We start from the raw sequence: 115343 nt of genomic DNA on the forward strand, positions 1-115343 counted from the left end.
TCTGGGCTTCGATGAACTGAAGCAACTCGCTGTCGAATTCTGCGTAACTCTTTGTTTACCAAGGAGTTTTCCGTTTCGACTGCGCCGGAAGTGGGGCGAATTATAGACTTCCAGAATCTGCCGTCAAGCACTAATTACGCTTTTGGTGCAGAAACTGGTTTTTTCGCGATAAGGCGGGGAATCCAGCGCATGACAGGCGGAATACGCAGCACCAAAAGCAGCACACCTATAGATGCATATATCGCCCACTCCTTCAGATCGGCCCGCACAATCCACAGCATATGCAGCAAACCTAGCCCAAGGATCACATACACCAAGCGATGCAGCTTCTTCCAACGACTGCCAAGTCGACGCTGGCTATAGCGATTGGAGGTCACTGCCAACACCAATAAGCAGAGGAAGCCCAACGCGCCCACAATAATGTAGGGCCGCTTACGCAGCTCCACCCCGAGTTGCGACCAATCAAGCCCCAAGATAAAGACGCAGTAAGCCGCCAGGTGCAAAACCACATACGCAAAACACCAGAGTCCCAGCTGTCGGCGGACAGCAATCCACCCCGCCCAACCGCTGAGCTTCTGCAATGGTGTCATGCCCAGCGTGATCAGCAACAGAATCAAGGTCCCAAGCCCCAACCGATCCATCAGCACTTTGCCTGGATCAGGCCCGAGCACAGAATTCCATGCCTCGTACAACCAGAAAAATGGCCAAATCGCCGCGGCTATAAAGACGCCGACACGCCAGATCGGATAACGCATCAGTAATTCTTCCGCAGATCGAGGCCCGTATAAAGAGAAGCGACCTCATCCGAGTAGCCATTGAACATCTGCGTCTCACGCACGTTCGGGCTGAACAGGCCGCTGGGCAGACGACGCTCTCGCGCCTGAGTCCAGCGAGGATGGTCGACCGTAGGATTCACGTTCGCGTAGAACCCATACTCATCGGCCGCGATGCTCTGCCAGGTCGTCTTGGGTTGTTCGCTTACAAGACTGATCCGCACAATCGACTTCACACTCTTGAAGCCATACTTCCACGGCACCACCAGACGCAGTGGTGCGCCGTTCTGGTTAGGCAGTTCACGCCCGTACATGCCAACGGCAAGGATAGCCAATGGGTTCATCGCCTCATCCAGGCGCAACCCTTCGACATATGGCCAGTCGATCAAGCCAAAGCTTGAGCGCTGCCCCGGCATACTTTTGGGGTCTTGGAGCGTTTCAAAACGGATGAACTTGGCTTTAGAGGTCGGCTCCACCTGCTTGAGCAAGGCTGAAAGGGGGAAACCCATCCACGGAATCACCATCGACCACGCCTCGACACAGCGCAAACGGTAGATGCGCTCCTCCAACTGATAAGGCTTCATGAAGTCTTCCAGGGCATAACGCCCCGGCTTGCCCACCTCTCCATCAATCACCACACTCCAGGGCTCGGTCTTGAGTGAACCCGCGTTCTTCGCCGGGTCACCCTTGTCCGTACCGAATTCATAGAAGTTGTTGTAGTGGGTTGCGTCCTTGAACGGCGTAATGGCTTCGTCCTTTACCGTAACAGCCTGCCACTGGGTGCCTGGCAGCTTTTGGGCAAACCAACTCGGCGCATTGCCAGGCTCGACGTCGGCGTAACGCGCTGCATCGTCAGCACTGGCCCAGCGCGGCAAGGTACTGGCAGCGACGCCAGCAAGCGCACCACCGAGCAAGCTACGGCGAGATAAATAGAAGGATTCAGGCGTGACATCCGATTCGTGACAATCGGACGCTTTGGGGATCTTGATTAACATGGCAACTCCGCAGCATTGGAGGACTGATGCACCAATAGACTGCGGAGTATGGCGGACATTACATTAAGACAATGTTTTGTCGCGGCGCAGATGCAGCAAGTACTGAATCGGCCCCGAAGCGGCGTAGACCAGGAACGCCAGCAGCAGGATACGCGGCGGGTCGCTGAACACTACAGCAAACACCAGCACCACCACCAGGATCGCTACGAAAGGCACGCGGCCCTTGAGGTCGAACTCCTTGAAGCTGTTGTACTTGATGTTGCTGACCATCAGCATGCCAGCCGCAGCCACCATCAAGGCCACCAGGAACGACATTTTCGAGCCCTGGATTCCATAGTCACTGAATGCCCAGACAATACCTGCCACGACGCCTGCAGCCGCGGGGCTGGCAAGGCCAATGAAGTAACGCTTGTCAGCGGTACCCACCTGGGTATTGAAGCGCGCCAGACGCAAAGCGGCGCCGGCGACATAGATGAAGGCGACCATCCAGCCGACCTTGCCCATATCTCCCAGCGCCCAGGCAAACGCCAGCAGCGCCGGTGCAACCCCGAAAGCGACCATGTCCGACAGCGAGTCGTACTCGGCGCCAAAGGCACTTTGCGTGTTGGTCATGCGCGCCACGCGGCCATCAAGGCCATCAAGCACCATGGCCACAAAGATTGCGATGGCGGCAAAACCGAAATACTTGCTGGCACTCACCGCATCACCCGCCGCCAGCGCACTTTGGGCACTCATGGAGTTGATGATGGAATAGAAGCCGGCAAACAGGTTCGCGGTGGTGAACAGGTTAGGCAGAAGATAGATGCCACGATGCCGGACCTTGCGACCTTCCGCGTCATGCCCTTCTTCGACATGCTCATCGATCGGCAGCAGGCTTTCGGCGTCAGAGGCCTGGCGTGGCTCTTCGGGACGTTCGCTCATGGATTTTACCTTGCAACGGTGTGAAAAAATTCGACAGAAACTTGCGGCGAGTGTTCGCCCGCAAACGATGCAGCTTTATACCAGAACCAGCCCCTCAAACGAAAAAACGCGGCCTAAGCCGCGTTTTCTGTTGATGCGTACGACTTAGTTTTTGGCTTTGTCGACGATCTTGTTGGCACCGATCCACGGCATCATGGAGCGCAGTTGCTCGCCGATGACTTCGATACCGTGAGCGGCGTTGTTACGACGCTTGGCGGTCATCGAAGGGTAGCCGGTTGCGCCTTCGCTGATGAACATTTTGGCGTATTCGCCGTCCTGGATACGTTTCAGGGCGTTGCGCATGGCCTGACGGGACTCGGCGTTGATCACTTCCGGGCCAGTCACGTACTCGCCGTATTCGGCGTTGTTGGAGATCGAGTAGTTCATGTTGGCGATACCGCCTTCGTACATGAGGTCAACGATCAGCTTCAGTTCGTGCAGGCATTCGAAGTAGGCCATCTCTGGCGCGTAGCCAGCTTCAACCAGTGTTTCGAAACCAGCTTTGACCAGCTCAACGGTACCGCCGCACAGAACGGCTTGCTCGCCGAACAGGTCGGTTTCAGTCTCGTCCTTGAAGGTGGTTTCGATGATGCCGGTACGACCGCCACCCACGCCAGCTGCGTAGGACAGTGCAACGTTTTTAGCGTTGCCCGAGGCGTCCTGGTAGATCGCGATCAGGTCAGGGATACCGCCGCCTTTGACGAACTCGGAACGCACGGTGTGGCCCGGGGCTTTCGGCGCGATCATGATCACGTCGAGGTCAGCGCGTGGAACAACCTGGTTGTAGTGAATCGCGAAGCCGTGGGAGAAGGCCAGGGTGGCGCCCTTCTTGATGTTCGGCTCGATTTCATTCTTGTACAGCGCGGACTGGAACTCGTCCGGGGTCAGAATCATGACCAGGTCAGCAGCAGCAACGGCGGAAGCAACGTCGGTCACTTTCAGGCCATGGGCTTCAGCCTTGGCAACAGTGGCCGAGCCTTTGCGCAGGCCGACAGTGACGTCAACGCCGGAATCTTTCAGGTTGCACGCTTGGGCGTGGCCCTGGGAACCGTAGCCGATGATGGCGACTTTCTTGCCCTGGATGATCGACAGGTCACAATCTTTATCGTAATAAACTTTCATGAGGTTCCTCTATATATCCAGGCCGTAAGGCCATTCGCTAATTTGGGTTAGATGCTGAGTACTTTGTCGCCACGGGCAATCCCGGTGACACCACTGCGTACGGTTTCCAGAATCGAGGCCGTCCCGATCGACTGGATGAAGCTGTCCAGCTTGTCGCTTGTACCGGTCAGTTGAACGGTATAAACGCTGGCGCTCACATCGACGATCTGCCCGCGATAAATATCAGTAGTCCGTTTAATCTCGGCACGCTGGGCACCCGTAGCCTTGACCTTAACCAACATCAGCTCACGCTCAATGTGGGCACTTTCCGAAAGATCGACCAGCTTGACCACTTCGATCAACTTGTTGAGGTTCTTGGTGATCTGCTCGATCACCTCATCGTGGCCCACGGTGGTCAACGTCAGACGCGACAGGGTCGGGTCTTCGGTCGGTGCCACGGTCAGGCTTTCAATGTTGTAGTTGCGTTGCGAAAACAGGCCGACAACACGAGACAGAGCGCCGGGTTCGTTCTCCAGAAGCAGGGAGATAATGTGCCGCATGATTAAGTACGCTCCGTCTTGTTCAGCCACATGTCGCGCATAGAGCCGTCTTTGATCTGCATCGGGTAGACGTGCTCACTGGTATCCACTTGAATATCGAGGAACACCAGGCGGTCCTTCATGGCGAACGCCTCTTCCATCTTCGGCTTCAGATCTTTCAAATCGGTGATGCGAATGCCGACGTGGCCGTAGGCTTCAACCAATTTTACGAAATCTGGCAGCGATTCCATGTAGGAATGGGAGTGACGGCTGCCGTAGCTCATGTCCTGCCATTGACGCACCATGCCCAGTACGCCGTTGTTCAGGCAGACGATCTTCACCGGAAGGCCGTACTGCAAGCACGTCGACAACTCCTGAATGTTCATCTGGATGCTGCCCTCACCGGTGACGCACGCGACGTCGGTGTCGGGGAAGCTCAGCTTCACACCCATGGCCGCAGGGAAACCAAAGCCCATCGTGCCCAGGCCACCGGAGTTGATCCAGCGGTTAGGCTTGTCGAACTTGTAGTACTGCGCGGCGAACATCTGGTGCTGACCCACATCGGAGGTTACAAAGGCATCGCCCTTGGTCACTTCGCACAGGGTTTCGATCACGGTTTGTGGCTTGATGACGCTGCCGTCGCCTTTGTCGTAAGGGAACAGGCCGCGGTCACCGCGCCATTCGTCGATCTGCTTCCACCAGCTGGCAACGGACTCCTTGTTCGGCGTTTCGCCGATGTCCTTGAGCGCGGCTACCATCTCGGTCAACACACTTTCTACCGGACCCACAATCGGCACATCAGCCTTGATGGTCTTGGAGATCGACGCAGGGTCGATGTCGATGTGGATGATCTTGGCATTCGGGCAGAACTTGCTCGCGCCGTTGATCACACGGTCATCAAAACGCGCGCCCACTGCCAGAATCACATCGGCGTGGTGCATGGCCAGGTTGGCGGTGTAGCTGCCGTGCATGCCGAGCATGCCGACGAACTGACGGTCCGTGCCCGGGAATGCGCCGAGGCCCATCAACGTGTTGGTGACTGGCAAATTGAGCAGCTTGGCCAGCTCGGTCAGCGGAGCAGAACCGCCGCCCAGGATCACGCCACCACCCGAGTACAGCACCGGGCGCTTGGCCGCCAGCAGCATTTCTGCTGCCTTGCGGATTTGCCCCGAGTGCCCACGAACAGCCGGGCTGTAGGAACGCAGCTTGGCTTTCTTCGGGAAGATGTATTCGAACTTTTCAGCCGGGTTGGTCATGTCTTTCGGGATATCGACCACAACAGGGCCCGGACGACCGGACTGTGCGAGGTAGAACGCCTTTTTCATGACTTCCGGGATTTCCGAGGCATGCTTGATCATGAAGCTGTGTTTCACGATCGGCCGGGAGATACCGATCATGTCGGTTTCCTGGAATGCATCGGTCCCCACCATGGTGCTTGCGACCTGGCCGGAAATGATCACCATCGGAATAGAGTCCATATACGCAGTCGCGATGCCGGTAATGGCATTCGTTGCGCCTGGGCCGGACGTCACCAGTACCACACCGGCTTTACCGGTGGCACGGGCGTAACCGTCAGCCATATGGGTCGCGGCCTGTTCGTGGCGAACCAGGATGTGGGTAACAGCCGGTTCCTTGAACAGTGCGTCGTAAACATGCAGCAGAGCACCACCTGGGTACCCGTAGATATAGTCGACGCCTTCGTCACGCAAAAAGCGGACGAGCATCTCACCGCCAGATAAAAGCTCCACGTTGTTCACCTCTAAAACGCCAGAATACCGTCCGTTAAAAACCGACGGGTCTTAATAGGTTTACTTCTCAACAGAGCATGAGCGACGGTGGTCGCCGACTACGTCAGCACTGACTGAGCAAGTATTGGGATCGTCCCAAGTGTTGCGGGCTTTTCCCACCCAGCGCGAGGTAACGCGTTGCGGGTGTTACAGGTCGGCGCGGATATGCGCCTCATGATCTGCTGAGCGGGTCTGCTTCTGGCAGTCCCGATACAGCGGACTTTGGATTCTTCTGTTTCAGCCCCTTCAAGTCAAGCAATAATTGCGCTTTTTTCCAACTAAGCGCATGAGAACGTAGATTAAAGGGGTTTGAGGAGGGATAAAACTCGCCTGAATGTCGTCAAGCGGTAGAAATGTGCGCAAGACTGCCGGAAAACCCGGCAGTCAGGCAATTAACGAGCGTCGACGATCAATTGGTCGAACTTTTTCAGCGCGTTACGCAAACCGAGGCTCTCAAGCGGGCGATCGGCGTAAACCATCTCCGCCATCTCCAGGATCCCCGACGCATTAGGCAACGGTAGATCCTGCTCGAGGATCTGCTTCATGCGCACCAGGAAGATCCATTGCAGCCACTGGTGAAAATCCAGGGTATCAACCGAAAAAGGCTCGACACTGCTGAGCGCCTCTGCGCTGGGGGACACCTCGTCCCACCAGCCCTGCACGCGCAATTCGCGCTCGATCAGCAATAACTGTTCGGCAATCGCGGGAAACCGTGCATCCATCAGAGGCTGACCTTGGCTTTCTGCCGAGCCTGCGCAGCACCGGCGGCATCGCCTTGGGCAGCACGCGCGTCACCAATCAAGGCCCACAGGTTGGCCTGCAGATCGGGACGACCATTGGCCAGGCTCAGGCCGCGACGGGCGAACTGTTCAGCTTGCGGCGCATCACCTTGGGCCATACGCACCTGGGCCAGGCGATACAACACTTGCGGCTCGCGAGGCGCCACGCGCTGGGCACGCTCAAGACTGGACGAAGCACCGTTCAAATCACCACCGGCCTGCTGTTGCTGGGCAGTAGTCAACAGCGACAACACGGGTCCGTCCAGTTGCTCATCAGCCGACAGGCCGCCCGCGCTTGACGACGACGGAATACCGCTCGGCGTCGACGGCATGTTGTAGGTGCCCTGATTGACCGGCGCCGTCTGGATCGGCGTGGAATCAACCGGCCCCGATGTGCTTGGACCTGGGGTCCACGGCTCGGCGCTGATCGGTGCCGACGTTGCAGCACCACCGCCCGGCACCATCACTACCACACCCGAATCCTGCGGCATGGCTTGCGGTGCGGCTTGCGTAGGACGCTTGACCACGGTCTGACGGAAGCCGCCGTTGGCCGAAATGCGATCGTTATTGGAAACGGTGGTACTCGAATCCACCACGGGAATCGAACCGCGCTGCACGCTGGAGCAACCGCTGAGCACTGCCAGAGCTGTAATAGCTGGAATCAACCACTTGTTCACGTGAAACCCTCTTTGCTTAGTTCATCCAGCCCTTGACCCAATCCATCACCGATTCCGCGTCAGCAGGGGCACTGCCACCGCATGCGGCGCCGGGTGGTGGCTCGCTGCCGCGAATATACGGCATCTGCACCGCGCCCGGACAGTTGGCATCGGAGCCCTGCCCCGTGTGCGGATCAATCCAGGCCTGCACGATGTTGTCCGGTTGCGGCATGTTCAGCGGCAACGGGTCTGCCTTGCGCATAAAGCTGGTCCAGACCTGCAGCGCACCGGTAGCACCAGTGAACGGCGTCTTGCCATTGTCGTCACGCCCCAGCCAAACCACGGCCAGCACGTCCTGGCCGAAGCCCGCGAACCAGCTGTCACGCGAATCGTTACTGGTACCGGTCTTGCCCGCCAACGTGAGGTTCGACGGCAGCACGCTGTAAACCGAACGCCCGGTGCCTTCGCGCATTACGCGCTGCATGGCGTTCTGGATCAGGTAAATGGAGCCTGCATCAAAGCGCTGCTGAATCTGGAACGGATAGCGCTTGAGCGGCTCGCCCTCGGCAGTCAGCACGCTGCGGATACCGCGCATCGGGGTATTGAAGCCGCCGTTGGCGAGAGTCTGGTACATCGTGGCCACTTCCATCGGGGTCATGGCGCCAGCGCCCAACAGCATCGATGGGAACGACGGGAACTCACGATTGATGCCCAGGCGACCCAGGGTTTTCAACACATTCGGCACCCCAACTTCCAGCCCGAGGCGCGACGTGGAGATATTGTAGGAATGCGCCAGGCCCTGATACAGGAACACCGTCCCGTGAGAGCGGCGATCGAAGTTCTGCGGCGTCCACACTTGGCCATCAGCACCTTTGACCGACAACGGGTCATCCGACAGCCAACTGGTCAGGGTGTATTTGCTCGGTTTTTCCAGGGCCGTCAGGTAGACCGCAGGCTTGACCAGCGAGCCGATCGGCCGCACGGCATCCAGCGCGCGGTTGAAACCGGCAAAACTGGCCTGGCGACTGCCGATCATGGCCTGGACTTCACCGGTTTCGGGGTTGGTCACCACCATGGCCGCCTCGACTTCATCGGAGCCCTTGCGGCCGGTCAAGCGTTTGAAGGTGTCGTTGACCGACGCTTCGGCTTTCATCTGCAAAATCGGGTCGAAGCTGGTGAAGATCCGCAAGCCTTCTTCGGTCAAGTCTTCGTCGCGGTAATCTTCGCGCAACTGACGTTTGACCAGGTCGATAAAGCCTGGGAAGGAGCTGTCAGCCAACTTGCCGCGGGTTGTCACACCCAGTGGCATTTTCTTCGCCGCCGCGACTTGTTCAGCGGTAGCCACGCCCTGCTGCTCGAGTACATCTAGCACCAGGTTGCGACGCTCAAGCGCACGCTCCGGGTTGCGACGCGGGTTGTAATAGGACGGCCCCTTGACCATACCCACCAGCAACGCAACCTGATGCAATTTCAACTCGGACAATGGCTGACCGAAGAAGAACTGACTGGCCAAGCCAAAGCCGTGAACGGCGCGCTGGCCATCCTGACCGACGAATACTTCGTTGAGGTAAGCCTCGAGGATTTCCTGCTTGCTGTAATGCAGCTCCAGCAGCATCGCCATCATGGCTTCGGTGAGTTTGCGGGTCAGGCTGCGCTCGTTGGTCAGGTAGAAGTTCTTGACCAATTGTTGCGTCAGCGTACTGCCACCCTGCGTCATCTTGCCGCCAGAAGTGTTGACCCAAATGGCGCGGGCAATCGACTTCGGCGACACACCCCAGTGGCTGTAGAAGTCGCGGTCTTCGACGGCAACGAGTGTTTCAAGCAGATACGGCGGCACCTGATCGAGCTTGATCAGGATGCGATCTTCCAGGTTCTTTGGGTAAATGCCGCCGATCAGCAGCGGCTCCAGGCGCACCACAGGCAACTTCGAACCATTGAGCGAGGACAGCTCGGCGACGTAATCGCCAGAGAAGCGCACGCGTACCGGCTGGGCTTTTTCCAGGCCTTCGTAGAACTGGAAGCCGCGGGTGTTCAAGTCGACGGTATTGCCGCTGACGGCCGCAGCGCCAGGGCCATTGCTCACGGCTTCGCGGCGGTAACCCAACGCGTCGAGCTCGGTCAGGAAATCATCTTTACTCAGCTTCTGGCCAGTGAACAGTTCCAGCGGGCGTGCGTACACCTTGGCCGGAATGGTCCAGCGCTTGCCGGAGAACTTCTCCTGGACCACAGCGTCGAGGTACACCGCGAAGCCGGCGAGCACTACAAGGCCCACCAGGCTGAGCTTGAGCGCCCAGCCCAGCCACGGGCGCAGGCCGCGGGAAGGAGGTTTTTTACGGGAACGGGGAGATCGGGTTCGAGTCATGGCGGCGGATTATACGCACTTTATTGATGATCAACATGAGCCGGACAGCGGTTTGCACGACCGGCTGTAACAGCCATAATGCCCGCCATGATTTCCCCCAGACTTTGAAGGATCGCCCGTGAGCCAGTCCCTGATCGCTGCCCTGCAAAACCCGGCTTTGTATCCCCATCCGGTTGAAGCGTTTCACGTTATCGAGACCCATATTTCCTGGGTCATTCTGACTGGCCCCTTCGCTTATAAACTGAAGAAGCCGATGAACTTCGGCTTTCTGGATTTCACCCAACTGGATGACCGGGGGCACTTCTGCAACGAAGAACTTCGCCTCAACCAGCGCCTGACCGAAGATCTGTACCTTGAAGTGTTGCCGATTACCGGCACCGCCGAGGCCCCGCAACTGGGCGGCGATGGCCCGGTAATCGAGTACGCGCTGAAAATGCGCCAGTTCCCGCAAAGCCAACTGCTGAGCACCTTGCAAGCCAACGGCGAACTCACCAGCGCACATATTGACGAAATGGCCAAGCAGATTGCGCACTTCCACCTCACCGCACCAAAGGTTCCACAGGCGCACCCGGCCGGCACCCCGGACGAGGTGATGGCGCCAGTGCGCCAGAACTTCGATCAGATCCGCCCTTTCCTCAGCGACAAGGCCGATCTGGCACAGCTGGAAGCTCTGCAAGCCTGGGCCGAAAGCAGCTTCGAGCGCCTCAAGCCTCTGCTGGCGCAGCGCAAGCAGGATGGCTTTACGCGTGAATGTCACGGCGATATCCACTTGGGTAATGCGACGATGATCGACGGCCAAGTCGTCATCTTCGACTGCATCGAGTTCAACGAGCCGTTCCGCTTCACCGATGTGTACGCCGACACCGGCTTTCTGGCGATGGACCTGGAAGACCGTGGCCTCAAATCCCTGGCGCGTCGCTTTATCAGCCAATACCTGGAATTGACCGGCGATTACCAAGGCCTGGAAGTGCTGAACTTCTATAAAGCGTACCGGGCGCTGGTACGCGCCAAGGTTGCACTGTTCAGCATGCCGAGCGAGGCAAGCCCGGTGCAGCGCGCCACCACCCTGCGCCAGTACCGCAACTACGCCAACCTGGCCGAAAGCTACAGCACTATTCCTTCGCGCTTCCTGGCGATTACCCACGGCGTATCGGCAGTCGGCAAGAGCCACGTAGCCATGCGTCTGGTGGAAGCGTTGGGTGCCGTGCGCCTGCGCTCGGACGTGGAACGCAAACGCCTGTTTGGCGAACAGCATGTTGAAAACACACCACAGGCCGGCATCTATGCTGCCGACGCCAGCGCAGCAACCTATGCTCGCCTGAATGAAATCGCCGATATCGTCTTGCGCGCCGGCTACCCGGTCGTACTGGATGCCACCTTCCTCAAACGTGAACAGCGCGACGCTGCTGCGAAGATTGCCGAGGCCACCGGCGCGCCATTCCTGATCCTGGATTGCAACGCACCGCAAGCCGTTATCGCCAGCTGGTTGGCACAACGTCAGGCGGATAAGAACGACCCTTCCGACGCGACGCTGACCATCATCGAAGAGCAGCAGGCCAACCGCGACCCGCTGACCGCTGAAGAACTGCTGCTGAGCAAGCGTGTAGAGACCAATGAAAGCGGAACCCTGGATGCCTTGGTGGCGCATATCCGCCAGCGCCTGCCAGGCCTGTAAGAAATATTTCTTGGTCGTGTCACCGATCTACGGTGCACGACCGAGCAATAGTGGCACTATAATGGCGTCATAATTCCAACAGGAGTCGCCGTCATGAGTCAGCCCAAGCTTCTTGATACTCCGCTCTACGCGCTCCTGCACAAGGACGACATTCGAGGCTTCAACCAGGAACGGCCTAAAGACGGCAGCATCGACATGCGTGGCGGTGACTTTCGCGGGCTGGACCTGCGCGACCTGAACGCCACGGGTGTAGATTTCACCGACGCGTATTTCCGTTCTGCCGACCTGCGTGGCCTGGATCTACGCGACTGCTCATTGGAAGGCGCCAGCCTGGCGCATGCGCAAATTTCCGGCACCTACTTTCCACCTGAACTGACCGCTGACGAGATCCTCATGTCGGTTAATTTCGGTACTCGCCTGCGCTATCGCACCAAGTGACGTCACATGCCCGCCCCCGGCTACGCATCAAGCGTGCCGGGTGGTTCGCCCTGCCCCTGCGTAAAACCTCCTGACCATTCTTATAAGCGTTTCAGCCGTTCCTGACCAAAGAACTACGCTTTTCCTACTGAGCGCTACACTCCTTTTCAGGCTTGCCTGGTCACGATACCCACCGCACCATTCGGCCGTCGCAAGGAGGCTTGATGAACGATGAGCTGCAACACCTGAAAAACCTTGGCAAGACGTCGGCGCAGTGGCTGCATGCGGTGGGCATCCACAGCGCTTCCGACTTGCGCCGCCTGGGAGCGGTCGATGCCTACCGGGCAGTGCGAACTCGCGGATTCCGGGCCTCGAAAGTATTGCTGTATGCCATTGAAGGCGCATTGATGGATGTGCACTGGAACGACATTCCCGCGGAGCGAAAGGAAGCGCTGAACCGCCAGTTGGATGCGATTTCGGCACGTCAGAAGAATTAGCTCAGCGATAAAACTCAACGTTTACGGGCATTACGAACGCCTGCTTGAGAAATTCCGCAGGTCGAGCAAAAACAAATGTTGACTCTCAAATGAGAATCGTTATGATTATCACAACTGGTCGCGAGATCAGCCGATAACTGAAAGACCATTGGTTCGGACTCTCAGATTATCTCCTCATCAGGCTAATCACGGTTATTTGACCCGGCTCTTGCCGGGTCTTTTTTTGCCTGTAAAACGCCTATAAAGCCGCGAGTCTCAGCGCGCGATAATCAACGGATGCCCACGCTCCGGGTGCGGCTGCACCAACACATCCAGCCCAAACACCGCTTTGAGCGGTTCAGGTCGCAAGACGTTTGCGGGCGTATCCAAGGCGTGCGGACGCCCGCCTTCCAGCAGCAGAATGCGATCACAGTAACGCGCTGCCAGATTCAGGTCATGGAGGATCACCAGTACGGCCGCGCCTCGATCGGCAAAACTGCGAATAGCCTGCAACGTCGTGTGCTGATGCAGAGGGTCAAGCATCGACGTCGGCTCATCCAGCAGCAACGTCTGTCCCGCCTCGCCCGGCCATAGTTGCGCCAATACCCGCGCCAGGTGCACACGTTGGCGCTCCCCGCCAGACAACGCCAGGTAGCTGCGGCCGCTCAAATGGCCGATGTCCGCCGCCTGCAAGGCCGCACGGATGATCTCGTCATCACGCACGCGCCCGGTCTGATGCGGCAAACGCCCCATGCCGACAACTTCTTCCACGCGAAACGCAAAATCCAGGGTCGAGGTTTGCGGCAACACCGCCAAGCGCTGGGCACGCTGCGGGCCGCTCCAGCTCTTGAGCGCCTGCTGATCCAGCCATACCTTGCCCTGATCAGGGTGCAGCTCACCGCACAGCGCGCTGAGCAAGGTGCTTTTGCCAGCACCGTTAGGGCCCAGCACGCCAAGTACCTGGCCCGGTAACAGGTCCAGGCTGACATCGGCCAACACAGTCTTGCGGCCACGCCGGATCTGCAGCGCTTCCACTCGCAGCATCAGGCGCGTCCTCGCAACAACAGATAAAGAAAAAACGGCGCACCGATAAACGCCGTCACAATGCCGATCGGCAACTCCGCAGGTGCCAGGGCCAGGCGCGCCACCAAATCCGCAAACAGCAGCAAACTCGCGCCGGCCAGCACCGAGGCGGGCAACAGCACTCGATGGTCGGGCCCCGCCAGCAGCCGCACCAAGTGCGGTACCACCAGCCCGACAAACCCGATCATCCCCGCCGCCGCCACTGCCGCCCCTACACCCAGGGCGGTGCAGAACACCAGCTCACGCTTGAGCCCTTCCACATCAATTCCCAGGTGACTGGCCTCGGACTCGCCCAGCAACAATGCATTCAGCGCCTTGGCGCGGCGCGGCAACCAGAGCGCGACACCAGCGCTCACCAGCAGCAACGGCCATAACCGCGAGTAGCTCGCGCCATTGAGACTGCCCAGGTTCCAGAAAGTCAGGGTGCGCAGGGTGGCGTCGTCGGCCAAATAGGTAAACAGCCCGACCGCCGAGCTGGCGAGGGCCGTGAGCGCGATGCCGGCAAGCAACATCGTCGCAACATTGGTCTGGCCGTTACGGCGCCCCAGACGATAGACCAGGGCAGTCACCCCCAAACCACCGAGAAACGCACACAGCGACAGCAGGTAAGGCCCGAATGCGTCCGGCAGCCCGCCAAAAAACGAGCCACCGACAATTGCAATCGCCGCCCCCAGCGCCGCGCCACTCGACACCCCGACCAGCCCGGGATCTGCCAGCGGGTTACGAAACAGACCCTGCATCGCCACGCCCGACAATGCCAGCACGCCGCCGACCGCCAGGCCAAGCAATGTGCGCGGCAGGCGAATCTGCCCCAGGATCAATTCGGCCTGCTCCAGGCCGTCGGCTGCAATCGGCACGCCCATCAAGCGCAACGCGGCCCTGAGTGTATCCAGCAACGGCAGGCTGACCGGCCCCAAGGCTAATGAGAGCCAGATCGCCAATACACACAACAGCGCCAGGCCGACAAACAGCGTTTTCGGCTTAACCAGAGTGGTCATGGAGCAGGTTTAGCCTGGGACGGATAGAACCCGGCAGACAGTTGCACCAGGCTTTGCGGCACACGCGGGCCCAGGCCGCCCACCAGCAGGGTGGGGTCCAGCTCAAACACCCGGCCATTTTTGGCCGCCGGCGTTGAGGCCAAAATCGGGTTTTCCTTAAACAGAGCCGCGCGCGCGGCATCGCCCGTCAAGGCACGGTCAGCGAATACCAGCACATCAGGGCTCAGTCCCGCCAACGACTCCACCGAAAAAGGTTTGTAGCCGGTATGGGTGGCCAAGTTACGCCCGCCCGCCTGCTGCAACAGCCAGTCGGCGGCGGTGTCTTTACCTGCGATCAGCGGCTTGCCGCCTGCATGACCGAGCACCAACAGCACACCCGGGGCTTTTTGCGTGGCCTGGGCCTGAGTGACCCAGCGCTTCTGCTGCTCGAGCGCTTGTTCATATCCAGTAAACAATTCGTTGGCTTTAGCCTCGCTGCCCAGCAACTTGCCAAGGTGCTGCAAGTTGCCTTTCAGGGTCGGGAGGTCCGGCTCGGCCGAAAACATTTCGACCTGCACGCCGGCGCCGCGAATCTGCGCCAGTACCGGCGGCGGCCCCATTTCCTCGGTGCCGACCAGTACTTGCGGGCGCAGGCTAAGAATGCCCTCCGCCGACAACTGGCGCTGATAACCTATGCTCGGCAAGGCTTTCAGCGATTCCGGGTGCTGGCTGGTAGTATCCACGCCTACCAGTTTCGATTCGCCGCCCAAGGCTGTCACCCATTCAGATAGCGCTCCACCGGCACTCACCCAGCGTTGCGGCAGTTCAGAGGCTTGCGCCCCATGGTGGACCAGCAGTGAGGCAACAAACGCAATAGCGCTGGTACTCAGACGCATGACAGGGTTTCCTTCCAGGGGCGGGGCGAAGCCGGCATTTGATAATTGTTTGCATTTGAACGTCAAGGCACTTAAGGATTGAAATGAAGTTTCTCTGCACCTCCGACGCCCTTGCAGCCAACAGCAGCCTCGGCTTTGAGATCGACGGTTGCAAACTGCTGGCCGTGCGCCGGGACGGCGTCGCCTACTTCTATATCAACCGTTGCCCCCATCGCGGCATCGCGCTGGAATGGCAACCCGATCAGTTCCTCGACACCAGCGCCAGCCTGATCCAGTGCGCCACTCACGGCGCGCTGTTCCTGATCGAAAGCGGCGAGTGCATCGCCGGTCCCTGTGCGGGCCAGAGCCTCACCGCCCTGCCCGGCCGCGAAGACGCACAGGGCCTGTGGGTGCAACTCTAGTCGCTGATCAGTACGTCCAAACGACGTTCCACAACAATTTCCTCAGGCGTGACGCGAACACCGTAGGCCAACACCTCCACACCGGCGGCCTTGGCCTCCCGCAATGCCGCAGCGTAACCGGCGTCGATTTCAACCGCTGGGCGTACTGCCTCTATTCCCGACAGGTTCACGCAATACAACTGCACCGCCCGCACCCCGTCACGCGCCAGGTGCGCCAACTCGCGCAGGTGCTTGGCGCCGCGCTGCGTTACCGCATCGGGAAAGGCTGCTACCGCCGTGCCATCAAAGCCCAGGGTGACACTTTTGACTTCGACAAACGCCGCGCCTTGCGGGTAATCGAGACGAAAATCGATGCGGCTTTTCTCCTGGCCATAAGGCACTTCGCGCTTCAAGGCGGTAAACCCGTTGAGCTCAGTGATGACCCCGGCGCGCAATGCCTCCTCGACCAATTGGTTGGCGCGCGCCGTGTTGACGCACGCCAATCGGCCCTGCGGCGTTTCGGCAATTTCCCAGGTGCCGGGCAACTTGCGCTTGGGGTCCGAAGAGCGACTGAACCAGACCTGGCCACCTTCCACCATGCAATTGAGCATCGAGCCGGTATTCGGGCAGTGAATCGTCAGCAACTCGCCGGTAACGGTCTCGATATCGGTGAGAAAACGCTTGTAGCGGCGGATAAGCCGCGCTTCTTCGAGAGGAGGATGAAAACGCATCAGCCTTGCCAGCTCCGCAAACCACGGGCGATACGCTCTACCGCCTGTTGTAGCCGATCGATGTTTTGCGTGTAGGCAAAACGCACATGGTGGCCGGCTTGATAGCGGCCAAAATCCAGCCCAGGCGTAAACGCCACGTGTTCGGTTTCGAGGAAATGCCGACAGAACGCGAAGGCATCACCGCCGAACGCGCTGATATCGGCATACAAGTAGAACGCCCCTTCGGGCTCAACGGCGATACCGAATCCTAGTTCGCGCAGGGCGGGCAGCAGGAAATCCCGACGGCGACCGAATTCGGCGCGGCGCTGCTCCAGAATGCTCAACGTTTGCGGGGTAAAACACGCCAGTGCCGCGTACTGGGCCATGCTCGGCGCGCTGATGTAGAGGTTTTGCGCAAGCTTTTCCAATTCACCCACCGCCGCAGGCGGCGCCACCAGCCAACCGAGGCGCCAGCCGGTCATGCCGAAATACTTCGAAAAACTATTCAGGACGAACGCGTCGTCGTCCACTTCCAGCACGCTGGCGGCATCGGTGCCGTACGTGAGGCCGTGATAGATCTCATCCACCACCAAGTGGCCGTCGCGCGCCTTGATTGCACTGGACAACCCCGCCAACTCGTCGCGTGTAAGGATCGTGCCGGTGGGGTTGGCCGGAGACGCGACCAACGCGCCCACGCTGTCCTGGTCCCAGTGTTTGGCCACCAGCTCGGCAGTCAATTGGTAGCGCACGTCCGGGCCAACCGGCACCAGTTGCGCCGCGCCTTCCACCAAGCGCAGAAAATGTCGGTTGCACGGATAGCCTGGGTCGGCGAGCAACCAATGTTTGCCCGGATCGACCAGCAGGCTGCTCGCCAGCAGCAACGCACCGGAACCACCGGGGGTGATCAGAATGCGTTCAGGATCAATGTTCAGCCCGTAGCGCTGCTGGTAGAAACCGCTGATGGCCTCTCGCAACTCCGGCAACCCGCGCGCTGCGGTGTAGCGGGTCTTGCCGTTGGCCAACGCCGCCTGGCCGGCCTGGATGATGGGCTCGGCCGTGGTGAAATCCGGCTCGCCGATCTCCAGATGGATCACATCATGGCCGGCTGCCTGCAGCTCATTGGCTCGCGCCAGCAGCGCCATGACATGAAAAGGTTCGATGGCGCGACTGCGCGCACTGTAGGGCTGAGCCATTAGCCTTCCTTAACGGTGAGGACAAAATCAGGATTCTACCGAACCCTCGCGGTAAAACATGCTCTATTGCCTGCTCGGCCGTCCATGACGAACCGAGCAAGCGCTTGCAAAACGACTAAAATCAACATTCGAGACACGCTATACCCAGCCATGGCGGGCTGTTGCAGTTTGCACCCCCGCCAAGTTGGGCCTCGACAACCGGGAGTGGCGCACCCCGAATCTATCTGGTAAGTTCGCCCGCTTGCAGCCGCAGGGCCGGCAGGTGTCGGTGACGTTGCAATCCTGCGCAATGGATTAGAAGAGTGAGAGGCGGTCTATTCATGTCCACCCAAGCAAAGCAACAGCAGCAGAGCCTCAGTGGCTTCACACCTTACGTCGAAACGAAAGGTGAGGAGTACATGGGCAAGCCCATGCGCCAGCACTTCACCAAGATCCTGCAAAAGTGGAAGCAGGACTTGATGCAAGAGGTCGACCGCACCGTTGACCACATGAAGGACGAAGCCGCCAACTTCCCGGACCCGGCAGACCGTGCCAGCCAGGAAGAGGAATTCGCCCTCGAACTGCGCGCCCGTGATCGTGAACGCAAGCTGATCAAGAAAATCGACAAAACGCTGCAACTGATCGAAGACGAGGAATATGGCTGGTGCGAATCCTGCGGCGTCGAGATTGGTATTCGCCGCCTGGAAGCCCGCCCAACCGCGGACCTGTGCGTAGACTGCAAGACCTTGGCTGAAATCAAGGAAAAACAGGTCGGCAAGTAATCCTGCCGGGCTGAACGAATGGGGCGTGCAAACGCCCCATTTTTGTTTCTGGCGTTTACCGATTTTCCAGTAGTATCCGGCCCATGACAGCCTCTACCTATATCGGGCGTTTCGCCCCCACGCCCAGCGGCCATTTGCATTTCGGCTCGCTGGTTGCCGCCCTCGCTTCCTACCTCGATGCCCGCGCCAACCAAGGCCGCTGGCTGATGCGCATGGAAGACCTCGACCCACCGCGTGAAGAACCCGGCGCCCAGACGGCGATCCTGCACGCCCTGGAAAGCTACGGCTTTGAGTGGGATGGCGAACTGGTCCGACAAAGCGAACGGCATGATGCCTACGCCAAAGTCCTCGACGGCCTGTTCAACCACGGCCTGGCCTACGCCTGCACGTGCTCGCGCAAACAGCTGGAGCCCTACCACGGAATTTACCCGGGTTTATGCCGCAATGCCGGGCACGATCAGCAAGACGCGGCCATCCGCCTGCGCGTGCCCGAGCTGGAATACCACTTTACCGACCGCGTACAGGGTGAATTCCGACAGCACCTGGGCCGCGATGTAGGTGATTTCGTCATCCGTCGCCGCGACGGCTTGTATGCCTATCAATTGGCCGTCGTGCTCGACGACGCCTGGCAAGGTGTGACCGACATCGTGCGCGGTGCCGACCTGCTCGATTCCACGCCACGCCAGCTCTACCTGCAAGAACTGCTGGGCCTGCGCCAGCCGCGCTACCTGCACGTGCCGTTGATCGTGCAGCCGGACGGTAACAAGTTGGGCAAAACCTACCGTTCTGCGCCGTTGACACCGGACCAAGCCACGCCTTTGCTGTTAAGGGCATTGCGCGCCCTCGGCCAGCCCACCGGCGCTGAACTGCTGCACGCCAGCCCACGGGAGCTGCTCGATTGGGGCATTGCGCACTGGGATGCAACCCTGATCCCGCGCACACTCACGCTGGCCGAAGCGCAATTGAGCTGAAGGCGCTTGCAGCTTGCCAGCCATCCGTTACCATCGCCGCAGTTTTTTAATCAGAGGCCAACATGTACATCTATCGATTGGTCCTGCTGCTGGTCGTCGGGATCTACCTGTTTTCCCCCGCCATCATGGATTGGTGGATCGACGCCACGGGCGCCTGGTATCGCCCTTATCTGCTGTGGCTGATCCTGATCGTCGTGACCTTCATCCTGCAGAGCCAAAAAGATGCCGATGAGCTTTAGCCTCACCCAGATGCTGCTGATCAGCGCCGCCTACCTGGCCGCGCTGTTCGCCGTGGCCTGGATCAGTGAGCGCGGAATGATTCCGCGGGCGATCATTCGCCATCCGTTGACCTACACATTGTCCCTGGGCGTTTACGCCAGCGCCTGGGCGTTTTATGGCACCGTGGGCCTGGCCTATCAGTACGGCTACGGCTTCCTGTCCAGCTACCTTGGGGTGTCCGGCGCATTCCTGCTGGCGCCGGTGTTGCTGTACCCGATCCTGAAAATCACCCGCACCTACCAACTGTCATCCCTGGCGGACCTGTTTGCCTTCCGTTTTCGCAGCACCTGGGCCGGCGCGCTGACCACGATTTTCATGTTGCTCGGCGTATTGCCGCTGCTGGCCCTGCAGATCCAGGCCGTGGCGGATTCCATCAGCATCTTGACCCGTGAGCCGGTGCAGCATCGCGTCGCGCTGGCCTTTTGCGCGCTGATCACGCTGTTCACGATTTTCTTCGGCTCACGCCATATCGCCACCCGTGAAAAACACGAGGGCCTGGTGTTTGCGATTGCCTTTGAGTCGGTGATCAAGCTGATCGCCATCGGCGGCGTCGGCTTGTATGCGCTGTATGGCGTGTTCGACGGCCCGCAACAGCTGGAGCTGTGGCTGCTGCAAAACCAGACCGCCCTCGCCGCCCTGCACACGCCGTTGCAGGAAGGCCCATGGCGCACGCTGTTGCTGGTGTTCTTCGCCTCGGCGATCGTGATGCCGCACATGTACCACATGACCTTCACCGAGAACCTCAATCCGCGCTCATTGGTCAGCGCCAGCTGGGGCCTGCCGCTGTTCCTGCTGCTGATGAGCCTGGCCGTGCCGCTGATCCTGTGGGCCGGCCTCAAGCTGGGCGCAACCACCAACCCGGAATACTTCACCCTCGGCGTCGGTATTGCCGCCAACAGCAAATCCCTGGCGTTGCTGGCGTATGTCGGCGGTTTGTCGGCGGCCAGCGGCTTGATCATCGTCACCACGCTCGCGTTGTCGGGCATGGCGCTCAACCACCTGGTGCTGCCGCTGTATCAGCCGCCAGCCGAAGGCAACATCTACCGCTGGCTGAAGTGGACGCGCCGCGCGCTGATTGTCGCGATCATCATGGCCGGCTATGGCTTCTACCTGTTGCTGGGCGCCGGGCAAGACCTGGCCAACCTCGGCATCGTTGCGTTCGTTGCCACCTTGCAGTTCCTGCCGGGCGTGTTGTCGGTGCTGTATTGGCCGACCGCTAATCGCCGCGGCTTTATCGCCGGTCTGCTGGCGGGGATTCTGGTGTGGATCGTTACCATGCTGCTGCCGCTGGTCGGCAACCTGCAGGGCTTCTACATTCCGTTGCTGAACATGATTTACGTGCTGGACGACACCAGTTGGCACATGGCCGCCATCGCTTCATTGGCTGCCAACGTCTTGATGTTCACCTTGATCTCGCTGTTCACCAACGCCAGTCCCGAAGAAACCAGCGCCGCCGAAGCCTGCGCGGTGGACAACGTGCGCCGCCCGCAACGCCGCGAGCTGCACGCCGCCTCGCCCCAGGAGTTCGCCACGCAACTGGCCAAGCCGCTGGGTGCGAAAGCCGCGCAAAAGGAAGTCGAACAGGCACTGCGCGACCTCTACCTGCCGTTCGACGAGCGCCGCCCGTATGCGCTGCGGCGCTTGCGTGACCGTATCGAGGCCAACCTGTCCGGCCTGATGGGGCCAAGTGTGTCCCAAGACATGGTCGAAACGTTCTTGCCCTACAAGGCTGGCGGCGAAAACTACGTCACCGAAGACATCCATTTCATCGAGAGCCGGCTGGAGGATTACCACTCGCGCCTCACCGGCCTTGCCGCCGAACTCGATGCGCTGCGCCGCTACCACCGCCAGACCCTGCAGGAACTGCCGATGGGCGTGTGCTCCCTGGCCAAGGATCAAGAGATCCTGATGTGGAACAAGGCCATGGAAGAATTGACCGGCATCGCCGCCCAGCGGGTAGTGGGTTCGCGCCTGAACACCTTGGGCGATCCGTGGAAAGAACTGCTGCAAGGCTTTATCAACCTGCCCGACGAGCATTTGCACAAGCAGCACTTGGCACTCGACGGCCAGACGCGGTGGCTCAACCTGCACAAAGCGGCGATCGACGAACCGCTGGCACCCGGCAACAGCGGCCTGGTGCTGCTGGTCGAAGACTTGACCGACACGCAAATGCTCGAAGACAAGCTGGTGCACTCCGAGCGCCTGGCCAGCATTGGTCGTTTGGCGGCAGGCGTGGCCCATGAGATTGGCAACCCGATCACCGGTATCGCCTGCCTGGCGCAGAACCTGCGGGAAGAGCGCGAAGAGGACGGCGAAATCACCGAAATCAGCGGGCAAATCCTTGAGCAGACCAAGCGCGTTTCCCGCATCGTGCAGTCATTGATGAGCTTCGCCCATGCCGGCGCTCATCAGAATCAGGACGAGGCCGTGTGCCTGGCCGAAGTTGCACAGGATGCCATAGGGCTGCTGGCCTTGAACCGGCGCAATTTCGAAGTCCAGTTCTTCAATCTGTGCGACCCGGACCACTGGGTCGACGGCGATTCCCAACGCTTGGCGCAGGTGTTGATCAACTTGCTGTCCAATGCCCGTGACGCTTCCCCGCCGCACAGCGCGGTACGCGTCAAGAGCGAGGCTTTCGAGCACACGGTCGATCTGATCGTGGAGGATGAAGGCAGCGGTATTCCACAGAACATCATGGACCGATTGTTCGAACCTTTCTTCACCACCAAGGACCCGGGTGAAGGTACCGGTCTGGGCCTTGCACTGGTCTATTCCATCGTTGAAGAGCATTATGGACAAATCACCATCGACAGCCCGGCTGACACCGAAAGCCAACGCGGCACCCGTATTCGGGTGACCTTGCCGCGTCATGTCGAAGCGACGTCCGCTGTGAACTGAGACCGTCGAGAGAATTGAATCAATGCCGCACATTTTGATCGTCGAAGACGAAACAATTATCCGCTCTGCCTTGCGTCGCCTGCTTGAACGTAATCAGTACCAGGTCAGCGAAGCCGGCTCGGTGCAGGAAGCCCAAGAGCGATTCAGCATTCCCACGTTCGACCTGATTGTCAGCGACCTGCGCTTGCCGGGCGCGCCAGGCACCGAGCTGATCAAGCTTGGCCAGGGCACCCCGGTGCTGATCATGACCAGTTACGCCAGCCTGCGTTCGGCGGTGGACTCGATGAAGATGGGCGCGGTGGATTACATCGCCAAGCCTTTCGACCACGACGAAATGCTGCAGGCCGTGGCCCGCATTCTGCGCGACCGTCAGTCGGCCAGCAGCGCGCCCGCCGAACAGCGCCCCGCCGGCAAGACCGCCAACGGTGCGGACAAGCCGGGCGTCAACAACAGCAACGGCGAAATCGGCATTATCGGCTCCTGCCCACCGATGCAGGACCTGTACAGCAAGATTCGCAAAGTCGCGCCCACCGACTCCAATGTATTGATTCAGGGCGAGTCGGGCACCGGTAAAGAACTGGTCGCCCGTGCCCTGCACAACCTGTCCAAGCGCGCCAAGGCGCCGATGATCTCGGTGAACTGCGCGGCGATCCCTGAATCACTGATCGAGTCCGAACTGTTCGGCCACGAGAAAGGCGCATTTACCGGCGCCAGCGCCGGGCGTGCGGGCCTGGTCGAAGCGGCGGACGGCGGCACTTTGTTCCTCGACGAAATCGGCGAACTGCCGCTGGAAGCCCAGGCGCGCTTGCTGCGCGTGTTGCAGGAAGGCGAAATTCGCCGCGTAGGTTCGGTGCAATCGCAAAAAGTCGATGTTCGCCTGATCGCAGCGACCCACCGCGACCTCAAGAGCCTGGCCAAGATCGGCCAGTTCCGTGAAGACTTGTATTACCGCCTGCACGTGATCGCCCTCAAGCTGCCGGCCCTGCGTGAGCGTGGCGCAGACGTCAACGAAATCGCCAGCGCCTTCCTGCTGCGCCAGAGCGCACGGATCAACCGTACCGACCTCAAGTTTGCCCCGGACGCCGAGCAGGCGATTCGTCACTACTCGTGGCCGGGTAACGTGCGAGAACTTGAGAACGCGGTCGAGCGCGCGGTCATTCTGTCGGAGAGCCCGGAGATTTCTGCCGAGCTGCTGGGCATCGACATCGAGCTGAGTGACCTGGAAGACGACGATTTCATCGGCCTGGCCCCACAACAGGGCGGCGGTAGCAATACCAGCCACGAGCCGACGGAAGATTTGTCACTGGAAGATTACTTCCAGCACTTCGTTCTTGAGCACCAGGACCACATGACCGAGACCGAGCTGGCACGCAAGCTGGGCGTGAGCCGCAAGTGCCTGTGGGAACGCCGCCAGCGCCTGGGCATTCCGCGACGCAAGACCGGCGTGGCCAGCGAGAGTTGAGGGTGCGCCCCCACAGGTAACACCCTCAGATGTGAAAAAACTGTTACCGCTGAATTTTCACGTAACAAAAGCCGGGGCTTACGGTAACGAAGCCCCGGCTTTTTTTCGCCCCCAAAAACCCCGAAAGCGCCTCACACCCCCGGTTTTGCTAGGCGGCACAAAAGTTGGCACGCACCCTGCTATATGCTTAGTACAAAAACAATAACAAGCTTAGTACCAGACAATAAAAATAAGACGTATCGACTCACGCACAATAAAAACAACACGGCGGAGGCGCAGCTAACTGATTCTTTTGGAGAGGCGTTGCATTTGGGGCTTGCCCCGCAACCAGGCCGAGAACAACAAAAACTGCCCTAAGGCAGAGCCTGAACTGGTTGGATCGTAGATCAGCAACACAGCGACCAAAGCAATCCGTTTGCTCTTGGCTCCCGATTGGGAGTGTCATGAAGGTGAAGCTTCATGGCGAGGGCGATCAACAAAAACAAGAAGCCCGAAATCAATAATAAAAATAGAGCACGCAACTACTTCTGGGGGAGCTTCGGCTCCCCTTGTAGTTTCCGGCATTTGGCCGGTTCCCCTTTCTTTTAAGCTTATGGCGCAAGGCCTGCAGCTTGTTCCTACACCATCCCTCGACTAAATGCTAGAATCCCGGCCCATCATGCGGTCATTCTTCGTTATGGCCGAACATTCCTTCAAACAGTGCATCCCATGCTGAAGAAGTTGTTCCAGTCATTCCGTTCTCCCTTGCGTCGTACGCAACACATTCGCAGCACGCCTGAAGTGCTTAACAGCAATCAGCATTCATTGCAGCGTGCTCAATTCAGCCGCTATGCGGTGAACATCGTCGAACGTTTGCAGAACGCCGGCTACCAGGCCTATCTGGTGGGCGGCTGTGTACGTGACATGTTGCTCAATATCACACCCAAGGATTTTGACGTCGCCACCAGCGCCACGCCCGAGCAAGTGCGTGCCGAATTTCGCAACGCGCGAATCATCGGTCGCCGCTTCAAATTGGTGCATATCCACTTTGGCCGCGAAATCATCGAGGTCGCCACGTTCCGCGCCGGCCACCCGCAAAACGATGAAGAGGAAGACACCAACCAGTCTTCCCGCAACGAGAGCGGCCGCATCCTGCGCGACAACGTCTACGGCACCCTGGAAGAAGACGCGCAACGCCGCGACTTCACCATCAACGCCTTGTATTACGATCCGGTCAGCGAGCGCATCCTCGATTACGCCAATGGCGTACACGACATTCGCAACAATCTGATCCGTTTGATCGGCGACCCGACGCAGCGCTACCAGGAAGACCCGGTGCGCATGCTGCGAGCGGTGCGTTTTGCCGCCAAGCTGAATTTCGGTATCGAGAAACACACGGCCGCGCCGATTCGCGAACTGGCGCCCATGCTGCGGGAAATCCCTTCGGCACGCCTGTTCGAAGAAGTGCTCAAGCTGTTCCTCTCGGGGTACGCCGCCGACACGTTCGAAATGCTCGTCGACCTGCAGTTGTTCGATCCATTGTTCCCGGCCAGCGCCGAGGCTCTGGAATACAACCCGACGTACACCCACACGCTGATCAGCGAAGCCTTGATCAATACCGACCTGCGCATCAAACAGAACAAACCGGTGACCCCGGCGTTCCTGTTTGCCGCCCTGTTGTGGCCGGCCCTGCCCAAACGCGTACTGCGCCTGCAGGACCGTGGCATGCCGCCGATTCCTGCCATGCAGGAAGCTGCGCACGAACTGATCGCCGAGCAATGCCAACGCATCGCCATTCCAAAACGTTTCACCCTGCCGATCCGCGAGATCTGGGACATGCAGGAGCGCCTGCCACGGCGCAGCGGCAAACGCGCCGACCTGCTGCTGGACAACCCGCGCTTCCGTGCTGGCTACGACTTCCTGCTGCTGCGCGAAAGCGCCGGCGAGCAAACCGACGGCCTGGGCGAATGGTGGACCGACTACCAGGACGCCAACGACAGCCAGCGCCGCGACATGATTCGTGACCTTGGCAGCAAAGGTGATGGCGCCAGCGATGGGCCGAAGAAGCGTCGTCGCAGCTCCAGCAAGCGCAAACGCACGTCTGCCGATGCCTCGGGCGCTGCAGGCGAATAAACGTGGAACGTATCTATATCGGTATGGGCAGCAACCTCGCTGCCCCGGACCAGCAATTGCGCAGCGCCATTGCGGCGTTGGCGCTATTGCCAGGCACCGCCCTCGTCGGTGTGTCCGACTTCTATCAGAGTGACTCCCTGCTCCCCGGTCAGCCGCGCTATACCAATGCGGTCGCGGCCCTGGACAGCAGCCTTGCGCCACTGGCGCTGCTCGATGCACTGCAAGCCATCGAAAACGGCCAGGGCCGCGAACGTCTCGAGCGTTGGGGCCCGCGTACGCTGGATCTGGATATCCTGCTGTTTGGCGATCGCTTGATCGACGAGCCGCGCCTCAAAGTGCCTCACTACCAGATGCACCTGCGCGCGTTCGTGTTGTACCCGCTGGCCGAACTGGCCCCCGCTGAGTTGCAACTGCCCGACGGCCGAACCCTCGCGGAGCTGTTGAAGTCCTGCCCGTTTGTCGGCCTGGAACGCCTCTCTAGCGCCTGATGCAGTCCGCGTGGGAGCAGCTTGCTCGCGAATGCGGCGAACCCAGTCGCTACAAGCATTGACTGACCCAGCGCATTCGCGAGCAAGCCGCTCCCACATTTGATCTCACAGGCCGTCAAAATTGGTCTTCAACGTGCTGAAACGCGTCAGTAACAGCGGTAACACCGCCATCGTAACAATGCGGTAACACATCCAATTGACTTCCCGAGTCCTCATCACGACTATAGGCGTCCCGCTGCCGCCAACGCGGCGCTGAAGGGCGCAATCCAGGCCTTATAAGCACTGCTCTCAAGACAGTGCGCCTGTATAAACGAAGACTCACGCGCGTTACTCGCTGTTTCCAAGCGCCTGAACGAGGACCCTTTTCATGCCAGACATTACCCTGACCACCTTGCAGAGCCTCAAGCTCAAAGGTGAAAAAATCACCATGCTGACGTGCTACGACGCCACCTTCGCCCACGCCAGTTGCCAGGCCGGTGTTGAAGTGCTGTTGATCGGCGACTCGCTGGGCATGGTTCTTCAAGGGAATGACAGCACCCTGCCCGTCACCACCGATGAACTCGCCTACCACACTGCCAGCGTCAAGCGCGGCAATGAGGGTGCCTTCATCATCGCCGACCTGCCGTTCATGGGTTACGCCACGCTGGAACAGACCTTTCAGAACGCCGGCAAACTGATGCAGGCCGGCGCGCACATGATCAAGGTCGAAGGCGCCGTATGGCTCGCCGAGTCGATCCGACTGCTGGCCGAGCGCGGTGTGCCGGTATGCGTGCACATGGGCCTGACGCCACAGTCGGTGAACATCCTCGGCGGCTACAAGGTACAAGGCCGCAATGAAGCCCAGGCGCGTCAGATGCGCGCCGATGCCATTGCCCTGGAACAAGCCGGTGCCGCGATGATCCTGCTGGAATGCGTGCCGAGCGAATTGGCGGCAGAGATCACCCAGGCGGTCAAAGTGCCGGTAATCGGCATCGGCGCGGGCTCTGCCACCGACGGCCAGGTTCTGGTCTTGCATGACATGCTCGGCCTGTCGCTGACCGGGCGAGCCCCCAAGTTCGTGAAAAACTTCATGGCAGGTAAAGACAGCATCCAGGCCGCGTTGAGCGCTTACGTCGACGAAGTCAAAGCCGTTACTTTCCCAGGCGCCGAACACGGATTCTCTGCATGAACACCGTTAAAACCGTACGAGAACTGCGCGCTGCAGTCGCCCACGCGCGCAGCGCCGGCAAGCGCATTGGCTTTGTGCCCACCATGGGCAATCTGCACAGCGGCCACGCCACCCTGGTGACCAAGGCCGCCCAGCAATCGGATTTCGTGGTGGCGAGTATCTTCGTCAACCCGTTGCAGTTCGGTGCCGGCGAGGACCTGGACAAATACCCTCGCACCTTGGCCGCCGATCAGGAAAAACTGCTGCAAGCCGGTTGCAACCTGCTGTTCGCACCATCCGTCGAAGAAATGTACCCCGGCGGCATGACCGGCCAGACCCGCGTCAGCGTCCCGCAACTGTCCGAAGGCCTCTGCGGCGCCAGCCGCCCCGGGCACTTCGAAGGGGTAGCGACGGTGGTCAGCAAGCTGTTCAACATGGTCCAGCCGGATATGGCCGTGTTTGGCCAGAAGGACTATCAGCAACTGGCAGTGATTCGCGCCATGGTGCATGACCTGAACATGCCGATCCAGATCATCGGCGAGCCCACTGTGCGTGCCGCTGACGGCCTCGCGCTGTCCTCGCGCAACGGCTACCTCAGCGAAGAACAACGCGCCATCGCGCCGGTGCTGTACCGCAGCCTCAGCCAGATTGCCGCCGCCATCAAGGGAGGCGACCACGATTTTGCCAAACTGCGTGCCGAGCAGATCCAGCAGATCGAAGCGGCCGGATTGCGCATCGACTACTTGGAAGTGCGCCAGGGTGTACACCTGCGTCCCGCCACGCCTGAGGATCGCGATGTAGTGATCCTGGTGGCTGCGTATTTGGGCGCCACACGCCTGATCGACAACCTGCACCTGACCCTGGCCTGACCCTGCATTTTCTCCCTTGAAAACAAGCGCGCCTGTTGCCCTCCCCGCTGTGCCGGTATAAAAAAGTACCGGCTACAACGCAGACAAAGCCAAGACATATCGACACGCTAGGTTTAATGTAAACGCCCTGTGCCATTGTTGGCGCTGACCGGAACCCAACGCCTGATGAAAGACTGGACGTTCCGGATTTAGAAGTGTCCTAAAGGCAAGTCCCCGTAATAAAAAGGAAACCCGCAGCGATGGCGTATTACCGCACTCCTCATGACGTTACCGCTCTGCCCGCTTGGCAAGCGCTCGATAAACATCGCCAAGCCATGCAGGATTTCAGCATGCGCGACGCATTCAATGCCGATCCCCAGCGCTTCTCCCAATTCACCTTGAGCAGCTGCGGGCTTTTCCTCGATTACTCGAAAAACCTCATCACTGCCCAAACGCGCGCCTTGCTCGTCGAGCTGGCCAATGAACTCGGCCTTAAAGACGCGATCAACGCGCTCTACGCTGGCGAGCCGGTCAACTCCTCCGAAGGCCGTCCGGCCCTGCACACCGCACTGCGTCGCCCGGTTGGCGACAAGTTGTCGGTCAACGGCGTGAACATCATGCCGGACGTGCACAAGGTGCTGAACCAGATCACTGACCTGGTCGGCCGCATCCACGATGGCCTGTGGCGCGGTTACACCGAGAAGCCGATCACCGACGTGGTGAACATTGGCATCGGCGGCTCGTTCCTCGGCCCGGAGCTGGTCTCCGAAGCGCTGTTGTCCTACGCCCACAAAGGCGTGCGCTGCCACTACCTGGCGAACATTGACGGCAGCGAGTTCCACGAGCTGACCCAGAAGCTGCGCGCCGAGACCACGCTGTTTATCGTCTCGTCAAAATCCTTCAACACCCTGGAAACCCTGAAAAACGCCCAGGCCGCCCGCGCCTGGTACCTGGCCCAGGGTGGCTCGGAAGCCGAGTTGTATCGCCACTTCATCGCCGTCTCAAGCAACAACGCAGCGGCCGTGGCCTTCGGTATCCGCGAAGAAAACATCTTCCCGATGTGGGACTGGGTCGGCGGGCGTTACTCGCTGTGGTCGGCCATCGGCTTGCCCATCGCCCTGGCGATCGGCATGTCCAACTTCAAGGAACTGCTGTCCGGTGCCTACACCATGGACCAGCATTTCCAGAACGCCCCATTCGAAGCCAACATGCCCGTGCTGCTGGGTCTGCTGGGCGTGTGGTACGGCAACTTCTGGGGTGCGCAGAGCCACGCGATCCTGCCGTACGACCACTACCTGCGCAACATCACCAAACACTTGCAACAGTTGGACATGGAATCCAACGGCAAGAGTGTGCGCCAGGACGGTACGCCAGTGTCCACCGATACCGGCCCGGTCATCTGGGGCGGCGTAGGGTGCAACGGCCAGCACGCCTACCACCAGTTGTTGCACCAAGGGACCCAACTGATTCCGGCCGACTTCATTGTGCCGATTGTCAGCTTCAACCCGGTGTCCGACCACCATCAGTGGTTGTTCGCCAACTGCCTGTCCCAAAGCCAGGCACTGATGCTCGGCAAAACCCGCAGCGAAGCCGAAGCCGAGTTGCGTGAGAAAGGCCTTCCCGAAGCCGAAGTCCAGAAGCTGGCCCCGCACAAGGTGATCCCGGGCAACCGTCCGAGCAACACCATCGTGGTTGAACGCATCAGCCCGCGTCGCCTGGGCGCACTGGTGGCTATGTATGAACACAAGGTGTTTGTGCAAAGCGTGGTCTGGGGTATCAACGCCTTCGACCAATGGGGCGTGGAATTGGGCAAAGAGCTGGGCAAAGGCGTGTATAACCGCCTGACCGGTGCCGAAGAAACCTCGGCCGAGGATGCTTCGACCCAGGGCCTGATCAACTACTTCCGCGGTCGTCACCGCGGCTGAAGCCGGTACACCAAGGCCAACGTCCGTTTGGACGTTGGCCTTGTACCCTCCCCCCACTGCGTGCATCTTTATGACTTGTCGCCAAAACAAGAATAAGGACCGCTCATGTTCGATATCAGCACATTCCCCAACGCCGATGCCGTCCGCCAGGCCGCGCAGCTCAGTCAAGCCGACTACCAGCGCCTTTATCGCCAATCCATCGAGCAACCCGACACCTTTTGGGCAGAACAGGCCAAAAGCTTTCTCGACTGGATCACACCCTGGCACACCGTCCAGCATTCAGACATTCACACCGGCGCCGCCCAATGGTTTGCCGGCGGCCAACTGAACGTCAGCTACAACTGCATCGACCGTCACCTGGCGCGACGCGCCGACCAGACTGCCTTCATCTGGGAAGGCGATGATCCGACACGGTCTGCAAAAATCACCTACCGCCAGCTCCATCAAAACGTCAGCCGCCTGGCCAATGTGTTGAAAAACCGTGGCGTGAAAAAAGGCGACCGCGTGTGCATCTACATGCCGATGATCCCGGAAGCCGCCTACGCAATGCTGGCCTGCACACGCATTGGCGCGGTGCACTCGGTGGTTTTTGGCGGGTTCTCACCGGACGCCCTGCGTGACCGTATTCTCGACGCCGACTGCCGCACCGTAATTACCGCCGATGAAGGCGTGCGTGGCGGTAAGCCGGTGGCGCTGAAAAAGAACGTCGACCAGGCCCTGGCCAGTTGCCCGAACGTCAGCACCGTGCTGGTGGTGGAGCGCACCGGCGCTGACCTTGCCTGGCACGAAGGCCGCGATCTCGAGTACCAGCAAGCTCTGGATGCCGCCAGCGACGACTGCCCGCCCGAGCCCATGGACGCCGAAGACCCGCTGTTCATCCTCTACACCTCCGGCAGCACCGGCAAACCCAAAGGCGTGCTGCACACCACCGGCGGCTACCTGTTGCAAGCGGCGATGACCTTCAAGTACGTGCTCGATTACCGCGATGGCGAAGTGTTCTGGTGCACCGCCGACGTCGGTTGGGTGACCGGCCACAGCTACATCGTGTACGGCCCGCTGGCCAATGGCGCTACCTCGCTGATGTTCGAGGGCGTGCCGAGCTACCCGGACAGCTCGCGCTTCTGGCAGGTGATCGACAAACATCAGGTGAACATCTTCTACACCGCGCCCACCGCCCTGCGCGCCCTGATGCGTGAGGGTCACGGGCCACTGGAGAATACCTCCCGCGCCAGCCTGCGCCTGCTGGGCAGTGTCGGCGAGCCGATCAACCCCGAAGCCTGGGACTGGTACTTCAACGCCGTCGGTGAACAACGCTGCCCGATTGTCGACACGTGGTGGCAGACCGAAACCGGCGGCATCATGCTCAGCCCCCTGGTCAGCGCCCAGCGGATCAAGCCCGGCTGCGCAACCCAGCCGATGTTTGGCGTGCAGCCGGTGCTGCTGGATGAGCAAGGCAAGCCAATCAGCGGCGCCGGCAGTGGCGTGCTGGCAATCAAGGCCAGCTGGCCGGGGCAGATTCGCAGCGTCTACGGCGACCCGCAGCGCATGATCGACACCTATTTCAAACCCTACCCTGGCTACTACTTCACGGGGGACGGCGCACGCCGCGATGAGGACGGCGACTACTGGATCACCGGGCGCATCGACGATGTGATCAACGTGTCTGGCCATCGCATCGGCACTGCCGAGGTGGAAAGCGCGCTGGTGTTGCATGACCAAGTGGCCGAAGCCGCCGTGGTGGGCTATCCCCACGACGTCAAAGGCCAGGGAATTTATGCCTTCGTTACCCCAATGAATGGGGTTGAACCCAGCGATGCGTTGAAGAAAAACCTGCTTGAGCTGGTCAGCAAGGAAATCGGCAGCTTTGCCAAGCCGGAACTGATCCAATGGGCGCCGGCCTTGCCGAAAACCCGATCCGGCAAGATCATGCGGCGGATTCTGCGCAAAATCGCCTGCAATGAACTGGACAGCCTGGGTGACACCTCGACACTGGCCGACCCCAGCGTCGTGGATGGCCTGATCGACAAACGCCTGAACCGCTAGGAACCCTCGAGTCGCCATGGAATTTATCCGCAACCGTATCGAAACCCAGTTGATGAGCCTCACCGGCCTGTCGCTGGGCCAACTGGACCTGGAAAACCCCAAGGGCGATCCAGGCCTGTTCGGGCCGGACTCGGTCAGTTGGCAAGTCCATGGCGATTTCAGCAGCATGTTGATTGGTGGCATCAGCGCCTTGATGCTGCAAGCCTTGCACCCGCTGGCACTGGCGGGTGTGTGGGACCACTCGAATTTTCGCCAGGACATGCTCGGGCGCTTACGGCGCACCTCGCAGTTTATTTCCGGCACCACGTTCGGCTCGCGCAAAGACGCCGAATGGCTGATCGAAAAAGTGCGCACCATTCACCTGCAAGTGACGGGGCATGCCCCGGACGGGCGACCTTACGCGGCCAGTGATCCGGCGCTGCTGACGTGGGTGCATGTGGCGGAGGTCAGCAACTTCCTCGCGGCCCACCTGCGTTACTGCAACCCGCGCCTTTCGGGTCGGGATCAGGACCGCTACTACAGTGAAATTGCGTTGGTGGCCGAACGCTTGGGCGCGCGGCATGTTCCGCGTTCACGGCAGGAAATTTCGGATTACCTGGCACGCATTCGTCCGCAACTGCTGTGCGACGAGCGCAGCCGCGAAGTGTTGCGTCTGCTGCTCAATGCACCGTCCCCCAGCACGCTGGCCAAACCTTTTGGCGCGCTGATGATGCAGGCGGGGATCGACTTGCTGCCGGACTGGGCAAGCAGCCTGCTCGGGCAACACCAAAGCCCGCTGCAACGGCAAATGGTCCGCGCCGGGGTCAAGCGCAGTGCGCCGTTGCTGCGCTGGGCGATGCGCAATGGCTCGGTGCAGCGTGCCCATCGGCGGATGGGGTTGATGTAGGCCGGCGCCTATAGCTGTTAAACTCCGCGCCCCATTTACAGCAAGGCGCGCTCCATGACTCCCTTGAATCAGGCGCTGCGCGCCGCCCTCGATTATCGCCAAGACCTGATCAACGAGTTGCACGCCCAAGGCACTGACTGCTACCGCTTGTTTCATGGCAGCCAGGAAGGCGCCGGCGGCCTGACTATCGACCGTTACGGCCCACAGTTGCTGGTGCAGAGTTTCCATCAATCCCTGGAAACAGCTGACCTCTTGGACCTGCACCAACTGATCAACCAGTTCATGGGCTTGGAATTGCTGCTGGTCTACAACGACCGCTCCCGTGGCAACTCGCGCATCGACCGTGAAGACACGGTGTACCGCGCCGAGCCTGCCGCGCTGGTGGACCTGGTTGGCCACGAATGGGGCCTCAATTATCGCGTGCGTGGGCGCCACGCCGGGCAAGACCCGCTGCTGTTCCTGGACCTGCGCAACACCCGCGGCTGGGTCAAGGCGCACAGCGCCGGCAAGAGCGTGCTCAACCTGTTCGCCTACACCTGCGGCGTCGGCCTGAGCGCGGCGGCTGGTGGTGCGCGTGAGGTGTGCAACCTGGACTTCGCCGAGGGCAACCTGGCGGTCGGTCGCGAAAACGGTCTGCTCAACCCACAATTGCCAACCATGGAATTCGTGCAGTCCGACTACTTCCCGGCGATTCGCCAACTGGCGGGCTTGCCGATCACTCAACGTCGCGGGCAGAAACTGCCGAGCTATCCACGCCTCGAGCAGCGCCAATATGACCTGGTATTGCTCGACCCACCGGCATGGGCCAAGAGCGCCTTCGGCACCGTTGACCTGTTGCGTGACTACCAGAGCCTGCTCAAGCCTGCGCTGCTCGCGACGGCCGACAATGGCGTGCTGATCTGCTGCAACAACTTGGCGAAAGTCAGCATGGATGACTGGCGCGAACAGGTGCTGCGCTGCGCTGAGAAAGCCGGTCGCCCGGTACGCGATTGGCAAATCATGACGCCGGGCGCCGACTTCCCTTCCCAGGACCAGCAGCCACCGTTGAAAACCCTCATCCTGCAGCTGTAGTACTTTTCCCAAGAGGCCCGGTGCTTCGGAACCGAAATCCCGTGCCATACTCCAAGGCACTCCTGTTCGACATAGATGGCGTCACTCATGCCCAAAGGATTGATCCGCGCCGCTGGCGCCTTGTTGACCGCCCTGGCTCTGTACAGCTTGCTGGGTTTTCTGATTCTGCCGGGCATCGCCCTTCGTATTGCCAATCAACAGCTGGCCCATTACGCCACGGTGCCGGCACGCATCGAGCGTATCGAACTCAATCCGTTCAGCCTGGAAGTGACAGCCTGGGGCTTGAAAATCGGCGAACCGGGCAAGGAGCAAGTAGGTTTCGAGCGTCTCTACGCCAACCTGCAGATCGACAGCCTCTGGACTCGTGCCCTGCACCTGGCCGATGTGCAACTCGACCAACCCAAGACTGAGCTGCTGTTCAACAAATCCGGCCAGCTGAACCTGGCGCAGTTGTTCAAGCTGCCGCCGAGCGAACCGACCCCGGCCGACCCGAACGCCAAGCCATTCCCGCTGCGCATAGACAGCATCAAGCTGGCGGGCGGCTATGTGCATTTTCAAGACCTGCGTCCCAGCGAACCGATCGAATTCCTTTACGACAAACTCGACTTTGAACTGAAAAACCTCAGCACCTTGCCGGAAGACAACGCCGACATGACGCTGGTGGCCGCCGGCCCCGAGGGTGGGCAGATCGACTGGAAAGGCAACTTCAGCCTGGTACCGATCACGTCCGAGGGCACGCTGAAAGTCACCGACGGCAAGATGAAAGCCTGGTGGCCGTATGTCCGTGACGCCGTGCCGCTTGTGCTGGAGGACGGTGTGCTGAATTTCAGCACCCACTACACATTCAGCCTCGCCAAAGAAACCGAACTGAACCTGACCAACACGGCCGCCAGCATTGCGCCGTTTGCTATCAAGGCGCCCGATGGCCGCCCATTGGTACGCCTGGAACGCTTGGACGTCAGTGACACCACGGTGGACCTGGCCAAGCAGCACGTGGTGGTCGGCAAGATTCGCAGCAACAAGCTGGAAACCTGGGCCGCCCGCGAAGCCGATGGGCAATTGGACTGGCAAAAACTGTTCGCCAGCCAACCGAGCAAACCGGCCAAGGCGCCCGAGCCCGCCACCGCGCCGGCGACGGCCGACTCGCCAAAGGCTGAACCGGCCGCACCTAGCAAGCCCTGGCAGGTACTGCTCAAGGATGTGCAGCTGCGTAACTATCAGGTGCACCTGGCCGACCGTCAGGCCAAACCTGCGGTAGCGCTGGAACTGGGGCCCTTGAACGTCGATGTGCAGAACTTCGACAGCCTGAACCAAAGCCCGTTTACCTTGAAGGTCGACTCCGGCCTGGGTAAACAAGGCAAGATTCAGGCAACCGGCGAGGTCAATCTCAACCCGGTCAGCGCCAAACTCAAAGTGAATACCCAGGACATCGACCTGCGGGTTGCTCAGTCCTATATCAGCCCGTTCATTCGGCTGGAACTGCGCAGCGGTATGTTGGGCAGCAACCTGGATGTAAACCTCAAGAGCACCGAGCCCTTGGCGCTTCAGGTCACCGGCCGCGCCCAGGTCGACCAATTGCACACCCTGGACACGCTCAAGACCCGCGACTTCCTCAAATGGCAGCGCCTGGTGCTCGAAGGTGTCAATTATCAACACGGCGACAGCCTGTCGATCGACAAGGTCAACCTGCTGCAACCGTACGCGCGCTTCATGATCAATGATGACCGCACCACCAACATCGATGACCTGTTGATCCCGCAGCCGGCCGACAGTGGCGCTAAATCGGCAGCCAAGCCAGTGGCCAGCAAAGATAAGCCGCTGGGCATCCATATAGGGCAGATCGCGATCAATGACGGCTCGGCCAACTTTGCCGACTTCAGCCTCACGCCCAACTTTGCCACGGCCATTCAACAGCTCAACGGGCAGATCGGCACCATTGACAGTCGCCAAGCCAAACCGGCCAGCGTCGACATCAAGGGCAAGGTGGATCGCTATGCGCCAGTGACCATCAAAGGCAGCGTGAACCCGTTTGATCCGATGGCGGCGCTGGATATCGCCACCAACTTCAAACGCGTCGAGTTGACCACGTTGACGCCGTACTCCGGCAAGTTCGCCGGTTTCCGCATCCGCAAGGGCAGGCTTAACCTGGACCTGCATTATGTGATCACCAAAGGCCAATTGAAGGCTGAAAACAAAGTGGTGGTTGAGCAACTGCAACTGGGTGAGAAAGTCGACAGCGCCGACGCCGTGGATTTGCCGATTCGCCTGGCCATTGCCCTGCTCAAGGACTCCGACGGCAAGATCTCCATCGAACTGCCGGTCACCGGCGACCTGAACAACCCGCAATTCAGTGTGATGCCGATCGTCTGGCAAACCCTGCGTAACCTGGTGGTGCGCGCGGCGACGGCGCCGTTCAAGTTCATCGGTGGGCTGGTGACGGGCGGAGGCTCGGAAGACTTGGGCAATGTGTCGTTCGCCCCAGGCTCCAGCGAGTTGAACAAAGACGCTCAAGGCGCGCTGGACACCCTGGCCAAGGCACTCAAAGAGCGCCCTACCCTGCGCCTTGAAATCGAAGGCACGGCGGCTGCCAGCAGTGACGGCCCCTTGCTCGCTGCCGAGCGACTGGAACGTGAATATCAGTACAACTACTACAAGATACTGCAGCGCCGTGGCGATAAGGTTCCGGCCCAGGCTTCGCTGCTGGTCGTACCCGAGAAGGAAAAAGCGCCATTGCTGGAAGGCATCTACCGCACCCGCCTGAAACAGCAACCGCCGGCCGAGTGGAAAGACTTGAGCAGCGATGAACGCACCGCGAAGCTGCGTGACGGGCTGATCAAGTTCTGGGGCGCCAGTGATGTACTGCTGCGTCAACTGGGGCAAGACCGAGCCAGTGCCATCAAGGACTACCTGGTGGACAAGGGCCAGCTGGAAGATGACCGGGTGTACTTCATTGATGCCAACCTGGGACAGGCGGAAAAGGATGGCCGGGTGGTAACCCCAATGCATCTGGATGCTGAGTAACACCTGAGCGACACCCATCCAAACGTGGGAGCTGGCTGGCCTGCGATGCACACACCTGGATCATTCAGTTGAGTCGAGGTGATGCTATCGCGGGCAAGCCAGCTCCCACATTTGTGTGTAATCGACTTGGGCTTTTTCCTGCCCAGAATAGAACAGGCCCCGACACAAGTGCCGGGGCCTGTAATGACTACATCCGTGTGGTCGGTCGCATGAACTCCAGAGGTGCCTTGGGTGGATATCTAACTCACCCTAAGCCGCCGCCATTCAGTTCAGACGAACAGTGGAGCGTTACTCTGCTTTCAGGCCATCGGCCGATACAGCTTTAACGCCTTTGATTTTCTTGGCGATATTCACCGCGGTGGTTTTCTGTGCTTCAGTCACTGCGACCGAAGAGGACAGAGACACTACGCCTTTGTTGGTTTCGACTTTGATGTCGGTGCCAGGAATGCCTTTCTCGGTTACCAGGTCAGCTTTTACTTTGGTGGTGATCCAGGTATCGGAAGTGGCGCCCTTGGCGTCAGCTGCTGCGCCTTTGGTTTTGTCGACGTTGTCGGCTTTAGTTGCGCCGCCTGCCAGCAGGCCGTCAGCAGATACAGCGGTCACACCTTTGATGCGCTTGGTGATTGCTACTGCAGTGGCTTTCTGCGAATCAGAGATCGCTACGGTCGACGACAGGGAAACCACACCTTTGTTGGTTTCAACCTTGATGTCCGAACCAGGAATGCCTTTCTCGGTCAGCAGGTCAGCTTTGACTTTGGTGGTGATCCAAGTATCCGAAGTGGATTCTTTGGCTTTGGTCACTTCGCCAGCGGCCATGGTCATTGGAGCTTGGGAAGTCTGAGCAAAGGCCACGTTAGCACCCATGGCCAGGGTCAGAGCGGTAGCAGTAGCGAGAGCGAACTTCTTCATACGAGTAACTCCTGTTTTATTGAAAGTCTGCAGTGGGTAAACCTTGATGCTGCAGCGTTAACAGGGTTATTGCAGGCAGTGTGCCAAGTCGCGCTTTCGAATTAAATCCTTATAAAACAATGACTTATAAAAAGCGCCAATTTTCGGAATCGTGCAACTTGCATGAAGAAGACCGTTCTTGCATGCAAGTTGCGGCTTTTGGGATTTACTAAGCATCTGATTTATCGGCATTTTCCCACGCGCATAAAAAAAGGACTCCGAAGAGTCCTTTTTTCAGCGTGAGGCCGGGGTAATTAAACGCCCGAAGCCTTGGCTGCTGCTACGTCCTTGATGGACAGCTTGATACGGCCGCGGTTGTCCACGTCCAGTACCAGCACTTCCACTTCCTGACCTTCTTTGAGAATGTCGGTCACTTTCTCAACACGAGCGTCGCTCAGCATGGAGATGTGAACCAGACCGTCTTTGCCCGGCAGGATGTTGACGAATGCGCCGAAGTCGACGATGCGTTCAACTTTACCGACGTAGATCTTGCCGATCTCGGCTTCTGCGGTGATACCCAGAACGCGCTGACGTGCAGCTTCTGCAGCTTCTTTGGTTTCGCCGAAGATCTTGATCGAGCCGTCGTCTTCGATGTCGATCGAAGCCTTGGTCTCTTCACAGATCGCACGAATGGTCGCGCCGCCTTTACCGATAACATCACGGATTTTGTCGGTGTCGATTTTCATCGCGATCATGGTCGGAGCATTTTCCGACAGCTCAGTGCGCGACTGACCAATGATCTGGTTCATCTGGCCGAGGATGTTCAGGCGCGCTTCCAGGGCTTGGCCCAGAGCGATTTCCATGATCTCTTCGGTGATGCCCTTGATCTTGATGTCCATCTGCAGCGCGGTAACACCTTTAGCGGTACCGGCTACTTTGAAGTCCATGTCGCCCAGGTGGTCTTCGTCGCCCAGGATGTCGGTCAGGATGGCGAACTTCTCGCCTTCTTTAACCAGGCCCATGGCGATACCGGCAACCGGTGCCTTCATCGGCACACCAGCGTCCATCAGCGCCAGGGAAGCACCGCAGACCGAAGCCATGGAGCTGGAACCGTTGGACTCGGTGATTTCCGACACCACACGGATGGTGTACGGGAACACGTCGGCAGCAGGCAGCATGGCTGCAATCGAACGACGGGCCAGACGGCCGTGACCGATTTCGCGACGACCAGCACCACCCATGCGACCACACTCACCTACCGAGAACGGAGGGAAGTTGTAGTGCAGCATGAACGGGTCTTTTTTCTCGCCTTCCAGGGTGTCCAGCAGCTGTGCGTCACGGGCAGTACCCAGCGTTGCAACTACCAGAGCCTGAGTTTCACCACGGGTGAACAAGGCCGAACCATGGGTCTTCGGCAGAACGCCGACTTCGATGTTCAGCGGACGTACGGTGCGCGTGTCGCGACCATCGATACGCGGCTTGCCGTTAACGATGTTTTCGCGAACGGTGCGGTATTCGATTTCACCGAAGGCAGCTTTGACGTCGCTGGAAGAAGGCTGGCCTTCTTCGCCGGACAGTTTGGCCACAACCTGTTCCTTCAGCTCGCCCAGGCGAGCGTAGCGGTCGGCCTTGACGGTGATGGTGTAGGCGTCGGAGATCGCAGCGCCGAACTCGGAGCGGATAGCACCCAGCAGTTCAGTCGCTTCGGCTTGTGGAGCCCAGGTCCAAGTCGGCTTGGCAGCTTCGGCGGCCAGTTCTTTAACAGCGTTGATCACAACCTGGAACTCGTCGTGAGCAAACAGTACCGCGCCCAGCATCTGGTCTTCGGTCAGCTCTTTGGCTTCCGATTCAACCATCAACACGGCTTCCGACGTACCGGCAACGACCATGTCCAGGCTCGACGCTTTCTGTTGTTCGTAAGTCGGGTTCAGCAGGTAGCCAGTGCTTTCATGGAAAGCAACGCGAGCTGCGCCGATCGGACCATCAAAAGGAATACCGGAGATGGCCAGGGCAGCCGAAGTACCGATCATCGCAGCGATGTCCGGATCGGTCTTCTTGCTGGTGGAAACGACGGTGCAGACAACCTGCACTTCGTTCATGAAGCCTTCTGGGAACAGCGGACGGATCGGACGGTCGATCAGTCGGGAAGTCAGGGTTTCTTTTTCGGAAGGACGGCCTTCGCGCTTGAAGAAACCGCCAGGGATCTTACCGGCAGCGTAAGTCTTTTCCTGGTAGTGAACAGAAAGAGGGAAGAAGCCTTTGCTTGGGTCAGCGGTCTTGGCGCCAACAACGGTCACCAATACGGTAACGTCGTCGTCAACGGTGACCAGCACTGCGCCGGAGGCTTGACGGGCGATACGGCCTGTCTCGAGGGTAACGGTCGACTGACCGAACTGGAATTTTTTGATAACCGGGTTCACGGTGTCCTACCTTCTTTGTGGCTCTTGGGGAACTTGTCTTCTTGCGAAATTCTTGGGCAATGCCGGGAATCGGCCCGACGCTCGTCCAGGGTAAAACGTGTATCCAGATAAAACTTGAGGCTGGGAGCCTGCCATGGGCCAGCGGGAATCCCACTGACACACGGCAGACAACCAACCTCTAGCGCAATCGCTGATTAGCGACGCAGACCCAGGCGACCGATCAGAGCCTGATAACGACCCAGATCCTTGCCTTTCAGGTAGTCCAGCAGCTTACGGCGCTGGTTTACCATGCGGATCAGACCACGACGGGAGTGGTGATCTTTACCGTTGGCCTTGAAGTGACCTTGCAGCTTGTTGATGTTGTGAGTCAGCAGTGCAACTTGCACTTCTGGCGAACCAGTGTCACCAACAGCTTGCTGATAGTCAGCTACGATTTGTGCTTTTTCTTGAACGTCGAGAGCCATGAGGCAATCCTTTTTTCAGGAAACCACCCAAAGGGTGATCTCAACAGGCCAGGGACAAATCCCTGTATCTAAAAATGAGTGTTGACCGTGCCTGTTAACAGCCACACTCGTTCGGTCATTCTGACCGAATCAGTCGACGCGGCGCGATGCGCCCGTCTTCGCTCACTTCACCGATACCGATGAAGCGACCGTTATGATCCTGTACCCGCACCATACCGAACTTCGGAGCATCCGGGGCACGTACCGGTTGGCCGTTGAGCCAGTAGAACGCGCTGTGCTCCGAGAAGTGCAGCAATGGCCAATCCAGCAAACCGCTGTCCGATGGCATCAGGAAGCGATCAACTGCTTCATTGCCGCCTTCGGCATGTACTGCTTCCAACTCTTCCAGCGTGACCGTCTGGGCCAGACTGAAAGGACCGGCCTGGGTGCGTCGCAATTCTGCAACGTACGCGCCGCAACCGAGCTTTTCACCAATATCTTCCACCAGGGTACGGATATAGGTGCCTTTGCTGCAGTCCACGGCCAAGCGGGCAGTGTCGCCTTCATGGGCGAGCAATTCCAAGCGCGCAATAGTAACAGAACGCGGTTCGCGCTCCACTACTTCACCCGCACGTGCCAGCTTGTACAGAGGCTGGCCATCACGCTTGAGGGCCGAGTACATCGGCGGTATCTGACTGATTTGCCCACGAAAACCGGGTAAAGCAGCTTCAATATCAGCACGACCAACGGTCACGTCACGAACCTGCAGAACATCACCCTCGGCATCGGCCGTGGTGGTGGTCTTGCCCAGTTGCATCAGGGTTTCGTAACCCTTGTCGGAATCGAGCAGGTATTGCGAGAACTTGGTCGCTTCACCAAAGCACAACGGCAGCACGCCGGTGGCCAGGGGGTCGAGACTGCCGGTGTGCCCGGCCTTCTCGGCATTGAGCAGCCAGCGCACTTTCTGCAAGGCAGCATTGGAGGTAAAGCCAATGGGCTTGTCGAGCAGAATGATGCCGCTGACGTTGCGACGGATACGTTTGACCTGAGCCACCGCTTACTCCTTGGCGTCTTCAGGTGTGGACGGGTGCTGGCTGTCTTCAGCCACGGCGCGCTCGATCAGCGCCGACAGGTGCGCACCACGCACGACGCTTTCGTCGTAGTGGAAGTGCAACTGAGGCACGCTGCGCAGCTTCATTTCGCGGGCCAACTGCATGCGCAGGAAACCTGCAGCCGAGTTGAGCACCTTGATGCTTTGCGCGATTTCTTCGCTGCTGTCCTGGCCCATCACGGTGATGAAGATCTTCGCGTGACCTACGTCGCGGCTCACTTCAACGGCGGTGATGGTGACCAGGCCAACGCGTGGGTCTTTGACTTCGCGACGGATCAGTTGGGCCAGCTCGCGCTGCATCTGATCGCCGATACGCTGGGTACGGCTGTATTCTTTTGCCATGTCTTGTTACCTGTTACTGCCACACGGTGAAACCCGTGGGGTCTGAAAGCGGCAAACGCCCGGCCTGACAAAAGCCAGACCGGGCGTTGCGTTTAGAGTCCGTACGCTGCGCGGGGCATCTGCATGCCCACGCGCCGCGTGGCTCCGGAAGTGCGCGAGTTAGAGGCTGCGAGCAACCTGAACCTTCTCGTAGACTTCGATCTTGTCGCCAGCTTTGACGTCGTTGTAGCTCTTGACGCCGATACCGCATTCCATGCCGGCACGCACTTCGGAAGCGTCATCCTTGAAGCGGCGCAGGGATTCCAGCTCGCCTTCGAAGATAACGATGTCTTCACGCAGTACACGGATTGGACGGTTACGGTGCACAACACCTTCGATAACCATGCAACCGGCGATCGCGCCGAATTTCGGCGAGCGGAACACGTCACGCACCTCGGCAACACCCAGGATATTCTCCCGAACGTCGCTGCCAAGCATACCGGTAAGGGCTTTCTTGACGTCTTCGATGATGTCGTAGATGACGTTGTAGTAACGCATGTCCAGGCCTTCCTGCTCGACGATCTTGCGAGCGCCAGCATCGGCACGCACGTTGAAGCCGAACAGTACAGCGTTGGAAGCCAGTGCCAGGTTGGCGTCGGACTCGGTGATACCACCGACACCGCCACCGACAACGCGCACTTGCACTTCGTCGTTACCCAGGCCGTTCAAGGCGCCGTTCAACGCTTCGAGGGAACCACGGACGTCAGATTTGAGGACGATGTTAAGCGTCTTCTTCTCTGCCTGGCCCATGTTTTCGAAGATGTTTTCCAGCTTGCCGGCGTGAGCACGGGCCAGTTTGACTTCGCGGAACTTGCCTTGACGGAACAGAGCCACTTCACGGGCTTTCTTCTCGTCGGCTACTACGCTCATCTCGTCGCCAGCGTCCGGGGTACCGTCCAGGCCGAGAATCTCGACAGGGATGGAAGGACCGGCTTCCTTGATTGGCTTGCCGTTCTCGTCGAGCATGGCACGTACACGGCCGTAGTTCGAACCGACCAGCACCATGTCGCCTTGGCGCAGCGTACCGTCTTGAACCAGAACGGTTGCAACCGGGCCACGACCTTTGTCGAGACGCGATTCAACCACAACACCGCGACCCGGGGCCGATGGCGTTGCTTTCAGTTCGAGTACTTCAGCTTGCAGCAGGACCGCTTCGAGCAGCTCGTCTACACCGGTACCGACTTTTGCCGAGACCGAAACGAACGGCGTATCACCGCCCCACTCTTCGGACGTCACGCCGTGAACCGACAGCTCGCTACGGATGCGATCGAGATCGGCGCCCGGCTTGTCGATTTTGTTCACGGCAACAACCAGTGGAACACCAGCGGCCTTGGCGTGCTGGACAGCTTCAATGGTCTGCGGCATCACGCCGTCGTCCGCTGCAACCACCAGAATCACGATGTCAGTCGCCTTGGCACCACGGGCACGCATTGCGGTAAACGCGGCGTGACCAGGGGTGTCGAGGAAAGTGACCATGCCGCGTTCGGTTTCAACGTGGTATGCACCGATGTGCTGGGTGATACCGCCGGCTTCGCCAGCAGCTACCTTGGCACGACGGATGTAGTCGAGCAGCGAGGTCTTACCGTGGTCAACGTGGCCCATTACGGTCACAACTGGCGCACGGGAGAACGACTCACCTTCAAACTTCAGCGACTCGGCCAGGGAATCTTCCAGGGCGGTGTCGCTGACCAGGGTCACTTTGTGGCCCAGCTCTTCAGCAACCAGTTGGGCAGTTTCCTGGTCCAGTACCTGGTTGATGGTCGCTGGAGTACCCAGTTTGAACATGAACTTGATGATTTCAGCAGCCTTGACCGACATCTGATTGGCGAGATCGCCAACCGTGATGGTCTCGCCGATCTGCACATCACGCACGACAGGGCCGGTTGGGCTCTGGAAACCGTGGGCATTGCGCTTTTTCAGCTTGGCCTTGCCGCGACCACCACGACGGAAGCCATCGCTTTCTTCGTCGGTAGTACGTGGGGCAACGCGTGGAGCAGGCGCTTTCTCTTTGACCGAGGCACGATGTGGAGCGTTTTTACGCTCGCCATCGCCACCACCACCGCGACGATTGTTATCGTCGGCACGTGGCTTGTCCGGACGACGAGGCTCGTCGCGCTTGCGAGCGTCTGCTGCAGGAGCAGGTGCAGCGGCAACAGGAGCAGCCTCACGCACAGCTTCAACAGGCGCTACAGGAGCGGCGACCGCGTCAGTACCAGCAGGTTGCGCAGCAGCAGGCTGGCGGCGCGCTTCTTCTTCGGCGCGACGCTTGGCTTCTTCTTCAGCCTTCTGACGAGCAGCATTTTCTACTGCGCGACGTTCATCCAGTTCGCGTTTGCGCTCGGCTTCGATTTCTTCCGGGCTGCGCTGTACGAAGACTTTCTTCTTGCGTACTTCAACGCTGATGCTCTTGCTACCAGCAACACGCAGGGTGCTGGTGGTTTTGCGCTGCAATGTAATCTTGCGCGGTTCTTCCACTTTCGCCTTGTGGCTGCTCTTCAAGTGAGTCAGCAAAGACTGCTTCTCACTGTCGCTCACACCTTCATCGGCGGCGGTGTGCGGCAGACCTGCCTCACGCATCTGCTGCAACAGGCGCTCTACCGGTGTTTTGACCTCATCGGCCAGTTGTTTCACCGTGACTTGCGTCATGCACTTCTCTCCTCAGGCCGCGCCTAGTTACTCGAACCAATGGGCTCGGGCGGCCATGATCAACTTGCCGGCACGATCATCGTCAATGCCGTCGATGTCGAGCAGATCGTCAATAGACTGCTCGGCCAGGTCTTCGCGGGTAATTACGCCGCGCACCGCCAGTTCCATCGCCAAATCCTTGTCCATACCCTCAAGCGAGAGCAGGTCTTCGGCCGGATGGGCGTCTGCCAGCTTTTCCTCAGTAGCGATGGCTTTAGTCAACAAACGATCCTTGGCCCGAGCGCGAAGCTCGTTGACGGTGTCTTCGTCAAAGCCGTCGATGTTGAGCATTTCTTCCAACGGTACGTAGGCAATCTCTTCCAGGCTGGTGAAGCCTTCATCTACCAGCACCTGCGCCAGGTCTTCGTCGACTTCCAGCTCGTCGATGAAGTTGCGCAGGATGTCACCGGTTTCAGCTTGCTGCTTAGCCTGGATGTCCGATTCGGTCATCACGTTCAGGGTCCAGCCGGTCAGTTGGCTGGCCAGACGCACGTTCTGACCACCACGACCAATGGCCTGAGCCAGATTATCTGCGCCAACGGCGATGTCCATTGCATGGGCATCTTCGTCAACGATAATTGCCGCCACTTCAGCCGGCGACATGGCGTTAATTACGAACTGCGCCGGGTTATCGTCCCACAGGACGATGTCTACACGCTCACCGCCCAACTCGCCCGACACTGCCTGGACGCGCGAACCGCGCATACCAATGCAAGCGCCCTGCGGGTCGATGCGTTTGTCCTTGGAGCGGACCGCGATCTTGGCGCGCGAACCCGGGTCGCGGGACGCAGCCATTACTTCGATCAGGCCTTCGGCAATTTCCGGCACTTCGATACGGAACAGCTCGATCAGCATTTCCGGCGCGGTACGCGACAGGATCAACTGAGGGCCGCGGTTCTCGGTGCGGATTTCCTTGAGCAGCGCACGCAGACGCACGCCGACACGGAAGGTTTCGCGAGAGATGATGTCTTCGCGGGCCAGCAACGCTTCAGCGTTGTTGCCCAGGTCAACGATCACGTTGTCGCGGGTTACTTTTTTCACGGTACCGGAGATGATTTCACCCAGGCGCTCGCGATAAGCGTCAACGACTTGAGCGCGCTCAGCTTCGCGAACCTTCTGCACGATGACCTGCTTGGCGGTCTGTGCAGCAATACGGCCGAATTCGATCGACTCGATCTTTTCTTCGACGACATCACCGACCTTGGCGCCAGGATGCGTTTCAGCAACCTTGCTCGGCCAGGTTTCGATGGCCGGATCATCAAGATCGGCTTCTTCGACGACCGTCCAGCGACGGAAAGTCTCATAGGCACCGGTGTGGCGGTTGATTTCCACACGCAGATCAACTTCGTCTTCAAAACGCTTTTTGGTAGCAGTGGCCAGGGCCAGCTCCAGCGCTTCAAAAATCACGTTTGCCGGTACGCCCTTTTCATTGGATACCGACTCAACAACCAGCAGTACTTCTTTGCTCATCGTACGCCTCGCCTTTCGCAAGCCATTGGATCCGCGGGATCCGCGTCTCAGTCAAAACTGGGAATAATGTTGGCCTTGTCGATCATATCGATCGGCAACAGGAATTCATGGTCTTCTACCTGCACCACGACATCCTGTTCTTCTACACCGCGCAGAAGGCCCTGAAAGTTGCGTCGCCCTTCAAAGGGAGAACGCAGCTTGATCTTCACTTGTTCACCGGCAAATTTTGCAAACTGATCAATAGTGAACAGTGGGCGTTCCATGCCAGGCGAGGAAACTTCGAGGGTGTATTCAACGGAAATCGGATCTTCAACATCCAGGACACCGCTGATCTGACGGCTGACAATGGCACAATCGTCCACCAGCACGCCGCCCTCTTTATCGATATAAACGCGCAACATTGAGTGGCGACCTTGAGCCGAAAACTCAATACCCCAGCATTCATAGCCTAGGGCCACGACCACCGGGGCCAGCAAGGCCTGCAACTCTTCTAGCTTGCTCGACACCTGAACCCCCTCGTGCATGTATGTGCATGCTGTGCAAAATAAAAAAATGGGCGAAACGCCCATCCTTGAAACGCCGTCGAACAGCGGCGTTGAAAGTGTCCAGCTAACAAAAAGCCCCTTAAAAGGGGCTCCGCTAAAACTGGTTGCGGGGGCCGGATTTGAACCGACGACCTTCGGGTTATGAGCCCGACGAGCTACCAGACTGCTCCACCCCGCGACAAAGCTGGGGCGGAAGTATACGACCGATCCCTTACAGGGTCAATGTAACCTTCCACCTACAAGAAAGCCCGCAACAGCGGGCTCTCCTGATAATTGGTACCGAGAAGGGGACTCGAACCCCTACACCCTATGGGCACAACCACCTCAAGGTTGCGTGTCTACCAATTCCACCACCTCGGCAATACAGCGTTTACAACCCTTCTTACTTCTGCTCTTGAGCTGGAGGTACGTCAGTCGCTGGAGTAGCCGACTTTTGCTCTTGAAGCACCGGGACATCATCAGAAGCCGGTTTTGCTTTTGGTACTTCCAACACTGCTGGATTTGGGAGACCTACTTGAGTCAGCACATGAGCTTTCTCTTTAGCAAAGTAACCTAACCCCAAGCTGGTTATGAAGAAACCGGCGGCAAGTATAGCAGTAAACTTACTAAGAAAGGTAGAGGAACCTTGGCTTCCGAACACAGTATTTGAAGCACCTGCACCGAAAGACGCACCAGCATCCGCACCTTTACCCTGTTGCAACAAAACCAGGGCAACTACGCCCAGGGCAGCCAACAGATGAAAAACGACTACGACTGTTTCCAGCATTTTTTCAGTTTCCCGCGGCGCGACAGATCGCACCGAACTCATCTGCATTCAGGGAAGCTCCACCAATGAGCCCCCCATCGATATCCGGCATGCCGAACAGTTCGACCGCATTGGCCGCCTTCACGCTGCCGCCGTATAGAAGCCGCACACCTTGCGCGACTTCAGAATTCTCTGCCGCCAACTGAGCGCGGATGGCTGCGTGCACATCCTGCGCCTGTTGCGGTGTAGCAGTCAGCCCGGTGCCAATGGCCCAGACCGGCTCGTAAGCAATGACTGCCTTTGCAAACGCACCAACACCCAGCTCCTCGATGATGCTGCCCAACTGACGCGAGACAACTTCAAGAGTCTTGCCCGATTCACGCTGCTCCAGGGTCTCCCCTATACACAACACTGGAATCAAGCCACAAGCCTGTGCCGCTGCGAACTTGCGATTGAGCGTCCCATCACGCTCGCCCATCATCTGACGGCGCTCGGAGTGCCCGACAAGCACATAGGAACAACCCGCATCTACCAGCTGACTCGGCGAAATCTCGCCGGTCAACGCACCTTGCATGGGCTCCACCGCAGAGTTCTGCGCGCCGACCTGAATCGACTTACCTTTCAAGCCATCAACAACCTGGTTGATATGCAAGCAAGGCGGGAAAACCGCAACATCAACACCGCTAGGCAAGGCCAAGTGACGAAGGCCATTGATCAGCTCAGCGACACTGGCGCGGGTACCGTGCATCTTCCAGTTACCAGCTACCATAGTGCGACGCATGCTGTACCTCGTCGGTCAAAGTGGGCGCAGATGTTACCCAACCACATCATCACTGGCAAGCCGAATTCAGGCGCAAATTTCAGTTACCAGTTTTGCCAGGTCTTCGGCATGGCCACGAACCTGTGTTTCGTCTTCGCCTTCGACCATGACGCGCACCAGAGGCTCTGTGCCGGACTTGCGCAACAGCACCCGTCCACGCCCCGCCATTGCCAGGGTCACGCGCTCGCACGCGTCTTTGACAGCTGGGTGCTCAATCGGGTTTTCGCCACCGGCAAAACGCACATTGAGCAGAACCTGCGGACACTTACGCAGCGCCTGTCGCGCCTGAGCGAGACTCTCTTCACGGCGACGCAACGACAACAACACTTGCAGAGCAGCAATGATGGCATCGCCCGTAGTGGTGTGCTGGAAGCAGACAACATGCCCGGAGTTTTCACCCCCCACCTGCCAATTACGCTCCAGCAGCTCGGCGATCACATACCGGTCACCGACGTTGGCGCGTACGAACGGAATACCCAGCTCAGCCAGAGCGAGCTCAAGCCCAAGATTACTCATCAATGTGCCGACGACACCACCTTGCAGCTTGTTACGCTCATGCAGGTCGCGAGCAATGATAAACAGCAGGTCATCACCATCAACCACGGTACCGGTGTGATCCACCATCAACACACGGTCACCATCGCCATCAAAGGCGATGCCCAGGTCGGCATGCTCAGCCAGAACGGCCGCCTGCAGCTGCCCCATGTGGGTAGAGCCGCAATTATCATTGATGTTCAAGCCGTTCGGTTGCGCCGACAGCACCGTCACGTCCGCACCCAGCTCTTTGAATACACTTGGAGCCACCTTATAGGTTGCACCGTGGGCACAGTCGATAACGATCTTCAGCCCGGCAAAATTGGTACTGCTCGGCACGCTGCTTTTGCAAAATTCGATATAACGGCCCGATGCGTCGTTGATACGCGACACCTTGCCCAACTTGCTGGACTCAACCACCGTCATCGGTGCATCCAGTAGCTCTTCAATCATCAACTCGATCTCGTCCGGCAACTTGGTGCCCTGGCCCGAGAAGAATTTGATGCCATTGTCATCATGGGGATTGTGCGACGCACTGATCACGATACCGGCTTCAGCGTGAAAGGTACGCGTCAGGTAAGCGATCGCAGGCGTCGGCATTGGCCCCAACAGCATCACATCAGCACCGGCGGCGGATAAACCCGCCTCCAGCGCGGATTCGAACATATAACCCGAAATACGGGTGTCCTTGCCCACCAGAATCCGGCAAGCGCCCATGCTGCGGAACGCCATGCCTGCCGCCCAGCCCAGCTTGAGCATGAAGTCAGGAGTAATCGGGAATTCACCGACCCGACCGCGAATACCGTCGGTGCCAAAATATTTTTTAGTCATAAGTGCTCCGTCATTCTTATTCGGCTGATTCTACAGCGGCAATCATACGCACCACATCGACTGTCTCGGCGACATCATGCACGCGCAAAATTCGCGCGCCTTTGGTCATGGCAAGCGCAGCAAGCGCCAGACCGCCGTACAGCCGCTCGCCTACCGGGCGGTTCAAGGCCAGCCCTATCATGCTCTTGCGCGAAACACCGACCAACAAAGGCCGACCAAGGGCGTGCAGGGCTTCCATACGTTTAAAGAGGCTCAAATTGTGCTGAAGCGTCTTGGCGAAGCCAAATCCGGGATCAAGGATGATCTTATCGGCAGCGATTCCCACCTTGGCGCACTGAGCGATCCTTTCAGCAAGAAACCCACTCACTTCACTCACCAGGTCGTCGTAATGCGGGCTGTCCTGCATGTTGCCGGGCTCTCCCAGCATATGCATCAGGCACACCGGCAGGCCGGTTGCCGCCGCGGCATCCAGGGCTCCGTCTCGCTGTAGGGAGCGCACATCGTTGATCAGGCCCGCACCCAGGCGCGCCGTCTCACGCATTACTGCTGGCGTGGATGTATCAACCGAGATGATCACATCAAGCTCGCGGGCGATACGCTCAACTATCGGTGCAACGCGCTCCAGCTCCTCCAAGGGAGAAACAACACGCGCTCCGGGGCGGGTCGATTCGCCACCAACATCAATCAACGTTGCCCCCGCCAGCACCATAGCCTCGGCGTGACGCAACGCGGCGTCCTGCTGACTGAAACGGCCGCCGTCGGAAAAGGAATCAGGAGTTACATTAAGAATGCCCATGACGTGTGTATGGGCCAAATCAAGAACCCGGTTGCCGCAAGGCAACCGGGTGGAGGACGACGCAGAAGTCATTTCAAACCTTAGTGGTCAGCCGCAGGGCCACCGATCGGGGTTTCAGGGCGTTCGTTCTGAACCACTGGCGGGGTGCCAGAGGTGCCTGAACCGCCTTCCCAGTCGCGAGGCTCACGAGGCGTACGACCGGCCATAATGTCGTCGATCTGGTCGGCGTCAATGGTCTCGTACTTCATCAGCGCATCAGCCATTGCATCCAGCTTGTCGCGGTTGTCAGTCAGGATCTGCTTGGCAGTGCCGTAGCACTGGTCAATGATGCTGCGCACCTCGGAGTCGATCAGCTTGGCCGTCTCACCGGAGAAGCTGGCGCTTTGACCGCCGCCGCCACGCCCCAGGAACACTTCGCCATCTTCTTCGGCATACATCAATGGACCAAGTTTCTCCGACAAGCCCCACTTGGTCACCATGTTTCGCGCAATCTGGCTGGCGCGCATGATGTCGTTGGAGGCACCGGTGGTCACACCGTCAAAGCCCAAGGTCATTTCTTCAGCAATTCGGCCACCGTACAGCGAGCAGATCTGACTGATCAGCGCTCGCTTGGAGAGACTGTAACGATCCTCTTCCGGCAGGAACATGGTGACACCCAGCGCGCGACCACGAGGGATGATCGACACTTTGTAAACCGGGTCATGCTCAGGCACAACACGACCCACAATGGCGTGACCGGCTTCGTGATAAGCGGTGTTCTGCTTCTCTTTTTCAGACATGACCATGGATTTGCGCTCGGCGCCCATCATGATCTTGTCTTTTGCCAGCTCGAACTCTTTCATTTCAACGATGCGCTTACCGGTACGGGCAGCGAACAACGAAGCCTCGTTCACCAGGTTGGCAAGGTCTGCACCGGAGAAACCTGGTGTGCCACGAGCAATCACGGCAGGCGCCACATCGTCGCCCATCGGTACTTTGCGCATGTGCACTTTCAGAATCTGTTCGCGACCGCGGATATCCGGCAGGCCAACCACCACCTGACGGTCAAAACGACCTGGACGCAGCAGCGCAGGGTCCAATACGTCAGGGCGGTTAGTCGCAGCAATGACGATGATGCCGTCATTCATTTCGAAGCCGTCCATCTCCACCAGCAACTGGTTGAGGGTCTGCTCACGCTCATCGTGACCGCCGCCCATGCCAGCACCACGATGGCGACCAACAGCGTCGATTTCATCGATGAAGATGATGCACGGTGCGTGCTTCTTGGCCTGTTCGAACATATCGCGAACACGGCTGGCACCCACACCAACAAACATTTCGACGAAGTCAGAACCGGAAATGGTGAAGAACGGCACTTTGGCTTCGCCGGCAATCGCCTTGGCGAGCAAGGTTTTACCGGTACCCGGAGGACCAACCATCAACACGCCGCGTGGAATACGGCCACCCAGGCGTTGAAACTTGCCCGGATCGCGCAGGAACTCGACCAACTCACCAACTTCTTCCTTGGCTTCGTCGCAACCCGCAACGTCAGCCAGGGTGGTCTTCACCTGATCCTCGGAGAGCAGGCGCGCCTTGCTCTTGCCGAAGCTCATCGGCCCGCCCTTGCCTCCCGCACCGCCTTGCATCTGGCGCATGAAGAACATGAACACAGCAATAATTACCAGGATCGGGAAGCTGGCCACCAGGAGTTGAGTCCAGATGCTCTGCTGCTCAGGCTGCTTGCCTTCGACGACCACGTGGTTATCCACCAAATCGCCAATCAGACCGTTGTCCTGAATAGCGGGACGAATGGTCTTGAAGCTGTCGCCATCGTTGCGCTTGCCGGTGATCACATAGCCATCAACCGCTACGCGCTCGACCTTGCCATCCTTAACTTGCTGGATGAAGTCGGAATAGTTGAGGGTCTGCGGCTCGTTAGGGCTGGAGAAGTTGTTCATCACCGTCACCAGGACTGCCGCGATGATCAACCACAGGATCAGATTCTTTGCCATATCGTTCAATTAACTACCCTCTGAAGCAAGCTCCGCTACTGGCGCGCGCTTCGCATGATATTCACCGGCCTAACTTACTACATTACCTACAACTCTGGCAGGCGCCGTCTGTAACCCTTTGTGAAACTTTGACTACACAATATTCGTAAAGCTTCGTGACGAAAGCGATATAAAAAAACCTATCGCCTTCCTCGAATTCCTCAAAAACGCTCTTCACTCGCCGCACCTTCAACACCGCGGAAGCCGCGGCACAACAGGTATTGCTCTCGAGACCTGTCCCGAGAAGAGTCTGGCTTGCGCGTTTGCACCTTGTCGAACAACTTGCGAATGTTCTTGTGGTACTCGTCAAAACCTTCGCCCTGGAAGACTTTCACCAGAAAATCCCCACCCGGACGCAACACCCGACCCGCCAAATCCAGCGCCAGTTCACACAGGAACATTGCGCGCGGCATATCGACGGCCGGTAATCCACTCATATTGGGGGCCATGTCGGAAATCACAAGGTCTACCTGCGAATTTCCCACCGCCTCGAGGATCTCTGCGAGCACGGCGTCCTGGGTGAAGTCACCGTGAACAAAGGTCACATCCGGGATGCTGTCCATTTCCAGGATGTCGGAAGCAATCAAACGGCCCTGCCCACCAATCAGACGACTGGTCACCTGGGACCAACCACCAGGGGCCGCGCCAAGATCAATAACGCTCATGCCGGGGCGAATCAATTTGTCCTTGTCCTGGATCTCAAGGAGCTTGTAGCTGGCCCGCGAACGGTACCCGTCCTTTTGCGCCTTTTTGACGTAAGGATCGTTGAAATGCTCTTGCAGCCACTTAAGGCTAGTTTTGGAACGGGCCACGGGCCACCTCGAAAAATAAAACGGGTCGTGATTAACTGGGCGGTCCCGGACTCGCTCGGGTAAACTGGCCGCCGCTTTTTACAAGATCAGACGCAGGGGTCAGATTATGCCGCTCACTCAAGAGCAGAAGAAACAGTACAAATCCATTGGCCACCATCTGAAACCAGTTCTGATTGTGGCAGACAACGGTTTGACTGAAGGTGTGTTAGCCGAACTTGAACGCGCATTGGGCGATCACGAACTGATCAAGATCAAGGTCAACATCCTTGACCGCGAAGCGCGTTTGGCCGCCGTTGCAGAACTGTGCAAGGTCGGCAAAGCGGATCTGGTTCAGGTCATTGGCAAGATGGCGCTGCTGTATCGCAAGAACTTCAGCGTCAACAAGCAACTGTCGAACGTACACCGCTTCAAGTAATAAAAGGGTCACGGGCGTGCTTCGCGCGCCCCGCCACTCCATCCTGGCGCCGGTTGCAACACCAGCATCAAGCCGGAGAACCCTAGCACAAGATAGCTGAATAGCTGCCAGCGCAACGCTTCCGGCAGCCACGTATGCACCACGCAAAACATTGCGCATGCGTACAGCGCCATCAACAGCAGTTGGCCGCGAATATCCCGCCACAAACTCCCCAAGCCTTCGGCCTTGATCAGCACCAGCACCTGGAGCGTCACGCACGCCGCCGCAAAACCTACCAGCAGCGCGCTGAGCAATCCGTCGATTTCATCGATCAACAACGGCGCCAGGCCAATCAGGCCCAGCGTCGGCAGTAAACCAATGTGTAACAACCACACGCCGCCCACCCAAAGCATCTGGGCAAGCTGCCAAAGCATGGCGCCCGCACGAAGCGGGCGCCGTCTTTCAGATGTGACGAACTTCAACAATCTCGTACTCGATCACGCCACCAGGTGTTTTCACCGCCACCACATCACCCTCTTCCTTGGCAATCAAGGCGCGGGCAAGAGGCGAACCAACCGAGATTTTGCCGAGTTTGAAGTCAGCTTCGTCCTCGCCGACGATGTGATAAACAACGCGCTCATCCGTTTCGACGTTGGCGATTTCCACGGTGGTACCGAAAATCACTTTGCCAGTATGCGGGATGGTCGTGACGTCGATGATCACAGCGTTCTGCATACGGCCTTCGATGTCACGGATCCGCGCTTCGACCATACCCTGCTGCTCGCGAGCAGCATGATATTCAGCGTTTTCCTTCAAGTCACCCAGCTCGCGAGCCGTACCGATGTCCTGGCTCAGCTTCGGACGGACGACCTTGGTCAGATGGGCGTGTTCCTCTTCCAGGGCCTTGGCGCCCTGGACAGTCATTGGGTATTTGGTCATGCCTTCAATCCTGCGTGTAGATCCTGCAAGCGACGCACGGTCTTTTCCGGACCGAACTTGAGCGCTTCGCAGATGGCTTCGCCAGCAGCAATGGTAGTGGTGCAGTAAATCTTGTGCTGCAAGGCATTACGACGAATGGAGTAGGAGTCCGCGATCGACTGGCGACCTTCGGTGGTGTTGATGATCAGGGTGACTTCGTCATTCTTGATCATGTCGACCACGTGCGGACGGCCTTCCGTCACCTTGTTCACGCGACGCACTTTCAGGCCGGCAGCTTCGATCAGCTTGGCGGTCCCGGCGGTGGCCACGACTTCAAAGCCCAAGTTGATCAGATCACGGGCCACGCCTGCAACCAGCGGTTTGTCATCATCACGCACACTGATGAACGCGGTACCGCCGGTCGGCAGCACTTCGCTTGCACCCATCTGGGCTTTGGCGAACGCTTCACCGAAGGTGTCGCCCACACCCATCACTTCACCGGTGGACTTCATCTCTGGGCCCAGGATCGGGTCCACACCAGGGAATTTGGCGAAGGGGAACACCGCCTCTTTCACGCTGTAGAAGTTAGGAATGATTTCCTTGGTGAAGCCGATTTCCTTCAAGGTCTTACCGGCCATCACACGGGCAGCAATCATCGCCAGGGAAACACCGATGCACTTGGAAACAAATGGCACGGTACGCGAAGCACGCGGGTTGACTTCGATCACGTAGATGTCTTCGCCTTGCAGCGCCAACTGTACGTTCATCAGGCCGACCACGCCCAGTTCCAGAGCCATCTTCTTGACCTGCTCTCGCATCTCGTCCTGGATGTGCGCCGGCAGCGAGTATGGCGGCAGCGAGCATGCGGAGTCACCGGAGTGAACGCCCGCCTGTTCGATATGCTGCATGATCGCGCCAATCACTACGTCGGTGCCGTCGCAGACAGCATCCACATCCATCTCGATGGCGCAGTTGAGGAAGTGATCCAGCAGCACTGGGCTGTCGTTGGACACTTTCACTGCATCACGCAGGTAACGCTTGAGTTCTTCTTCTTCGTAGACGATTTCCATCGCACGGCCGCCCAGCACGTAGGACGGACGCACCACCAGCGGGTAACCGATCTTGCTGGCTGCGCGGATGGCTTCGTCTTCGCTGCGCACGGTGGCGTTTGGCGGCTGACGCAGGTTCAAGCGCTCAACCATCTGCTGGAAGCGCTCACGGTCTTCGGCACGGTCGATGGCGTCAGGGCTGGTGCCGATGATCGGCACGCCGGCTGCTTCCAGAGCGCGAGCCAGTTTCAGCGGAGTTTGGCCACCGTACTGGACGATCACGCCTTTTGGCTTCTCGACCCGGCAGATTTCCAGCACGTCTTCCAGAGTTACCGGCTCGAAGTACAGACGGTCGGAAGTGTCGTAGTCAGTGGAAACGGTTTCCGGGTTGCAGTTGACCATGATGGTCTCGTACCCGTCTTCGCGCAGGGCGAGAGCGGCGTGTACGCAGCAGTAGTCGAACTCGATGCCCTGGCCGATACGGTTTGGACCGCCGCCCAGAATAATGATCTTGTCGCGGCCCGACGGCGCGGCTTCACACTCTTCCTCGTAGGTGGAGTACAGGTAAGCAGTGTCGGTGGCGAACTCGGCCGCGCAGGTGTCAACGCGCTTGTAGACCGGGAAGATATCCAGCTTGTGGCGATGCGTACGCAGGTTCTTCTCGGTCACACCCAGCAGCTTGGCCAGACGCTGATCGGAGAAACCTTTGCGCTTGAGGCGGAACATCAGGTCGCGGTCGATGGAGGACAGACCAAGGGTCTTGACCTTCTCTTCTTCCTTGATCAGATCTTCGATCTGCACCAGGAACCACGGGTCGATCATGTTCATGCCGAAGATTTGTTCGACAGTCATGCCGGCGCGGAAAGCATCGGCCACGTACCAGATGCGCTCGGCACCCGGCACGGTCAGCTCGCGCTTGAGCACGCTCATGCTTTCCGGGTTGCTCAGGTCGAGCTTCTCGTCCAGACCGCAAACACCCACTTCCAGGCCACGCAGGGCTTTCTGCAGGGACTCCTGGAAGGTCCGGCCGATGGCCATGACTTCACCGACGGATTTCATCTGGGTGGTCAGGCGAGCGTCAGCCTTGGCGAATTTCTCGAAGGCAAACCGTGGCAGCTTGGTCACGACGTAGTCGATGGACGGCTCGAAAGATGCCGGCGTAGCGCCGCCAGTGATTTCGTTTTGCAATTCGTCCAGGGTGTAACCGATCGCCAGCTTGGCAGCGATGCGCGCAATCGGGAAGCCGGTGGCTTTCGATGCCAGCGCCGAAGAACGCGATACACGCGGGTTCATCTCGATCACGACCATACGGCCGGTGTCCGGGCAGATGCCGAACTGAACGTTGGAACCGCCGGTTTCCACGCCGATCTCACGCAGTACCGCCAACGAGGCGTTACGCATGATCTGGTATTCCTTGTCCGTCAGGGTCTGCGCAGGAGCAACGGTGATCGAGTCGCCGGTGTGCACGCCCATCGGGTCGAAGTTTTCGATCGAGCAGACGATGATGCAGTTGTCCTTTTTGTCGCGGACAACCTCCATCTCGTACTCTTTCCAGCCGATCAGGGATTCGTCGATCAGCAGCTCTTTGGTCGGCGACAGGTCCAGACCACGGGCGCAGATTTCTTCGAACTCTTCACGGTTGTAGGCAATACCGCCACCCGTGCCGCCCATGGTGAAGGACGGACGGATGATGCACGGGAAGCCGAGCTTCTCGAGGACCGCATTGGCCTCTTCCATGCTGTGGGCGATACCGGAACGCGGGCAATCCAGGCCGATGGACTTCATGGCCTTGTCGAAACGCGAGCGGTCTTCAGCCTTGTCGATGGTGTCGGCATTGGCGCCGATCATCTCTACGCCGAATTTTTCCAGGACGCCTTCGCGCTCCAGGTCCAGGGCGCAGTTCAGTGCGGTCTGGCCGCCCATGGTTGGCAGCAGCGCGTCCGGACGCTCTTTCTCGATGATCTTGGCAACGGTCTGCCATTTGATCGGCTCGATGTAGGTGGCGTCGGCCATATCCGGGTCGGTCATGATGGTGGCCGGGTTGGAGTTCACCAGGATGACGCGGTAACCCTCTTCGCGCAGGGCTTTGCAGGCCTGGGCGCCGGAGTAGTCGAATTCGCAGGCCTGGCCGATCACGATCGGGCCAGCGCCGAGAATCAGGATGCTTTTTATGTCTGTACGTTTTGGCATGGGTTTGTCACTCAAATCCGCAGGTCAGTCGGCAAGCCGTCTTGAACACTCTTTGAAGAGCCTGCGGGGGCCACCGAGATTCGGGGCCGCCCGCAAGCCGCTCAGTCAGCGTCGCTTGGCCATCTCATTGATGAAACGGTCGAACAGCGGCGCTACGTCGTTCGGGCCCGGGCTTGCTTCAGGGTGGCCCTGGAAGCTGAACGCGCTCTTGTCAGTGCGCTCGATGCCTTGAAGGGAACCGTCGAACAGCGACTTGTGAATCGCGCGCACGTTAGCCGGCAAAGTCGCTTCATCCACCGCAAAACCGTGGTTCTGACTGGTGATCATCACAACGCCAGTGTCCAGGTCCTGCACAGGGTGGTTGGCGCCGTGGTGGCCGTGACCCATTTTCAGAGTCTTGGCGCCGGAGGCCAGGGCCAGCAGTTGGTGACCGAGGCAGATACCGAATACCGGAATCTCGGTTTCCAGCACTTCCTTGATCGCCTTGATGGCGTAGTCGCAAGGCTCGGGATCACCCGGGCCGTTGGACAGGAACACACCGTCCGGCTGCAGGGCCAGCACGTCGCTGGCCGGGGTTTGCGCCGGCACTACGGTCACGCGGCAACCGCGCTCTACCAGCATGCGCAGGATGTTGTACTTGATCCCGTAGTCGTAGGCGACCACATGGTATTGCAGGTCAGCTGCAGCGATGGTCTCGTGGCTGTCGGTCTTCAAATCCCAGACAGTGGAGCGCCACTCGTACTGCTCTTTGGTGCTGACAACTTTCGCCAGGTCCATGCCTTTCAGACCGGGGAAGCCTTGCGCTGCGGCGATCGCCGCTTCTTCGGAAATATTGTCACCCGCCATGATGCAGCCATTCTGCGAGCCTTTTTCACGCAGGATGCGTGTCAGGCGGCGCGTGTCGATACCGGCGATTGCCACCACATTGTTGGCTTTCAGGTAATCGGACAGCGACATCGTGTTACGCCAGTTGCTCGCAACCAGTGGCAGGTCACGAATGACCAGGCCAGCCGACCACACACGATCAGACTCGACGTCTTCCGGTGTAGTACCGGTGTTGCCGATGTGCGGATAGGTCAGGGTAACGATCTGTTGGGCGTAGGAAGGATCGGTAAGGATTTCCTGATAGCCGGTCATGGCAGTGTTAAACACTACCTCTCCAACGGTCTGACCGTCGGCTCCAATGGCTTCGCCGCGAAAAATGCTGCCATCAGCAAGGGCGAGTATGGCTGGCTTAGTCAAGAAGACCTCCCGTAAATAAAGCCTGAAAGGGCGATCGCAGGTTGTAAAAAAGCGGAGTGACGTATGGACACGTCACCCCGCTTCTTCACTGAATTATTCTGCGCGCTTTTAGTGGACACACTAAAGCTGTAGCTTACAGAAAAAGGCTTTTTTGGTCCACCGCTAATGAGCCTTAAAGGCAGGGGAATGCGACAGGAAGTCGCTTAGCGGGTAAAAACGGGGGTTCAGGATAATCCTGAGGCCCCGTTTTAGCTACTGATTAGTGCAGATCCAGCACATCACGCATGTCGTACAGCCCCGCCTCACGACCTTCCAACCAGAGGGCGGCACGTACCGCCCCCTTGGCGAATGTCATGCGACTTGAGGCTTTGTGCGTGATCTCCAGGCGCTCGCCTTCGGAGGCGAACAGCACGGTGTGATCACCCACCACATCGCCACCGCGCACAGTGGCGAAACCGATGGTGTCACGTGCACGCGCCCCGGTATGACCTTCACGGCCATACACCGCGACTTTCGACAGATCACGCCCCAGCGCATCGGCGATCGCTTCACCCATGCGCAGTGCGGTACCCGACGGCGCGTCGATCTTGTGGCGATGATGGGTCTCGATGATCTCGATATCCGCCTCATCACCCAGCACACGAGCAGCCAGGTCCAGCAACTTGAGCGACAGGTTCACGCCCACACTGAAATTGGCAGCGAAGACGATCGGAATAACCTTACCCGCCTCCACCAGCAACTGCTTCTGCTCAGCACTCAAGCCCGTGGTACCGATCACCATGGCTTTGCCCGCCTTGCGGCAGAACGCCAGGTTTTTCAGCATCACCTCCGGCAGGGTGAAATCGATCAGCACGTCGAACTCGTCGGCCACCTGCTCCAGGTTGCCCGACAACGAAACGCCGATGCGCCCCAGCGAGGCCAGCTCACCCGCATCCGCACCGATCAACGTGCTGCCCGGGCGAACAATCGCCGCCGTCAGCCCAGAGGCCGGCGAGCGCTGCTGCACCGCTTCGACCAGCGTCTTGCCCATGCGCCCGGCAGCGCCCATTACGGCTATACGTCGCATACTCACTTCCTTACAGGTCGCCGAAGAAGCGCTTCACGCCATCGAAAAAGCCGGTAGTTTTCGGCGAATGGGAGTCATCACCTTCCAACGAACTGCGGAACTCTTCCAGCAGCTCGCGCTGACGACGCCCGAGGTTGACCGGTGTTTCCACGGCTACGCGACACATCAGGTCGCCAGCACCGCCACCGCGCACCGGCGCAACGCCTTTGCCACGAATACGGAACTGCTTGCCGGTCTGCGTGCCTTCAGGAATCTTGAGCTTGACCCGACCATCGAGCGTCGGAATCTCCAACTCGCCACCCAGGGCCGCATCGACAAAGCTGATTGGCACTTCACAGAACAGGTGTTTGCCATCGCGCTGGAAGATCGAGTGCTCGCGCACATTGATCACCACATACAGGTCGCCGGTAGGGCCGCCCTGAGTACCCGCCTCACCCTCGCCCGACAGGCGAATGCGATCACCGGTATCGACACCCGCCGGCACTTTCACCAAGAGGGTCTTGTACTCTTCAACGCGGCCTTCGCCGTGGCAGGAGTCGCAAGGATCGGAAATGATCTTGCCTTGGCCATGGCAACGCGGGCAGGTCTGCTGCACCGAGAAGAAGCCCTGCTGCATACGGACCTGGCCAATACCGCCGCAGGTTGGGCACGTGATCGGCGAGGAGCCTTTCTTCGCGCCCGAGCCATCGCACGGCTTGCAATTGACCAGCGTCGGCACACGGATATTGACGCTGGTGCCGCGCACGGCTTCTTCCAGGTTCAGCTCCAGGGTGTAGCGCAAATCGCTGCCACGCTGAGCGCCGCCACGCTGGCCGCCACGGCCTCCGCCGAAGAAGTCACTGAATACGTCGCCGAAGATATCGGAGAAGTTCTGACCACCAAAACCAGCACCACCGCCACCCATGCTTGGGTCAACACCTGCGTGACCATACTGGTCGTAGGCCGCACGCTTGTTGGGATCAGACAGGCACTCGTAGGCCTCATTGGCCTCTTTGAACAGCTCTTCGGATTCTTTGCTATCCGGATTACGGTCCGGGTGGTGCTTCATCGCCAGGCGACGGTAAGCCTTTTTCAGGTCTGCCTCGCTGGAGCCGCGCTCCACACCCAATACTTCGTAATAGTCACGCTTTGCCATAAGTCTTTACACTCTTAAGGACGTTCAGCCAGACCCTCCTGAGCCTCGCCAAACTCGTTGAGCCCCAATACCGGCCCGGACCCAACTCACGTCAATTCAACGATCCTGGTCATAACTGCTTTTAGCCAGAGACCCGGCCAAAAACGCGGTGACTGTCGCCAGGAAGCAGGAGCATTCCCGATCACACCGCCAGCATCCGAACCTTGTCGCATGCTGTAAAAATTCGCATACCCCAGACACGCCAACGCGGGAGCAAGCTCCCGCGCGGCGACATCCTACCAGTCACCGCTTGATAGCGGTCAACCGGGCGACCAACTTACTTCTGGTCTTTAACTTCTTCGAACTCGGCATCGACAACGTCGTCGTGCTTGGCTTCAGGCTCTGCATGCTGCGCAGCGCCTTCTGCCGGCTGGCCTTGCTCGGCGTACATTTTCTGAGCAACCGGTGCGGAGACTTTCGACAGCTCCTCAACCTTGGCTTCGATGGCAGCCTTGTCGTCGCCTTTGATGGCGGCTTCCAGGGCAACTACAGCCGCTTCGATTGCGGTTTTCTCTTCAGCAGTCACTTTGTCGCCTGCTTCGGAGATCATTTTGCGCGTCGAGTGAACCAGGGCATCACCCTGGTTACGGGCGCCGGCCAGCTCAGCAAACTTGGCATCCGCATCAGCGTTAGCTTCAGCATCACGAATCATCTGTTGAATTTCTTCATCAGACAGACCGGAGTTGGCCTTGATCGTGATCTTCTGCTCTTTGCCAGTGGCCTTGTCTTTGGCGCCTACGTGCAGAATGCCGTTGGCGTCGATGTCGAAGGTCACTTCAATTTGTGGCACGCCACGTGGTGCTGGTGGAATCTCAGCCAGGTCGAACTTGCCCAGAGACTTGTTCTGCGCCGCTTGCTTACGCTCACCTTGCAGCACGTGAATGGTCACAGCGCCCTGGTTGTCGTCGGCAGTCGAGAACACTTGCGATTTCTTGGTAGGAATCGTGGTGTTTTTCTCGATCAGCGCAGTCATCACGCCGCCCATGGTTTCGATACCCAGAGTCAGCGGACTCACGTCCAGCAGCAACACATCTTTCACGTCGCCGGCCAGTACCGCACCTTGGATAGCAGCACCCATGGCAACAGCTTCGTCCGGGTTCACGTCCTTACGGGCTTCTTTGCCAAAGAACTCGGTGACCAGCTTCTGAACCAGTGGCATACGGGTCTGACCGCCAACCAGGATCACGTCGTTGATCGAGCCAACGTCGATACCGGAGTCTTTCAGCGCGATGCGGCAAGGCTCGATGGTGCGTTGAACCAGGTCTTCAACCAGTGCTTCCAGCTTGGAACGCGAGATTTTCACGTTCAAGTGCTTAGGACCGGTGGCGTCTGCAGTGATGTACGGCAGGTTCACGTCGGTCGACTGAGCGGAAGACAGCTCGATCTTGGCTTTCTCAGCGGCTTCTTTCAGACGCTGCATGGCCAGCGGATCACCCTTGAGGTTCATGCCGCTTTCTTTCTTGAATTCGTCAACGAGGTAGTCGATCAGACGAATGTCAAAGTCTTCACCGCCCAGGAAGGTGTCGCCGTTGGTGGCCAACACTTCAAACTGGTGCTCGCCGTCAACTTCTGCGATCTCGATCACGGAGACGTCGAAAGTACCGCCACCCAGGTCGTAAACGATCACAGTGTGGTCGCCCTTGGCCTTGTCCATGCCGTAGGCCAGAGCGGCTGCGGTTGGCTCGTTGATGATACGTTTTACATCCAGGCCCGCGATGCGGCCGGCGTCTTTGGTCGCCTGGCGCTGGCTGTCGTTGAAGTAGGCCGGAACGGTGATCACCGCTTCAGTCACTGCTTCACCGAGGTAGTCTTCGGCGGTTTTCTTCATCTTTTTCAAGATTTCAGCCGAGATTTGCGGCGGCGACATTTTCTGGCCATTTACTTCAACCCAGGCGTCACCGTTGTCAGCCTTGGCGATTTTGTAAGGGACCATCTTGATGTCTTTCTGTACGACTTCTTCGTCGAACTTACGACCGATCAGACGCTTCACCGCGTACAGGGTGTTGTGCGGATTGGTCACGGCCTGACGCTTGGCCGACTGACCCACGAGGATTTCACCGTCGTTGGCGTATGCAATGATCGACGGCGTGGTACGCGCGCCTTCGGCGTTTTCGATAACTTTAGCAACGCCGTTTTCCAGCACGGAGACGCAGGAGTTGGTAGTCCCCAGGTCGATACCGATAATTTTGCCCATGATTTACTCTCCCGAAACTTTAATTTGGTTGCCGCAGCAGTGGTGGCCAACTGCGGTAGCACTTAAACGCTTGACTTATAGATGGGGTCGTTACGACTGATTTCAAGCCTGCTCATCAATAGAAGGTGCGATAGGTGCAGGAGCCTTGCTCACCACCACCATCGCCGGGCGCAACAAGCGACCGTTAAGCTGATAACCCTTCTGGAACACTTTCAATACGCTGTTGGGCTCCAGGTCATGGCTTTCCTGCATGGCCATGGCTTGGTGATGCTCTGCATTGAACGGCTCGCCGCCTTGCGGATCGATAGCTTCCAGCTGATAACGCTTCAAGGTGTCCTGGAACATTTTCAGCGTCAGCTCAATCCCTTCGCGCATCGGGCGGATGTTTTCATCGTCCGGATTGGACAGTTCAAGGCCACGTTCCAGGCTGTCAATAATCGGCAGCAAGTCATTGGCGAATTTTTCCAACGCGAATTTGTGAGCCTTCTCGACATCCTGCTCGGCACGGCGGCGGACGTTCTGCAGATCGGCGGCAACACGCAAAGACTGATCCTGCGCAGCAGCCAATTGCTCTTCGAGCACTTGCACACGAGTCGCCAGCTCATCACCGGCAGCCGAATTGGCGTCTGGAGTTTGCGTATCCTGCGTCTGTTCGTCAGCCATAGATTTCTCCTTTCAAAATCATGCGCGAACTCAACTCGCGCTTCTGTTCCGGTATATGGGGCCACAATTTCCAGGTTCAAGAGCGCAGGCGTTACCAAAAGTCTTTCGCCTGCTCTGGATCAATTCCTTCGCACTCATTCCTCATTGAGCTAAAAAACTCCTGCAATCAAGCAAATCGAGCTAAGCATCAGGATTGTCAGCCTCAAACAAAACACTGTATAAATAACCAGACCTAACACCTCGGAGCGGCCGCCATGCTCGTGCACCTGTCTGTACATAACTACGCCATCGTTGAACATCTGGACCTTGAACTGGATCGCGGGATGAGCGTAATCACAGGCGAAACCGGTGCCGGCAAGTCGATCATGCTCGACGCCCTGGGCCTGACGCTTGGCGACCGCGCCGACAGCGGCGTGGTGCGACCCGGTGCGGACAAGGCCGATATCCTGGCGACCTTCGACCTCGCAGACATTCCGGAAGCCGAAGCCTGGCTGGCCGAGCGCGACCTTAATAATGAAGGCCCGTGCATCCTGCGCCGGGTCATCACAGCAGAAGGCCGCTCGCGCGGCTACATCAACGGCACGCCCTGCCCTCTCGGCGACTTGAAAGCCCTGGGCGAGCTGCTGATCGATATCCACAGCCAGCACGAACACCAATCCCTGCTGAAAACCGATACCCATCGCCGCCTGCTCGATGAGTATGCCGGCGCCACCGACCTGGCCCGGCAGGTACAGCTTGCCGCCCAGCGCTGGCGTCAGACTCGTCAGGAGCTGGAGCGCCTATCCAACTCTGGCGACGAACAGCGCGCTCGCCATCAGTTACTCAGCTATCAGCTTGAAGAACTCGAAAGCCTGGGCCTTGGCGAAACAGAGCTGGAGCAGCTCGAGCAGGAGCACAAGAACCTCACCAATGCCGAAACCCTGCTGGGTATCTGTCGCCAAGTGGTGGAGCAATGCAGCGAGAGTGATTCGGGCAATGTCCTTAACGCATTGACTGCCAGCCTCAATCGACTGTCCAGCGTGAACAACGCGTCCGGTTCGCTGAGTGAAGCCACAACTCTGTTGACCAGCGCACAAATCCAAGTCGAAGAGGCCGTGGGCGAACTGAATCGCTTCCTGGATCACTTCGACGCGGACCCAGCGCGCCTGCAAGAAATCGAAGAACGCCTGGACACTATTTACACCCTGGCCCGCAAACACCGAATCCAGCCAACCGAAGTAGCGACGATGCAGCAGAAGTTGCTGGATGAAATCGAAACCTTGAACGCGAATGACGAATCCATTGAGCGCCTCGGTGACGAGCTCGCCTCCTTTGCTCGCCACTACCATGAGAAAGCTCGCGAATTAAGCGACCTGCGCCAGCAGGCGGCCACAGGCCTGGCCGGAGCGGTAGAACAAGAAATTCAGCGCCTGGGCATGCCAGGCGGGCGCTTCACCATCGAACTGCATGCCAACACCAGCAACGAGCTGCAACCCCACGGCCTGGAACAGGTGGAACTGCTGGTGAGCGCCAACCCCGGTCAGCCGCTCAAGGCGTTGGCAAAAGTGGCGTCAGGCGGCGAGCTGTCGCGAATCAGCCTGGCGATCCAGGTCATTACCGCCCAAACCTCACGGGTACCCACACTGGTATTCGATGAAGTAGACGTGGGTATCGGCGGGCCGACTGCGGAAATTGTTGGCCAGTTGCTGCGCCGCTTGGGCGAACGTGGCCAGGTCTTGACCGTGACCCACTTACCGCAAGTGGCCGCTCAAGGGCATCAGCACCTGTTTGTACACAAAGTACGCGGCAGCGATGCGACGCACACAGCCGTCTCCAAACTCAACAAGTCGGAACGTGTGGAAGAGGTGGCGCGGATGCTTGGCGGGATCGACCTGACCAAAGAGTCTTTGGCCCATGCGAAGAAAATGGTCGTGGCAGCCAAGGCCTAACCCGGTAATTTCTTCTATTTAGAAAGCACGAAGGCGACCCTAGGGTCGCCTTCAATCGTTTTGCAGAGCAAATCTGCGTCGATTTTTACTTTTTCTTACGGATGTACAGCACCAGATTATGGTCCACCAAATCGAAACCATGCTCTTCGGCGATAGCCTTCTGGAGCTTCTCGATTTCCGGACTGGTGAACTCGATAACCTCATTGGTATCAAGGTCAACCATGTGGTCGTGATGACCACCATCAGCCAATTCGAACACCGCATGACCGCCGTCGAAATTATGACGAACCACCAGCCCTGCGGCTTCAAACTGGGTCAGCACACGGTAAACCGTGGCCAGGCCAACGTCCTCGTTAGACTCCATCAGCGCCTTGTAAACATCCTCGGCACTCATGTGGCGCTGCTCAGCAGAATCGAGCATTTGTAGAATCTTGACTCGTGGCAGAGTCACTTTAAGACCGGCTTTGCGTAGTTCGCTATTTTCAACCATGGTTAGCTTTCTCGCGGATGCTGCTTCGCAGCTTCTCTTAATACGGGTATGATCGGCGTTTACGTTGTCCCAGCCAAGATAGTGGAAGTCGCCCACCGATGCAAAACACCAAGCTCTTGCTAACCAGTTTCACCCTTGTGGGACTGCTCGCACTCGCCGGTTGTTCATTCCCCGGGGTTTACAAAATCGACATCCAGCAGGGCAATGTCGTCACGCAGGACATGATAGACCAGTTACGCCCGGGAATGACCCGACGGCAAGTACGGTTTATTATGGGCAACCCCCTGCTGACCGACACTTTTCATGCCGATCGCTGGGATTATCTCTACAGCATCCAGCCTGGTGGCGGTGAACGCCAGCAGGAACGCGTCAGTGTCATCTTTAATGGCAATGACCAGCTCGTCAGCTTGTCCGGTGACTTCATGCCTGGCGTAAGCCGCGATGAAGCCTTGCTGGGCAAGGACAACGGCACCAATGTGACTGCGCCCGCGCAGGAAGCAGAAAAGCCGAAGTCGGAAGTACCGGCCAAACCAGGCTCCTTGCTGGATCAGATCCAGAAGGACGTGGACGGCGTGCAAACTGTTCCAGTCCCGACGCCTCAGCCTCTCGACACCGGCCCGCAGTAAGTTTGCGGCGCTCGATAAAAAGCCCGGCATGCCGGGCTTTTTGTTGCCTGCCCTTTTAGCAGGGTTATGAGTTTTTCTGCCGGGCTATCGCCGCCTTGGCTGCGCGCAGCCTGCGTACTTCCTTAGGGTCTGCCAGCAAGGGCCGGTAAATCTCGATTCGGTCACCCGGCTGCACAGCGCGCATATCCGCATCCGCAACTACCTTGCCGAATATGCCCAAGGGGCAATCAGCCAAGACCACTGTTGGAAACTGCACCGCAATACCCGACGCCTGCACCGCAGCCCTCAGGCTTGTGCCCGCCGGCACCGTGACCGCCAATAAGACCTGGCGGTCCTCGGCGGCATACACCACCTCAATCTCAACCATGCAGCTGCTTGGCCCGCTGGCAGAACGCATCCACCAGCGTATTGGCCGCCTGGTTGAACAACGGCCCCAACGTTGCCCGCACAATCGGCCCTGCATAATCAAAGGACAGGTCCAGGCTGATCTTGCAGGCCTTGTCAGTCAGCGCCTTGAACACCCATACCCCATGAAGCTGAGTGAACGGCCCTTCCTGCAAATTCATTTCGATGGATTGCCCAGGGACCAACACATTGCGTGTAACAAAATGCTGGCTAAGGCCGCCCTTCGCCACCCCGACACTGGCAACCATGTGCTCAGCACTGCTCTCCAGCACCTCGGCGGTGTTGCACCATGGCAGGAATTCCGGGTAACGCGCCACGTCGTTGACCAGGTCATAGAGCGCCTGCGCCGGATAAGGCAATAAAGCCGAACGTTGAATATGCGTCGTCATGTGAGCGTTACTTCCACTGCTGAGGCAAACATCGCGAAAGAACAGCCCAATCCGCGAGAGAAAAAAACCAAAGAACTGCCGGTATTGTCCGGGATTCGTCCAACACGCTCAAGCACGCAGGTTGACCGTAGCCGACACGCTCGCAACTCCCTATAATGCCGCCCCTATGGCTAAACAAAAGAAACACCCCACAGGGACCATCGCGCAAAATAAAAAGGCGCGACACGATTACTTCATCGAACATCGGTTCGAGGCTGGTCTGGTCCTGGCCGGCTGGGAAGTAAAAAGTCTGCGCGCCAGCAAGCTGCAACTGGTCGACAGCTACGTATTGCTCAAGGATGGCGAGGCATGGCTGCTCGGCAGTCATATCACCCCGCTGACCACCGCGAGCACCCACGTGATTGCTGACCCGGTGCGCACACGCAAGCTGTTGCTCAACGCCCGCGAACTCGAAAAGCTCGCCGCCGCTGTACAGCAGAAGGGCTATGCCTGCATCTGCCTGTCTTGGTACTGGAGCAAGCACCTGGTCAAGTGCGAGATCGCATTGGGCAAGGGTAAAAAGGAATACGACAAGCGCGATACCGAGCGCGAGCGTGATTCCAATCGTGAGCTGCATCGCGCCGTTCGCAACAAGGGCAAGGAAGAATAATCCTTGTGACGATGTAGCCCTGGGTGACTCACCCGGGCTACAGGCCTTTACGTCGCTCCGCCCGCGCCACGCGCTGGACCTCCTGACGCACCTCCTCCAACACCTCCTGCACATACAGCAGATGGCGTGTTGAAACCTCACGCGCCTGCTCGGCCCGCCCTTCGATAATCGCCAGGTACAAATCCCGGTGCTGACTGATCAACATGTCGCGGGTTTCCGTGCGCTGCTGATACATACCACCGATATTGGTCACCACATTGCGCTTGAGCAGATCGAACAAACCGCGAATGGTGTGCAGCAACACCGCATTATGGCTCGCCTCGGCGATAGCCAAATGAAACCTCGCATCCGCCGCGCCCTCCTCCACCCGGCTCACCTCATCAACGCGCGTATAGCAATCCTGTAACGCCTCAAACGCTGCGGTCAGCCGCTCACGATCCACTTCGGTGGCGCGCTGCGCGGCGTAATAAGCGCACGACGCTTCAAGCGTCTGGCGAAACTCGAGCAAATCCCGCTGAGCCTCGGGATTATTTTCCAGCAGGTGCAGCAACGGGTCGCTGAACGTCGACCCCAGGGAGTCCGCCACATAGTTGCCGCCGCCCTGGCGACTGACCAGCAACCCCTTGGCCGCCAGCTTCTGGATCGCCTCGCGCAACGACGGGCGCGACACGCCAAATTGCTCAGCCAAAGCGCGCTCGGCCGGCAAGCGCTCGCCTGACTTCAACGTGCCCTCGAGGATCATGCCCTCAAGCTGCTCGACGATATCGTCAGACAAACGGCGCTGACGCACCTGATCAAACCCCATAACTCACTCTCCACAATCCCGACCACTCGCCGGGCCCTCTATTCTGGCCTATCGCCGCGCTTGCGGCACCTATCAGAACGCCCTCGATTCACCCGAGCAGAACCTCTGCACCGCACCGTTACGACCAAAGTTTCGCGAGCGGCAAATTGACACACCCCATCCCAGGCTTTTACTCTAGCCAACAGCAACTGTAAATTGGTATTACCAATTATCCAAGCTGACCTAACAACAACAATCAGGGGCCACCCCATATGCAAACCTGGCAACAGCTCTACAGCCCGCTCGGCAGCCTCGGCCTGTCCGCATTGGCCGCCGTTATTCCAATCGTATTTTTCTTCCTCGCCCTGGCCGTGTTTCGCCTCAAAGGCCACGTCGCCGGGAGCATCACCTTGGGGCTGTCGATCCTGGTGGCTATCTTTGCCTTCCAGATGCCCGTGGACATGGCACTGGCCGCCGCTGGTTATGGCTTTGCCTACGGCCTGTGGCCTATCGCGTGGATCATCGTCGCAGCCGTGTTTCTCTACAAACTGACGGTCAAGAGCGGCCAGTTCGAAATCATCCGCAGCTCAGTTCTGTCGATTACCGACGACCAGCGCCTGCAAGTGCTGCTGATCGGCTTTTGCTTCGGCGCCTTCCTCGAAGGCGCGGCCGGTTTCGGCGCACCAGTGGCGATCACCGCCGCACTGCTGGTCGGCCTGGGTTTCAACCCGCTGTACGCCGCCGGCCTGTGCCTGATCGCTAACACGGCGCCGGTGGCCTTCGGCGCGCTAGGCATTCCAATCATCGTCGCAGGCCAGGTCACCGGCATTGACGCATTCAAGATCGGCGCCATGACCGGCCGCCAACTGCCCCTGCTGTCGCTGTTCGTGCCGTTCTGGCTGGTGTTTATGATGGACGGCCTGCGTGGCGTTCGTGAAACCTGGCCGGCAGCCTTGGTGGCAGGCCTGAGCTTTGCCGTCACCCAATATTTCACCTCCAACTTCATCGGCCCGGAGCTGCCGGACATCACTTCCGCGCTGGCCAGCCTGGTAGCCCTGACCTTATTCCTGAAAGTTTGGCAGCCCAAGCGCACCGCGGGCGCGCAGATTGCCGGCGCGACATCCAGCGCCGCGGTTACCGCCAGTGTCGGCGGCTTCGGCCAACCACGCCAAACGGTCGCTTCGCCCTACAGCCTAGGGCAGATTTTCAAAGCCTGGTCGCCGTTTCTGATCCTGACCGTCCTGGTCACCATTTGGACCCTCAAACCTTTCAAGGCAATGTTCGCGGCGGGCGGTTCGATGTACAGCTGGGTCTTCAACTTCGCGATCCCGCACCTGGACCAGTTGGTGATCAAGGTCGCCCCGATCGTCACCGCCCCAACGGCGATTCCAGCCGTGTTCAAACTGGACCCCATTTCAGCCACCGGCACGGCGATTTTCTTCTCCGCACTCGTGTCGATGCTGGTACTCAAGATCGACGTAAAAACTGGTCTTACCACTTTAAAAGAGACCTTCTACGAACTGCGCTGGCCAATCCTCTCAATTGGTATGGTGCTGGCGTTTGCTTTCGTCACCAACTACTCCGGCATGTCCTCGACCATGGCGCTGGTGCTGGCCGGAACCGGTGCGGCATTCCCGTTCTTCTCGCCATTCCTTGGCTGGCTGGGCGTTTTCCTGACAGGCTCCGACACATCGTCCAACGCCCTGTTCAGCTCGCTGCAAGCCACCACTGCCCACCAGATCGGCGTCAACGACGTGCTGTTGGTCGCCGCCAATACCAGCGGCGGCGTGACCGGCAAGATGATTTCGCCGCAGTCGATCGCCGTCGCCTGCGCCGCCACCGGCCTGGTGGGCAAGGAATCCGATCTGTTCCGCTTTACCCTCAAGCACAGCCTGTTTTTTGCCACCATCGTCGGGCTGATCACGCTGGCGCAGGCCTACTGGTTCACCGGTATGCTGGTGCACTGAAACCTGCACGTAATAGGGTAAGAATCGGCGCCGGACACTCATGCCGGCGTCAGCTATTTCTGGAGGACCGATGAGCCTGCCTGCTGCTTTTCTGAGCGACGCCACACAACTGATCCCGAAAGATCGTCGCTTCGACGATCCACTTTCCACGCTAGCCTTCGGCACCGACGCCAGTTTTTACCGACTGATCCCACAGCTGGTGATCCGCGTGGAGTCGGAAGACGAAGTAGTCGCACTGCTGCAATTGGCTCAGCGTGATCGCGTACCCGTCACCTTCCGCGCGGCGGGCACCAGTCTGTCAGGCCAAGCCATCAGCGACTCGGTGCTGATCGTGCTGGGTGACAACTGGAACGGTCGCGAGATTCGTGGACAAGGCACACAGATCCGCCTGCAACCCGGCGTGATTGGCGCGCAGGCCAATGCGTGGCTTGCGCCGTTCGGACGCAAGATTGGCCCGGACCCCGCGTCGATCAATGCCTGCAAAATTGGCGGCATCGTCGCCAACAATGCCAGCGGCATGTGCTGCGGTACGGCGCAGAATACTTATCACACCCTGGCTGGCATCCGGCTGGTACTGGCCGATGGCAGCCGCCTGGATACCGAAGATGCAGCCAGCGTCGCGGCCTTTCGTAACCAACATGGCGCGCTGCTGGAACGCTTGGCGACGATGGGACGTGAGACGCGGGCAAACGCTGAGTTGGCGGCCAAAATCCGCCACAAATACCGTCTGAAAAATACCACCGGCCTGTCACTCAATGCCTTGGTGGATTTCGACGAGCCACTGGATATCCTCAGCCACTTGCTGGTGGGTTCCGAAGGCACCCTGGGTTTTATCAGCGCGGTGACTTACGACACGGTGATCGATCACCCGAACAAAGCTTCGGCGCTGATCGTGTTCCCGGATGTCGAAACCTGCTGCAACGCGGTGACGGTGCTGAAAACCCAGCCGGTCTCGGCCGTCGAATTGCTGGACCGGCGCAGCATGCGTTCGGTACAGGACAAACCGGGCATGCCGGCTTTCGTACAGCAGTTATCGGAAAATGCCTGTGCGCTGCTGATCGAATCCCGCGCCGCGTCGTCGTCATTGCTGCACGAGCAACTGTCGCTGATCATGGCGTCCCTGGCACCTTTCCCTGTGGAAAAACAGGTCGACTTCACCGAAGACCCGGTTGAGAACGCACGGCTGTGGGCCATCCGCAAAGACACCTTCCCCGCCGTCGGTGCTGTACGTAAAACCGGCACCACCGTAATCATCGAAGACGTGACCTTCCCGGTCGAGCAGTTGGCCATCGGCGTGAACCGCTTGATCGAGTTGTTCGACAAACATCACTACGACGAAGCCATCCTTTTCGGACATGCCCTGGAAGGTAATCTGCACTTTGTGTTCACCCAAGGCTTCAACAGCACTGAAGAAATCGCACGTTATAAAGCGTTCATGGACGACGTTGCGCAACTGGTAGCAGTCGAGTTCGGTGGCTCGCTGAAAGCCGAACACGGCACTGGCCGCAATATGGCCCCGTTCGTTGAACTGGAATGGGGCAGCGATGCGTATCAATTGATGTGGCAGCTCAAACGCTTGCTCGACCCCAACGGCATTCTCAACCCCGACGTGGTGCTCAGCGAAGACCCGCACATTCACCTTAAACACCTCAAGCCATTGCCTGCGGCCGACGAGATTGTGGATAAGTGCATCGAGTGCGGGTTCTGCGAGCCGGTATGCCCCTCGAAGGGTCTGACCTTGAGCCCGCGCCAGCGCATCGTGATCTGGCGCGATATCCAGGCGAAAAAGCGCGCGGGTGCAGACACCACCGAGTTGGAAGCGGCTTACCACTACCAGGGCATCGACACCTGCGCCGCCACCGGGTTATGCGCTCAACGCTGCCCTGTAGGCATCAATACCGGCGACCTGGTGAAAAAGCTGCGCGCCCGTGACGCCGACAGTCAGAAAACCGCCGAATGGCTCGCCAGCCATTTCGCCACGGCACTGCAAGGTGCGCGTTTTACCCTGCATGTCGCCAATGGCGCGCGCATGCTCTTGGGCGCGCCGCGTCTGGCCAAACTGTCAGCCAGAGTAACCAAGCTGTCCAAGGGGCAAATCCCGCAGTGGAGCAGCGCCATGCCACAGCCGGAAAAAGCCATTCGTTTCAGTCCGGCCGTGACGGATGAGCGGCCGCGCGTGGTCTACCTGGCAGCCTGCGTCTCACGCGCCATGGGCCCAGCGGCTGGCGATAAAGAGCAGATGTCGCTGTACGACAAGACCCGTGGGCTGCTGGAAAAAGCCGGTTACCAAGTAGTCTTCCCCGATAATCAGGACAGCCTGTGCTGCGGCCAGCCATTCGCCTCCAAAGGCTATGCCGAACAGGCTGAGCACAAACGTCAGGAACTGATCGGCGCCCTGCTCCACGCCAGCCGCGGCGGCCTCGACCCGATCTATTGCGACACCAGCCCCTGCACCCTGCGCCTGGTACAAGACCTGGGCGAAACACGCCTGGACTTCTACGACCCGGTGCGTTTTATCCGCACCCACCTGATGGACCGTCTCGACTTCACGCCGCAGGAGGCGCCCATCGCTGTGCACGTCACCTGCAGCACTCAGCACCTGGGCGAGAGCCAGGCGTTGATTGATCTCGCGCGACGCTGCTCAAAAAACGTGGTGATCCCGGAAGGCATCCATTGCTGCGGTTTTGCCGGCGACAAAGGCTTTACCACGCCCGAGCTCAACGCCCACTCACTGCGGTCGCTCAAGGACGCGGTGCAACATTGCAGCGAAGGCATTTCCACCAGCCGCACCTGCGAGATCGGCTTGAGCCAGCATGGAGGCATTGATTATCACGGGTTGGTGTACCTGGTGGACCGGGTAACGCAAGCTCGAGTGCATTAAATAGCCACTAAACCGAACGCCTGTGCGTCTGCGTAGTCATTTGAATAGGCCTCGGCGTACGAGGCTTAACAGTGATGTCGCTGGCCGCCTCTGAACGCCAGCAGCGTCGAGCCCTTTTTCGCAAGGAGATACCCTATGAAGCGTTCCGCTCTTGCTGGCTTGTTCATTACCGCTGCGATGATGGCCTCCCCTGTTTTTGCTGCCGGTGAGCCTGATCTGTGCAAAATCAACCTGGACAAAATCAATAACGGCCAAGCCCTGCTCGCAACCGATACCAGTGGCAAAAAAGGCGAAATCGATACCGCTGTCTCCCAAGCCAAAGCCGCGCACGCGGCCGGTGATGACAAGAAGTGCATCGAGATCACCTCCAAAGCCCTGCAAGACCTGCAGAACAGCGACAAAGGCGGCAATCAGTAACCACGCCAGCCGCAGAGGTCAACCTTCGGGTTGGCCTTCTGTGACGGTTTGGCGTACACTGCACAGGCTTGTCACTCACTATGAAACAACGAGTTACAAGCACGGGGCCGTTTAGGATTCGACGCCGGTCGCGAAACTTTAGGTGCATGCCGAGTTGGTAACAGAACTCGTAAATCCACTGTTGCAACTTCTTATAGTTGCCAATGACGAAAACTACGGCCAGGAATTCGCTATCGCTGCGTAAGCAGCCTTAGACCTGAGCTTCTGGTACCTTCGGGTCCAGCAATCACCAGGGGATGTCTGTAAACCCAAAGTGATTGTCATATAGAACAGAATCGCCGTGCAGTACGTTGTGGACGAAGCGGCTAAAACTTACACAACTCGCCCAAAGCACCCTGCCCTTCGGGTCGCTGAGGGTTAACTTAATAGATACGGCTACGCATGTAGTACCGACAGCGGAGTACTGGCGGACGGGGGTTCAAATCCCCCCGGCTCCACCACTTCTACATCTAAAGACGTCCACGGACGTCTTTTTTTGTGCCTGAAATCCATTGAAATCAAGGGTTTCAGGGGCATTGGCTTCCGTAGAAGAATTCAGAGTTCCAGGCGTTTTGGTATCCCATTTGGTATCCCGGCCTCACCGGTGCTATTTTTGGGATACCAAAACGGTGTCGGAGGTAGCTCTCATGCCTACTAATGCAACCCGCCTCTCAGACCGCCAACTCAAGGCAGTCAAGGCAACAGGAAAAGACTTCGTTCTCACTGACGGCGACGGCCTTCAACTCAGGGTCAGAGCCAGTGGCTCGATGATATGGAATTTCAACTATCGCGAGCCGGTAACCAAAAACCGCCTCAATATGGCTCTGGGCCCTTACCCGGCTCTCTCGTTGGCGAACGCCAGAAAGAAAGCTCAAGAAGCACGTGAACTACTGGCGCTAGGCATTGATCCCAAGGCTCACCGCGATGAGCTCAGGCAAGCCAAGCTGGCGAAGACCGAACACACATTCGAGAAGGTGGCCACCGCCTGGTTCGAACTGAAAAAACACTCCGTCACAACGGCCTACGCCGAAGACATCTGGCGCTCACTCACGCTGCATGTTTTCCCCTGCCTCAAAGCCGCACCCCTTGCAGACATCACCGCCCCCATGCTCATCAAGCTCCTACGCCCGATCGAGGCCAAAGGCAGCCTGGAGACGGTCAAGCGACTTTCCCAACGCCTCAACGAAATCATGGCCTACGGCGTCAACTGCGGGCTGATCTTTGCGAACCCGCTCAGTGGCATTCGGTCAGCCTTCAAGAAACCGCAAAAACAAAACATGGCGGCACTTCCTCCCGAAGAACTACCCGACCTTATGCTGGCGATTGCCAACGCCAGTATCAAACGCATCACCCGCTGCCTGATCGAATGGCAACTGCACACTATGACCCGCCCTGCCGAGGCTGCCGGGACGACCTGGGCAGAAATAGATTTCGAGAAACGCATCTGGACCATCCCAAAGGAGCGCATGAAAAAACGCCGTGTGCACCCCATCCCCCTAAGCGACCAGACGCTCGCGCTGCTAGAGACACTCAAGCCCTACAGCGGCCACCGGGAACACGTATTTCCGGCCGACCGAAATCCGCGTACCCACGCAAACAGCCAGACCGCAAACATGGCATTAAAGCGTATGGGCTTCCAGGATCGGTTGGTCAGCCACGGCCTGCGATCAATGGCCAGCACCATCCTCAACGAACATGGATGGGACCCGGAGTTAATTGAAGTCGCACTCGCCCATGTCGACAAAGACGAAGTCCGAAGCGCGTACAACCGAGCGGACTACATCGAGCGAAGACGCCCGATGATGACTTGGTGGAGCGAATACATTCAAAAAGCCGCCACCGGCAATTTGTCGGTGACGGCCATTCATGAAAACAAAAACGGGAACGTCATCCCGTTTCGTTAATCAGTTCCTGCTGGCGACAGCGGCGACACTGGCGACATCCCACGTATTTAGCGATCCTTCGTATGGCGACAACGTGGCGACAGTCGCCACCATCTGCATCGCCCATAAGCTTTTTAACGCCCAGCCCCTGAGGGCAGGAAGGCTTCGCCTTCCCGTCCTCAGGGGCTCACTTTAAAAACCGACGAACGGCCAATCGTCCATTCAAGGCCACCTTCTTCCACGCACGTCCAACGCCTAAAAAGCCCACCGCCCCCCCCAGTTGACCACCCTCCGAGCACGCGTTACACCAGAGCCGTACAGCGCTGTCATCGACAGCATTGCCCAGGTAGCCAGGGATCTTTAAGGCTACGCCCTACAGGTGGTCCCAGCCCATGCCCGCTCGCTTCCAATTAGGCGCGCAGTCACGCCCAACGTGATCGAAGCCAACTTATCCACAGTGCAAATGCGGCAGCCCACGCCCGTCTCTTTCTCCAGGAAAGAGACGGGCGCCGAAATCACTGCCGCAGCCCTTGCCGGGCAACACATTGCAGCATTTGTCCCTGTGACAATCGGCGTGACAAACCCCGATGTCACCCGTAGCAGCAATGCAGATGATGGTGCCGCAGCCCACGAAATGGACTGCACCTGACTGACAGTCAGGCACGCCCCGGTCATCGCATCACTGCCTGCAACAGACTCAGGATCTCGCGGCGCTGGTCTCGTCAGCCAACACAGCCTCCACCCGCCCACCGCTATCGGTGCTCAGGAGGCCAGATCATGAGATGCCCAAGCTCCCGGTCGTAAAGAGCCGCCCGTCCCGCGTAAGTGGACAACCCTCACAGGCTGCAGGGGCCTTGATCCCTGATAACACTCAACAACCGTGGCGGGGAGAGTGAGGGGGAAATTCGACGCACCAGGAGAATGACGATGCAATTGTGCGAAGTGTTCGACCTGCCACAGCCGCTGCTGGAATACCGGCCTGAGCCGCTTGCGTATCCAGTCGAAGCGTTGGGACAGATCTTAGGGCCAGCCGTCGAACGCATGGCCGAGGTGATCGGCGTGCCCTGCGCCATGGCTGCGCAATCGGTGTTGGCCACTGCCGCCCTGGTGGCCCAGTCGCACGCCAATGTGCATCTCGATGGCCGTGTTTATCCGTTGTCCCTGTACATGCTGACGGTGGCATCGTCGGGTGATCGGAAAAGCGCAGTGGATCATCTTGCGCTGGCGGCTGCGCGTGAGTGGGAGCGACGGCAGTGGATGCTGTACTTGGAGCAACTGAAAGCCAATCGCGCCGCCATTCGAGGAAAGCACGACGCTCGTGAGTTATCCGACCCCGTGCCGCCTAGGTTGATCATTGCCGAGCCCACCATTGAGGCGCTGATCAAAAACCTATGCCAGGGCTTGCCCAGCATGGGGTTATTCAACGATGAGGGCGGCCAGTTTTTGGGCAGCAGCACGATGAGCAAAGAGAACCAACTCAAAGCCATCACCACCCTGTCAGCGCTCTGGGATGGCAGCCCCATCGACCGGGCGCGCTCCATGCCTGGCGAAAGCCTACGAGCTTATGATCGCCGTCTCAGTCTGCATCTGATGCTGCAACCTTACCTGGCCAATCAGCTACTCACAGATCGAATGATCAACGGCCAAGGCATTCTTGGGCGCTGCCTGATCAGTTGGCCCGAACGCCTGGTGGGGCGGCGCTTGTACAAGGCCGTCGACCTGACGCGAGATGCCAAGATCCAGCGCTATCAAGCGCGCATTACCGCTCTGTTGGATAAGCCGATGTCGCTACACAACGACGGCTCACTTAACCCTGACAGGCTGGAACTGACATCCAGAGCGCGCACTGCCTGGATCGATATTCACGACACCATTGAATGCCAATCTGGTGAGTTTGGCGAGCTGTCCGGCGTTCAATCCGTCGCGGGGAAAGCAGCCGCCAACGTACTGCGTATCGCCGGGGTATTGGCGGTGATTGAAGACGCGCATGTAGTGGACGAACCCCATATCCAGCGCGCCTCGACGCTGATGGATTACTACCTGGCCGAAATCCAGCGCCTGACGGAGCAAGAGCCCATCAACACGTTACGCGAGGAGGCAGATCGACTATTGCGCTGGCTAACGCAAAAAGGCTGGACCCAATTCACCGTCCGCGACCTCAACCGCAATGGCCCCCGCTTTGCCCGCAAGAGCAGTCATCACGCAATTACGCTGCTGGTCGAATTGATCTCACATAGCTGGCTGGACTCTCCTGACGGAAAGACCTTCGAGGTGCGCCATGTTCCGCCTCAATGACGCGGTGCGCCGTTACCAGGCACAACATCAGACACGACCTGCATTGCGGAGTGTCGCCACTTCCGTCGCCGCCTTGTCGCCAAGCTTCAGAGCAGCAACTACAAGGGTTGTCGCCACTGTCGCCGTTGTCGCCACACCCGTCTTAGGGCCTGTCGACATCGGCCAACTGATCCACCAACTGCGCGAAGAGGGAGCAATGCTCCGGCATCAGCAAAACGCCCTGATTATTCGTCCCACACATTGGCATCAGACGGACAAGATCAGCGCCCACTGGAAAGCGGTGCTGCGCTTTCTGCAAGACACGGAAAACGGTGAAGCCGATGGCATTGGTCGGCCGGCGTGACGGGCGCAACTTTGGCTATGGCCGTCAGCTCAGCTATGCCGGCCCACAAGCGTTGAAGGATATGTTTGCCGGCGGACACTTCGCTACGGTCAAAGCACACAGTGATCGCTGGCAGGCGTTTGTGAAATGGTGTCGGTCAACAGATGGCCCCGGTTACAACGATGCTCGCCGGATAGATCGCTGTACCTTGCACAGTTACGCCGCACATCTGCGCCTGCAAATCCAACAAGGTGAAATCTGCATCGCCACCGCGCTGAACCGTCTAAGCAGCGTCAACCGTACCCTCGCCGCGCTACGCGGTGATCAGCACGTGAAGATCGCCAGCCCGAGCAGAGCACTCAGCATGCAGCGATCAAGCGTACGCACCCGAGCACCGAATGGCCAAGACCACCAACAACTGAATCGAGTGATTGAAGCGCTTCGCGAACAGCAACACCACCGCGTAGCCGCGATTGTCTGCTTGGCCCGCGCAACCGGCATGCGCCTACGCGAAGCGATCCTGGCTGACTTGCTACGCTTGCAGCGTGAGGCTGAGTGCTTGGGCCGCATCAATATTCAGGACGGTACCAAAGGTGGCAGGTCCGGAGCTTCGGCACCACGCTGGGTCGTGGTCAATGAAGAAGTGAAGGCGGCGCTACAGTTCGCTCGAAATGCGTCACCAACCGGCAGCCGTAACTTGCTGGCTCGAGACGAAAGCTACGCAACGTTCTTGCAACAGACCGTGTGCCCTGCGCGTAAAATACTGCACGAACAAGGGCTGAAAGGCTTTCATGAACTAAGAGCGGCTTACGCTTGCGAACGGTACAAGCAACTTACGGGTCACCCCGCACCGGTTAGTGGTGGCCACTGTTATCGCGCTGATCACGACCTTGCTCGACAGGCGCGCCAACAGATCAGTTTTGAGCTCGGACATCACCGAATCGACGTGGTATCAGCATATATTGGAGGTCGGGCATGACCAAGCCATTCGATATGGCGCTTTTCCTGAGTGGCGTATTGACTGGCTCGGCTGCTACGCAGCAACGCCATCTGCGGCAAGCCCGGATTATGCATGTGGCTATTCAAAAGCGGTGGCAGCGCGAAAATCCGTGGGTTTGGCAGTTTAAGCATGTGCGATGGTTTCTGGCTTTCTATCTAGAAGGCCGCGCGAATACAACGTTGTATTACTATCGGCTTACTGCACGATTGATCTGGAGCCGCATGGGACGCACCTCGTCATTGCGTTGATGAGATTGCTGGCCTCATCCCCTGGAAGCGACCTAGAGCTGTTACAGCACGGAAGAAGATATGTAGTGCTCAATTCATGGTTGGACAAGATAGCGTTTAGGTAGATTGCTATATCTCACTAACACTCAGGCGGTGAGCCATGAGTCTTTCCAAACCATCCTCGTAACCCACGCCCCCATATGAGGCCCCTCCTAACCAATTGTTTGCTGGCCATAGTGCTGGCTATCAAAACATGGCCTAAGAAACTAGAATCGTTGCTTACTTGAGGATTGGTGCTCCAAGCGGCTTCGAAGGCCGGGAGCGCTGTGAGCTGTCCTCATACCCGTGTTATTAAAAGGATGCTGTTTTGGCTCAGTTAGAGAACATCGAGGCAATTGAAAGACGGCTTTGGAAGGCGGCAGACACCCTCCGTAGCAACTCTGAACTGGCCAGCAACGAATACTTCCTGCCCGTTATGGGCCTGATTTTCCTGCGTCACGCCTACAGCCGCTTCCTGGCCGTTAAGGACCAGATCGTTGCGAGCCTGCCGAGCCGGGGCGGTAAGACCCGTGAGCTCACTAAGGAAGACTTCTCGCAGAAAGGTGCAATCTACCTCAATCCCAAGGCTGAGTTTGATGCCCTTGTAGCGCTGACCGACGCCGATGATCGTGCCGAAGCCATCATCAAGGCGATGGAGTCCATTGAGAAGGATTATGCCAACCTAGCGGGCCAGCTGCCTAAGAACGAGTATCGCAGTATCCCGAACGATGTCCTCGGCCAGCTCTTGCGGACCTTGAACCCAGACGAGCTGAAGAAGGCGACCGGGGACATTTTCGGTCGCATCTACGAATACTTCCTGACCGAGTTTGCCGACCAAGGGGCGCATGACGGCGGAGAGTTCTTCACCCCTGTATCTTTGGTGCAGCTCATCACCAACGTGCTGGAGCCCGATCACGGCATCGTATTTGACCCGGCGTGCGGATCTGGCGGCATGTTCGTGCAAAGCGCTCATTTCCTGGAAGTCCATAAAGAAGATCCGAACAAACTCACCTTCTTCGGCCATGAGAAGAACCGTGTAACGACTCGTCTCTGCAAAATGAACCTCGCGGTTCATGGTCTCGAGGGTAATGTTATCGGCGGTGAGCCAGCCATCACCTATTACAACGATCCTCATGAAAAGCTATGGGGAAACGTCGATTACGTCATGGCGAATCCGCCCTTCAACGTGGACGAGGTTGACGCTGAGAAAATTAAGAATGATCCGCGCCTACCATTTGGTATTCCCGGCATCAACAAAACCAAGAAAGTTCCGAATGCAAATTACCTGTGGATTCAGTACTTCTATAGCTATCTGAATAAAAAAGGGCGTGCTGGCTTTGTCATGTCCTCGCAAGCATCGAGCGCGGGCCGGGAAGATGCGAAAGTACGCGAACAACTTATAAAATCCGGTCATGTCGACGCCATGATCGATATCCGTAGCAACTTCTTTTACACACGAACAGTCCCCTGCCAGCTTTGGTTTCTGAACAAGGATAAACCCAAGGAGCATCATGATAAGGTGTTGATGATTGATGCGCGAAATGTATATCGCAAGGTTACACGCAAAATCTTTGACTTCAGTCCTGAACAACTTAAAAACTTGACCTCAATCGTTTGGCTGTATCGCGGTCAAGAGGATCGCTTTATTGAGTTGGTACGTAGTTATATTGATACTTCGCTTTTTGAGGCGCTTGCTTGTGAAAAATCAGAAGAGCTGCAGACGGAGCCAGTTCCCGAATTTATTACTTTAATCAAGCGGCTGCATGCAGCGATGCGTCCTTTTTTAGAACAGTTAGAGAAAAGCGCAGAGCCTGACCAGTTGCACCTTTCGCTGCATAGTGAATTGCTAACAGCTATCGAGCAAATCGTAATAGATTGGAATAACTTCCAATCTATTAGACGCGACCTGAATGGTCAGTGGGAAAGCAATCAGCATGACACTGCAGCTAGCCTCGTTGAGTTTACGGAAAGAAATGTTTGTCTTGCTAGACTGTCAGAGCAGACCCGCGACTTGATTAAGCTAATCGATCACGCATACAAGCTGATCACAAGACTTATCGAACTTTGCGAAAGTAAGCACGCGGCTAGGGAAAACGATCTCTGGGACTATGCAAGTATACATGGAACTCGCCGTATAAGCCTGAAGAAATCGGCAGACAGCGCAAGGAAAATTGCAGTAGATCAACTGAAAAACGTTCGCTATTTTTACAAGCAAGCTCACTGGTTGCTCTCACGTTTTCCTGAAGGAAAGATGCGAGATGTGAAGGGCTTAGTAAAACTCGTCTCAATTGAAGATATCGAGGCAACTGATTGGAGTCTAACCCCTGGCAAATACGTGGAAGTAGCGCCAGAGGAAATTGATGAGGACTTCGATTTTGAAGAGACGTTACGTGATCTTCACATTGAGCTAAATGGATTAAATGAAGACGCAATAAGACTTGCCAGCCAAATCTCGGTCAATCTCGAAGGGTTAGGTATATGACTCTGAAAGAAGGGGTGGTAGAAATTGGGGAGCTAATCCAAGCCAATGCAATTGTAGCCATTCAAGATGGCAACCATGGAGAGAAACACCCCAAAGCCTCTGACTATGTAGATGATGGCATTTCATTCGTTATGGCGAACGATTTAAACAAGGGGCTATTGACGCCGGAAAGCACAGCAAAAATAACAGAAAATCTTGCCGACAAGCTCAGGATTGGATTTTCGGTTACTGGCGATGTTCTGCTTACGCACAAAGGAACGATTGGTAACACAGCAATCGTGCCCGAGGTTTCCCCTTACGTGATGCTAACACCTCAGGTCACTTATTATAGAACAAACCAAGAAATCCTAAATAATTATTACTTGATGTACTGCTTTCGTGAAAGCGGCTTTCAAAAAGTAATGGCGTCTTTAGCTCAGCAGTCTACAAGGCCATACATCGGGGTCACCGCTCAAAGAAAGCTAAAGGTCTTCTACAGAGATATTGATGCGCAAACTAAAATAGTTGATCAGATCAAGCCTTATGACGACCTGATTAATAACAACTGTCGCCGAATTCAAATCCTCGAAGACACTCTAAGGCTTTTATTTAGAGAGTGGTTCGTATCTCTTCAGTATCCGGGGCATGAAGGCGCAAAAGTAGTAAATGGTCTTCCAGAAGGCTGGAAAAAGCTGCCGCTTAAAAATATCTGCAATGAGATCAAGGAAACCATTAGCCCTGAAAAAGTTGAGCCAGATACACCATATATAGGTTTGGAGCATATGCCGCGACGCTCTATCACACTTAATGAGTGGGGGGCTGCGGAAAAAGTAACGAGCACAAAGCTTAGATTTCTCCCAGGAGACATTCTTTTTGGGAAGATTCGCCCTTACTTCCATAAGGTTGGATTTACCATGTGCGGCGGCATCACCTCTTCAGATTCAATTGTCATTAGGCCAGCTGAAGAGATGCTCTATTATTTCTGCCTGCTATACTTGTCCAGTGATTTTTTCGTGGCCTTGGCTTCCAAAACCGTTAAGGAAGGCTCAAAGATGCCTCGTGCAGATTGGGCGTACCTTAAGACATATGATGTTATTGTTCCCCCAGAGATTTTGCTGCAATCTTTCAATGAGCAGGTTGCCGAAATAGTTAACCAGCTAAAGGTCCTTTCTTTGCAAAACAAAGCCTTAGTAAAAGTTAGGGATCTCTTATTGCCTCGATTGATGAATGGAGACATCACCGTATGAATTTGATGACCGAGGATTACCTGGCGCAGCAGACGACTGCCAACTACCTGCTGCATGACTTGCAGTGGGATGAGTCGATCTACGCAATGCAGGAAGTTTTAGGCAAGGAAGGCACCCTCGGTCGCACAAGTGAAACTGAAATCGTACTGAACCGCTACCTCGGTCAGAAGCTCATCGATCTCAATCCTGGCCTCCCGATGGAGGCCTATGAAGACGCCTTGCGCATTGTGAATGAGTACAGCAGCAGCTCTGTGCTTTTGGCGACCAATCGCGAGAAAGACAATCTTCATAAGAATGGCGTTGAGATAAGTTTCCGCGACGAAAAAGGCGAGCGCGTCAAAAAGCGTCTTCGCCTTTTTGACTTCGACAACCCCTCAGCAAACCACTTCCTTGTCGTGCGGGAGCTTTGGATTAAGGGCGACTTGTATCGCCGACGTGCCGATATTGTCTGCTTCGTGAACGGTATTCCGCTCGTGTTCATGGAGCTCAAGAATGTCCATAAAGACATCAAGTCGGCTTACGAGAGGAACTTTGCTGACTACAAGGACACCATCCCGCATCTCTTCCACCACAATGCCTTCATCGTCTTGGGTAATGGCGTGGACGCCAAGATCGGCTCGGTCTCCAGCAAATTTGAGCACTTCAACGATTGGAAGCGCCTGCATGAAGACAGCCCCGGTGTTGTGGGTATGGAGACGCTGCTGAAAGGCACTTGTTCCAAAGCGAACTTGATGGACATCTTCGAGAACTACATCCTCTTCGATGAGAGCACTGGAAAACTCGTCAAGATCGTCGCCCGGAATCACCAGTTCCTGGGCGTTAATCGCGCCATTGATGCCGTGAAGGATCGTAAAGCCCGTGCTGGCAAGCTCGGGGTTTTCTGGCACACCCAAGGCTCCGGCAAGTCCTATTCAATTGTGTTCTTTGCCCGGAAGGTCCACCGCAAGCTCGGCGGCAACTACACCTTTGTCGTTCTGACCGACCGTGAAGACCTGGACACCCAGATCTACAAGACCTTCGGCGGGTGCGGCGTTGTGGATAACGACCGCGATCCTTGTCGTGCCACCAGTGGTGAGCATTTGCAGGAGTTGCTGGGTCAGCACAAAGCTTTCGTATTCTCGCTGATCCAGAAATTCAACAAAAAGGTCGATCCTGAAAAGCCTTACTCGGAACGGGATGACATCATCGTCATCACTGACGAGGCGCACCGTACCCAGTACGGCACGCTCTCGCTAAACATGCGTAACGCCATGCCCGGTGCCAGCTTCATCGGCTTCACAGGTACGCCACTGTTCAAGGATGACGAAATCACCAAAAAGGTCTTCGGTGAATACGTTTCCACTTACGATTTTCAGCGCGCCGTGGAAGACAACGCCACCGTACCGCTCTACTACGACGCGCGCGGCGAACAGTTGCGCTTCGTTGATGAGGACGGCGACGAACATAGTGTGGCCGATCCGAAGGGCCTGAACGAGAAGATCGCTGCCAAACTTGAAGAGCTGGAAATTGATGATATCGACGTTCAGCAGCGCCTTGAGCGTGAGCTGAAACGCGACTACCACATCATTACCAGCACCAGTCGCCTCGAACAGGTTGCACAGGATTTTGTCCAGCATTACGCCAATGGCTGGGAAACCGGCAAGGCCATGCTCGTTTGTATCGACAAAATCACGTGTGTGCGTATGCACAAGCTGATCGATGCCTATTGGCAAGAGCACATTGCCCGGCTGGAAAAAGACCTGCCGAGCGCGTTGGACGAGCAAGATGATATCTGGCGTCGTCGCCAGATCGACTGGATGCGGGAAACGCAGATCGCCGTCGTAGTTAGCGAAGAACAAGGCGAGGTGGACAAGTTCCGTAAGTGGGATCTGGACATCACACCGCATCGTCGCCTGATAAAAGAGGGCTTCCTGCTTGGCGATGGCAAGCGTATCGACCCTGAGAGTGCATTCAAAAAGCCTGAACACCCGTTTCGCGTGGCTATCGTATGCGCTATGTGGCTGACCGGCTTTGACGTACCAACCCTGTCCACGCTTTATCTCGACAAGCCCTTGCAGGCCCATACGCTCATGCAGGCCATCGCTCGCGCGAACCGTGTTGCAGAAGGCAAGAACAATGGTCTGATTGTCGATTACTGCGGCATCCTCAAAAACCTGCGCGAGGCCCTGTCTACCTTTGCCGGTCGCGGGGATGAGGGACATGGGGATGATGAGGGCGAACTCGACCCTACTTTGCCTAAGGAAGACCTGCTCGCAGAGCTCATCGAAGCCATTGGCTTTGCACGCGACTTCCTGCGTGTCCAGGGCTTCCGCCTTGAAGACATCAACGAGAAGACAGGCTTTGCCCGAAACGCCGCTATCGTCGAGGCCAAAGAGGCCGTCAACGAGCATGACCAGAGCCGCAAGCGCTTCGAGATCATGGCCCGCGAGGTTTTCAAAAAATTCAAAGCCTGTATCAATGTGCCCGGCGTGAATGGGCAGCGCGATGCCAGGGATGCAATCAACATTATCTACAAGAGTTTGCAGGCCGACCGGGAAGCTGCCGACATCAGCGACATCATCCGTCAGCTTCACGGGATCGTCGATGAAGCGATCCACACCCGTACCGCTATAGGTGAGGGGGCTGGGGTCTATGACATTAGCAAGATCGACTTCGAACGGTTGCGTCTGGAGTTTGCAAAATCTCCCGCCAAGCACACTGCCGTGCAGGGATTGAAGGATGTCATTGAAAAACGTCTGAACATCCTGCTGATGAAGAACCCTCTGCGCACTGACTTCCAGGCGCACTACGACAAGCTTGTCGATGAATACAATCTTGAGAAAGATCGGCTCACTATTCAAAAGACCTTCGAGGCGCTTCTGAAGCTGGTCGATGATCTGAGTGCAGAAGAACGTCGTGCCATGGAGGAGGGACTTGATGAAGAAACTCTCGCCTTGTTCGACCTCCTCTCAAAGCCACAGCTGTCCAAGGGCGATACAGCAAAAATCAAGAAGGTCTCTACCGAGCTGCTGGAAACCCTGAAAGCCGAGCGGCTCAGGGTCGAGAACTGGCGCGAGAAGGAAAGCACGCGCGACGCTGTGAAGCAGAAAATTTATGACTTCCTCTGGGACGACAGCACCGGGCTTCCGGATAAAGACTACAGTGAGGGTGAAATCAAAGTCCTGGCTGAGAATGTTTTCCGGCACGTATATAGGGCTTACCCGACAGTGCCGTCGCCTATATATGGGTACTGACATTTTCAGAAGGCCATAGCAATGGTCATGAAGCCTCCTGGCAAGATCGAATGCAAACAGGTCGTGGGAGTGGGCTGCAGTATTCCAACTGGCATTCCAGTCAAAAATAAAAATCGATATTAATTCGATAAATCAATAGCTTGCTTTACGGGTTCAAATTACCCCGGCCCACCAATTCATCATCTAAAGACGTCCACGGACGTCTTTTTTTGTGCCTGAAATCCAGTGAATACGGGGGTTTCAGGGCTGCTGGAGGCTTTCCAGGTTTTTTGAGCTCCAGGCAGTTTGGTATTCCCAATGGTATTCCCGGCTACCTAGGGCTAATCCTGGGAAGACCAAAAAGCGTGATGGAGTACTTCTCATGTGCGCTCAAACCACCCGCCTCTCCGACCGCCAGCTCAAGGCGATCAAACCGAGAGACAAGGAAGACGTCCTTACCGATGGCGACGGGCTTCAGCTGCGTGTCGGAGTCAATCGCTCGATGCACGTCACCAAGAATCGAATCAACATGGCACTCGGCTCATACCCCGAGGTTTCTCTTGCGCAAGCCAGGAGAAAACCGTTGAGGCCATAGAGTTGTTTGCGCAGGGTATCGGCCCCAAAGCTCAACGCGATGAGCTACAGGAAGCTAAACGAGCGGACACGCAATATACGTTCGAGAACGTGGCCACCGCGTAATTGAAGAAGGATTCCGTCACTCCCGCATATGCCGAAGACATCTGGTGCTCACTCACGCTGCATGTATGTCCGAGCATGAAATCAACGCCCTTACCTTATCAGAAGTGAATGCCCCGATGGTCGCCAATAGCCAGACCGGCAACATGGCATTGAAACGCATGGGTTTTCAGGACCGCTTGGTCAGCCACCGCATGCGCTCCATGGCCAGCACCGTCCTGAATGAGCATGGGTGGGATCCGGAGCTGATCGAAGTCGCGCTGGCGCATGTCGTTAAAGACGAGGTTCAAAGCGCCAACGGGCGTATTTAACCTCCGAGAGTTCATTTGGATCATATAAAGGCTCGTGTATGGGAGCGGAGAGCGGCTGTTCGCCTCATGAAACTTTTTTCATATCCCTCTAAAAAATACCTCGCCGTTGCACCAACGCTTTTCTGGCTATTTTTTCTTTTAGCTTTTTTCATCTCGAAAAAACAGACGCTTAAGAAAATATCGGCGCTCAAAATCAGAACTTCATCCAACAATATTGAATAGCTCCCTATCATTTTTTTGATGCCGTTTATTCCAAAAAGGTCTTTTGTCGGGAAAACGGGGACATGCTTTATTGCTCAAAGATGTAACGAGTTGTTTCAACTTTTGCCGTTTTTCGGTACCGACAAGGGGGGCTTTCTGTCGGCGAACAGGTGAGTTCCGTTCGTTGCGACGCAGTGGGTTAAGCCTAGGACATTGATGATTTTGCTTGTGCCTGTTTGGCGCAATGCAAATAAGGGATTTGTAATTATCGAGGCTTGAACCCATGAATCATGTGATCAACTCCATACTGGAAAATGCATCAACTCGCCCATCAATCGGCCATACCAACCCTGCGTTACTGCATGACGTTCTATGGCGAGCATTGGAGCACGCACTCAAGGCAAACACGGATGATGCTTCGCAAACCCCGCACAGTCGCGCTTGCCTGAGGATCTACGCCGAAATCGATACGCTGTCGTATCTGGACAAGGCAGCTTGCTCAACCTGTGGCCTAGCCTCAAGGCAGAGGTCTACCGCAAGGAAAAGAACCTGAGAATCTATCGGTTGTTTCTTATCTACGCCAAGAGCAATCCCGAGTTCATCCAGTCTTCATCGCTGAATGATTTCTACAGCGGGTTCCTCGCGGCCGTGAGTACCGATGCAGGTCTGGTCGATCCCATCAGCGCCCACCATTTCACCTGGTGATCAGCCCCGATACCCAGGGCAACCTGGGTATCGGCAGGCGCTACCCTCCAAGAGGATCAACTGTATGGCATTTACTACCCTGATACTCGATGCCCCCGGCCCACCGTTACTGTTTGAGGAAGTTGATCGCTTTCTTGAGCTGGGCATGGCCGTCACCCTCAACCTGCACTATTTCGCAGACAAAGAGCGCATCCGGCAGCACTACACCACGCGCATTCAATATGCCGAGATCAACTGCCACGACGAGCCTGCCTTTATTGCCGCCGTGAGTCGGGCCGGGGGTTACAGCGTGTTCAAGACGCGCTTGAACATCCCCCTGGGCGCCAGCCTGATCCGCGCCGCCAGCTCGCCCGCGTTGGCCACGCCACTGCGCGCTATTGCCCAGGCCGGCACCGGGGTTAATCATATTGATCGGCTTGAGTGCGAGCAGCGCGGCGTGGCGATACTCAACACGCCAGGTTCCAACGCGGCCGCTGTTGCCGAGTACGTCGTGGCCCAGATGCTGTTTCTGTCCCGCGACCTGGATTACTACAACGCCCAAACCCACAACGGCCATTGGGCAAAAGGCACCTTGGCACCTACCCCCGAATACGCCGAACTCACGCTTGGGCTGGTGGGCACCGGCAGCATTGCCCGGCAGGTGGCACGCAAGGCGGCGGCGCTGGGCATCAAGGTGATCGCCACCGGGTCGGAGCGCTTCACCGAACAGGTGGCACGCAGCCTTGAGCTTGAGCGACGAGCAAACCTTGCGCAGTTACTGGCCGAGGCGCACATCGTTTCGATCCACGTTCCGCTCACCACGCTGACCCGAGACTTGTTCGGCACTGCCGAGTTCCGGCAGATGCGCCCAGGTTCAATCCTGATCAATACCGCACGCGGCGGGATCGTCGACGAACACCAGCTGGCAGCCTTCATGCGCCAGTTTCCCAAGCATATCAAGGCGGTCGCCATCGATACCTTTGCCCTGGAAAAGGACCGGTTCGAGTCGCCACTGACCGGCATTCCCTGCGCGCAATTGACGCCACATATCGCCGGCAATACCACCACGGCAATCAGGGCGGCATCGCGCCAGATCGTCGACAAGATCCATGCATTCAGTAACGCCGCCAGCGTGCTTTAACCTATCGGACACAAGGAAGGCCACACCATGCAAACCTCTATTTTTACTCGTCTCAACGCCCTGAGTTGCACCGACCTCAGCGATGCTGATGGACCGCCTGAAAATCGTTTGCCAGTGCACCGACATCATGCCCCTGGATCGCACGTTCAATCTCACCGGCAAAGCCTGGACCCTACGCTACGGCCCTATTGGCCTGGACGGCGGCTCGGTGGGGGACTACATCGACGACCTTGAGGCTGGCCAGGTGGTGGTGATCGACAACCAGGCGCGGCTCGACACCACCGTGTGGGGCGACTTGCTGACCTCGACCGCCGCCCGTAAGCAGTTGGCCGGGACGGTGATTGACGGTATCTGCCGCGATGTCGACCGTGCGCTGGAGCTTAATTACCCGATCTTTTCCCGGGGTAACTGGATGCGCACCGGCAAGGATCGGGTGCGTGTTGAGGCGATCCAGGCGCCCGTGACGCTGGGCGGCGTGCGGGTACAACCGGATGATTGGTTGCGCGGCGATGGCGATGGCCTGGTGGTGATTCCGGCCGGTTCGCTGAGCGAAGTGCTGACGGTGGCCGAAGAAGTCCACCAGGCCGAAGAGCATATCCGCGCGGCTATCGAGGCAGGCGTGCCGTTGCGCCAGGCTCGGGCCGACTATGGTTACCACGCACTCCAAACCCCACGTAGCTGACGATAGCGTTGACTGATGGCGAGTGTGTCTGTGGGTGCTCAAGTGGAATGCCATTTCGCACGGTATTGCAGTGGGTATTTACCCATTCGACGCATCAACAGAACCCGCCCAGTGCGGGTTTTGTTGTTTCTGGAGGGTGGAAAGCCCAGCCGGCGGGCCTTCGGATTTTTCCTTCGATATGTCGCGCTGTCGGTGAACTGGCACAACACCACCCACAACGCTAACTTCCCCCTGTCGTTGCTCATCAGCGACCGGCTTTGACAGGCCGAAAAGTGTAACCTTTCACACCCATTGATCTAGCGGCATGCTTTGCGTGTTCCGTTTCGCTCATGGCGGCTGTGCGTGGGGCATCTTCGGGTGCGCCGGGTTCCTACACTTCCGGTCTGTCAACCCGCGTACAGCTGCCACCTAATCCTGTTTGACAGCAGGGGGTGGCAGCTCCTTAAACAGTGTGGGAGCTTCATCATGAAAAAAATCACCCCCAATCCTCCAACAACGCTCTTCACAATTACTGAAGGCGTCGATCCCGAAACCCTGCTGATCCAAGCCAGCGAAACCCTCGCCTCATTGAACGCCATGACCACAGACCTGGCCTTCAAGCTTGAAGGCTCGCATCGCCACACGCTGCTGGCCGCTCAGCAATTGACCGTTTTGGGCGAGCTACTCATCGACCGTGTGTTGAGCACCCACCCCTTCCCCTGCCACACGCCTCAGCCCTAAGCGACGTAAAAGGGCGAGCCGCCTCACAACGCCTCGCCCTCTGGAAACCCCTCACACTTCCCATTACCCTGACGGCCTTTATCAGACAACCGGAAGTCCGATACCCGTGCTCAAGCCTCTCGCTGTCCTCGCGCTCGCCTGCGCGCCGTTGCTCGTCTCTGCTGCCGACCTGGCAGGTGTCTGGAAAGGCACACTGGGCAAGTCCTCCATTACGGCCTGTTTCAACGGGGCTCACGGGGCCAATGGCAGTTATTACTACCAGCGCATTCTCACCCCCATCCAGCTGACACAAGCCAACGCCAGCGAGCCGTGGGCCGAAGAGGGCAATACCGGTTTCTGGCAACTGGACGAACCGCAAGGCGACACGCTGACGGGAACCTGGAGTAAAACACTGGGCGGTAAAAGCCTGGCATTGGCGCTCAAGCGCGCGGATTCGGACAGCTGCGCCAGCGACACCTATAACAACCCGCTCGAGGCGGTGCCGCCGGCGGTCACGGTCGAGAAGAAGACGTTCGGCGAGCACGCCTACCACGTGAAAACCCAGGGCGGGCAGGTCACTTTGAAACTCGAAGGCGACGGGCCGGCGATCGAAAAGATCAACCGCGACCTGGCGCGCCTGGCAATCAGCCCCGAGGGCCAGGCAGACTTCTACCGCGAGCGGCGCAACGCGCTGGATCAAAGCGGCAGCACCTCAACCAGTGAAATCACCGTAGAGCCCTTCTACTGGTCGTCGCAGTGGATCACCGTGCGGTTTTACCGCTGGACAGCCGGTTACGGTCGCGGCGGCATCAGTTGGGGCTTGCACAGCTGGAACCTGCAAACCGGCGACAGCGTAGACCCGTGGACCTGGCTGGGTGGGCGCGAAGAATGGGACAGCCCGTACTCCGGCCAAATCAAGCTGCCCAGCGCATTCAGCCGCTGGCTGGCCAAGCAAACCACCACTGACGAAGGCTGCCCGGCCATCAACCGCTATTCCTCCTTTGACCTGAGCTTCAACACCCAAGGCCTGCAACTCTCGACACCGGCCACGGGAGACGGCTGCGACAATGACTTGTCTTTCACCTGGGAGCAGTTAGAGCCGGTACTCACAGCGCAAGGCAAGGCAGCCGTGCCAAGCTTGAAACTGCCCTGAGTTGCACGTCGGCCAGCCTTACAAAAAACTGACACTCATTCATGAAATGTTCAGAAGTGCTGGCAGATACTAGCCGATCGCCACGGCCGTTCCCCCGAACGGTCCCTTGCTCCGGTAGCCAGAAACCATGACGCGTCCCGCTCCTCTGCTGCTCCTTCTCGCTGGTTTGTTGTTCTTCTTTGCCTTGGGTGGCCATGAGCTGCAAGGCTCCACCGAAGCCCGCGTCGCCGGGATCGCCATGGCCATGCACCTGGACAATGACTGGGTCATCCCGCGCCTGTTCCGCGAACCCTTCCTGGAAAAACCGCCCCTGAGCCTATGGCTGGACGCCGGCGCCATTCGTCTGTTCGGCGGCACGACGTGGGCAGTGCGCCTGGCGTCGGCATTTGCCGGCCTGTTCAGCGTGATGCTGTTTTACGCGATGCTGCGCAAGTTTGGACGGCCCAAGCCAATGGCATTCTGCGCGGCGCTGATTCTGGCAACCATGGCCAGTTACTGGGGCAACGTGCGGGGCGTGGGGGAAGACTCGCTGCTCAGCCTCGGCGTGACCACCGCGCTGCTGGCGTTCTATCAAGCTGTGCGGCCGGACCGCGAAGGTTCAAGTACGTGGGCCTGGGCGTTGTTCACCGTCGGCATGGTCATCGCGACCCTGAGTAAAGGTGTACTGGGCCTGGCGATGCCGGGCATTGTGATCTTTGTGTACCTGGCCAGCACCAGCGTGATGGATAAGCGTGTGCGCATTGGCGACTGGCTCAAGCCAGCGCTGTTCACGCTGCTGGCCCTGGTGCCGTTGCTCATCTGGTTGAGCTTCCTGTTCCAGCGCGGCGGCATGCAGGCTGTGGCCGAAGTGCTGTGGACCAACAGCGTCGGGCGCTTCAGCGGCTCGTTTGTCGAGGCCGGGCACTATGAGCCCTTCTACTACTACATCGCCAAACTGCCCGAAGCCTTCCTGCCGTGGAACATCCTGGTGTACCTGGGCCTGTGGCACTTTCGCAAAAGCCTGGTGCGTAACCGCTACCGGCTGTTTTTCAGCGTGTGGCTGGTGGCGCAGTTCACCCTGCTGACCCTGGCTTCGAGCAAGCGCGTGGTTTACCTGATGGCACTCACGCCTGCCGCCGCCGTACTGGCAGCGGAATACGCAGGGGTATTGTTGGCGTGGCTCAAAGCCAACAAACCGGCGCTGTACCGCGTCCACCGAGGCGTGATCGGTGGCGTGTTCACCCTGGCGATAACCTGTTACCTGGCGGCGGCGTTCTGGTTTGCGCCCAAAGCCGACGTGCGCCAGTCGTTTGTGCCCGTCATCAGTGAGGTTCAGGCCTACCAGGCCCAAGGCAAGGACGTGGTGCTGTTCCAGCCCAACGAACGTATCGCCGGGGCCAGCGTGTTCTATCTGCAGGCCTACTTGCCGATCCTGCAAACCGAAACTGAGCTGCGCAGCTATCTCACGGCCAAGCCCGGCAACATCGCGTTGCTGGACCGCACGGAGCAACTGGCCGAGAAGGTCACGGTGATCAAGGAAATCTCGATCAACCGTCAGCCTTACTACTTCGTCGAGCAGTAAGGCTGGCGCGGGGCATCAGTGCTTGGTGAGCTTGTCCAGGTAACCCATGGCGAACGCCGAGATCACAAAGGTCATGTGGATGATCACGTACCACATCAAATGCTGCGGATCGACGTTCTTGGCGTCCATGAAGATACGCAGCAGGTGGATGGACGAGATCGCCACGATAGACGCCGCCACTTTCATCTTCAGCGATGAAGAGTCCATGGTGCCCAGCCAGTTGAGCTTTTCCTTGCTCTCATCGATATCCAGCTGCGAGACGAAGTTCTCGTAGCCGGAAATCATCACCATCACCAGCAAACCGCCGACCAGGGCCATGTCGATCAACGACAGCAGCACCAGGATCAGGTCGGACTCGGCCATCGAGAACACGCTCGGCAGCAGGTGAATCACTTCCTGGAAGAACTTCAGCGCCAGCGCCAGCAACCCCAGGGACAAGCCGAAATAAATCGGCGCCAGCAGCCATCGCGAGGCGTACATGGCATTTTCGATAAAGCGTTCCATTGAATCTCACACAGCCTGGCTAAAAATGGCCGCGAGTATACCAGCCGCTACCAAACACCTGTAACCGCGAGAAAACTGACCTGAGCGGCATCTGTAAGAGAATTTTTCTGCTAGTGTCGAGCCCATCAAATCGGCTCGATGCTGACGAACAGGAAGACTCGAATAATGGATGTGCGATCCCCTTTGGCCACTTTCGGCCTGTGTGCGGTGTTGCTGATGGCTGGCGGCTGCTCGCCCAAAGAAGAGCAGAAGCAGGCCACCCTCGAAGAGAAAACCGCGAAGTTCGAACAATCGCTGGACAGCATTCAAGACCCCAAGCTCAGAGACGCCATCGCCGACCTTGGTGGCTCGCTGCTGTTGCTGGAGCGGGCGCGGGTCAAGCTCGCCAACAAGCCCATCGAAGCCGAATACGGCGAAGACACCCTGGCCCTGCTCAAGCACTACCCCACGCCCCAGGCCTTGGTGGACACCTACATCAATGGCCTGTTCGTGCTGCGCAAAGCCTCGCATTCCGACTACCTGACCGATTTGGAGCCGGTGTTCCCCTTCAACTTCAACACCCCGGACCAATTCCCCTTCCCCCACGGCCTTGAATGGCAGTCGGTGACGTTGAGCAACAACAAGGTCATTCCCTTTCAGCCCGAATGGTCGGAAACAGATCCGGGTATCCAGCTCAGCCCGAGCAGTTCCAACCTGACTAACCCCGATGACTTGACGGTGACTTACCCGTTTATCGAGGGCGTAGAAACCGAGAACAAGAGCCAGCCGCAGCCCGTCAGTCTCAAGGGCGCGGTCGAGGTGATGGCGCCGGGCAAAGTGCTGACCTTCGATTTGTCGAAAAAAGACGTGGGCCACAAACGCACCGAGGGCAACATCACCCTCAACCTGCTGCTGCTTGAGAAAAACTACGCCGAGATCGAGCTGACCAACAGCGAGCCCCTGGCGCCGGAAGTCGGCGACGAATCGCCAAACCCATTGCTGGTGCAGGCGCGCGACAACACCGGGCAATTTCTCACCCGCTCAGGCTCGATCAACGAAAACGCCGCGCAAGTGGCGTTTTACGAGAAACAACTGGCCGAGATGCAAAAGCAGAAAGCCTGGTCGGAGGCCTTTGAAAAACAGCTGACGGACGAGCAAAAAGCCTTCGAGCACAAACAAAGCAGCCATTACGCCAAGGTGTATTTCAATGGCCTGATCGACACCCTGCAGGTCGACGTCCTGGATTTTTCCAAGGCCACCGTCACCCGCAAGGACCTCGACCTGCCGGTGCTGCGTTTTGACAAGAACAGCCTGCAAAAGACCGTGCAAGCCTTGCCGATGCCGGTCACCGTGTACGACGACAGCGCTGCCAGCTGGCTCAAAGACGCGGCAATGACGGAAGACCAGCTGAAAAACAGCGTGACGATCAGCCAATCAACCGAAGACGCCAGCGCTGCGAAGATCGTCTTTGACCACCCGTTCACCTTCAATGACGACCTGGTCGGTGCCGATCGCAACAACAGCGACGCGCCCATCACCTTCTTTGCGGCGGACGACAAAGGTCAACGCGGCGAGCCCATCGAGCTGCCGGCCGAGGCTTTCGAGCTGAACGCCGCCACCGGCACGCTCACCTACGATCTCAACCTGTTCCCGGAAACCCCGGCGTTTGTGGTGGGCTCGATTCCGCTGTTTCTCGCCACCATCGAGAAAGCCACGATTGACGTTGCCAAGCTGCCCAAGGGCCTGTCGCTCAAGGACAACGCATTGATCGTCGATCAACACGAATTTCCCGCCGACAGCTGGCGCTTCTACGCCAAGGACGCGAGCGGCAATTACCTGAAGGAAATTCTCGGCGTCAGCCACCGTGCCGAGGAATACGGCACAGCGTTGTTTGACGTGCACTATTTCTACGGCCAGCCGACCAGCCTGGAAAGCTACCAGCGCACCGACCTCGACACCGTGCAATACGGCTTTGAGGTCAAACTGGACAAGCCCGACAGCAAATAAACGCTCAGTGGCGAATATCACTGAGCGTCTGGGCTCGCCCGCCATTGAGTTGCCGCAGATGTGCCTGCAGGTGCAGGCACCAGATCTGCGGGTCGTCCGCCAGCTCGTAGCCGTGCAGCGTCAAGCTTTCGACGATCGATCCCAGAATGGTTTCTGCCACGAAGGGCCCATGAAACGGGCCTTGAGACTTGATGGTGGAAGGCTGTTCGCCGGTCATTCCGGCAGCAAACAACAGCGTCCACATCCCGTTATCCCCGGCGAGAGGGCGAATGGAGCATTCGATACGGGTGACCAGGCCCAGGCATTGGCGGGTAAGGCAAAGGTTGCGCGGCATGGCGGCGACCCTCGGTAGATCGGTGTTCAACCTCGCGCAGGGCAAGGCTGTCTCTGTCCAGCGACTCCTGTGGATATCCCTTGAAGTGAGAATAGAAGAAAACCAGTACAAACCAAGCTTGTAGGGACCAACGGGCGTTGGTGCCTGAGGATGGAGTCAATTTAGTGGCGAATTTACCGAGGTGGTCGATACACCGCTGATCAAATGTGGGAGCGGGCTTGCTCGCGAAGGCGGTCTGTCAGACACATTGATACTGACTGATCCACCGCCTTCGCGAGCAAGCCCGCTCCCACATTAACCGCGTGCTGACAATAATCAGGTGGGTTTGGCTTCCGCCAACGCCTGCTGCGCCAGCTCCTTCTCCGCCTCCTTCAAGTCATCCTCGCTGATCATCTCGGCAATCGCGCGCAAACGCTCTACCACGCGCGCATTCACGGTGCCTTCAGGGAATTGGCCCTCCTCGTCCGGCTCACCGGCAGGCTCACCGACCAACAAGCTCAACGCCTCGTCCGCCTGACGCACGGCGTAGATGTGGAATTGCCCGTCGCGCACGGCCTGCAGCACCTTCTCGTCAAGCATCAGCGTAGCCACGTTGGCCTGCGGGATGATCGCGCCCTGCTCACCGGTCAACCCGCGTGCTTCGCAGAGGCGGAAGAAGCCTTCGATTTTCTCGTTGACCCCGCCCACCGCCTGCACCTCACCAAACTGGTTGATCGAGCCGGTGATGGCAAAGCACTGCTTGAGCGGCGTCTTCGACAGCGCCGAAATCAGGGTGCACGCCTCGCCCAGCGAGGCACTGTCGCCGTCCACATAACCGTAGGACTGCTCCAGCGCGATACTCGCCGAGATCGCCAGCGGGAATTCCTGTGCATAACGGCTGCCCAGGTAACCGGTGAGAATCATCACGCCCTTGGAGTGAATCGGCTGGCCGAGGTTAACTTCGCGCTCGATGTCGACAATGCCGCTGCCGCCGGGGTACACCGTGGCGGAAATCCGCGCCGGCACGCCGAACGCCGAGTCGCCGACCTCCAGCACCGTCAGCCCGTTGCACTTGCCGACCGCCGCACCGGCGGTGTCGATCAGGATCACGCCGGCAAGCATGTCGTCGAGAATCCGCGCCGACACCCGCCCGGTACGCGTGGCCTTGGCCTTGAGCGCGCGTTCGATATGCCCCGCGTCAGTCATCTCGTCGCCCGCCAGGTGGCGAATGAAATCCGCCTCACTGACCAGCTGGAACAAGTCGCCAATGCGCGCCGACAACCGCCCCTGATGTTCAGCCAGGCGGGCGCTGTAAGTCGCCAGCCGCGCCACCGCGTCCGACGTCAACGGTGCCATGCCTTCTTCCGAGGTGCGGGTTTTAAGCAACTGGGCAAACTGCTCCAGGCTTTCGTCGACCATCGGGATGTCTTCGTCGAAATCCACCAGGACGCGGAACATCTCCTGGAAGTCCGGATCGGCGTCCTGCAGCGCGTAGTACAGCTGGCGCGAACCGATAATGATGACTTTGACCTGCAACGGAATCATCTGCGGGTTGAGGGTCACCGTGGCCAGGCGGCCCAGCTCGCCCAGCGGCGATTCCATCTTCAGCTTGCGCGACTGCAGGGAGCGCTTGAGCGCGTCCCACACAAACGGCTCGCCGAGCATTTTTTCGGCTTCCAGAATCAGGAAACCGCCATTGGCACGGTGCAAGGCGCCCGGGCGCAACTGGCGATACGTGGTGTAGAGCGCGCCCTGGTCGGTGCTGTATTCAATACGGCCAAACAGGTTGTCGTAGGTCGGGTGCGGCTCGAACACCACCGGCGCGCCGCCATTGACCGGGTGGCCGACCACCAGGCTGGGGCAGTATTGCTCTTCGAGCAACTTGCGGGCCTGGGCGTCGGTCTTGGCATCATCCACCAGTTGCTCGACCACGGTTTTGAGCAGGTACACCTGCATGGCTTGCAAGTAGCCGCATACCGCTGCGTTTTCTGCGTACTTTTCCGACAGCGGCGCCAGCAAAGGCTGCAGGGCCAGGGTGATGGTTTCTTCGTTGAATTGGCGCAGTTGGTTGTTGGACTCACGTTTCCACTGCGGCAGGCTGGCCAACTCTTCGTTGAGGCGCTCTTCCAGCTCGGAAATATCTGTGTGGAAGCGCTCACGATCAGCTTCCGGCAGCTGCGAAAACTCGGCCTCGTCCAGCGCCTTGCCATCAAGCATCGGCGTGAACGCGATGTTGGTGCTGTCGCGGTACAGCGCCACGTCCTTTTCAAGGGCCAGACGCTCGATCACGTCCAGAGCCTTGTCGTAGCGCTGGTTGAAGGCGCGGTCGATGGCGCTTTTGCGCTGTTGATAGGTGGGGTGTTCGAACACCGCCGGGAAAGTGGCGACCAGGTTGTCGACCAGCGCGTTGATATCGGCGATGAACGCCGCTGCGCCGCCGCCCGGCAATTCCAGGGCGCGTGGCTCACGCGGCTCATCAAAATTATTGACGTAGACCCAGTCCGACGGGGTCTGCAGGCGTTTGCCTTCAGCTTTCAGGTAGCGTTTGACGAACGAAAAGCGGCCGGTACCGGGCTCGCCCATGACAAACACGTTGTAACCGGGGCGTGGCATCGCCACACCGAACTGCAACGCTTCAACTGCGCGTTCCTGGCCAAGCACACCGCGAAAGGGCTCCAAATCATTGGTGGTCGAGAAGCTGAACTGTTCAGCGGAGAAAGGGCGAGTCAGCGCTTCAGGCGCTAGACGCAAGCTGGCAGCAACAGGATCAGGCATCGGGCTTCCTTACATCAGGCGGGGCAGATGACGGCATTCTGGCTCTCGGTTGCGCGCTCTGGCAAGGCGCGCCTGTGGGAAAGCGTAGACACGGGAGGCGTCCTACAAAAAAATCGCGACAACGGTGCGCAATCACTCCGATTGTTTTATAAAAAATAACGGAACCCCAGGAACGTGCCTAAACTCCAAACTGCGCGGGTTGGACTAATAACTGGCCCCTAGGGCGCTGCGACGCGCCTGAACCCTTGTCCATTGGTTTGCACACAAAGAGAACAAAGCTATGAAACGGATCCTTCTTGGTACTCTCTTCACCGTCGTCTCCCTCAATGCAATGGCAGAAGCACCAGGTGGCCCGAACTGCGGTTGGGGCAACATGTTGTTTGAAGGCCAGCGCGGTACTCCAGCTCACTTCCTCGCTTCCACCACCAACGGCACCTCGGGTAACGCCACCTTCGGCATGACCTCGGGCACCAACGGTTGCAGCACCAACAGCGCCCTGACCTACGGCGGCAAGTCCTGGATTGCCATGAATGGCATGATGAACGAGCTGTCCGAAGACATGGCCAAAGGCAACGGCGAAGCGCTGACCACCTACGCGGTGGTACTGGGCGTTGCACCGGAAGATCGCGATCACTTCGCGGCCGTGACCCACGAGCACTTCCAGCAGATCTTCAGCAAAGCTGACGTGACCGCCGATGACGTGCACAACAACACCCTGGCTGTACTGAAAAGCGATGCCCGCCTGGCAAAATACGCTACCCAGGCTTAAGCTCGACCCGCCCGCGCCTTTCGAGGCGCGGGTTTTATTTTGGACCCGCCTCCCCTTTGGGTCTCACTATTTCCGACTTAAGTTGCCCCTATGCTCAAACGCTTTGCCTGGTTGGCACTCTTCGCCTGCGCCCCGCTGTATGCGGCCCCGCATATTGATGATCAACGTTTGCAGCAATTGGCCAACGATCCGTTCTGGCTATCTCTGGGCCATTACGAAGCCGGCAAGCTCAAGGGCTGGCGCAGTTATGTCAGCGACAAGAAATTCTTCCTCGCCCCTGATGGCGCCCACCATCCGGACCAGGAACTCAAGGCGACCGTAGAGGCGCTGTACGCCCCGGCCAGCCTCGGCGAAAAACACGCCCAATGCGTTTACCCCGCACGTACGCGATGGCTCAAGGAACAGTTGCAGCTGACCGACTTGCCTACCCTGGAGTGCAAAGAATTCACCCAGTGGTTCAAGGACGTCGCGCCCCACAGCGCGGTGATGATCTTCCCGGCGGCCTACCTCAACAGCCCGTCGTCGATGTTCGGCCACACGTTGCTGCGCATCGACCAGGCTGACGTGCAAAGAGACAAGACCGCGCTGCTCAGCTACGCGATCAACTTCGGCGCCTACATCGAAGGCTCCGACAACAGCATTCTCTACGCCTGGAAAGGCCTGATGGGCGGCTATCCGGGCCTGTTTGCGTTGGTGCCCTACCAGGAAAAGCTCTCGGAGTACCGTAACCTCGAGAACCGTGATCTGTGGGAATACCGCCTGAACCTTACCCAAGTCGAGACCGAACGCATGGTCCGGCACGTATGGGAGCTCAAGCAGATCCAGTTCGACTATTTCTTTTTCGACGAAAACTGCTCGTATCGCCTGCTGGAGCTGCTGCAAGTGGCGCGCCCAAGCCTGCGCCTGACCGAGCAATTCCCGCTGACGGCGATCCCCACCGACACCGTCAAGGCGGTGAAAGAGGCTGGCCTGGTAGAGAAAATCGACTATCGCCCGTCCCGTGAACGCGAACTGCTCGAACGTGCCAAGCCGCTTGATAGTGATGAGCAGCAATGGGTATTGAACATCAGCGACGACCAGAAGCAGCTGCAGGAGCCCGCCTTCAAGGCGCTGCCCCGCGACCGTCAGGCGCTGATCATCGACGCCGCCTATCGCCTGGGCCGCTACCGCGCCAATGGTCTTGAGCGCGACACCGAACGCTCGCAACGCAGCTTCGAACTGCTGCGCGCGATCAACCAGAACCCGGCGCCAGACCTGAAAGTCGAACGTCCCGGCCTGCCGGAAGACGGCCATGAGTCCCGCACCTGGCAGGCTGGCATCGGCACCCGTGGCAGCAAGACCTTCGGCGAATACGGGCTGCGCATGGCCTACCACGACCTCAACGACAACGCCGAAGGCTTCCCGCTGGGCGCGCAGATTGAAATCCTGCAGATGAAACTGCGCCAGTACGAAGGCAACCACTGGCAACTGCAGCAATTGGACCTGGCCACCATCCGCTCGCTGACCCCACGCAACGCGCTGTTGCAACCGTGGTCATGGCAAGTGACTGGCGGCCTGGAGCGCGTGCCAGGCAAACACGACGATGAAACCCTCGTGGCCCACGTCAACGGCGGCGCCGGCGGCACCTGGCAACTCACCGACGACATGCTCGGCTTCGCCCTCGGCACCGTGCGCGTGGAACACAACAACGACTTCAGCGAAGCCATCTCCCCGGCTGCCGGGTTCAACACCGGCGTGCTGTGGAAAAACCCGCTGGGGAATTTGAGCCTGGAAGCCAAAGGGGATTTCTTCACCAATGGCGAAGTGCGGCGCAGTGTCAGCTTGAACCAGCAGTGGGAATTGTCGCGCAACCTGGGCCTGCGCCTGAGCGCCCAGCGCGAGTACAGCCACCTGTCCACCCCCGTGAATGAAGTGATGCTTGAAGTGAAGTGGTATCACTACTGACCTGTGAGACCGGGCGAAGACCCACTGTGGGAGCGGGCTTGCTCGCGAATGCGGTGTATCAGTAACAACCTGACTCACCGCCCCACCGCCATCGCAGGCAAGGCAGCTCCCACATTGATTCATGCCCGGCCTGAATCCTGCGCCCGCCGCAGTTCAAAGGTGGGAGCGGGCTTGCCCGCGAATGCGGTGTATCAGTAACAACCAGGCTGACTGCCCCACCGCCATCGCAGGCCAGCCAGCTCCCACACTGTTTTTGTGCCTGGCCTGAATCCTGCGACCGCCGCAGTTCAAATGTGGGAGCGGGCTTGCTCGCGAAAGCGGTGTATCAGTAACAACCTAACTGACTGCCCCACCGCCATCGCAGGCAAGCCAGCTCCCACACGGGTTTGTGCCTGGCCTGAATCCCTTGCCCGCCGCAGTTCAAATGTGGGAGCGGGCTTGCTCGCGAAAGCGGTGTATCAGTAACAACCATACTGACTGCCCCACCGCCATCGCAGGCAAGCCAGCTCCCACACGGGTTTGTGCCTGGCCTGAATCCCTTGCCCGCCGCAGCTCAAATGTGGGAGCGGGCTTGCTCGCGAAAGCGGTGTATCAGTAACAACCAGACTGACTGCCCCACCGCCATCGCAGGCAAGCGAGCTCCCACACCGTTTTGTGCCTGGCCTAAATCCTGCGACCGCCGCAGTTCAAATGTGGGAGCGGGCTTGCTCGCGAAAGCGGTGTATCAGTAACAACCAGACTGACTGCCCCACCGCCATCGCAGGCAAGCCAGCTCCCACACGGGTTTGTGCCTGGCCTGAACCTCTTGCCCGCCGCAGTTCAAAGGTGGGAGCGGGCTTGCCCGCGATGGCGCTCGGTCAGGCGATGATGTATTGAATGAACCACCGCATTCGCGAGCAAGCCCGCGCCCACATTTGGCTCGCGTACATTCAGGCGCATCGCATTGCCCACCCCATCAGGAGTTTCATCAACATGGCCGTTAACTGCACCACCCTCGAAGAAGTCCGCGCAAACATCGACCGCCTCGACCAACACATCGTCACCCTGCTGGCCGAGCGCGGTCATTACGTCTCCCAGGCGGCACGCTTCAAAAAAGACGCCGACGGCGTCAAGGCGCCGCAACGGGTTGAACAGGTGATTGCCAAGGTGCGGGGTTTGTCCGAGGCGGTGGGCGCCAACCCTGAGGTCACTGAGCAGGTGTATCGCGCGATGATTGCGGCGTTTATCCAGCAGGAATTGGCCGAGCATGCCGAGCTGACGTCCAACCAGACGACATAACCCCCGCTGTGGCGAGCGGGTTTGCCCCACGTTGGCCTGCGCAGCAGCCCCAAGCAGTCTGTCGGGGAGTATCAGATACTCCGCGTTCCTGTTTATCAGGGCGGCTGCGCAGCCCGACGCAGGGCAAGCCTGCTCGCCACATAGGCCGGATCAGCACCTGTGGCGGTGTCAGGCGTTGGGTGGCGGGTGTTATCGCTTGGGTCGGGTCGTCCACAACGGCTTTGCCCCTCTCGCACAGCTAATGCGCGGCCCAGGCATATTGTTCGCCGCGTCGTGATGGGCCTTTAACCCAACACCTTTCTCACCTCTCTTTCACACCTGCCCGACAAATCCCTGACTAGACTCACCCTATCAGCCGTGAAACGGTCAGGGAGTACGCCATGTGGCGGTCTGCGGTAATGCTGTGCGCAGTAGTGTGGTTGTCAGGTTGCCAATCAACCCACCAGGATTTGCTGGCCAAAGGTTATCCACCGGCCTTTGCCGATGGATTTGATGACGGTTGCAGCAGCGGTCGCCAGGCCGCCGGTGTGATCAGCGGGGAGTTTCGCAAGAACGTGCCGCGGTATCTCAAAGACCGCCAGTACGCCGAAGGCTGGGAAGACGGCTTTCGACAGTGCAAGGCCATGCGCGAGAACGAAGAGTTGCGCGACTACAAGGACAACCACTGGGATGACCGTGAACGGGACTGGCAGCAGGAAAAAGACCGCGACGCCGCCAAAGCTTATCGCCCGCAGTAGGTCGCTTTCAGACATCCATCGAAACTAAAGCGCGGCGACCATGGCCCAAACTCCATAGAGGGAGAATGTCATGAGCCGAGCTTTTGTTAATGAAGACAACGCCGCCGCCCAGGCCGACCAACCGGTAGAGCGCCAGGTCAGTGAGCAACCCAACCACCTCACCGCGCAAGGGTTGGCGCAATTGCAGGCCAAGGTCGCGCAGTTGCAGCACGAATACAGCCTTGAATCTGCCAAGGACGATAAACAGCGTCAGGCGGATCTTGAGCGGGACCTGCGCTACTTCAATCAGCGGGTGCAAAGCGCCCAAGTGGTGGCGCCGGCGACTTCCACCGAAAAGGTGCAGATCGGCAGTTGGGTCACCTTCGCCAACGAACAGGGCGAGCAGCAGCGCATTCAGTTGGTAGGTGAAGACCAGGCCGACGCCGCCGCCAACCTGATCAACTGGGGTTCGCCGCTGGGCCGCGCATTACTGGGCGCCGAGGTCGGCGACGAGGTGCTGTGGAAGCGCCCCGTCGGTGATCAGGTGATCGAAGTGCTGCGCGTCGAGCCACAGGTTTAGACGATGCCTTGGGCCAGCATCGCGTCCGCGACTTTTACGAAGCCTGCGATATTTGCGCCTTTCACGTAGTTGACCCGGCCGTTTTCTTCGCCGTAGTGCACGCAGGCGTGGTGGATCGACTGCATGATGTTGTGCAACTTGCTGTCGACTTCGCCTGCGGTCCACAGCAGGCGCATGGCGTTCTGCGACATTTCCAGGCCGCTGACGGCCACACCGCCGGCGTTGGAGGCTTTGCCCGGGGCAAACAGAATGCCGGCTTCGATAAAGATATCCACAGCCGCAAGCGTGGTTGGCATGTTGGCGCCTTCTGCGACGCACAGGCAGCCGTTGCGCAATAGGGTGCGCGCGGCATCGGCGTCGAGTTCGTTTTGGGTCGCGCATGGCAGGGCAATATCGCAGGCCAGTTCCCAGGGCGTTTTACCGGCGCGAAATTCCAGGCTGTAACGGGAAGCCAATTCGCTGATGCGCCCGCGCTGCACGTTTTTCAGCTCCAGCAGGGCCGACCATTGCTCCTCGGTCAACCCGCTTTCGGCGTACAGGGTGCCTTCGGAGTCGGACAAGGAAATCACTTTGCCGCCCAGGTCCATGACCTTGCGCGCCGCGTACTGCGCGACGTTGCCGGAACCGGAGATCGCCACGCGCTTGCCCTCAACCCGCTGGCCGTCGCGCTTGAGCATTGCTTCGGCGAAATACACGCAGCCAAAACCAGTGGCTTCGGGGCGGATCAGGCTGCCGCCGTACGTCATGCCCTTGCCGGTCAGCACCGAAGTGAACTGGTTGCTGAGGCGTTTGTATTGACCAAACAGGAAGCCGATTTCGCGCGCGCCCACGCCGATATCGCCGGCCGGCACGTCCACGTCGGCGCCGATGTGGCGGTACAACTCGCTCATGAACGCCTGGCAAAAACGCATCACTTCGGCGTCGCTCTTGCCCTTGGGGTCGAAGTCCGCGCCGCCTTTGCCGCCGCCCATGGGCAGCGAGGTCAGGGAGTTCTTGAACGTCTGCTCGAAGGCGAGGAATTTCAGTACGCCCAGGTTCACCGAGGGGTGAAAGCGCAAGCCACCTTTGTAGGGGCCGATGGCGCTGTTCATCTGAATGCGAAAGCCGCGATTGACCTGGACCTTGCCGTGATCATCCACCCACGACACCCGGAAGGTGATCGCGCGTTCCGGCTCGCAGATGCGCTCCAGAATGCCCGAGGTCAGGTAATGGGGGTTGGCTTCGAGAAACGGCCACAAGCTGCGCAGGACTTCTTCCACGGCCTGGTGAAATTCCGGCTGGTCAGGATCGCGTTTCTTGAGGCGGGCGAGGAAGGATTCAACGGATTCGATCATGAAGAAGTCTCGGCAAATTGATTGTTTTTAAAGGAGATTGAGCCGGACCTTAGCAACTGAAGTTGCACCTGAAAAGCGCAAAATGTCGCCTTTGTGAATTTAAATGGTGCATTGGATATAAATAAATGGGCTTTTTTGCACCATGAGAGGGATTTCAGCTTAGGGCATGCACCAGCCGTTAAACCGCCTTCGCGAGCAAGCCCGCTCCCACATTTGATCGATTTCCAACTATGGAATGCGCTCGAATGTGGGAGCGGGCTTGCTCGCGAATGAATCCACCTCGGTCTCTTTGAAAAAACGCGCAAAAAAAACGGAGCCCGAAGGCTCCGTTTGTTCCAACCAGCCCAAATCAGGCCAGTTTTTTGTGACGCACACGGTGCGGCTGGGCAGCCGCATCGCCCAAGCGCTTTTTACGGTCCGCTTCGTACTCGGTGTAGTTACCTTCGAAGAACACCGCTTGGGAGTCGTCTTCGTACGCCAGGATGTGAGTCGCGACGCGGTCAAGGAACCAGCGATCGTGAGAGATCACAATGGCGGCGCCCGGGAAGTCCAGCAGGGCTTCTTCCAGGGAACGCAGGGTTTCAACGTCGAGATCGTTGGACGGTTCGTCGAGCAGCAACACGTTGCCGCCTTCTTTCAAGGTCAGGGCCAGGTGCAAGCGGCCGCGCTCACCACCGGACAGGTCCTTGACGAACTTCTGCTGGTCGCCGCCCTTGAAGTTGAAACGGCCGACGTAGGTGCGCGACGGGATTTCATAGTTGCCGATGCGGATCTGGTCGGAACCGTCGGAGATTTGCTGGAACACAGTCTTGCTGCCATCCAGGTCTTCGCGGCTCTGGTCGACGCAGGCCAGTTGCACGGTTTCACCGACTTCGATGGTGCCCGAATCCGGCGTTTCCTTGCCCATCAACATGCGGAACAGAGTGGATTTACCCGCACCGTTACCGCCGATTACGCCGACGATCGCGCCTTTTGGCATGGAGAACGACAGGTTGTCGATCAACACGCGGTCGCCATAGCCCTTGGTGACGTTCTTGAACTCGATGACCTTGTCACCCAGGCGCGGGCCGGCCGGGATGTAGATTTCGTTGGTTTCGCTGCGCTTCTGGAATTCCTGCGACTGCATTTCTTCAAAGCGTTGCAGACGAGCCTTGGATTTGGACTGGCGGGCCTTGGCGCCTTTGCGCACCCACTCCAGCTCTTCCTTCATGGCTTTTTCGTGGGCCGATTGCTGCTTGGATTCAGCGGCCAGACGGTCGGACTTGGCTTCCAGCCAACCGGAGTAGTTGCCCTCGTAAGGGATACCGGCGCCACGGTCGAGTTCCAGAATCCAGCCGGCGACGTTGTCCAGGAAGTACCGGTCGTGCGTGATCGCAACCACGGTGCCCGGGAAATCGTGAAGGAAGTGTTCCAGCCAGGCGACGGAATCGGCGTCCAAGTGGTTGGTCGGTTCGTCGAGCAGCAGCATGTCGGGGGCCGACAGCAGCAGGCGGCACAGGGCCACGCGACGCTTTTCACCACCAGAGAGGAATTCGACCTTGGCGTCCCACGCCGGCAGGCGCAGCGCATCGGCGGCGACTTCCAGCTGGCGCTCCAGGTTGTGGCCGTCGCCGGCCTGCAGGATGGCTTCGAGCTTGGCCTGTTCGGCGGCCAGTTTGTCGAAGTCGGCGTCCTCTTCGGCGTAGGCGGCGTAGACCTCGTCCAGGCGCGCCTGGGCGTTCTTGATCACGGCCACGGCCTCTTCGACCACTTCACGCACGGTCTTGGTCGGGTCCAGGATCGGCTCTTGCGGCAGGTAGCCGATGTTCAGCTCGGGCATCGGGCGGGCTTCGCCTTCGAACTCGGTGTCGACGCCGGCCATGATTTTCAGCAGCGTGGACTTACCCGAACCGTTGAGGCCGAGCACGCCGATCTTGGCGCCTGGGAAGAAGGACAGCGAAATGTTTTTCAGGATTTCCCGCTTCGGCGGAACAACTTTTCCCAGCCGATGCATGGTGAAGACGTATTGAGCCATGGTGAACCTAGCGTCAGTGACTGATGAATTAAGCGGACGAAGCCCGTGCCAGGCCATGCGCCGCGCGGGCCGTTGATAGTGATCAATGCCTGCGTGGGGAAAAAGCCTGAATGTCTGGGGCTGGAACGCCCCCGCGTAACCGGCAAAGCTACCTGAATGCGCTGGGTCAGTCCAGCCAGGCAGGACTGGCACTTTGCCACAACTCAAGGCATGCTAGCCGCCCTCCGGGCGTCCGGCTTATAGTGCACGTCGCGCGCCAGTCCAGCCAAACCGCAGGATCACAGCTTGTCCAAAGTCACGCCGCCCACTCCCCTGCGCGCCGCTCATATAGCGCCGGGAGCGCCCCTGCACGGCACCCTCAAAGGCGCATTGGCGACGCTTGTCCTGCTGCTGCTCGCGTTATTGTTCTGGCAACTGCTGGACCAACTGCAGCAAAACCAGAAGAACCAACAGCAATACACCATCGACTACAGCGCCGACCTGGCTGAACAGATCAGCTTGAACATGGCCCTGAGCGCCAAAATCGCCCTGAATTTGCTGCCGATGGTCGAGCCGCCGCGCAATGACGAACAGCAACAGACGCTGATGCGCACCTTGCAAAGTTCGCTGCCGGAACTGCGCAGTGTCGCCCTGCTCGCCCCCAGCGGCGCGATGATCAGCGACAGCGCCAAAGACAGCCAGGACAGCGCCTGGCTTGAAGAGCTGGTACAGCGCAGTCACTCGCAACCTTATTACCTGAGCAACAACCCGGACGGCACGATCATTTACCTGCTGCTGCACCAGCCCAGCGGCGGCTCGAGAATGTATTGGGCGCTGCGCCTGGCGCCCAACTACCTGAGCAACCTGACCCGCCAGGACGGCCAGGGCCAGCGCCCGATGTGGGCCATCGAGAACCGCCTCAACTACCGCGTGGTTAGCCGTGACAGCGGTATGCCGGCGCAGTGGGCCTCCGCGCTGACGCCGGACGAATTGAACAAAAGCGTACTGGTCACGCCCCTGAGCAAAAGTGACTGGCAATTGCGCGGGCTGTTCGACCGCAGCGCCGTGCTGGAGCAACTGCTGCCGGCCTTCATCGGCAAATGCCTGCTGGGCCTGGCCTTTTCGCTGATCCCGGTGATCGTGCTGCTGAACATGCGTCGTCGCCAGCGCCAGGTGCATGAAGGCCGGCGCCGCTATCAGGATATTTTCGAAGGCACCGGCGTGGCGCTTTGCGTGCTCGACCTGTCGGGGTTGAAGACGTTTTTCGACAAAACCAACCTGCACACCCGTGAGCAATTACAGGCCTGGCTGCACACCCACGTCGAAGAACGCCAACAACTGCTCAAGGAGTTACGCGTCACCGAGGTCAACCAGGTGGCTGTGCGCCTGTTGAACGTCAGTTCTTGCGAGCAAGCCTGGGAGCGTCTGATCGATGACTGCCCGCGCAACGCCACGGCCATCGGTTATCAGGTTCTGGAAGCCGTACTGACCCAGCAAAAACAGCTGGAGCTGGAAATTCAACTCAACGACGTTGCCGGTAACGACCAGTACCTGTGGCTGGTGATGCGCCTGCCGGAGCAGCAGGACGACTTCAAGGCAGTCATCCTCAGTATCAGTGACATCACCAGCCGCAAGCTGATCGAACTGTCGCTGGTGGAGCGTGAGAGTTTCTGGTCAGACGTGGTGCGCACCGTGCCGGATCACCTGTATGTGCAGGACGTGATCAGCCAGCGGATGATTTTCAGCAACCACCACTTGGGCCACACCCTCGGCTATAACAGGGCCGAACTGCAGCAAATGGGCGAGTACTTCTGGGAAATCCTGCTGCACCCCGACGATGCGGAGTATTACCACGACCTGCGTCAGCAACAACGTGAAGTCGGCTACACCACGCAGCTGCATTGCCAACTGCGCTTTCGGCACCGCAACAACCAATGGCGCCGCTTCGATATCCGCGAGCAAGCCCTGGCCCGCGACAAGACGGCGGTGGTCACGCGGATTATCGGCGTGGCCAAAGACATTACCGATCAGATAGAAGCCAGCGAGTCCCTGCGCGACAGCGAGCAGCGCTACCGCATGCTGGCCGAAAGCATCAGCGACGTGATCTGCTCCACCGACAGCCAGCTTGCGCTCAATTACGTCAGCCCGTCGGTCAATGCCGTGCTGGGTTATGACGTGGATTGGGTGTTCAAGAATGGCTGGCAGTCGATCATCGCCAACCCGCAACAACTGTCCGGCATTTATAGCCTGGTGGAGCAGGTCAGCCGCTCGCTGGGCGACACTGCGGCGCTGAACAAGCTGCGCGATGACGTGCAAACCCAGCTGTTCCTGTTCGACTGCCTGCGCGCCGATGGCCGCAAGGTGCCGATCGAGCTGCGCCTGGTGCTGGTGTGGGACGAACACGGCGCGTTTGAGGGCATCCTCGGCGTGGGCCGCGATATCAGCCAGCAACGGCGCGCCGAAAAAGACCTGCGCATGGCGGCCACGGTATTCGAACACTCCACCTCAGCGATTCTGATCACCGACCCGGCCGGTTATATCGTGCAGGCCAACGAGGCCTTCAGCCGGGTCAGCGGCTATGCCGTCGCGGATGTGCTCGACCAGTTGCCGAACATGCTCACCGTTGACGAACAACAGGAAGCCCACCTGCGTTATGTGCTCAAGCAACTGCACCAGCACAGCACCTGGGAAGGCGAAGTGTGGCTCAAGCGCCGCAACGGCGAGCATTACCCGGCGTGGGTCGGCATTACCGCCGTGTTCGATGATGAAGGCGACCTGGCCAGCTATGTGTGCTTCTTCAGTGACATCAGTGAGCGCAAGGCCAGCGAACAGCGCATCCACCGCCTGGCGTATTACGACGCCCTGACCCACCTGCCCAACCGCACGCTGTTCCAGGACCGCCTGCACACTGCCCTGCAGGCAGCGGAACGGCAGAAATCGTGGGTGGTGCTGATGTTCCTCGACCTCGACCGTTTCAAGCCGATCAACGACTCCCTGGGCCACGCCGCCGGCGACCGCATGCTCAAGGAAATGGCCACGCGCCTGCTGGGCTGCGTGGCCGAAGACGACACCGTGGCGCGCATGGGCGGCGACGAGTTCACCTTGCTCCTGCAACCACGGGTGAGCCGTGACATGGCGCTGAACCGCGCGATTCACGTGGCCGAGCAGATCCTGGCCAGCCTGGTAAGGCCATTTGTGCTTGAAGGCCGCGAGTTCTTTGTGACCGCCAGTATCGGTATCGCCTTGAGCCCGCAGGACGGCAACGAGCTGAGCCAGTTGATGAAGAACGCCGACACCGCGATGTACCACGCCAAGGAACGTGGCAAAAACAACTTCCAGTTCTACCAGGCGGACATGAACGCCAGCGCCCTGGAGCGCCTGGAGCTGGAAAGCGACCTGCGCCACGCGCTGGATCAGAACGAATTCGTGCTGTATTACCAGCCTCAGTTCAGTGGCGATGGCAAACGCCTGACCGGCGCCGAAGCCCTGCTGCGCTGGCGCCACCCACGCCGCGGGCTGGTGCCGCCGGGTGATTTCATTCCGGTGCTGGAGGAGTTGGGACTGGTGGTAGACGTGGGCGACTGGGTGCTCAGCGAGGCCTGTCGCCAGCTCAAGACCTGGCACCAGAACAAGGTGCGGGTGCCGAAAGTCTCGGTGAACATCTCGGCGCGGCAGTTCTCCGATGGCCAACTGGGCGAGCGCATCGCCACCATTCTCAGGGACACCGGCCTGCCGCCGGCATGCCTGGAGCTGGAGCTGACCGAAAGCATCCTGATGCGCGAAGTCAACGAAGCCATGCAGATCCTCGCCAGCCTGAAAAACCTCGGGCTGAGCATCGCGGTGGACGACTTTGGCACGGGTTATTCGTCGCTCAACTACCTCAAGCAATTCCCCATCGACGTGTTGAAGATCGACCGCACCTTTGTCGACGGCCTGCCCTCCGGCGAGCAAGACGCGCAAATCGCCCGCGCCATTATCGCCATGGCCCACAGCCTGAACCTGGCGGTGATCGCCGAGGGTGTGGAAACCCATGAGCAGCTGGACTTTCTGCGCGAGCATGGCTGCGATGAAGTGCAGGGGTATCTGTTTGGGCGGCCGATGCCGGCGAATCGGTTTGAAGCGCAGTTCAGTAATGATGCGCTGTTCATGTTCGACTGAAACCTTGCAGTGCGGCTGACGGCCTCATCGCGGGCAAGCCCGCTCCCACATTTTGATCTGTGAACCCATTCAAGTGTGGGAGGGGGCTTGCCCCCGATAGGGCCAGCACAGTCACCGCTTATCCCCAGATGAGCCCCACTTGTCCGCGACATGATGTCCTTTCATATGCCATCTAAAACCCATTGGGTTAGAATGCCCTCCTTTTCTGCCCCCGATCCTTGAGGACCGCCATGTTCAGCCGTGATTTGACTATTGCCAAGTACGACGCCGATCTCTTTGCCGCCATGGAGCAAGAAGCCGTGCGCCAGGAAGAGCACATCGAGCTGATCGCTTCGGAAAACTACACCAGCCCTGCGGTCATGGAGGCTCAAGGTTCGGTTCTGACCAACAAGTACGCTGAAGGCTACCCTGGCAAGCGCTACTACGGTGGTTGCGAGTACGTCGACGTGGTTGAGCAGTTGGCCATTGACCGTGCCAAGGAACTGTTCGGCGCCGATTACGCCAACGTCCAGCCACACGCCGGCTCCCAAGCCAACAGCGCCGTGTACCTGGCCTTGCTGCAAGGCGGCGACACCATCCTGGGCATGAGCCTGGCCCACGGCGGTCACCTGACCCACGGCGCCAGCGTTTCTTCCTCCGGCAAGCTGTACAACGCCGTTCAGTACGGTATCGATGCCAACGGCCTGATCGACTACGACGAAGTCGAGCGTCTGGCGGTCGAGCACAAGCCTAAAATGATCGTGGCCGGTTTCTCTGCCTACTCGCAGATCCTGGACTTCCCACGTTTCCGCGAAATCGCTGACAAGGTCGGCGCTTACCTGTTCGTTGACATGGCTCACGTAGCCGGTCTGGTCGCCGCTGGCGTCTACCCGAACCCGGTGCCTTACGCTGACGTGGTCACCACCACTACGCACAAAACCCTGCGCGGCCCACGTGGCGGCCTGATCCTGGCGCGCGCCAACGCCGAGATCGAGAAGAAGCTGAACTCCGCCGTATTCCCAGGCGCCCAAGGTGGCCCGCTGGAGCACGTAATCGCCGCCAAAGCGATCTGCTTCAAAGAAGCCCTGCAGCCTGAGTTCAAGACTTACCAGCAACAAGTGATCAAGAACGCCAAGGCCATGGCCGGTGTGTTCATCGAACGCGGCTACGACGTGGTCTCCGGCGGTACTGAAAACCACCTGTTCCTGCTGTCGCTGATCAAGCAGGACATTTCCGGTAAAGATGCTGACGCTGCCCTGGGCAAAGCCTTCATCACCGTGAACAAAAACTCCGTGCCGAACGACCCACGTTCGCCGTTCGTCACCTCCGGCCTGCGCTTCGGCACCCCGGCTGTGACCACTCGTGGCTTTAAAGAAGCAGAGTGCAAGGAACTGGCCGGCTGGATCTGCGACATCCTGGCAGACCTGAACAACGAAGCCGTGATCGACGCGGTGCGTGAGAAGGTCAAGGCCATCTGCAAAAAGCTGCCGGTGTACGGCGCTTGATTGCAGTTGCTTGAATAAAAAGCCCGGCTCTTGAGCCGGGCTTTTTTA

General features: G+C 58.5%; 92 protein-coding genes, 2 tRNA genes, 1 other RNA gene and 1 pseudogene. 49 read left to right on the forward strand and 47 right to left on the reverse strand.

The window, feature by feature from the left end; all coding sequences use genetic code 11:
* Positions 1-134 precede the first annotated feature (134 nt).
* The 9 genes from msrQ to mrcB form a co-directional block, all read right to left on the reverse strand.
* Positions 135-755 (reverse strand): protein-methionine-sulfoxide reductase heme-binding subunit MsrQ, encoded by a 621-nt coding sequence (msrQ, locus tag AC19YS_RS16010; protein ID WP_200623876.1) that lies wholly within the window; start codon positions 753-755, stop codon positions 135-137.
* A complete protein-coding gene (gene msrP / locus AC19YS_RS16015) occupies positions 755-1768 on the reverse strand; it encodes a protein-methionine-sulfoxide reductase catalytic subunit MsrP (RefSeq protein WP_119741086.1) in 1014 nt (337 codons plus the stop codon). The genes msrQ and msrP overlap by 1 nt, the downstream gene beginning before the upstream one ends.
* A gap of 63 nt (positions 1769-1831) precedes the next feature.
* Positions 1832-2689: a CDP-diacylglycerol--serine O-phosphatidyltransferase gene (gene pssA / locus AC19YS_RS16020; RefSeq protein WP_500602228.1), complete on the reverse strand. Its 858-nt coding sequence runs from the start codon at positions 2687-2689 to the stop codon at positions 1832-1834.
* A gap of 144 nt (positions 2690-2833) precedes the next feature.
* Positions 2834-3850 carry a ketol-acid reductoisomerase gene (gene ilvC / locus AC19YS_RS16025; RefSeq protein ID WP_003176099.1) on the reverse strand — a complete coding sequence of 339 codons (1017 nt, stop codon included), beginning with the start codon at positions 3848-3850 and terminating at the stop codon, positions 2834-2836.
* A 47-nt stretch (positions 3851-3897) separates the two neighbouring features.
* Positions 3898-4389 (reverse strand): acetolactate synthase small subunit, encoded by a 492-nt coding sequence (gene ilvN / locus AC19YS_RS16030; protein ID WP_003176102.1) that lies wholly within the window; start codon positions 4387-4389, stop codon positions 3898-3900.
* Positions 4390-4391: 2 nt separating this feature from the next.
* Positions 4392-6116 (reverse strand): acetolactate synthase 3 large subunit, encoded by a 1725-nt coding sequence (locus tag AC19YS_RS16035; RefSeq protein WP_106579404.1) that lies wholly within the window; start codon positions 6114-6116, stop codon positions 4392-4394.
* Positions 6117-6547: 431 nt separating this feature from the next.
* Positions 6548-6877, reverse strand: a complete 330-nt coding sequence (locus tag AC19YS_RS16040) for a YqcC family protein (RefSeq protein ID WP_095013553.1) — start codon at positions 6875-6877, stop codon at positions 6548-6550.
* Positions 6877-7611, reverse strand: a complete 735-nt coding sequence (locus AC19YS_RS16045) for a tetratricopeptide repeat protein (protein WP_119741084.1) — start codon at positions 7609-7611, stop codon at positions 6877-6879. Before AC19YS_RS16045 ends, AC19YS_RS16040 begins: the two co-directional genes overlap by 1 nt.
* A gap of 16 nt (positions 7612-7627) precedes the next feature.
* Positions 7628-9952: a penicillin-binding protein 1B gene (gene mrcB, locus AC19YS_RS16050; protein ID WP_106579230.1), complete on the reverse strand. Its 2325-nt coding sequence runs from the start codon at positions 9950-9952 to the stop codon at positions 7628-7630.
* A 118-nt stretch (positions 9953-10070) separates the two neighbouring features.
* Here mrcB and AC19YS_RS16055 point away from each other — a divergent pair, with 118 nt between their 5' ends.
* From AC19YS_RS16055 to AC19YS_RS16065, 3 genes are all read left to right on the forward strand, one after another.
* On the forward strand, positions 10071-11627 hold the full coding sequence (locus AC19YS_RS16055) for a bifunctional aminoglycoside phosphotransferase/ATP-binding protein (RefSeq protein WP_119741082.1): 1557 nt from the start codon (positions 10071-10073) through the stop codon (positions 11625-11627).
* 93 nt (positions 11628-11720) lie between these two features.
* Positions 11721-12065, forward strand: a complete 345-nt coding sequence (locus tag AC19YS_RS16060; protein WP_106579232.1) for a pentapeptide repeat-containing protein — start codon at positions 11721-11723, stop codon at positions 12063-12065.
* A 203-nt stretch (positions 12066-12268) separates the two neighbouring features.
* Positions 12269-12541: a TfoX/Sxy family protein gene (locus AC19YS_RS16065; RefSeq protein ID WP_010562703.1), complete on the forward strand. Its 273-nt coding sequence runs from the start codon at positions 12269-12271 to the stop codon at positions 12539-12541.
* Between the two features lie 255 nt (positions 12542-12796).
* Here the strand turns inward: AC19YS_RS16065 and AC19YS_RS16070 are convergent, their stop codons facing one another.
* Genes AC19YS_RS16070 through AC19YS_RS16080 form a run of 3 tightly spaced genes read right to left on the reverse strand, consistent with a single transcriptional unit; the run spans position 12797 to position 15476 of the window.
* Positions 12797-13564 (reverse strand): heme ABC transporter ATP-binding protein, encoded by a 768-nt coding sequence (locus AC19YS_RS16070; RefSeq protein ID WP_472526604.1) that lies wholly within the window; start codon positions 13562-13564, stop codon positions 12797-12799.
* Entirely contained in the window at positions 13564-14601 is a 1038-nt protein-coding gene (locus AC19YS_RS16075) for a FecCD family ABC transporter permease (protein WP_106579234.1), read from the reverse strand. The genes AC19YS_RS16070 and AC19YS_RS16075 overlap by 1 nt, the downstream gene beginning before the upstream one ends.
* On the reverse strand, positions 14598-15476 hold the full coding sequence (locus AC19YS_RS16080; protein ID WP_404485006.1) for a heme/hemin ABC transporter substrate-binding protein: 879 nt from the start codon (positions 15474-15476) through the stop codon (positions 14598-14600). Before AC19YS_RS16080 ends, AC19YS_RS16075 begins: the two co-directional genes overlap by 4 nt.
* 83 nt (positions 15477-15559) lie before the next feature.
* Here AC19YS_RS16080 and AC19YS_RS16085 point away from each other — a divergent pair, with 83 nt between their 5' ends.
* A complete protein-coding gene (locus AC19YS_RS16085; protein WP_119741079.1) occupies positions 15560-15877 on the forward strand; it encodes a Rieske (2Fe-2S) protein in 318 nt (105 codons plus the stop codon).
* On the opposite strand, the gene sfsA is transcribed toward AC19YS_RS16085, so the two are convergent.
* Positions 15874-16587, reverse strand: a complete 714-nt coding sequence (gene sfsA, locus AC19YS_RS16090; protein ID WP_179676715.1) for a DNA/RNA nuclease SfsA — start codon at positions 16585-16587, stop codon at positions 15874-15876. The genes AC19YS_RS16085 and sfsA overlap by 4 nt on opposite strands.
* Positions 16587-17759: a pyridoxal phosphate-dependent aminotransferase gene (locus AC19YS_RS16095; protein WP_106579238.1), complete on the reverse strand. Its 1173-nt coding sequence runs from the start codon at positions 17757-17759 to the stop codon at positions 16587-16589. The genes sfsA and AC19YS_RS16095 overlap by 1 nt, the downstream gene beginning before the upstream one ends.
* Positions 17760-18079: 320 nt before the next feature.
* Between AC19YS_RS16095 and dksA the strand changes: the two genes are divergently transcribed.
* The 14 genes from dksA (at position 18080) to AC19YS_RS16165 (ending at position 37671) form a co-directional block, all read left to right on the forward strand.
* Complete coding sequence (dksA, locus tag AC19YS_RS16100) at positions 18080-18520, forward strand: RNA polymerase-binding protein DksA (protein WP_034100675.1); 441 nt, start codon at positions 18080-18082, stop codon at positions 18518-18520.
* A gap of 83 nt (positions 18521-18603) precedes the next feature.
* Positions 18604-19491 (forward strand): tRNA glutamyl-Q(34) synthetase GluQRS, encoded by an 888-nt coding sequence (gluQRS, locus tag AC19YS_RS16105; protein WP_500602229.1) that lies wholly within the window; start codon positions 18604-18606, stop codon positions 19489-19491.
* Between the two features lie 62 nt (positions 19492-19553).
* The gene (locus AC19YS_RS16110) at positions 19554-19730 is read left to right on the forward strand and encodes a hypothetical protein (protein WP_003176118.1); all 177 of its coding nucleotides are present in this window, start codon (positions 19554-19556) and stop codon (positions 19728-19730) included.
* A complete protein-coding gene (locus tag AC19YS_RS16115; protein WP_162530298.1) occupies positions 19714-22668 on the forward strand; it encodes a sensor histidine kinase in 2955 nt (984 codons plus the stop codon). The genes AC19YS_RS16110 and AC19YS_RS16115 overlap by 17 nt, the downstream gene beginning before the upstream one ends.
* 22 nt (positions 22669-22690) lie before the next feature.
* Positions 22691-24130 carry a sigma-54-dependent transcriptional regulator gene (locus tag AC19YS_RS16120; RefSeq protein ID WP_106579241.1) on the forward strand — a complete coding sequence of 480 codons (1440 nt, stop codon included), beginning with the start codon at positions 22691-22693 and terminating at the stop codon, positions 24128-24130.
* A 708-nt stretch (positions 24131-24838) separates the two neighbouring features.
* Positions 24839-26242, forward strand: a complete 1404-nt coding sequence (locus AC19YS_RS16125) for a polynucleotide adenylyltransferase PcnB (RefSeq protein WP_106579242.1) — start codon at positions 24839-24841, stop codon at positions 26240-26242.
* 2 nt (positions 26243-26244) lie between these two features.
* Positions 26245-26730 carry a 2-amino-4-hydroxy-6-hydroxymethyldihydropteridine diphosphokinase gene (folK, locus tag AC19YS_RS16130; protein WP_200623877.1) on the forward strand — a complete coding sequence of 162 codons (486 nt, stop codon included), beginning with the start codon at positions 26245-26247 and terminating at the stop codon, positions 26728-26730.
* A gap of 367 nt (positions 26731-27097) precedes the next feature.
* Positions 27098-27898 (forward strand): 3-methyl-2-oxobutanoate hydroxymethyltransferase, encoded by an 801-nt coding sequence (gene panB, locus AC19YS_RS16135; protein WP_106579244.1) that lies wholly within the window; start codon positions 27098-27100, stop codon positions 27896-27898.
* Positions 27895-28746, forward strand: a complete 852-nt coding sequence (panC, locus tag AC19YS_RS16140; RefSeq protein WP_200623878.1) for a pantoate--beta-alanine ligase — start codon at positions 27895-27897, stop codon at positions 28744-28746. The genes panB and panC overlap by 4 nt, the downstream gene beginning before the upstream one ends.
* Before the next feature lie 239 nt (positions 28747-28985).
* Entirely contained in the window at positions 28986-30650 is a 1665-nt protein-coding gene (gene pgi / locus AC19YS_RS16145; RefSeq protein ID WP_200623879.1) for a glucose-6-phosphate isomerase, read from the forward strand.
* A gap of 105 nt (positions 30651-30755) precedes the next feature.
* The gene (gene acs / locus AC19YS_RS16150) at positions 30756-32693 is read left to right on the forward strand and encodes an acetate--CoA ligase (RefSeq protein WP_500602230.1); all 1938 of its coding nucleotides are present in this window, start codon (positions 30756-30758) and stop codon (positions 32691-32693) included.
* Positions 32694-32709: 16 nt separating this feature from the next.
* Positions 32710-33579: an oxygenase MpaB family protein gene (locus tag AC19YS_RS16155; protein WP_106579248.1), complete on the forward strand. Its 870-nt coding sequence runs from the start codon at positions 32710-32712 to the stop codon at positions 33577-33579.
* A gap of 54 nt (positions 33580-33633) precedes the next feature.
* Positions 33634-34650 carry a class I SAM-dependent rRNA methyltransferase gene (locus tag AC19YS_RS16160; protein ID WP_119741057.1) on the forward strand — a complete coding sequence of 339 codons (1017 nt, stop codon included), beginning with the start codon at positions 33634-33636 and terminating at the stop codon, positions 34648-34650.
* Positions 34651-34737: 87 nt separating this feature from the next.
* A complete protein-coding gene (locus tag AC19YS_RS16165; RefSeq protein WP_500602231.1) occupies positions 34738-37671 on the forward strand; it encodes a DUF748 domain-containing protein in 2934 nt (977 codons plus the stop codon).
* Positions 37672-37959: 288 nt separating this feature from the next.
* Here the strand turns inward: AC19YS_RS16165 and AC19YS_RS16170 are convergent, their stop codons facing one another.
* From AC19YS_RS16170 to rlmE, 16 genes are all read right to left on the reverse strand, one after another.
* A complete protein-coding gene (locus AC19YS_RS16170; protein WP_119741050.1) occupies positions 37960-38580 on the reverse strand; it encodes a BON domain-containing protein in 621 nt (206 codons plus the stop codon).
* Positions 38581-38873: 293 nt separating this feature from the next.
* Positions 38874-40979, reverse strand: a complete 2106-nt coding sequence (pnp, locus tag AC19YS_RS16175; RefSeq protein WP_119741048.1) for a polyribonucleotide nucleotidyltransferase — start codon at positions 40977-40979, stop codon at positions 38874-38876.
* 194 nt (positions 40980-41173) lie between these two features.
* Positions 41174-41443, reverse strand: a complete 270-nt coding sequence (gene rpsO, locus AC19YS_RS16180) for a 30S ribosomal protein S15 (RefSeq protein WP_003176135.1) — start codon at positions 41441-41443, stop codon at positions 41174-41176.
* Between the two features lie 115 nt (positions 41444-41558).
* A complete protein-coding gene (truB, locus tag AC19YS_RS16185) occupies positions 41559-42476 on the reverse strand; it encodes a tRNA pseudouridine(55) synthase TruB (RefSeq protein ID WP_106579253.1) in 918 nt (305 codons plus the stop codon).
* A gap of 3 nt (positions 42477-42479) precedes the next feature.
* Positions 42480-42875, reverse strand: coding sequence for a 30S ribosome-binding factor RbfA (rbfA, locus tag AC19YS_RS16190; RefSeq protein ID WP_016973761.1), 396 nt, complete (start codon positions 42873-42875; stop codon positions 42480-42482).
* Between the two features lie 159 nt (positions 42876-43034).
* Positions 43035-45560, reverse strand: a complete 2526-nt coding sequence (infB, locus tag AC19YS_RS16195; RefSeq protein ID WP_106579254.1) for a translation initiation factor IF-2 — start codon at positions 45558-45560, stop codon at positions 43035-43037.
* A 27-nt stretch (positions 45561-45587) separates the two neighbouring features.
* Positions 45588-47069 carry a transcription termination factor NusA gene (gene nusA, locus AC19YS_RS16200; protein ID WP_008057419.1) on the reverse strand — a complete coding sequence of 494 codons (1482 nt, stop codon included), beginning with the start codon at positions 47067-47069 and terminating at the stop codon, positions 45588-45590.
* A gap of 47 nt (positions 47070-47116) precedes the next feature.
* A complete protein-coding gene (rimP, locus tag AC19YS_RS16205; protein ID WP_003235029.1) occupies positions 47117-47575 on the reverse strand; it encodes a ribosome maturation factor RimP in 459 nt (152 codons plus the stop codon).
* Positions 47576-47715: 140 nt separating this feature from the next.
* Positions 47716-47792: transfer RNA gene (locus AC19YS_RS16210), tRNA-Met, on the reverse strand.
* Positions 47793-47888: 96 nt separating this feature from the next.
* Positions 47889-47974: transfer RNA gene (locus AC19YS_RS16215), tRNA-Leu, on the reverse strand.
* A 22-nt stretch (positions 47975-47996) separates the two neighbouring features.
* On the reverse strand, positions 47997-48380 hold the full coding sequence (gene secG, locus AC19YS_RS16220) for a preprotein translocase subunit SecG (protein WP_010206600.1): 384 nt from the start codon (positions 48378-48380) through the stop codon (positions 47997-47999).
* A gap of 4 nt (positions 48381-48384) precedes the next feature.
* Positions 48385-49140, reverse strand: coding sequence for a triose-phosphate isomerase (gene tpiA, locus AC19YS_RS16225; protein WP_003194193.1), 756 nt, complete (start codon positions 49138-49140; stop codon positions 48385-48387).
* A gap of 66 nt (positions 49141-49206) precedes the next feature.
* The gene (gene glmM / locus AC19YS_RS16230; protein ID WP_106579255.1) at positions 49207-50544 is read right to left on the reverse strand and encodes a phosphoglucosamine mutase; all 1338 of its coding nucleotides are present in this window, start codon (positions 50542-50544) and stop codon (positions 49207-49209) included.
* Between the two features lie 16 nt (positions 50545-50560).
* Complete coding sequence (gene folP / locus AC19YS_RS16235) at positions 50561-51412, reverse strand: dihydropteroate synthase (RefSeq protein WP_200623884.1); 852 nt, start codon at positions 51410-51412, stop codon at positions 50561-50563.
* A gap of 8 nt (positions 51413-51420) precedes the next feature.
* A complete protein-coding gene (gene ftsH / locus AC19YS_RS16240) occupies positions 51421-53331 on the reverse strand; it encodes an ATP-dependent zinc metalloprotease FtsH (RefSeq protein WP_106579257.1) in 1911 nt (636 codons plus the stop codon).
* Positions 53332-53531: 200 nt separating this feature from the next.
* Positions 53532-54182 carry a 23S rRNA (uridine(2552)-2'-O)-methyltransferase RlmE gene (gene rlmE / locus AC19YS_RS16245; protein WP_034117848.1) on the reverse strand — a complete coding sequence of 217 codons (651 nt, stop codon included), beginning with the start codon at positions 54180-54182 and terminating at the stop codon, positions 53532-53534.
* A 106-nt stretch (positions 54183-54288) separates the two neighbouring features.
* Between rlmE and AC19YS_RS16250 the strand changes: the two genes are divergently transcribed.
* Entirely contained in the window at positions 54289-54597 is a 309-nt protein-coding gene (locus AC19YS_RS16250) for a YhbY family RNA-binding protein (protein WP_106579258.1), read from the forward strand.
* An 8-nt stretch (positions 54598-54605) separates the two neighbouring features.
* On the opposite strand, the gene AC19YS_RS16255 is transcribed toward AC19YS_RS16250, so the two are convergent.
* The 8 genes from AC19YS_RS16255 to grpE all read right to left on the reverse strand — a co-directional run bounded on the left by AC19YS_RS16255 (position 54606) and on the right by grpE (position 65072).
* Complete coding sequence (locus tag AC19YS_RS16255) at positions 54606-55010, reverse strand: MFS transporter (protein WP_200623885.1); 405 nt, start codon at positions 55008-55010, stop codon at positions 54606-54608.
* Between the two features lie 28 nt (positions 55011-55038).
* Positions 55039-55515 (reverse strand): transcription elongation factor GreA, encoded by a 477-nt coding sequence (gene greA / locus AC19YS_RS16260; RefSeq protein WP_083356716.1) that lies wholly within the window; start codon positions 55513-55515, stop codon positions 55039-55041.
* Positions 55512-58733: a carbamoyl-phosphate synthase large subunit gene (carB, locus tag AC19YS_RS16265; RefSeq protein ID WP_106579260.1), complete on the reverse strand. Its 3222-nt coding sequence runs from the start codon at positions 58731-58733 to the stop codon at positions 55512-55514. Before carB ends, greA begins: the two co-directional genes overlap by 4 nt.
* Positions 58734-58838: 105 nt before the next feature.
* A complete protein-coding gene (carA, locus tag AC19YS_RS16270; protein ID WP_124418491.1) occupies positions 58839-59975 on the reverse strand; it encodes a glutamine-hydrolyzing carbamoyl-phosphate synthase small subunit in 1137 nt (378 codons plus the stop codon).
* Between the two features lie 259 nt (positions 59976-60234).
* Positions 60235-61041, reverse strand: a complete 807-nt coding sequence (gene dapB, locus AC19YS_RS16275; RefSeq protein WP_106579262.1) for a 4-hydroxy-tetrahydrodipicolinate reductase — start codon at positions 61039-61041, stop codon at positions 60235-60237.
* Positions 61042-61051: 10 nt separating this feature from the next.
* Entirely contained in the window at positions 61052-62176 is a 1125-nt protein-coding gene (gene dnaJ / locus AC19YS_RS16280; RefSeq protein ID WP_500602232.1) for a molecular chaperone DnaJ, read from the reverse strand.
* A 316-nt stretch (positions 62177-62492) separates the two neighbouring features.
* A complete protein-coding gene (gene dnaK / locus AC19YS_RS16285; protein WP_106579264.1) occupies positions 62493-64409 on the reverse strand; it encodes a molecular chaperone DnaK in 1917 nt (638 codons plus the stop codon).
* Positions 64410-64511: 102 nt separating this feature from the next.
* Positions 64512-65072 (reverse strand): nucleotide exchange factor GrpE, encoded by a 561-nt coding sequence (grpE, locus tag AC19YS_RS16290; protein ID WP_200623886.1) that lies wholly within the window; start codon positions 65070-65072, stop codon positions 64512-64514.
* Between the two features lie 254 nt (positions 65073-65326).
* Between grpE and recN the strand changes: the two genes are divergently transcribed.
* Complete coding sequence (gene recN / locus AC19YS_RS16295; protein ID WP_119741040.1) at positions 65327-67000, forward strand: DNA repair protein RecN; 1674 nt, start codon at positions 65327-65329, stop codon at positions 66998-67000.
* Between the two features lie 85 nt (positions 67001-67085).
* On the opposite strand, the gene fur is transcribed toward recN, so the two are convergent.
* Positions 67086-67490 carry a ferric iron uptake transcriptional regulator gene (fur, locus tag AC19YS_RS16300; protein ID WP_024077449.1) on the reverse strand — a complete coding sequence of 135 codons (405 nt, stop codon included), beginning with the start codon at positions 67488-67490 and terminating at the stop codon, positions 67086-67088.
* 98 nt (positions 67491-67588) lie between these two features.
* On the opposite strand from fur, the gene AC19YS_RS16305 reads away from it, so the two are divergent.
* A complete protein-coding gene (locus tag AC19YS_RS16305; RefSeq protein ID WP_106579266.1) occupies positions 67589-68116 on the forward strand; it encodes an outer membrane protein assembly factor BamE in 528 nt (175 codons plus the stop codon).
* 64 nt (positions 68117-68180) lie between these two features.
* On the opposite strand, the gene AC19YS_RS16310 is transcribed toward AC19YS_RS16305, so the two are convergent.
* Together AC19YS_RS16310 and AC19YS_RS16315 are read right to left on the reverse strand one after the other, a co-directional pair.
* The gene (locus AC19YS_RS16310) at positions 68181-68483 is read right to left on the reverse strand and encodes an RnfH family protein (RefSeq protein ID WP_106579267.1); all 303 of its coding nucleotides are present in this window, start codon (positions 68481-68483) and stop codon (positions 68181-68183) included.
* Entirely contained in the window at positions 68476-68910 is a 435-nt protein-coding gene (locus AC19YS_RS16315; RefSeq protein ID WP_200623887.1) for a type II toxin-antitoxin system RatA family toxin, read from the reverse strand. The genes AC19YS_RS16310 and AC19YS_RS16315 overlap by 8 nt, the downstream gene beginning before the upstream one ends.
* A 166-nt stretch (positions 68911-69076) precedes the next feature.
* On the opposite strand from AC19YS_RS16315, the gene smpB reads away from it, so the two are divergent.
* Positions 69077-69559: an SsrA-binding protein SmpB gene (gene smpB, locus AC19YS_RS16320; protein ID WP_003176160.1), complete on the forward strand. Its 483-nt coding sequence runs from the start codon at positions 69077-69079 to the stop codon at positions 69557-69559.
* A gap of 37 nt (positions 69560-69596) precedes the next feature.
* Here smpB and AC19YS_RS16325 read toward each other — a convergent pair whose 3' ends face one another.
* Positions 69597-70364 (reverse strand): FCD domain-containing protein, encoded by a 768-nt coding sequence (locus tag AC19YS_RS16325; protein ID WP_106579269.1) that lies wholly within the window; start codon positions 70362-70364, stop codon positions 69597-69599.
* Positions 70365-70615: 251 nt separating this feature from the next.
* Between AC19YS_RS16325 and AC19YS_RS16330 the strand changes: the two genes are divergently transcribed.
* The 19 genes and pseudogenes from AC19YS_RS16330 (at position 70616) to AC19YS_RS16420 (ending at position 95461) form a co-directional block, all read left to right on the forward strand.
* The gene (locus AC19YS_RS16330; RefSeq protein ID WP_124418493.1) at positions 70616-72310 is read left to right on the forward strand and encodes a lactate permease LctP family transporter; all 1695 of its coding nucleotides are present in this window, start codon (positions 70616-70618) and stop codon (positions 72308-72310) included.
* A gap of 70 nt (positions 72311-72380) precedes the next feature.
* Positions 72381-75191 (forward strand): FAD-binding and (Fe-S)-binding domain-containing protein, encoded by a 2811-nt coding sequence (locus AC19YS_RS16335; protein WP_500602233.1) that lies wholly within the window; start codon positions 72381-72383, stop codon positions 75189-75191.
* Between the two features lie 135 nt (positions 75192-75326).
* Positions 75327-75608, forward strand: coding sequence for a PA2433 domain-containing protein (locus AC19YS_RS16340; protein WP_106579272.1), 282 nt, complete (start codon positions 75327-75329; stop codon positions 75606-75608).
* 103 nt (positions 75609-75711) lie between these two features.
* Positions 75712-76108, forward strand: a transfer-messenger RNA (tmRNA) gene (gene ssrA, locus AC19YS_RS16345).
* A gap of 186 nt (positions 76109-76294) precedes the next feature.
* Positions 76295-77551: an integrase domain-containing protein gene (locus AC19YS_RS16350; RefSeq protein WP_500602234.1), complete on the forward strand. Its 1257-nt coding sequence runs from the start codon at positions 76295-76297 to the stop codon at positions 77549-77551.
* A gap of 906 nt (positions 77552-78457) precedes the next feature.
* The gene (locus AC19YS_RS16355; RefSeq protein ID WP_500602235.1) at positions 78458-79825 is read left to right on the forward strand and encodes a YfjI family protein; all 1368 of its coding nucleotides are present in this window, start codon (positions 78458-78460) and stop codon (positions 79823-79825) included.
* Positions 79809-80168, forward strand: a complete 360-nt coding sequence (locus AC19YS_RS16360; protein WP_192309888.1) for a hypothetical protein — start codon at positions 79809-79811, stop codon at positions 80166-80168. The genes AC19YS_RS16355 and AC19YS_RS16360 overlap by 17 nt, the downstream gene beginning before the upstream one ends.
* Positions 80146-81126, forward strand: coding sequence for an integrase domain-containing protein (locus tag AC19YS_RS16365; RefSeq protein ID WP_500602236.1), 981 nt, complete (start codon positions 80146-80148; stop codon positions 81124-81126). Before AC19YS_RS16360 ends, AC19YS_RS16365 begins: the two co-directional genes overlap by 23 nt.
* The gene (locus AC19YS_RS16370; RefSeq protein WP_500602237.1) at positions 81123-81395 is read left to right on the forward strand and encodes a hypothetical protein; all 273 of its coding nucleotides are present in this window, start codon (positions 81123-81125) and stop codon (positions 81393-81395) included. The genes AC19YS_RS16365 and AC19YS_RS16370 overlap by 4 nt, the downstream gene beginning before the upstream one ends.
* A 346-nt stretch (positions 81396-81741) precedes the next feature.
* Positions 81742-83895: a class I SAM-dependent DNA methyltransferase gene (locus tag AC19YS_RS16375; RefSeq protein ID WP_500602238.1), complete on the forward strand. Its 2154-nt coding sequence runs from the start codon at positions 81742-81744 to the stop codon at positions 83893-83895.
* Positions 83892-85121, forward strand: a complete 1230-nt coding sequence (locus tag AC19YS_RS16380) for a restriction endonuclease subunit S (protein WP_500602239.1) — start codon at positions 83892-83894, stop codon at positions 85119-85121. The genes AC19YS_RS16375 and AC19YS_RS16380 overlap by 4 nt, the downstream gene beginning before the upstream one ends.
* On the forward strand, positions 85118-88354 hold the full coding sequence (locus AC19YS_RS16385) for a type I restriction endonuclease subunit R (protein ID WP_500602240.1): 3237 nt from the start codon (positions 85118-85120) through the stop codon (positions 88352-88354). The genes AC19YS_RS16380 and AC19YS_RS16385 overlap by 4 nt, the downstream gene beginning before the upstream one ends.
* Positions 88355-88715: 361 nt before the next feature.
* Positions 88716-89334 (forward strand): annotated as a pseudogene (locus AC19YS_RS16390) (integrase arm-type DNA-binding domain-containing protein); the annotation flags it as partial.
* 702 nt (positions 89335-90036) lie between these two features.
* Positions 90037-90246: a hypothetical protein gene (locus AC19YS_RS16395; RefSeq protein WP_200623899.1), complete on the forward strand. Its 210-nt coding sequence runs from the start codon at positions 90037-90039 to the stop codon at positions 90244-90246.
* A 64-nt stretch (positions 90247-90310) separates the two neighbouring features.
* Entirely contained in the window at positions 90311-91366 is a 1056-nt protein-coding gene (locus AC19YS_RS16400; RefSeq protein WP_500602241.1) for an NAD(P)-dependent oxidoreductase, read from the forward strand.
* Positions 91367-91454: 88 nt separating this feature from the next.
* Positions 91455-92048, forward strand: coding sequence for an RraA family protein (locus AC19YS_RS16405; protein WP_500602242.1), 594 nt, complete (start codon positions 91455-91457; stop codon positions 92046-92048).
* 465 nt (positions 92049-92513) lie between these two features.
* Positions 92514-92768, forward strand: a complete 255-nt coding sequence (locus AC19YS_RS16410; RefSeq protein ID WP_262208591.1) for a DUF6124 family protein — start codon at positions 92514-92516, stop codon at positions 92766-92768.
* A 106-nt stretch (positions 92769-92874) separates the two neighbouring features.
* Positions 92875-93900, forward strand: a complete 1026-nt coding sequence (locus AC19YS_RS16415) for a hypothetical protein (RefSeq protein WP_367243073.1) — start codon at positions 92875-92877, stop codon at positions 93898-93900.
* Positions 93901-94027: 127 nt separating this feature from the next.
* Entirely contained in the window at positions 94028-95461 is a 1434-nt protein-coding gene (locus AC19YS_RS16420; protein ID WP_500602243.1) for an ArnT family glycosyltransferase, read from the forward strand.
* A gap of 15 nt (positions 95462-95476) precedes the next feature.
* Here the strand turns inward: AC19YS_RS16420 and AC19YS_RS16425 are convergent, their stop codons facing one another.
* On the reverse strand, positions 95477-95965 hold the full coding sequence (locus AC19YS_RS16425) for a TIGR00645 family protein (RefSeq protein ID WP_106579278.1): 489 nt from the start codon (positions 95963-95965) through the stop codon (positions 95477-95479).
* A gap of 165 nt (positions 95966-96130) precedes the next feature.
* Here AC19YS_RS16425 and AC19YS_RS16430 point away from each other — a divergent pair, with 165 nt between their 5' ends.
* Positions 96131-97951, forward strand: coding sequence for a hypothetical protein (locus AC19YS_RS16430; RefSeq protein ID WP_500602244.1), 1821 nt, complete (start codon positions 96131-96133; stop codon positions 97949-97951).
* Between the two features lie 4 nt (positions 97952-97955).
* Here the strand turns inward: AC19YS_RS16430 and AC19YS_RS16435 are convergent, their stop codons facing one another.
* Together AC19YS_RS16435 and AC19YS_RS16440 are read right to left on the reverse strand one after the other, a co-directional pair.
* Positions 97956-98285 (reverse strand): PA4575 family protein, encoded by a 330-nt coding sequence (locus tag AC19YS_RS16435; protein WP_106579280.1) that lies wholly within the window; start codon positions 98283-98285, stop codon positions 97956-97958.
* 315 nt (positions 98286-98600) lie between these two features.
* Positions 98601-101039: a Lon protease family protein gene (locus AC19YS_RS16440; RefSeq protein ID WP_106579281.1), complete on the reverse strand. Its 2439-nt coding sequence runs from the start codon at positions 101037-101039 to the stop codon at positions 98601-98603.
* A gap of 280 nt (positions 101040-101319) precedes the next feature.
* Between AC19YS_RS16440 and AC19YS_RS16445 the strand changes: the two genes are divergently transcribed.
* The 5 genes from AC19YS_RS16445 (at position 101320) to AC19YS_RS16465 (ending at position 106326) form a co-directional block, all read left to right on the forward strand.
* Positions 101320-101808, forward strand: coding sequence for a DUF3015 domain-containing protein (locus tag AC19YS_RS16445; protein WP_083356699.1), 489 nt, complete (start codon positions 101320-101322; stop codon positions 101806-101808).
* A gap of 90 nt (positions 101809-101898) precedes the next feature.
* On the forward strand, positions 101899-103752 hold the full coding sequence (locus AC19YS_RS16450; protein WP_500602245.1) for an Lnb N-terminal periplasmic domain-containing protein: 1854 nt from the start codon (positions 101899-101901) through the stop codon (positions 103750-103752).
* Positions 103753-104724: 972 nt separating this feature from the next.
* On the forward strand, positions 104725-105030 hold the full coding sequence (locus tag AC19YS_RS16455; RefSeq protein ID WP_200623903.1) for a chorismate mutase: 306 nt from the start codon (positions 104725-104727) through the stop codon (positions 105028-105030).
* Between the two features lie 380 nt (positions 105031-105410).
* A complete protein-coding gene (locus AC19YS_RS16460) occupies positions 105411-105767 on the forward strand; it encodes a hypothetical protein (RefSeq protein WP_106579283.1) in 357 nt (118 codons plus the stop codon).
* Between the two features lie 70 nt (positions 105768-105837).
* Positions 105838-106326 carry a GreA/GreB family elongation factor gene (locus tag AC19YS_RS16465; RefSeq protein WP_500602246.1) on the forward strand — a complete coding sequence of 163 codons (489 nt, stop codon included), beginning with the start codon at positions 105838-105840 and terminating at the stop codon, positions 106324-106326.
* On the opposite strand, the gene gdhA is transcribed toward AC19YS_RS16465, so the two are convergent.
* The gene (gdhA, locus tag AC19YS_RS16470; protein WP_169367655.1) at positions 106323-107660 is read right to left on the reverse strand and encodes an NADP-specific glutamate dehydrogenase; all 1338 of its coding nucleotides are present in this window, start codon (positions 107658-107660) and stop codon (positions 106323-106325) included. The two genes, AC19YS_RS16465 and gdhA, sit on opposite strands and share 4 nt — an antisense overlap.
* 349 nt (positions 107661-108009) lie before the next feature.
* Entirely contained in the window at positions 108010-109674 is a 1665-nt protein-coding gene (gene ettA, locus AC19YS_RS16475) for an energy-dependent translational throttle protein EttA (RefSeq protein ID WP_106579286.1), read from the reverse strand.
* A 285-nt stretch (positions 109675-109959) separates the two neighbouring features.
* On the opposite strand from ettA, the gene AC19YS_RS16480 reads away from it, so the two are divergent.
* Together AC19YS_RS16480 and glyA are read left to right on the forward strand one after the other, a co-directional pair.
* Positions 109960-113811, forward strand: coding sequence for a sensor domain-containing protein (locus AC19YS_RS16480; protein WP_200623905.1), 3852 nt, complete (start codon positions 109960-109962; stop codon positions 113809-113811).
* Between the two features lie 230 nt (positions 113812-114041).
* Positions 114042-115295 carry a serine hydroxymethyltransferase gene (glyA, locus tag AC19YS_RS16485; protein WP_500602247.1) on the forward strand — a complete coding sequence of 418 codons (1254 nt, stop codon included), beginning with the start codon at positions 114042-114044 and terminating at the stop codon, positions 115293-115295.
* Positions 115296-115343 lie beyond the last annotated feature (48 nt).

The organism is Pseudomonas sp. MF08831, assembly GCF_059862645.1.

Bases quoted from the DNA above. Each gene is read 5' to 3' on its own strand.
- AC19YS_RS16340 (WP_106579272.1), top strand. From the start codon at position 75,327: ATGAAGCGTTCCGCTCTTGCTGGCTTGTTCATTACCGCTGCGATGATG.
- secG (WP_010206600.1), bottom strand. From the start codon at position 48,380: ATGCTGGAAACAGTCGTAGTCGTTTTTCATCTGTTGGCTGCCCTGGGC.
- AC19YS_RS16250 (WP_106579258.1), top strand. From the start codon at position 54,289: ATGCCGCTCACTCAAGAGCAGAAGAAACAGTACAAATCCATTGGCCAC.
- dapB (WP_106579262.1), bottom strand. From the start codon at position 61,041: ATGCGACGTATAGCCGTAATGGGCGCTGCCGGGCGCATGGGCAAGACG.
- AC19YS_RS16325 (WP_106579269.1), bottom strand. From the start codon at position 70,364: ATGGGGTTTGATCAGGTGCGTCAGCGCCGTTTGTCTGACGATATCGTC.
- smpB (WP_003176160.1), top strand. From the start codon at position 69,077: ATGGCTAAACAAAAGAAACACCCCACAGGGACCATCGCGCAAAATAAA.
- AC19YS_RS16085 (WP_119741079.1), top strand. From the start codon at position 15,560: ATGAAGTTTCTCTGCACCTCCGACGCCCTTGCAGCCAACAGCAGCCTC.
- ftsH (WP_106579257.1), bottom strand. From the start codon at position 53,331: ATGGCAAAGAATCTGATCCTGTGGTTGATCATCGCGGCAGTCCTGGTG.
- AC19YS_RS16315 (WP_200623887.1), bottom strand. From the start codon at position 68,910: ATGACGACGCATATTCAACGTTCGGCTTTATTGCCTTATCCGGCGCAG.
- tpiA (WP_003194193.1), bottom strand. From the start codon at position 49,140: ATGCGTCGCACTATGGTAGCTGGTAACTGGAAGATGCACGGTACCCGC.
- panB (WP_106579244.1), top strand. From the start codon at position 27,098: ATGCCAGACATTACCCTGACCACCTTGCAGAGCCTCAAGCTCAAAGGT.
- AC19YS_RS16040 (WP_095013553.1), bottom strand. From the start codon at position 6,877: ATGGATGCACGGTTTCCCGCGATTGCCGAACAGTTATTGCTGATCGAG.
- AC19YS_RS16305 (WP_106579266.1), top strand. From the start codon at position 67,589: ATGCAAAACACCAAGCTCTTGCTAACCAGTTTCACCCTTGTGGGACTG.
- AC19YS_RS16365 (WP_500602236.1), top strand. From the start codon at position 80,146: ATGGCATTGGTCGGCCGGCGTGACGGGCGCAACTTTGGCTATGGCCGT.
- AC19YS_RS16440 (WP_106579281.1), bottom strand. From the start codon at position 101,039: ATGCCTGATCCTGTTGCTGCCAGCTTGCGTCTAGCGCCTGAAGCGCTG.
- AC19YS_RS16400 (WP_500602241.1), top strand. From the start codon at position 90,311: ATGGCATTTACTACCCTGATACTCGATGCCCCCGGCCCACCGTTACTG.
- ettA (WP_106579286.1), bottom strand. From the start codon at position 109,674: ATGGCTCAATACGTCTTCACCATGCATCGGCTGGGAAAAGTTGTTCCG.
- AC19YS_RS16125 (WP_106579242.1), top strand. From the start codon at position 24,839: ATGCTGAAGAAGTTGTTCCAGTCATTCCGTTCTCCCTTGCGTCGTACG.
- AC19YS_RS16115 (WP_162530298.1), top strand. From the start codon at position 19,714: ATGCCGATGAGCTTTAGCCTCACCCAGATGCTGCTGATCAGCGCCGCC.
- AC19YS_RS16450 (WP_500602245.1), top strand. From the start codon at position 101,899: ATGCTCAAACGCTTTGCCTGGTTGGCACTCTTCGCCTGCGCCCCGCTG.
- recN (WP_119741040.1), top strand. From the start codon at position 65,327: ATGCTCGTGCACCTGTCTGTACATAACTACGCCATCGTTGAACATCTG.
- AC19YS_RS16110 (WP_003176118.1), top strand. From the start codon at position 19,554: ATGTACATCTATCGATTGGTCCTGCTGCTGGTCGTCGGGATCTACCTG.
- pssA (WP_500602228.1), bottom strand. From the start codon at position 2,689: ATGAGCGAACGTCCCGAAGAGCCACGCCAGGCCTCTGACGCCGAAAGC.
- AC19YS_RS16170 (WP_119741050.1), bottom strand. From the start codon at position 38,580: ATGAAGAAGTTCGCTCTCGCTACTGCTACCGCTCTGACCCTGGCCATG.
- rbfA (WP_016973761.1), bottom strand. From the start codon at position 42,875: ATGGCAAAAGAATACAGCCGTACCCAGCGTATCGGCGATCAGATGCAG.
- AC19YS_RS16460 (WP_106579283.1), top strand. From the start codon at position 105,411: ATGTGGCGGTCTGCGGTAATGCTGTGCGCAGTAGTGTGGTTGTCAGGT.
- AC19YS_RS16410 (WP_262208591.1), top strand. From the start codon at position 92,514: ATGAAAAAAATCACCCCCAATCCTCCAACAACGCTCTTCACAATTACT.
- AC19YS_RS16070 (WP_472526604.1), bottom strand. From the start codon at position 13,564: ATGCTGCGAGTGGAAGCGCTGCAGATCCGGCGTGGCCGCAAGACTGTG.
- ilvN (WP_003176102.1), bottom strand. From the start codon at position 4,389: ATGCGGCACATTATCTCCCTGCTTCTGGAGAACGAACCCGGCGCTCTG.
- glmM (WP_106579255.1), bottom strand. From the start codon at position 50,544: ATGACTAAAAAATATTTTGGCACCGACGGTATTCGCGGTCGGGTCGGT.
- ilvC (WP_003176099.1), bottom strand. From the start codon at position 3,850: ATGAAAGTTTATTACGATAAAGATTGTGACCTGTCGATCATCCAGGGC.
- AC19YS_RS16385 (WP_500602240.1), top strand. From the start codon at position 85,118: ATGAATTTGATGACCGAGGATTACCTGGCGCAGCAGACGACTGCCAAC.
- AC19YS_RS16435 (WP_106579280.1), bottom strand. From the start codon at position 98,285: ATGCCGCGCAACCTTTGCCTTACCCGCCAATGCCTGGGCCTGGTCACC.
- greA (WP_083356716.1), bottom strand. From the start codon at position 55,515: ATGACCAAATACCCAATGACTGTCCAGGGCGCCAAGGCCCTGGAAGAG.
- AC19YS_RS16360 (WP_192309888.1), top strand. From the start codon at position 79,809: ATGTTCCGCCTCAATGACGCGGTGCGCCGTTACCAGGCACAACATCAG.
- msrP (WP_119741086.1), bottom strand. From the start codon at position 1,768: ATGTTAATCAAGATCCCCAAAGCGTCCGATTGTCACGAATCGGATGTC.
- acs (WP_500602230.1), top strand. From the start codon at position 30,756: ATGTTCGATATCAGCACATTCCCCAACGCCGATGCCGTCCGCCAGGCC.
- dksA (WP_034100675.1), top strand. From the start codon at position 18,080: ATGTCCACCCAAGCAAAGCAACAGCAGCAGAGCCTCAGTGGCTTCACA.
- dnaK (WP_106579264.1), bottom strand. From the start codon at position 64,409: ATGGGCAAAATTATCGGTATCGACCTGGGGACTACCAACTCCTGCGTC.
- glyA (WP_500602247.1), top strand. From the start codon at position 114,042: ATGTTCAGCCGTGATTTGACTATTGCCAAGTACGACGCCGATCTCTTT.
- AC19YS_RS16165 (WP_500602231.1), top strand. From the start codon at position 34,738: ATGCCCAAAGGATTGATCCGCGCCGCTGGCGCCTTGTTGACCGCCCTG.
- AC19YS_RS16065 (WP_010562703.1), top strand. From the start codon at position 12,269: ATGAACGATGAGCTGCAACACCTGAAAAACCTTGGCAAGACGTCGGCG.
- mrcB (WP_106579230.1), bottom strand. From the start codon at position 9,952: ATGACTCGAACCCGATCTCCCCGTTCCCGTAAAAAACCTCCTTCCCGC.
- AC19YS_RS16380 (WP_500602239.1), top strand. From the start codon at position 83,892: ATGACTCTGAAAGAAGGGGTGGTAGAAATTGGGGAGCTAATCCAAGCC.
- AC19YS_RS16430 (WP_500602244.1), top strand. From the start codon at position 96,131: ATGGATGTGCGATCCCCTTTGGCCACTTTCGGCCTGTGTGCGGTGTTG.
- grpE (WP_200623886.1), bottom strand. From the start codon at position 65,072: ATGGCTGACGAACAGACGCAGGATACGCAAACTCCAGACGCCAATTCG.
- AC19YS_RS16445 (WP_083356699.1), top strand. From the start codon at position 101,320: ATGAAACGGATCCTTCTTGGTACTCTCTTCACCGTCGTCTCCCTCAAT.
- AC19YS_RS16155 (WP_106579248.1), top strand. From the start codon at position 32,710: ATGGAATTTATCCGCAACCGTATCGAAACCCAGTTGATGAGCCTCACC.
- AC19YS_RS16330 (WP_124418493.1), top strand. From the start codon at position 70,616: ATGCAAACCTGGCAACAGCTCTACAGCCCGCTCGGCAGCCTCGGCCTG.
- AC19YS_RS16095 (WP_106579238.1), bottom strand. From the start codon at position 17,759: ATGGCTCAGCCCTACAGTGCGCGCAGTCGCGCCATCGAACCTTTTCAT.
- panC (WP_200623878.1), top strand. From the start codon at position 27,895: ATGAACACCGTTAAAACCGTACGAGAACTGCGCGCTGCAGTCGCCCAC.
- AC19YS_RS16455 (WP_200623903.1), top strand. From the start codon at position 104,725: ATGGCCGTTAACTGCACCACCCTCGAAGAAGTCCGCGCAAACATCGAC.
- AC19YS_RS16080 (WP_404485006.1), bottom strand. From the start codon at position 15,476: ATGCGTCTGAGTACCAGCGCTATTGCGTTTGTTGCCTCACTGCTGGTC.
- AC19YS_RS16425 (WP_106579278.1), bottom strand. From the start codon at position 95,965: ATGGAACGCTTTATCGAAAATGCCATGTACGCCTCGCGATGGCTGCTG.
- gdhA (WP_169367655.1), bottom strand. From the start codon at position 107,660: ATGATCGAATCCGTTGAATCCTTCCTCGCCCGCCTCAAGAAACGCGAT.
- AC19YS_RS16060 (WP_106579232.1), top strand. From the start codon at position 11,721: ATGAGTCAGCCCAAGCTTCTTGATACTCCGCTCTACGCGCTCCTGCAC.
- AC19YS_RS16350 (WP_500602234.1), top strand. From the start codon at position 76,295: ATGCCTACTAATGCAACCCGCCTCTCAGACCGCCAACTCAAGGCAGTC.
- AC19YS_RS16255 (WP_200623885.1), bottom strand. From the start codon at position 55,010: ATGCTTTGGCAGCTTGCCCAGATGCTTTGGGTGGGCGGCGTGTGGTTG.
- msrQ (WP_200623876.1), bottom strand. From the start codon at position 755: ATGCGTTATCCGATCTGGCGTGTCGGCGTCTTTATAGCCGCGGCGATT.
- infB (WP_106579254.1), bottom strand. From the start codon at position 45,560: ATGACGCAAGTCACGGTGAAACAACTGGCCGATGAGGTCAAAACACCG.
- gluQRS (WP_500602229.1), top strand. From the start codon at position 18,604: ATGACAGCCTCTACCTATATCGGGCGTTTCGCCCCCACGCCCAGCGGC.
- AC19YS_RS16355 (WP_500602235.1), top strand. From the start codon at position 78,458: ATGCAATTGTGCGAAGTGTTCGACCTGCCACAGCCGCTGCTGGAATAC.
- fur (WP_024077449.1), bottom strand. From the start codon at position 67,490: ATGGTTGAAAATAGCGAACTACGCAAAGCCGGTCTTAAAGTGACTCTG.
- AC19YS_RS16405 (WP_500602242.1), top strand. From the start codon at position 91,455: ATGGACCGCCTGAAAATCGTTTGCCAGTGCACCGACATCATGCCCCTG.
- AC19YS_RS16465 (WP_500602246.1), top strand. From the start codon at position 105,838: ATGAGCCGAGCTTTTGTTAATGAAGACAACGCCGCCGCCCAGGCCGAC.
- AC19YS_RS16310 (WP_106579267.1), bottom strand. From the start codon at position 68,483: ATGGTTGAGATTGAGGTGGTGTATGCCGCCGAGGACCGCCAGGTCTTA.
- folP (WP_200623884.1), bottom strand. From the start codon at position 51,412: ATGACTTCTGCGTCGTCCTCCACCCGGTTGCCTTGCGGCAACCGGGTT.
- AC19YS_RS16160 (WP_119741057.1), top strand. From the start codon at position 33,634: ATGACTCCCTTGAATCAGGCGCTGCGCGCCGCCCTCGATTATCGCCAA.
- AC19YS_RS16075 (WP_106579234.1), bottom strand. From the start codon at position 14,601: ATGACCACTCTGGTTAAGCCGAAAACGCTGTTTGTCGGCCTGGCGCTG.
- carB (WP_106579260.1), bottom strand. From the start codon at position 58,733: ATGCCAAAACGTACAGACATAAAAAGCATCCTGATTCTCGGCGCTGGC.
- AC19YS_RS16335 (WP_500602233.1), top strand. From the start codon at position 72,381: ATGAGCCTGCCTGCTGCTTTTCTGAGCGACGCCACACAACTGATCCCG.
- rpsO (WP_003176135.1), bottom strand. From the start codon at position 41,443: ATGGCTCTCGACGTTCAAGAAAAAGCACAAATCGTAGCTGACTATCAG.
- dnaJ (WP_500602232.1), bottom strand. From the start codon at position 62,176: ATGGCAAAGCGTGACTATTACGAAGTATTGGGTGTGGAGCGCGGCTCC.
- pgi (WP_200623879.1), top strand. From the start codon at position 28,986: ATGGCGTATTACCGCACTCCTCATGACGTTACCGCTCTGCCCGCTTGG.
- AC19YS_RS16370 (WP_500602237.1), top strand. From the start codon at position 81,123: ATGACCAAGCCATTCGATATGGCGCTTTTCCTGAGTGGCGTATTGACT.
- nusA (WP_008057419.1), bottom strand. From the start codon at position 47,069: ATGAGCAAAGAAGTACTGCTGGTTGTTGAGTCGGTATCCAATGAAAAG.
- sfsA (WP_179676715.1), bottom strand. From the start codon at position 16,587: ATGCGTTTTCATCCTCCTCTCGAAGAAGCGCGGCTTATCCGCCGCTAC.
- AC19YS_RS16420 (WP_500602243.1), top strand. From the start codon at position 94,028: ATGACGCGTCCCGCTCCTCTGCTGCTCCTTCTCGCTGGTTTGTTGTTC.
- AC19YS_RS16120 (WP_106579241.1), top strand. From the start codon at position 22,691: ATGCCGCACATTTTGATCGTCGAAGACGAAACAATTATCCGCTCTGCC.